Raw genomic sequence first — 113369 nt, forward strand, 5'->3', positions numbered from 1 at the left:
ACGGGGCCGGGCTTCCCGACAACATGACCTTCAGGCTGAAGGTGTACACGAAGGTGTTCCCCAACGGGGTGGCGCAGGCGCACGAGCAGTTCGTCGCCCGCCGGTACGAGGCGTCGCTGATCCCCCGGGGCTACACCAAGGCCGAGCCGGCCATCGGGGACGATTCCTACGTCACCGCCTACACCTTGCCCGGGGGCAACGGCAGGGGGCCCACCAGCGCGACCGTGGGGGTCCGGGTGAGCAACGCGGTGGTCGAGGTCGAGTACAACCGCTCGGTCCCCGAGGATCCCGAGGGCAGGCTGACCGCGGGCGCGCTGGAGACGGCCCGCACGGTCGCCGAGAAGCTCAACGGCGGCACGGGATGAGGACCAGATCGCCTTTTCCTCCTCTCATCTGCCATGAGTAAGCTGATAGCGGCTCGCAGATGAGTGTGATCTCCTTCAGTGGCGGGAACGCGAAGAGCAGACGTCACGAAGGCGAGGAGATGCCGGTGCAGCCCACGTCGACCGATCTTCCTACAGACGGCCAGGTGACTCTGTCGGGCGAGGTGCGCCTGCCCGCCTGGCTGAGTGTCGCGATGCTCCGCTCGATGCCGCAGCGGGAGATGACGGTGAGCTTCGAGTGCCGCACCTCCGGAGCGCGGCGTCACTTCTTCACCGGGCCCCTGCTCATCGACGTGCTCCGCGCCGCGGAGCCGCTGTTCGACCCGGACGAGCGCAAGGACCGGCTGCGCTTCCTGATCTCGGTGCTGGGACGTGACGGCCACCGCGCGGTGCTGTCATGGGGCGAGATCGACCCCGAGTTCGGCAACACAGCGGCGCTTCTGGCCGTCAGCATGGACTGCCGGCCCCTCGACGAGCAGGGCCCGCACCTGGTGATGCCGGGCGACCGCTGCGGAGCGCGGCACATCAGCCAGGTCACCGATGTCCGAGTATGCGCCGACGACCGGTTATGGGCCTAGGTCCCGCTGCCGGAGGGCTCGCCATCCGGTGCCGCCGGTGCGGTCATGGTGTGCTCGGCCAGGGGGTTGGGGAAGCCGTATGCCTGCACCGGCACCCGCATCGGATACAGGCCGATCGCGTCGTTGCTCTGATTGGTCTTGTACGCGAGCCACCCCGCGTAGACGCCGGCGCAGGCGCGCAGGTCGATCTTGCCCCATCGGCCCGCCGGCACCGGGAGGTGGGTCGTCTCGGCGTGCGTCTTGGAGACCTCGGTGCTCTGCGTCGTGGAGGTCGACCAGCGGAAGGACGCCGTGTGGTCGACTCTCCTGCCGGCGACGCCGATGCCGGCGGCCGCGGTGAGGCCGAACTCACGACCCTCGGAGGTGGTGGAGGAGACCGTGATGACAGCGCTATCAGCGTAGTCCTTCGTGACGCCCTCCACCCCTCCGGAAACGGGGGCGGTGCCGCACATGTACGGCGCGACCGCGACGAGCCGGCCCACGAACGCGGCCGGGCGCCTGCCGGTCAGGGGGTTGCAGAGGGTGGACAGGGCGATGGTCGGCCCGCCCCGGCCGTAGACGGAGGCCAGCACGTTCCGGTAGGCGCAGTTGGTCCCGATGGGGTATCGAGACCAGTCGGCGTGGACGACCGAGACGTTCTCCTCACGGAAGTCGTTGCCGTGCCAGTGGCCGGCGGTGTGCTCGGCCAGGTCCAGGAAGGCGGCCTCGAGCGGCATCTCCGTCTGGATCTCGGCCCTGGTGACCTGGTTGTCCCAGGCGGGAAGGGCCAGCCGGGTGGGGACCTTGCCGGGGTTGGGCGCGTTCTGCACGACTGGGAGGTGCTTGAGGAAGATCGCCGGAAGAGGACTATAGCCGACCTCGGCGTCCGTCTTGAGGCAGTTGTAGACGCCGACGGTGATGCTGCCGTAGTGGTCTTCGTGGTACCGGGTGCTCATCGAGCTTGCTCCTGCAGTCATGGACATGGTCGGGGGTGGGTTCGCCCTGCCCTACTTTTCGTAGTTACATAATTACTCTCAGTCACGAAACAGAAGGCTTACCGGACGGCCACACCTGCCTGCGCGGGGGCCGGCCCTTGACCTCGTCGAGCGGGATGCCATCTGCGCGCCAACACACCGCAACCCTCCGCCACGGATCGCTACTCACTGCTATCGTCGCAGGTAGGGGCTATCGGCAGGGATACCGCGCCCCTCCGGTCCCCCACCCACGCACGAGATCGCACGACACCGCGCCCCTGGTCCCAGCCGGATCCACCGGCCACCCGGGGCCCGCAGGTCTGCCCCGCGGCGCGTCACCTCGCGATCGAAAGGCACACACCCATGCTGAAACGGGCACGCGCTGCCCTGGCAGCCGGTGCCGCCACGCTGGCGGTCATCACCGCCGGCGGAGCCACGACAGCCCACGCCGACACCAACTCCAGCAGCCAGAAGTCCACCCAGGTGCTCTGCAACGTCGTGCTCCTGTCACCGGGCGCCAACGTCGGCGACTGCCACAACGTGCAGATCAGCAACCAGAACATGGTCAAGACCGGCACCTCCAACGTCTCCCTGGTCGACTACTTCGGCACCACGCTCTTCATGCCCATCGTGTGACGACACCCCTGACCGAGGCCCTGTCATAACGCGTGACAATCGGCACCGCTGACCGCAGGGACTCTGGAACTTGCGACAACGGCCCTCGCCCTCGACACCATCGGGGCGAGGGCCGCCCGGGATGAGGTCCGCACGAGCCGGCCCGATCGGCAAGGCCCGGATCAGGCTGTGGTGCCCGGCGGAATCACCTCGGGATTGTAGGTCTCCCAGACGTACATGAAGGGCGTGGCGCCGACACTGATGAGGTACGCCTTGGACGCGGCGTCGAGTTCGGCGTCCCAGCGGGTCAGCCCCGTGACGTACAGGCGGCGGCTGTGATCGATGTCGTGGGCGATGAGGCCGAGCCCGACGGGCCGGGTGGGATCGCTGGCCACACTCCGCAGGAGGGCGTCCTCGCTGGAGGCGATCACCTCGTTGCGGGAGACCGGCGTTCCCTGCTGATCGAGCAGGTGCGAGTGCCGGACGATGGCGGTGGCTCCGTCGGCAAGACGCAGCTGTGCCCGCAGGTCAGCAGGCAGGTGGGTGGCAGGCTGATGGGCCAGGCTCCGCAGGCTCGCCGTGATCGGACCGCCGGTCAGCGCCTGGAGCAGGAGCGTGGTCGAACCGTCGCTGGCCAGAAGCGCGCGAGTCAGCGCGTTGGCGAAGTGACCGATCGGCACCGGCCGCACGTCCGTGGAGAGGCGGGACGGGCCGCTGTACGCCGGCAACCGGTCACCCCGCATCTCCTGCGTGGCGGAGGAGCTCTCCTCGTCGGCAGGAACATGACTCGTGCCAACCGGTGCCGATCGGCTCGGCATCATGCCGACCGGCGTACAAGTAGCTGCCCGGGAGTGTTCGCCGCGGCGCTGACGTAGAAGTCCCTGATCGCCGCCTTCCAGTCTTCCGCGGCGACCGCGCCGTCGAAGCTCATCTCGGCATAGATCCGCTCGACCTGCGGTTCGGCGAAGCCGATCGCCGCCATGCAGGCCAGGAAGTCGGCCCTTTCGACCTGGCCGTCTTCGTTCCAGTCGGCGAGGTCGGCGAGGGCGGAGACGTAGGGCTGGCCGTAGTGGTCGAAGTGGTCGTCGTCGGGGATGACCGCCGCGTACTCCTCGAAGGACACGACCTCGCCGTGGCCCTCGCCGCCCGACGCGGCGACCAGCCCCTGCCAGTAGATCCGGCAGCCCTCCAGCAGGGCGGTGGCCTTGACCGAGTTCCGCTTGACCGCGAGCGCGTCGAGAACGCGTCCGGCGAGCAGGTCGAAGTCCTCGGCCTGCAGGCGGCCATCGCCGTTGGCGTCCAGGAGCGAGAAACGAGTCCGCAGCCGGGCCAGGCGCGATGGGTTGTCCTCAGGCATCTCTTGCCTCCTTGTGGTGCTGAAGGACAGGTAGTGGAGGTGCGAGGACGAGGGTTCCCATCGCCCCGCACTCACCACAGGTAAAGGTACTACTACTCTGAGTAATGACAAGGTTGGATTGAACTAAGGCCGCCATCATCACCAGAGAGAGGGGACACGAGTGCCTCGACCAGCGTCGACATCACCCGGCCCCGCCTACCTTCTTGGCTCCTCGGCCGGCGAGCGGCAACGGCTGCTGGCCCAGGGCGACCTCCTCCGCGACGTCGCACGGCAACTGCTGGATCGTCTGCCGCTCGCCGACCAGGCACGCGCCATCGACGTGGGATGCGGGCCCCTGGGCGTCCTGGACCTCCTCAGCGACAAGGTCGGCCCCTCCGGCACCGTCGTCGGCCTCGACAACGACGAGCGAATGATCACCTGGGCCAGGGAGTCCATCGCCGCCCTCGACCTGGTCAACGTCACCACCGCGCTGGGGAGCCTCCCCTGCGACGCCGAGCCGCTGTTCGACCTGACGCACTGCCGGCTCGTGCTCATCAACAGCGCCGGCCCGGAGGCGATCGTGGCCTCGATGGTCGCCGCCACCCGTACCGGCGGGTGGATCGCCGTGCAGGAGTTCGACTGGACCACCTGGCAGTGCGAGCCTCCGCATCCCGCCTGGGACAGGCTCAAGTTCCTGCTCGCCTCCGTGTTCGGCGGCGACGTGCACATCGGGGCCCGGCTGCCGGATCTGCTCAGGGAGGCCGGCTGCCGGGAGATCCAGACCATGGCGTATGCCTTCTCCTGGCGGCCGGGAGACCTCTATCAGACGCTGCTGCTGTACTTCGCCGACCTCTTCGCCGAACGGATCCGCGCCCGCGGGATCAACCCGCGCACCCTGACCGGCCTGACACAGGAACTCGGCCGGCATCTCGCCCACCCCGCCACCGTCGTACGCGAAAGCCTGCTGGTGCAAGCCTGGGGGCGCAAGGCCCGCTGATGAGTCCGGTGCGTCAGCTCTGAGCCGCCAGCAGCGCGACGGCGAGCGGCAGGCGCTCGTACAGCACCTGAAAGCCGTGCCGGCGTGAGGTCAGCAGCCCGGCGTCGCGCAGCACCGACAGGTGGGCCGACACGGAGGACGCCGCCATGCCGTGGCGGTGGGCGAGCGCCGTCGTCGAGGCGGGTCCGTCCAGGTCGGCGAGGATGGCGGCCCGGGCCCGGCCGACGAGCCGGACGAGCGCGGTGGGCGCAGCGCGCAGGCCAGCACGATCGCCGCGCCGAGATGCTCCCGGCCGAGCAGTTCCCGCCACGGGGGCGGGGCGGACGTCTCTTGATCGTAAGAACTCATGACTTCAAGGCTGTCGTTGAACCGCTCCCGGAGGCTTTCCTCCTCGCGCCACCGGCGGTGCTGGGCCGATGGATGGAAAGCCTCAAGCCGCCGTGGAACCCCGCCCCCGCCCCCGCCGTCGGCGCGGCCTCGCCGAGCCGGCGCCGGTGCCGGGAGGCACGGTCACGGGCGGTCGGCGCAGAGCGTGAGCGGGGGGCTGCGGTACACGATCGCGCGCGGCAGCTCGTCAGGGGTCTTGGTCCAGTTGGGCACGTCCTTGCCGCAGACCGAGGCGTCAGCGGACCCGTCGGACACCTTGGTGACCCGGTAGGTCGCCGAGGATCCGCAGGCCACCTTGGACACCTTGCCGGTGGGGAAGCCGACCTCCTGGTAGAAGCAGTCGCCCTTCTTCGCGTTCAGCGTCAGGCACAGCCGGCTGCGCGATCGGCGGGTGCCGACCTGGACGTATCCGTTGGTGGAGTCGTCGCAGCTGCCCGCCTTCTTGATCACCTTGTAGGCGGCCTGCGAGGTGGTGCACGCGACGATGCGGAAGTCGTTCTGGACGGTCTTGCCGCCCTTTCCGAGCGCTTCGAGGCAGGACCCGATCTGGGCGTTGCTCGGGTCGTCCTCGGCGGCGCAGCCCGCGGCCACGACGATCAGGAGCGCGCAGGCAAGTCCCGTGGCGAGGCGGGTCACAGGGCGATGGCGATCACTCGTGGTGCTGGTCATGGCACAGCAACCTAGCCACGTTGCGGGACACTTCCGCTCATTTGCGGATTCGTCGAAGCGTCCGGCGCGGCCCTGTGCCTCGCGGTAATGCGAAGACGTCAACCCCAGCACCGGCCCCGGCGGGGGCCACAGGGGGCGTATCGTCCCGGTAGCTGGTGATAGGGGAGGTTGTGTGCCACAGGTGGTGGTGGGGCCGCTGCTGCGGTATGTCGATGACAGCTCGGCGTCGATCTGGGTGGAGACCGATGAGCCGTGCACGGTGAGCGTTCTGGACGCTTGCGCGCGCACGTTCACGGTGCACGGTCATCACTACGCGCTGGTCGAGGTGAGCGGGCTGGCCACGGGGTCCCGCACGGACTATGCGGTCGAGCTGGACGGCGTGCGGGTGTGGCCGGAGCCGGACAGCGAGTTCCCGCCGTCGGTGATCGCGACCGTGGACGAGAACGCGCCGGTGCGGCTGCTGTTCGGGTCGTGCCGTACCAGCGTGCCGCACGACGCCGCGCACGTGTTGTCGCACGGGGTGGATGTGCTGCGCGCCTACGCGTACGACATGGCCGGGCAGGAGACGGCGCGCCGGCCGACGGCGTTGCTGATGCTGGGCGATCAGGTGTACGCGGACGAGCCGCCCGAGCAGGTCCGCGAGTTCATCAGGGACCGGCGCGACACCTCGGCCGAGCCGGGCGAGGAGATCGCCGACTTCACCGAGTACGCCGAGCTGTACCGGCTGGCCTGGTCCGATCCGGCGGTCCGCTGGCTGCTGTCGACGATCCCGACGATGATGATCTTCGATGATCACGATCTGCGCGACGACTGGAACACCTCCCACGACTGGCGCGAGGAGATGCTGGCCCAGCCCTGGTGGCGCCGCCGGGTGGTGGCCGGGCTGGGCTCGTACTGGATTTATCAGCATCTGGGCAATCTGCCGCCGGCGGAACGGGCGACGGACCCGCTGCTGGAGGCGCTGCGCTCGGCGGATGGGGACGGTGGCGCGCTGCTGGACGAGTTCGCCTGGCAGGCCGACCAGGATCCGTCGCAGAACCGGTGGAGCTATGTGCGCCGGCTTGGCCGCAACCGGCTCATCGTGCTGGACTCACGGTGCGCGCGCACGCTCAAGCCAGGGGGACGGGCGATCGTGGATGAGCAGGAGTGGGACTGGTTCGCCGAGCAGGCCACCGCGGGCGAGGTGGATCATCTGCTGATCGGCTCGTCGGTGCCCGTGCTGCTGCCCGCCGGGCTGCACTACCTGGAGAGCTGGAACGAGGCGGTGTGCGAGGGCCGGTGGGGGCCCTGGGCGGCCCGGGCCGGCGAACGCATACGGCAGACGCTCGATCTGGAGCACTGGGGCGCCTTCGGGCGCAGCTTCTTCGCTCTGTCCCGGCTGATCGTGCGGATCAGCACCGGCGCCGGCGGTGCCGGGCGGCCGCCGGCCAGTGTGGTGCTGCTGTCCGGCGACGTGCACTACTCCTACCTCGCCCAGGCGAAGATCAAGAACGCGGTGAGCAACGTCTATCAGGCGGTGTGCTCGCCGATCCGCAACCCGCTGAGCAGGCTGCTGCGATTGGCGAACGGCATCGCCTCCTTCGGCCTGGCGGGCTTGATCGGCCGTGCTCTGGCGCGCGCGGCCGGCGTGCGAGCGGCCCCGTTCGCCTGGCGGATCCGGCGCGGCCCATGGTTCCACAACGCGGTCGCCACCGTGGAGATGGACGGCCGCGCCTGCGTGATCGGCTGGTACGCCGCACACGCCACCAGCGGCGATCCGCCGGACCTGTTCGCCCTCAGCAGGGAGCACCTGACCCGGGACTGATCAGGAGGAGCGGGTGGGCGGGCGGTCCTGCCGCAGGGCGTCGTCCAGCGTGGGATAGCTGTCGAACACCGCGGCCAGCCCGGTGATGGTGAGCTGGCGTCTCAAGTTGCCCGGCACCGCGGCCAGCATCAGCCGGACTTTCGCGGCCTCGGCCTGCCGGCGGGCGTCGAGCAACTCGGACAGGCCGGAGGAGTCGCACAATTGCACGCCGGACAACTCCAGGATCAGGTCGAGCGGGTTGTTACACAGGGCAGCGTCTATCTGGACGCGGAACAGCGGCGCGTGCAGATAGTCGAGGACGCCCGCCGCGTGGATGACCTGCGCCTGCGGATAGGTGGTGCGGGTGAGGGCCAGCTGCGGATCGAGGTCGTCCATCGCAGCGATCAGTTCCTCCCGGAGTGGGGCACCGGATGAATTCGAGGCGGAGTCGTTGCCATTCTTACCTCCGTTAAGGCGGCTAACCACACCAACCGGGCTAAGCGCCGCCGACTGGCGCTCCGGTACGGCTATGGAAACGTATTGCGTGCCGTGACCCGTTGCCCTTTTCAGGGGTAGGGCCACAACCTTATGTGCTCTAGTACTCTCCGGAGGAGAGCCTAGGGCTGCAATATCCTGCGATGTTTCACCTTGGTGTGCCATCTCCGCTGTGGGGCGATGGCCGTCCATCTGACAGGAGCGACGGGGTGGACATGAGTGATACGAAATCTCGCGGTTCACGGGCCACCATCAGCGGTGACGAGGTGGGCGAGCCCGAGCTGCGTCAGCTGCTCGCTGGTCTGACGGCGGTGCGTGACGGCGACTTCCGCACCCGGCTGCCGGACGACGCCGACGGACTCCTCGGGGAGATCGCCTCGGTCTTCAACGGCATGGTGGACCAGCTGTCCCTGTTCACCTCCGAGGTGACCCGGGTGGCGCGGGAGGTCGGCACCGACGGCCGGCTGGGCGGCCAGGCGGACGTCCCGGCGGTGTCGGGCACGTGGAAGGACCTCACAGAGTCCGTCAACGCCATGGCGGGCAACCTCACCGACCAGGTACGCAGCATCGCCCAGGTCACCACGGCGGTGGCCAAGGGCGACCTGTCGCAGAAGATCACCGTGGATGCCCGCGGCGAGATCCTGGAGCTGAAGAACACCGTCAACACGATGGTCGACCAGCTCTCCTCCTTCGCCGCCGAGGTCACCAGGGTGGCCCGCGAGGTCGGCACGGAGGGTCAGCTCGGTGGTCAGGCCGACGTGAAGGGCGTGGCCGGCACCTGGCGCGACCTGACCGACTCGGTGAACTTCATGGCCGACAACCTGACCGACCAGGTGCGTAACATCTCCCAGGTCGCGACGGCGGTGGCACGCGGCGATCTGTCGCAGAAGATCACCGTTTCGGCGCGCGGCGAGATCCTGGAGCTGAAGAACACCCTCAACACGATGGTCGACCAGCTCTCCTCCTTCGCCGACGAGGTCACCAGGGTGGCCCGCGAGGTCGGCACCGACGGCAGACTCGGTGGCCAGGCCGATGTCAAGGGCGTGTCCGGCACGTGGAAGGCGCTGACGGAGTCGGTGAACGTCATGGCCGACAACCTCACCGCCCAGGTACGCAGCATCGCCCAGGTGACCACTGCGGTGGCCAAGGGCGACCTGACGCAGAAGATCCGGGTCGATGCCCGCGGCGAGATCATGGAGCTGAAGGAGACCATCAACACGATGGTGGACCAGCTCTCCGCGTTCGCCGACGAGGTCACCCGCGTGGCCCGCGAGGTCGGCACCGAAGGCAACCTGGGCGGCCAGGCCACGGTCCGGGGCGTGTCGGGGACGTGGAAGGACCTCACCGACAACGTCAACGTCATGGCCTCCAACCTGACCAGCCAGGTACGCAGCATCGCCCAGGTCGCCACGGCGGTGGCCAGGGGCGACCTGTCGCAGAAGATCACCGTCGAGGCCAAGGGCGAGGTCGCCGCACTGGCCCAGACGATCAACACCATGGTCGACACGCTCAGCGCGTTCGCCGACGAGGTCACCCGTGTGGCCCGCGAGGTCGGCACCGAGGGACAGCTCGGCGGCCAGGCGCGCGTGCCCAACGTGGCCGGCACCTGGAAGAACCTCACCGACAACGTCAACTCCATGGCCGACAACCTGACCAACCAGGTGCGCAGTATCGCCCAGGTCACCACCGCGGTGGCGAAGGGCGACCTGACCCGCAAGATCGACGTGGACGCCCGCGGCGAGATCCTGGAACTCAAGACCACGATCAACACGATGGTCGACCAGCTCTCCGCGTTCGCGGCCGAGGTCACCCGCGTGGCCCGTGAGGTCGGCAGCGAGGGCAGACTGGGCGGCCAGGCCGAGGTCGAGGGCGTGTCGGGCACGTGGAAGCGGCTGACGGAGAACGTCAACGAGCTGGCCGGGAACCTCACCCGGCAGGTGCGCGCCATCGCCGAGGTGACCAGCGCCGTCACCTCCGGTGACCTGACCCGGTCCATCACCGTGGACGCCGAGGGCGAGCTGGCGGATCTGAAGGACAACATCAACTCGATGGTGAAGTCGTTGCGCGAGACGACCAGCGCCAATGAGCAGCAGGACTGGCTCAAGTCCAACCTGGCCCGCATGTCCGGCCTCATGCAGGGCCACCGCGACCTGGCCACCGTGGCCGAGCTGGTCATGAACGAGCTGGCGCCGCTGGTCGCCGCCCAGTACGGCGCCTTCTTCCTGGCCGGCGACGAGGAGCTGCGGCTGATCAGCGCCTACGGCTACCTGGCGGGTCCGGACCGGCGCTCCAGTTTCCAGATGGGCGAGGGGCTGATCGGCCAGGCGGCGCACACCCGTCGCACCATCGCCTTGAACGACATCCCGGGCGGCTACATCACCATCGGCTCCGGCCTGGGCCAGTCCTCCCCCGGGTCGGTCATCGTGCTGCCGATCGTGGTCGAGGAGCAGGTGCTCGGGGTGATCGAGCTGGCCTCGGTGTACACGTTCACGCCGGTGCACATGGCGTTCCTGGACCAGCTCATGGAGACGATCGGGGTCAACCTGAACACGATCGTGGCCAACGCGCGTACCGACGAGCTGCTGGGTGAGTCGCAGCGGCTGGCCACCGAGCTGCAGGCCCGCTCGGAGGAGCTGCAGAACCAGCAGGAGGAGTTGCAGCGCTCGAACGCCGAGCTGGAGGAGAAGGCCAGCCTGCTGGTCCGGCAGAACCAGGACATCGAGACCAAGAACCTGGAGATCGAGCAGGCCAGGCAGGAGCTGGAGGACCGGGCCCAGCAGTTGTCGCTGGCCTCCTCCTACAAGAGTGAGTTCCTGGCCAACATGAGCCACGAGCTGCGCACCCCGCTCAACTCGCTGCTCATCCTGGCCCAGCTCCTGGCCCAGAACCACACGCGCAACCTGACGGCCAAGCAGGTCGAGTACGCCGGGATCATCCACTCGGCCGGCTCCGACCTGCTGCAGCTCATCAACGACATCCTCGACCTGTCCAAGGTCGAAGCGGGCAAGATGGACATCAACCCCGAACCGGTCTCTCTCCGGCAGCTTCTGGAGTACGTCGAGGCCACGTTCCGGCCGATGACCACGCAGAAGAGCCTCGACTTCCGGATCGTGTCCGCTCCGGGCATCCCGCTGGACGTGCTGACCGATGACTCCCGGCTGCGCCAGGTGCTGCGCAACCTGCTGTCGAACGCGGTCAAGTTCACCGAGACGGGCAGCGTCGAGCTCCGGATCGAGATGGCGGCCCAGTCCGAGCTGCCCCCGCCGGTGCGCCCGCATGGCGCGGCCATCGCGCTGAGGGTGATCGACACCGGCATCGGCATCGCCGAGCAGCAGCTTGAGGTGATCTTCGGCGCGTTCCAGCAGGCCGACGGCACCACGAGCCGCAAGTACGGCGGCACCGGCCTCGGGCTGTCGATCAGCAGGGAGATCGCCTACCTGCTCGGCGGCGCCATCGTCGCCCAGAGCGTCCCCGGGCAGGGCAGCGCGTTCACGCTCTACCTGCCGATCGCCCGGCCGGACTTCGCGGAGCATCCCGTCTCACCGACCGCCCCGGTCGCCTCCGAGGCGGCCGCCAGCAGGTCGTCCGTTCAGCAGCAGCGCCGGGTTCTGATCATCGAGGAGCGGCCGCGCGGGTTGCTCTCGCTGGTGGCCGAGAGCGTCCTGACCGAGTTGGCGCCCACCAGGGACAGCGCGGTGGAGATCGTCACGGCCGTCGGGGCGCAGGAGGCGGCCGCCACGCTGGCGGCCGAGCCCTGCCACCTTATCGTGATCGATCTCGACATGCCGGGCCAGGTGGCTTACCAGCTGCTGGAGGCGATGGACGGTGACCCGGCCCTGCAGGCCGTCCCCGTCCTGGCCCACAACAACTGGCGGGCCAACCCTCAGCAGGAGGCGCGGCTGCAGGCGCGCCGCGGCGGCCAGCCGCTGGAGCTGCTGTCGAGCCTCGACGAGATGCGCGAGCGCATCGCGCTGCACCTGACGGCCGACCAGCCTGGAGACGTGCTGCCGCTGGTCAGGCCACAACAGGTGGGTCCGGCCGCCGGGCAGGAGGTCGACGACACGCTCACCGGCCGGACCGTGCTGGTCGTGGACGACGACACGCGCAACCTCTACGCGCTGACCAGCATGCTCGAGATCCACGGCATGCAGGTGCTGCACGCCGAGAACGGCCGCGTGGGCATCGACACGTTGACCGCCCATCCCGAGATCGATCTCGTCCTGATGGACGTGATGATGCCGGAGATGGACGGCTACGCCGCCACCGCGCGGATCCGGCAGATGACGCGGTACGCGGAGCTGCCGATCATCGCCGTCACGGCCAAGGCCATGCCGGGCGACCGGGACAAGAGTCTGGCGGCGGGAGCCAGCGACTACGTGACCAAGCCGGTCGACGCCGACCATCTCATCGAGCGGATCCGGCACTGGGTCATCGCGTAGGCGCAGTCCGTTCCCTGAGGTTGAAGCACCATCGGCAAGGAGCGACACCGTGCACAACCCACCGCCGCCTGATGCTTCCTTCGTTCCCGGCTCCGCTGAGCCGGGAACGGAGACGAACGTCGGCAGGCTCGCGGCCACGATCGAACGGCTGCGCAGGGAGGTCCTTCGGGCCCAGATGGCCGCCGAGGGCCGGGCCCTCATCGAGGTGGCCAAGGGTGTGCTGATCGAGCGCCTGCGCCTCAGCGTGAGCGGCGCGGCCCAGCAACTGGCCACGCTGGCCGAGCAGGCCGGCCTGACCCAGCTCGAACTGGCCGCCGACATCATCAACCAGGCGGCGCAGGACCGGATCAGCGAGGCCGCGCGCGCGTTCCTGGCCTACACACAGTCCGAGGAGTTGTCCCGCGAAGCGGCCGACGTCGCGGTACGGCTGCGCCGCGCGGAGAGCGGCGCGTTGCAGGCCACCGACGCTCAGGCGGTGGTGGAGTCGCTGCTGGAGCACGCGCTCACCCCGCTCGGCGCGACGGCCGTGGCCGCCTGGGAGGCCGGCCCCGACGGCTCGCTCACCCTGGTCGGTTACGCCGGTTTCGGCGCCGAGGAGGCCAGGCGGTGGCGCTACGTCCCGCCGGGGGTCGAGACGCCGGCCCGTCGCGCGCTGGTGAAGCGCGAAAGTGTCTGGATCAAGGACCTGTCCGCTCTCGGCCTGCCCTCCATCGGCGGTCGGGACACACCGGGTGGCCGGGTGGCCGTGCCGGCGGGCACCGGGGGACGGATCTTCGCCGTCCTGGAGGTGGGCTGGCCGCATTCTCTGCCGGTGCAGCCTCCGCAGGTCCGCAAGCAGATCGAGGCGCTGGCCGAGTTGTGCGCGTACACGCTGGAAGCTCCCGACAGGCCGGCATCGGACCACGACCTGCAGACGCTGCCCGAGCTGGTCGACCTGGCCGACGGGCTGCCGGACGCGGCGCTCGTGCTCTGTCCCTACCTGGATGAGGACGGCAGGCTCGGCGACTTCCGCATCCAGCACGCCAATGCCGCGTTCGCCGATCCGGCCGGGCGTCCGCGGACCATGGTCGCCGGCGCCCTGATGCTTGAGGCGTACCCGCTGGCGGCCGAGGAGGGCGGGTTGTGGGAGAAGATCGAGCGCGTCCACGCCACCGGCGAGCCGTACCGCGCCGAGAAGATGACCCTGACCGCGCTGGTGGATCAGGTGCCGCTGTCCAGCGACGCCGCCGTCAGCATCACCCGCCACCGCGACGCCGTCCTGCTCATCTGGCGTCTGCGGGACGAGTCGACCCAGCTCGCCAACCTGTTGCAACACGCGCAGCGGCTGGGCCGCATCGGCGGCTTCGAGCAGAACACGGCCACCGGGCGAATCCTCTGGAACAACCAGCTGTACGCCCTTTACGGCCTGACGGACGGCGAGCAGCCCATTCCTCTGGAACGCCTGGCCGAGCACTGCCACCCGGACGACGCCGCGGCGATCGGCCGCTTCCTGCACACCGTGCTGCATCACCGCAGATCCGCGTCGACGGCCTTCCGCCTGCAGCGCTCCGACGGGATCGCCCGGCACATCAGGGTCGTCGCAGAACCCGTCCTCGACGAGGGCGGGCGACCCCTGGCCATCCGCGGCGCCTACCAGGACATCTCCTCCCAGCACTGGACTGAAGTGGCCCTGGCGGCCACCCGCGACCAGCTCGCCCACTCCGAGCAGCAGTCCGCGGAACGCAACCGCCTGGCCCTGCAGTTACAGCAGGCGATCATGCCTCCCAAGCGGGAGCCGATGGAGACCTTCGACCTGCAGATCGCCGTCCGCTACCGCCCCGCGGAACAGGAGCACCTCGTCGGCGGCGACTGGTACGACGCCGTCGTCCTGCCGAGCAAGCAGATCATGCTGTCCGTCGGCGACGTGGCCGGGCACGGGATCGAAGGCGCCACCGGCATGGTCGTGCTCCGCAACGCGCTGCGCGGCCTGGCCGCCACAGGAGCGGGCCCCGCCCAGCTGCTGGCCTGGCTCAACCTGGTCACCCACCACCTGACCGACCAGGTGACGGCCACCGCGATCCTCGGCCTCTACGATCCGGAGACCCGCATCCTGCGCTGGGCCAGAGCGGGCCACCTCCCGCCCATCCTGATCAGGCAGGGCGAGGCGGTGGAACTGGACCTGATCAACGGGATCATGCTGGGCGCCGTGTCGGAGGCCGACTACGAGGAGAGGCAGATCCAGCTCGCGACGGACGACATCCTCCTGATGTACACCGACGGGTTGATCGAACGGCGAGACCGCACCCTGCAGCACTCACAAGCGCAACTGCTGCGCACAGCCATCTATCCGACGACGAGCCTGGAACACCGCCTGGACAACCTGCTCACCCACAACCATTCCGACACCGATGACGACACCTGCCTGGTCGGGATCCAGCTGAACTGACGAAGCCGGCTACCGGCTCGGCATCCAAGCCCCCGCACGCGTCGCGACTCGCATCGGATCCTGGCGATGAGGCATACGCCGGTCTTTGCCGGGCAGTCGGTGATCAGCTTTATCCCCCCGATAGCAGGGAGCAGCACATGACCATCACCGGCATCATCACCGCCATCGTCATCGGCGCCATCATCGGCGCGCTGGGCCGCCTGGTCGTCCCGGGCAAGCAGAACATCCCGATCTGGCTGACCATCGTGGTCGGCATCGTGGCCGCCTTCATCGGCACCTTCATCGCCGGCGCGTTCGGCGTGGCCGAGACCGGCGGCATCGACTGGATCGAGCTGCTGCTCCAGATCGCCGTCGCCGCTGTCGGCGTCATCCTCACTGTCAGCCTGTACGGCAGGCGCGGCATCCGTCACTGACCTGTGCCCTGTCGTGGCACCGGGGTTGTCGAGGGTCCTGTGGAAGATGACGTACGCGGTCCATCTTCCACAGGACCGTTCTGTTCGTGGCTCGCCGCCGGCCGCTGTTGGGGGAGATCGACCGGCTTCGTGACGCCGGGAAGGTCCTGCCGGATCGGGAGCTCTCGTACCCCGGCATGAGGGACCGGCATGAGGGAATGGATCAGCCCCGTCTCAGCGGCGACGCCGCTGCGGCGGGGCTGGTCTGCCGGGTGGTCAGGCGGCCGCGCGGGTGGGGCGGCGGTCCGTGGAGGTGAGGAGGGCCTGGCGCAGCTGGGTCAGTACGGCGCGCAGGATGCGTGAGACGTGCATCTGGGAGATGCCGAACTCGGTGGCGATCTCGGCCTGGGTCAGGTTGCCGTAGAAGCGCAGGAGCAGGATGTTCCTCTCCCGGTCCGGCAGCGCGTCGATGAGCGGCTTGACCGCCTGCGCGTCGACCAGCGTGTCCAGGGCCTGGTCGTAGGCGGGGATGAAGTCGCCCAGGCAGGCCGAGTCGCCGTCGTCCGTGCCGACCGGGGCGTCCAGGGACAGGGTGCTGTAGGCCGACGAAGCGTCCATGGCCAGCAGTACATCCTCCTCCGACAGGTTCATCTTGGCCGCCAGTTCGGCCACCGTCGGCGAGCGGCCGAGCAGGTGGGTGAGCTCGCCGGTGATCCGGTTGAGCTCGGAGCGGCGCTCCTGGTAGACACGCGGCACCCGGATCGCCCAGGTGCGATCGCGGAAGTGTCGTTTGACCTCGCCCGTCACGGTGACGGCGGCGTATCCGCGGAAATCGTGGCCCAGGCCGGCGTCGAACCCGTTGATGGCCTTGACCAGGCCGACGTAGGCGGCCTGCCGCAGGTCCTCCAGCGGTTCGCCGCGGTGCCCGTAGCGGCGGGTGACCTCGGCGACCAGCCATTGGTGCATCTCAACGAGCCGCTCGCGCAGCCTCATCCGGTGCTCATCGGAGATATCGGGCTCGACCATGGCCACGAGGAGTTCTTCGGCGGTCAGGTCGGTGATCGCGATGTCCTGAACGGTCATGACAGTGTTCCTGCTCTCGGCTGTGCAGGCCGCTCCGTCCAAAACAAAAAGTCCAGACAGAAGCGCGCCTCGTACGTCTTGCGAGACGAAGCCCTCTGCTGGACCTCAACCCGATCTCTGACCGCTGACCGACCGGCTACTCTCACCGGGAGGTAACAATACGATCACGTACGCGGGCGAAGTGGCTTCCCAGCGGGCCGTGCGCAGGAGAAACGCCTGTTGGGAGGCGGTGCCCCGCCCTCATCACGGAGATGGGGGGCGCGTCGCTTCCGACAGGTGCCGTGCGGGCCGGCCGTTGGCCCGGGCGCGTTTCATCCGGAGCCGTACCTGCGAAGTGCCGCTGCCTCGGGTGATGACGACCTCGTCGCACAGGTGGTGCATCACCCACAGGCCGTACCCGTGCGGGCCGGCCGGCGGGCGCTCGTCCGGGCGGGCCTCCGGGCCGAGCCGGCCCGCGCGATCGACGACATCGACGGTGAGGAAGCCGTCATCGACCCGGAACCGCACCCAGCCGCGCCCTCCGGCGTGGTCGAGCACGTTGGTGACCGCCTCGTTGACCGCCAGCGCCAGATCGTCTCCGCGCTGCGAGGCCAGTCCGGCCCGTTGTCCGTGCCGGTGCACCAGGTCGCGCAGTGCCGCCAGATCGTGGCTGATCGGCCAAGTCTCGGCCCCGTTGGGGAACCTGTCGGGGGCAGGCGTGGACATCGGCCCCTCCTACCCGAAATCACGCACCGTGTGCCCATGATGGCAGCTCTCCTGCCACAATCGCAGGCCAAAGGGGGCAAATCTCTAAGGGCGACATGGCCGGTGTGGCGTTTCCGCGGCCTGGACACGAACTCTGATCTTGGAACGGGGCCCGCGCACACGCCGTGTTTAGCGACGCGGAGGAGGGCAGGGTGGGTGAGCTTCACTCTCGGAACTCCGGAGAGCGCGGCAGATCCTGTCCAAGGCCCCCAGGATCTGCCGCGCTCTCCGGCGTCATGACGCGGATCGTCTCTGGTCCGCGGTCTTCCCCGGCCTCGAATCGCTGCCCCCTGCGCCGAGATCGACGTATTGACGCGAACGGGAGGAAAGGATACGTTCCGGTAGATTTCACGGTTGTCCAAGGGAAATCCGGTGAGATGCCGGTGCGGACGCGCCACTGTATCCGGGACGTAGATCCCGGGAGCCAGGTCGCTTGGCGACCGTGACCTCACCAAGCGGGACGCGTCATCCCTGAGGAGGCTCTTATGAGTGACCTGACCACACCATCCGCCATTCCCCTGCCGCGCCTGCGGCCCTGGCTGCTGGCCGTGCCCTTGCTGCTGCTCGTCGCGTACCTGGTCCTGATGGACAACGGCGCCGTCTCCCAGACGGGCGCCTTCCTGCACGAGTTGATGCACGACGGGCGGCATCTGCTCGGCGTGCCCTGCCACTAAGGGCGAGGCATGGTACGCACCCTGCTGGTCAGGGGCCTGCTCATGGGCCTGCTGGCCGGATTTCTGGCGGGCGGATTCGCCTTCTTCTTCGGTGAGCCGCGCGTGGACAGTGCCATCGCCCTGGAGGAGGCGGCCGCTCCGGCCGCCGAGGCCGGGCATGACCATGGCGACGAGGCCGAGGTGAGCAGGCCGGTGCAGAAGGCCGGGCTCTTCCTCGCGACCGGGCTCTACGGGCTGGCCGTGGGCGGTGTGTTCGCCCTGGTCTTCGCGGGTCTGCGCGGACGGGTCGGGCCGCGCTCGGACGGGCGGCTGGGCCTGGTCGCCGCCGGTACGGCGTTCGTCGCGATCATTCTTGTTCCCTTCGTGAAATATCCAGCTAATCCGCCCGCTGTCGGCGATCCGGCGACGATCAACAGCCGCACGCTGCTCTACGTGGTGATGGTCCTCGTGGGGCTGGCGGCGGTGGCGATCGCGGTCGCGACGGCCCGGCGGGTCGTCTCCCCCGATCCGTGGGTTCGATGGGGGTCGGCCGCGGTCGCCTTCCTCGTTCCCGTGGTGGCGGCGTGGGTGTTGCTGCCCACGGTCAACGAGGTGCCCGACGGGTTCCCCGCCACGCTGCTGTGGGAGTTCAGGCTCGCCTCGATCGGTACGCAACTCGTCTTCTGGGCGGCCTTCGGCGTGCTGTTCGGGTGGGTGAGCGACCGGGCGGCGCGGCAGGCCGTTCCTGTCGGTGCCGCCGAGCCGGGCTGAGCTCGGTTGTTGTTCGTCCGGCACGCCACGACGCCGGGGATGCGGGCTGCCCGCTTTCCCGGTGATGAGGAGGCCGACGCGGCGAGCCTGGCCAGGGCCGCCGCCTCGCCGGTCGCGGCGGGAACACCCGTCTGGGTTGCTCCCGTCCGGGCCGCGTGGCAGACCGCCGTCGCCATGGGGCTGGAGGCCCGTGAGGCTCCGGCCCTCGGGGAGGCCGGGTGCGGGCGGTGGCGCGGTCTGTCGTACGAGCGGGTCGCCGGGGAGGAGCCTGAGGCGCTGGCCGCGTGGCTCGCCGATCCGCACGCGGCGCCGCACGGCGGCGAGAGCCTGGCCGCGGCGGCGGCCAGGGTGGCGGGCTGGCTCGAAGCGGTGCGCGAGGGGGTCGCCATCTGCGATGCCGGGGCAATCAGGGCGGCGCTCGGCCACGCCTTGGGGCTGGGCCCGCTGGCCACCGCCCGTTTCGACCTCGCGCCGCTGTCCACCACAGAGCTGACCGTCACCCGGGGCGGCTGGCGGGTGGCCCATGTCAATCGGAAGGTTTCGTCTTGATCAACACCTACCCGTTCAGCGCCGTCGTCGGGCTCGGCGACCTGAAGCTGGCGCTGGTGCTCAACGCGGTCTCGCCCCGGGTGGGCGGGGTGCTCGTACGGGGTGAGAAGGGAACCGCGAAATCCACCATCGTCCGCGCGCTGGCGGCCCAGCTGCCGGCGGTGGCGGTCGTGCCCGGCTGCCGGTTCGCCTGCGACCCCGCGACCCCCGATCCCGAGTGCCCGGACGGACCGCATGAACCCGGCGCCGAAGGGGTGAACCGCCCGGCCACGCTGGTCGAGTTGCCCGTGGGCGCGTCGGAGGACCGCCTGGCGGGATCGCTCGACGTGGAGCGGGCGCTGACGGAGGGTGTGAAGGCGTTCGAACCAGGGCTGCTGGCCGCCGCGCACCGGGGCGTCCTGTACGTCGATGAGGTGAACCTCCTGCACGACCACCTGGTGGACCTGCTGCTCGACGCGGCCGCCCTGGGCACCTGTTACGTCGAGCGCGAGTCCGTGTCGGTCCGGCACGCCGCCCGGTTCCTGCTGGTGGGCACCATGAACCCGGAGGAGGGTGAGCTGCGCCCGCAGCTCCTGGACAGGTTCGGGCTGACGGTCGAGGTACGGGCCTCGCGCGATCCCGTGGAGCGGGCCGAGGTGGTACGGCGACGGCTCGCCTTCGACGCCGACCCCGCGACGTTCGCGGCCAGGTGGGCTCGGGAGGAGTCGGAGCTGGCGGGCCACATCGCCGCCGCCCGGGAGCGGGTGGCCGGTGTGCGGCTGCCGGACGCGCGGCTGCGGCAGATCGCCACGGTGTGCGCGGCGTTCGAGGTGGACGGGCTGCGGGCCGACCTCGTCACGGCGAACGCGGCCATCGCCCACGCCGCCTGGCGGGGGCGGGAGGTGGTGACTGTCGAGGATGTACGCGCGGCGGCCCGGCTGTCGTTGCCGCATCGGCGGCGGCGGGATCCGTTCGACGCGCCGGGGCTGGACGAGGCGATGCTCGATGAGCTGCTGGAGCGTACTTCTGAGGATGACGATCCGGACGATCAGGACGGTTCCGATGGTGGGCCGTCGGGCGACGCCGGTCCTGACGCCGACGGCTTTGGTCCTGGTTCGGACGGCTCCGGCCCTGACGCGGACGGAGACGGCACGGATGCCGGAGGGCCGGACGGGCGGGGAGCCGGTCAGGCGGACGGGCTTCGGGACGAGCACGTGGACGGGCGGGGAGCCGATCAGGCGGACGGGCGACGGGACGAGCACGTGGACGCGTCGCCCGAGGGGCGCACGGGATCGGAGCCGGCCGGGGAAGAGGGTACGGATCGGGTGACCGAGCCGGCTCATGCCGGGCAAGGGGTTCCTGGCGGGGGCCGGGTGGACGGGGTGGCGGCGCCGTACCGGGTGCCGTTGCTGGAGGTTCCCGGGCTCGGGGAGGGGGCGACCGGGCGGCGGTCGCGGTCGCGTACGCCGCATGGGAGGAGCACCGGATCGCGCCGGCCCTCCGGGCAGGTGCGTGATCTGCATGTGATGGCGACCATGCTGGCGGCGGCGCCACATCAGCGGGAGCGGGGTCGCCGCGGGCCCGGGCTGGTGTTGCGCGGGGACGACCTGCGCGAGGTGGTGCGGGAGGGCAGGGAGGGCAACCTCGTGCTGTTCGTGGTGGACGCGAGCGGGTCGATGGCGGCGCGCAAGCGGATGACCGTCGTCAAGACGGCCGTGCTCAGCCTGCTGCTCGACGCCTACCAGCGGCGCGACAAGGTGGGGCTGGTGACGTTCCGCGGTTCCGGGGCCGAGGTGGCGCTGCCGCCTACCTCGTCGGTGGAGGCTGGGGCTGCGCGGTTGCGTACGCTGCCGACCGGTGGGCGCACGCCGCTGGCGGCGGGGCTGGCGCGGGCGGCCGAGGTGCTGCGCGTGGAGCGGTTGCGCGATCCGGCCAGGCGGCCGTTGCTGGTGGTGGTGACCGATGGGCGCGCCACGGCGGGCGGGGACGTGGATCGGGCCGCCGGGCTGCTGGAGGGCACGGCGTCGGTGGTGGTGGACTGCGAGAGCGGGCCGGTCCGGCTCGGCCTGGCGGTGCGGCTGGCGTCGCGGTTGCGTGCCCGGCTCGTCGCGCTCGACTCCCTGTCCGACCTCGACTCCGTCGTTCGCGAACACAGAACCGGCCGTGAGGCCAGGGCCGTTCGCGAATCCGGGACCGGTCGTGAGGCCGAGGCCGTTCGAGGAGCCGGGGTCGTTCGAGAGGCCGGGGCTGTTCGTGAGTCCGAGGTCGGTCGTCAGCGCGGGAAGGTGGTCTGATCATGCCGCAGGGGAAGCCGGATGTCGTGCCGGACGACGGGCTCACCACCCGGCAGCGTCGCACCAGGCCGCTGCTGATGGTGCACACCGGCCCCGGCAAGGGTAAGTCGACGGCCGCCTTCGGGATGGCGTTGCGGGCGTGGAACCAGGGGTGGCCGGTCGGGGTGTTCCAGTTCGTGAAGTCCGCCAAGTGGCGGATCGGCGAGGAGCGGGCGCTCAAGGTGCTGGGCGACTCGGGCGAGGGCGGCTCGGTGACCTGGCACAAGATGGGCGAGGGCTGGTCGTGGATCCAGCGGCCCGGCACCGAGGAGGACCATGCGGCCGACGCCCGCGAGGGATGGGAGCAGATCAAGCGTGATCTGGCGGCCGAGACGTACCGGTTCTACGTGCTGGACGAGTTCACCTATCCGCTGAAGTGGGGCTGGCTGGACCTCGATGACGTGCTGGCGGCGCTCACCGGGCGGCCGGGCAACCAGCATGTGGTGATCACCGGCAGGGACGCGCCCGAGGGGCTGATCGAGGCGGCCGATCTGGTGACGGAGATGGGCAAGGTACGCCATCCCATGGACGCCGGGCAGAAGGGGCAGAAGGGCATCGAGTGGTAGTTCCTCGGCTGGTCGTCGCCGCGCCGTCGTCGGGGAGCGGCAAGACGACGGTGGCGACGGGGCTGATGGCGGCGCTGCGGGCACGGGGGTTGAAGGTCTCGCCGCACAAGGTGGGGCCTGACTACATCGATCCCGGCTACCACGCGCTGGCCACCGGGCGGCCGGGGCGCAATCTTGATCCGTGGCTGGTCGGTGAGGAGCGGGTGGGGCCGCTGTTCCTGCATGGGGCGGCGGGGTGCGACGTGGCGGTGGTCGAAGGGGTGATGGGCCTGTTCGACGGCAGGGGGGCGACGGACTTCGCCTCGACCGCGCACGTCGCGAGGCTGCTGGACGCGCCGGTGGTGCTGGTGGTGGACGCCGCGCGGCAGAGCAGGTCGGTGGCGGCCGTGGTGCACGGGTTCGCGACGTTCGATTCGCTGGTGCGGGTGGGCGGGGTGGTGCTGAACCGGGTGGGGTCGGATCGGCATGAGGAGTTGTGCCGGGCCGCGCTGGAGGGGGTGGGTGTGCCGGTACTGGGTGCGATTCGGCGCGACGATGCCGTGTCCACCCCGTCGCGGCATCTGGGGCTGGTTCCGGTGGCCGAGCGGGAGAGCGAGGCGGTGGCCTCGGTGGATCGGCTGGGGGCGCTGATGGCACGGTCGTGCGATCTCGACGCGCTGCTGCGATTGGCGAGGTCGGCTCCCCCGCTGGACGCCTCCCCCTGGGAGCCCGCGCTGGTGATGCCGGGCTCGACGCTCGGGGGCGCCTGTGACAGGCCGGTGGCGGACGAGGCGGTGGGTGACCGGCCGGTGGTGGCGGTGGCGGGTGGGGCGGCGTTCACGTTCGGGTATGCCGAGCACGTGGAGTTGCTGCGGGCGGCGGGCGCGGACGTCGCGGTGTTCGACCCGTTGCGTGATGAGAAGCTGCCGGACGGGGCCGCCGCGCTCGTGATCGGCGGCGGGTTCCCCGAGGTGTACGCCGCCGAACTCGCCGCCAACGCTCCCCTGCGCGCACAGGTGGCGACCTTCGCCGGGCCGATCGCGGCCGAGTGCGCGGGGCTGCTGTACCTGTGCGACGAACTGGACGGGCAGCGCATGTGCGGGCGGGTGCCCGGGCGGGCTCGGATGACGTCCCGGCTGACCCTCGGCTACCGCGACGCCGTCGCCGTGAGGCGATCGCCGCTCACGAGGGCGGGCGAGCGCCTGCGCGGGCACGAGTTCCACCGCACCACCGTCACGTACGAGAGCGAGCCGCCATCCCGCCGGGCGAACGCCGCCGACGAGGACGGGGGTGCGCCGTTGTTTCGGTGGGAGGGTGGCGCCGACGGGTACGGTGATGCGCGGGTGACCGCCTCCTACCTGCACCTGCACTGGGCGGGGGCGCCTGGGCTGGCTCAGCGGTTGGTGTCGTCCTCCAGGTCGCCCTCGGCCTTGAGGTAGACCTCCTGCAGGCCGCGCAGGATCTCCGGGTCGGGGTGCTGCCACATGCCGCGCTCGGCGGCCTCGAGGAGGCGTTCGGCGATGCCGTGCAGCGCCCACGGGTTCGAGGCGGCCATGAACTCCTGGTTCTCGGGGTCGAGCACGTACGTCTCGGTGAGCTTGTCGTACATCCAGTCGGCCATCACGCCGGTGGTGGCGTCGTAGCCGAACAGGTAGTCCACGGTCGCGGCCAGCTCGAAGGCGCCCTTGTAGCCGTGGCGGCGCATGGCGGCCAGCCAGCGCGGGTTGACGACCCTGGCGCGGAAGATCCGTGAGGTCTCCTCCGACAGGGTGCGGGTACGTACGGCGTCGGGGCGGGTGCTGTCCCCGACGTAGGCGGCCGGCGCCTTCCCGGTGAGCGCGCGGACGGTGGCGACCATGCCGCCGTGGTACTGGAAGTAGTCGTCGGAGTCGGCGATGTCGTGCTCGCGGGTGTCGACGTTCTTGGCTGCCACGGCGATCCTGCGGTAGGCCTCCTCCATCTGCGGGCGGGCGGCCACGCCGTCGAGGTCGCGGCCGTAGGCGAAGCCGCCCCAGACGGCGTACACCTCGGCCAGGTCGGCGTCGTCGCGCCAGTTGCGGCTGTCGATGAGCGGCAGCAGGCCGGCCCCGTACGCGCCGGGCGCGGAGCCGAAGATCCGCATCGTCGCCTGGCGTTCGTCGCCGCCGGTCTCAGTGACGTGGGCACGGACGTGGGCACGGACGTAGTTGTCCTCGTCCGGCTCCTCCAGCCCGGCGGCCAGCCGTACGGCGTCGTCGAGCATGCTCACCACGTGCGGGAAGGCGTCACGGAAGAAACCGCTGATGCGGACGGTCACGTCGATCCTGGGACGGCCGAGCTCGGCGAGGGGGATCGGCTCCAGGCGGGTGACCCTTCGCGAGGCCTCGTCCCATTCGGGGCGGATGCCCAGCAGGGCCAGCACCTCGGCCACGTCGTCGCCGGCCGTGCGCATGGCGCTGGTGCCCCAGACGGACAACCCGACCGAGCGCGGCCACTCGCCGGTGTCGGTGCGGTAGCGCTCCAGCAGCGAATCGGCCATCGCCTGCCCGGTCTCCCACGCCAGCCGGCTGGGCACCGCCCTCGGGTCCACGGAGTAGAAGTTGCGGCCGGTGGGCAGCACGTTGATCAGGCCGCGCAACGGCGAGCCGCTGGGCCCGGCCGGGACGTAGCCACCGTCCAGGGCGTGCAGAACATGGTCGAGCTCGTCGGTGGTCCTGGCCAGGCGGGGCACCACTTCGGTGGCGGCGAAGGCCAGCACCCGCGTGACCAGCTCCTCCCGCTCACGCGACCCCCCGCCACCGTCGGTGGTGAGGACCGCGCGGGTGACCTCGGGTGCCGCGTCCGCCGCCCAGCCGCGTTCCTCCATGCCCTCCACCAGGGCGCGGGCCGTGGCCTCGGCCCGGTCCACGGCCGAGAGCCCCGCGGTGCCGTCCTCGGCCAGGCCGAGCGCCTCGCGCAACCCGGGCAGGGTCTCGCGGCCCGACCACATCTGCCGGGCGCGCAACATCGCCAGCACCAGGTCCACCCTGACCTGCCCGGCCGGCGCCTGGCCGAGCACGTGCAGGCCGTCGCGGATCTGGGCGTCCTTCACCTCGCACAACCAGCCGTCCACGTGCAGGATGAGGTCGTCGAACGCGCTGTCGTGCGGCCGGTCCGCCAGCCCCAGGTCATGGTCGAGCCGGGCGGCCTGGATCAGCGTCCAGATCTGCGCCCTGATCGCGGGCAGCTTGGCCGGGTCCATGGCGGCGATGGTGGCGTGCTCGTCGAGGAGTTGTTCCAGGCGGGCGATGTCCCCGTAGGTCTCGGCGCGGGCCATCGGCGGCACCATGTGGTCCACCAGCACGGCGTGCGCCCGCCGCTTGGCCTGTGTGCCCTCGCCGGGGTCGTTCACGAGGAAGGGGTAGATCAGCGGCAGGTCGCCGATGGCGGCGTCGGTGCCGCACGCGGCGGACATGCCGGCCGACTTGCCAGGGAGCCATTCCAGGTTGCCGTGCTTGCCGACGTGCACCATGGCGTGCGCCCCGAACTCGGCCGACAACCAGCGGTAGGCGGCCAGGTAGTGGTGGCTGGGCGGCAGGTCGGGGTCGTGGTAGATGGCGATCGGGTTCTCGCCGAAGCCGCGCGGGGGCTGCACCATGACGACCAGGTTCCCGGCCCGCAGCGCGGCCAGGACGATGTCGCCCTCGTGCACGAACAGCTCGCCCGGCGGCGGCCCCCAGTGCCGCTCGATCCCGGCACGCAGGTCCGCGGGCAGCGTACGGTACCAGCGCTCGTAGGAGGCGGCGGAGATGCGTACCGGATTGCCCGCCAGGTGCTCTTCCGTCAGCCAGTCCTGGTCCTGTCCCCCGGCGGCGATCAGCGCGTGGATGAGCGCGTCGCCGTCCTGGCCTGCCACGCCGGGGAAGCCGTCGCCCAGGTCGTAGCCCGCCTCGGCGAGCCTGGCCAGCAGGCGGACGGTGCTGGCCGGCGTGTCCAGCCCGACGGCGTTGCCGACGCGGGAGTGCTTGGTCGGGTACGCCGACAACATCACGACCAGCCGGCGCTCCGCGGGCGGCGTGTGCCGCAGCAGCCCGTGCCGTACGGCGATGCCCGCCACCCGGGCGGCCCGTTCCGCGTCGGCGACGTACACGGTCAGCCCGTCCTCGTCGATCTCCTTGAACGAGAACGGCACCGTGATGATCCGCCCGTCGAACTCCGGGATCGCCACCTGCGAGGCCGCGTCCAGCGGCGACAGCCCGTCGCCGTTCTCCTCCCAGGTCTGCCTGGAGCTGGTCAGGCAGAGGCCCTGCAGGATCGGCACGTCCAGGGAGGCCAGGGCGCCGACGTCCCACGCCTCGTCGTCGCCGCCCGCGCCCGCGGTCGCCGGACGCGAGCCGCCCGCCGCCAGCACCGTGACCACCAGCGCGTCGGCCGCGCGCAGGGTGTCGAGCAGCTCGGGCTCGGCGGTGCGCAGGGACGAGCAGAAGATCGGCAACGCCTGCCCGCCGGCGTCCTCGACGGCCTGGCACAACGACTCCACGAACGCCGTGTTGCCCGCCATGTGGTGCGCCCGGTAGTACAGCACGCCGATCACGGGCCCGTCCTTACGACGCGCGAGGCGTTCCAGCCGGCCCCAGGTGGGGGCGGGTGCGGGCGGGGCGAATCCGTGACCGGTCAGCAGGACGGTGTCGGACAGGAACGCGTACAACTCGGTCAGGTTCGCCGGCCCGCCGTGCGCCAGGTAGGCGTGCGCCTCCGCGCAGACACCCCCGCTGACCGTGGACAACTCCATCAGCTCGGCGTCCGGCGCCTGCTCCCCGCCCAGCACCACCACCGGCCGGGGCCCGGCCAGCAGCATGTCGAGGCCCTCCTCCCAGGCGCGACGGCCGCCGAGCAGGCGTACCACGACCAGGTCGGCGCCCTCCAGCAGGGCGGGCAGGTCCTCGGGGGTCAGGCGGGCGGGGTTGCCCAGACGGTAGGCCGCGCCACTGGCCCGGGCGCTCAGCAGGTCGGTGTCGGATGTCGAGAGCAGCAGGACGGTACGGCTGTCGCCAGGCAAGGCACGATCCTCCCTCGGGGTCCTCGCCCCGGTCGCGGGTGTCCGCGGTCGCAGGAGTCTCCTGGCTCCCGGATCAGCGCTCACCCCGGCCTTCCCGCCCGTCGCCGGGCAGTGGCCTTGTGGTGGGGTTCGCTCCCCGGTCACAGTGGCGGGACCGCGCCGGTTTCGCACCGGCTTCCTCACATGCAATCGCTCACCCAGGAGCCTACGGCAGAACCGACCCGTCCCAGAAGTGGCGTTACCATCCTGATCGTGTCCATAGCCGACTTTTCCGGCCGTACGCGTCGTGACGCCTGCCCGGGGGCGCTACAGGTGCACGAGGCCGCCGACGGGCCGCTGGCCCGCGTCCGCCTGCCCGGCGGCGCGGTCTCACCCGCGCAACTGCGCGAGCTCGCGGCCTGCGCGGCCGAGCTGGGCTCGGGGGTGATCGAGCTGACGTCCCGGGCGAACGTACAGGTCCGGGGCCTGCGCTCCCCCGCCGTCTTCGCCTCCCGCATCGCGGCCGCCGGCCTGCTGCCGTCGGCCGCCCACGAGCGGGTACGCAACATCGTCGCCTCACCCCTCGGCGGTCGCGGCCCCAGCGGATGCCTGGACACCGAGCTTCTGGCGCGGGCCCTGGACGAGGCGCTGTGCGGAAGTCCGGACCTGGCGGAGCTGCCAGGGCGGTTCCTGTTCGCCCTGGACGACGGCACGGGGGACGTGATCGGGCTGGGCGCGGACGTGACGTTCGCGACGACCGGCTCTGATGAACGACCGCCGTCGGCGGGCACCCCCGGCGAACGACCACCAGCTCCCAGCGAACGACCACCAGCTGCCGGCGGGCGGCTGCTGCTGGCGGGTGTGGACACCGGGCTGACGGCCGGCCAGGACGCCGCCGTATCGCTCATGATCGCCGCCGCGCGGGCGTTCCTCGGCGAACGGGCCGGCGGCGGCGCGTGGCGCGTCCACGAGCTGACGGACGGACCGGCCAGGATCGCCGCCCGCCTGGGCGGCCTCGCGGCGGCCGGAGCCCGGACGTCCACCGGCGTGGGCAGGCCGCGCCCCGGGCGGATGGCGCAACGGAACGGCCGGGTGGCGGTCGAGGCGGTCGTACCGCTGGGGAGGTTGTCGGCCGCGCAGGCGCGGGCACTCGCCGGCAGCGGCGCCGTCATACGGCTGACGCCCTGGCGGACCGCGATGCTGCTGGACCTCTCCCCCACCGAGGCGGAACACGCCGGGAAAGCACTCGATGCCGCCGGCCTGGCCACCGATCCGGGCTCGCCATGGGCCGGGGTCACCGCCTGCACGGGACAGCCGGGGTGCGCGAAGGCGCTGGCGGACGTGCGGGCCGACGCGCGGCGATGGGTGGAGAGCCTGGACGACGCCCCCGAGACGCCCGTGCACTGGTCCGGCTGCGAACGGCGCTGCGGGCTGCCGCGCGGCCGGGTCGTTCAGATGATCGCGACCACCGAGGGATACGAGGAACACCACCAGTGACCGACTACATCCGCGACGGCGCCGAGATCTACCGGCGCTCGTTCGCGACCATCCGCGCGGAGACGGACCTCACCGGCCTGCCGCCCGACGTGGCCCAGGTGGCGGTGCGGATGATCCACGCCTGCGGCATGACCGACCTCGTGGCTGACCTGGACTGGTCGCCCGGGGTGGTGACGCGGGCGCGGGAGGCCCTGCGAGGGGGCGCGCCGGTGTTGTGCGACGCGCGGATGGTCGCCTCCGGGGTGACGAGAGGCAGGCTGCCGGCCGGCAACGACGTGGTGTGCACGCTCGGCGACCCTCGTGTGCCCGAGCTGGCCGGACGGCTGGGCACGACCCGCAGCGCCGCCGCGCTGGAGCTGTGGCGGGAGCGGCTGGACGGCTCGGTGGTGGCGATCGGCAACGCGCCGACGGCCCTGTTCCGGCTGCTGGAGCTGGTCGCCGAGGGCGCGGGACGGCCGGCGGCGGTGCTCGGCGTGCCGGTCGGGTTCATCGGCGCGGCCGAGTCCAAGCGCGCGCTGGCGGACGCCGGCCTGGAGTATCTGGTGGTGCACGGCCGTCGCGGCGGCAGTGCGATGACGGCGGCGGCGGTCAACGCCATCGCGAACGAGACGGAGTGATGGCGATGACCGGCCGGTTGTACGGAGTGGGGCTCGGCCCCGGTGACCCCGAGCTGGTCACGGTCAAGACGGCCCGGCTCATAGGCGAGGCGGACGTGATCGCCTACCACGCCGCCAGGCACGGCCGCAGCATCGCCCGCTCGATCGCGCTGCCGTACATGCGGGAGGGGCAGGTCGAGGAGTTGCTGCTGTACCCGCTGACCACGGAGACCACCGACCACCCCGGCGGGTACCAGGGCGCGCTCGACGACTTCTACGCCGACTGCGCCGAGCGGCTGGCCGTCCATCTGGACGCGGGCAGGACCGTGGTCGTGCTGGCCGAAGGGGATCCGCTCTTCTACGGCTCCTACATGCACATGCACAAGCGGCTGGCCCACCGCTACCCGACCGAGGTGGTGCCCGGCGTCACCTCGGTCAGCGCCGCCTCCGCCGTGCTGGGGCGTCCGCTGGTGGAGCGGGACGAAGTGCTCACCGTGCTGCCCGGCACGCTGCCGGCCGACGTCCTGGCCGAGCGGCTGCGCGGCACCGACTCCGCCGCCGTGCTCAAGCTGGGCAGGACGTTCGAGAAGGTCCGCGACGCCCTGGCCGAGGCCGGGCGGCTGGACGACGCCTGGTACGTGGAGCGCGCCACCATGGGCGCGGAACGGGTCGCGCCGCTCAAGGACGTGGACGCCGACGGGGTGCCGTACTTCTCGCTGGCCCTGCTCGCCAGCCCGGCCGAGCGGACCTTCGTCCCCGAGCCCCCGGCGGCCGAGGGGCGGGGCGAGGTGGCCGTGGTCGGCCTGGGGCCCGCCGGGCGGCCGTGGCTCACGCCCGAGGCGCAGGAGGCGCTGGCGGCGGCGACGGACCTGGTCGGCTACGGCCCGTACGTGGACCGCGTGCCCCCGAATCCGCGTCAGCGCCGTCACCGTACCGACAACCGGGTCGAGGCCGAGCGGGCCAGGCACGCGCTGGAGCTGGCCCGCGACGGGGCCCGCGTGGCGGTGGTGTCGTCGGGCGATCCGGGCGTGTTCGCCATGGCCAGCGCGGTGCTGGAGGCGGCGGACGGGTTCCCCGGCGTGCCGGTGCGCGTCGTGCCGGGGCTGACCGCCGCGCAGGCGGTGGCCAGCAGGGTGGGGGCGCCGCTCGGTCATGACTACTGCGTGTTGTCGCTGTCCGACCTGCTCAAGCCGTGGGAGGTGGTGGCCGATCGGCTGTCCGCCGCCGCCCGGGCGGACCTGGTGCTGGCGATCTACAACCCGGCCTCGCGCAGCCGTACGTGGCAGGTCTCCGCCGCCCGTGACCTGCTGCTCGAACACCGCGCGCCGGACACCCCCGTGGTGATCGGCAGGGACGTCGGCGGGGAGCGGGAGAGCGTCACCGTCACCACGCTGGGTGAGCTGGATCCGGGCATGGTGGACATGCGCTGCCTGCTGATCGTCGGTTCCTCCACGACCCGCGTCACGGCGAGCGGGGTCGTCTACACCCCGCGCCGATACCCCTGAACCCAGCTCACCGCCGCCGCCACCGTGTCCACCAGCCGCGCGCCGGTGGGCAGCGGCGGCCGGTCCACCATGATCACCGGCAGTCCGGCCTCGCGGGCCGCGACCAGCTTCGCCGTGGTCATCCGGCCGCCGCTGTCCTTGGTGACCAGCACGTCCAGGCGGTGCTCGCGGATGAGGGCCAGCTCGCCCTCGACGGTGTACGGGCCGCGGTCGAGCAGGACGCGCACGTTCGCGGGCACGGGCGGCTCTGGCGGATCCACCGACCTGGCCAGCAGCCACACGCCGGGCAGCGGGGTGAAGACCGGCAGGCTCCGGCGGCCGGTGGTGAGGAACACCCGCACCCCGCCCGGCCCGCGACCGCCCACCTGCTCCGGCGCACGACCACCGCCCCGCTCCAGCCCGCGACCGCTGCCCTGCTCCAGCCCGTGACCGCCGGGCGGCCATGCGCCTGTGGCCAGCAGCTCGGCCGCCGCCCGCAGGGAGCCGACGCGCTGCCAGGCGTCGCCGGGCTCCTCCCGCCATCCCGGACGCCGCAGGACCAGCAGCGGCACCCCGGTCGCCGACGCGGCCGCGATCGCCGAGGCGGTCATCCGCTCGGCGAACGGATGCGTGGCATCGACCAGCAGGTCAATGCGCTCCTTCACCAGCCAGGCGGCCAGCCCTTCCGGCCCGCCGAACCCGCCCTCCCGCACCTCGCCCACCGGGAGCCGCGGGTTGTTCACCCGCCCCGCCAGCGACGACACCACGCGCACCCCCAGGCCGGCCAGTTCGGCGGCCAGGGCCCGGGCCTCGGCCGTGCCGCCCAGGATCAGGACCCGTCGCACGCTCTGTCCCTGTCAGCGCTGTAGAGGTGGCTGTCGGGGAACTGCGACGCCGACAACACCCGCCCGACGACGATCACCGCGGTACGCCGGATCCCGGCCTCGTGGACACGCCCGGCGATGTCGGCCAGCGTGCCGCGCAGGATCACCTCATCGTCCCTGCTCGCCCGCGCCACCACCGCCACCGGGCAGCCCGCGCCGTACGAGGGCAGCAGCTCCGCCACCACCGCGTCGATCCGCTGCACGGCCAGGTGCAGCACCATCGTGGCCCGGCCGGCCCCGAGCGTGGTGAGGTCCTCGCCCTCGGGCATGGGGGTGGCCCGGGCGGAGGTGCGCGTCAGGATGATCGTCTGCCCGACGCCGGGCACGGTCAGCTCCCTGCCGAGCGAGGCCGCCGCCGCCGCGAACGCGGGCACGCCCGGCACCACCTCGTACGGCACCCCGAGCGCGTCCAGCCTGCGCATCTGCTCGGCCACGGCGCTGAAGACGGACGGGTCGCCCGAGTGCAGCCGGGCCACGTCGAGCCCGTCGCGATGCGCGGCCAGCAGCTCGGCCACGATCTCGTCGAGCGTCAGGTTCGCGGTGTCCACCAGCCGGGCCCCGGCCGGGCAGGAGTCCAGCAGCTCCCTGGGCACCAGCGACCCCGCGTACAGGCACACCGGCGACGACTCCAGCCGTCGCAGCCCCCGCAGCGTGATCAGGTCGGCGGCGCCGGGGCCCGCTCCGACGAAGTACACGGTCACGGTACGTCCTTCCTGGTCACCGACCACACGGTCACCGGCATCGCCGCCCGCCACCCGGTGAACCCGCCCACCGGCGAGGCCCGTTGCACCGCCAGGCGTACGAGCTCGCCGCCGATCCTGCCGTACCACTGCCCGACGACGGCCTCGGACTCCAGGGTGACGGCGTTCACGACGAGCCTGCCGCCGGGGCGCAGGGCCGTCCAGCAGCGTTCCAGCAGGCCGGGCGCGGTCGCGCCGCCGCCGACGAACACCGCGTCCGGCGTGGGCAGCCCGTCCAGCGCCCCGGGAGCCCTGCCCTCCACGACGCGTAGCGACGGCGTTCCGAGCCGTTCGGCGTTGCGGCGGATCGCGGCGGCGCGGTCGGCCCTGCTCTCGATCGCCACGGCCGCGCACGACGGGTGGCAGCGCATCCACTCGATGGCGATGCTGCCCGCGCCCGCTCCCACGTCCCACAGCAGCTCTCCCGGCATCGGGGCGAGCCGCGACAGGGTGACCGCGCGGACCTCCCGCTTGGTGAGCTGCCCGTCGTGCTCGTACGCCGCGTCAGGCAGCCCGGGCACCCTGGCCAGCGGCTCGGCGCCGGGCGCGAGGGCGCACTCGACGGCGATCACGTGCAGCGGGGGCACCTCGGCGGTCGTCCAGCCCTCCGCGGTCCCGCGCAGCTCCGACTCCGGCGACGCGCCCAGGTCCGGCAGCACCGTCATCGCGCTCGGCCCGTACCCGTGCTCGACCAGCAGCCCGGCGACCACGGACGGGGAGCCGGGGCCCGCGCCGAGCACGACCAGGCGGCGGCCCGGCTGGAGGGCGGCGGTCAGCGCCGCGGGCGGGCGGCCCACCAGGCTGACCACGTCCACCTGCTCGACGGGCCAGCCGAGGCGCGCGCAGGCCAGCGACAGGGAGGACACGTGGGGCAGCACTCTGACGCGGGCGGGGCCCAGCAGGCGTACCAGGGTCGAGCCGATGCCGTAGAACATCGGGTCGCCGCTGGCCAGCACGCACACCTCGCGGCCGGCGTAGGTGTCCATGAGCGCCGGCAGCCCGGGCAGCAGCGGCGAGGGCCAGGGAACGCGCTCGGCGGGCGAGGCGGGCACGAGACCGAGCTGTCTGGGGGCGCCCATGAGCACCTCGGCCGACTCCACCGCCCGTCGAGAGGCGGTGGTCAGACCGTCCCAGCCGTCCGCCCCGACGCCGACGACCGTGATCACACGTTGCCCAGCACGCGCGTCACGTGGATCTCCACGACCACCCGGGACGGGTTGACCCTGGGCGGCTTGTAGCGGGCGGCGTAGCGGCGTTCGGCGTCGGCGACCTGCTCGGGCTCCGTACGCAGCACGGCCCGGCCCTCCAGCGTGGACCAGCGGCGGCCGTCCACCTGGCAGAGCGCGACCCGCGCACCTGGCTCGCCGATGAGCCTGGCCTTGTGCGACGTTCCCGAGGTGATCACCCGGGCGATGCCGGAGGCCAGGTCGAGCGTCGCGCCCACCGGCACCACGTGCGGCGGGCCTCCGGGGCGGGCGGTGGAGAGCGTGCACACGTGCCGCTCCTGCCAGAAGGCGGCGAACGCGTCGCCCAGGTCGGCCAGGTCCACGATCCTCCTTGGGTGAGATGGGCGGCAAACATCGTATATGCGCCGCTCTGGCAGACTCTTGCGGGTGAAGCGGCTACTCGTGATCGGGATCGGCGCCGGCGACCCCGACCATCTCACCCTGCAGGCGGTCAAGGCCATCGCCGCCACGGACGTGTTCTTCATCGTGGACAAGGGGGAGGTCAAACATGAACTGGTCCAGCTCCGGCTGGATCTGATCGCCGAGCACGGCCGCGGGCCGTACCGGATCGCGGAGGCCCGCGATCCGGACCGCGACCGCGACACCCCCGCCTACACCGCCGCCGTGGACGACTGGCGCTCGCGCCGCTCGCTGGCGTGCGAGACGCTCATCCGCGACGAGCTGGGCGCGGACGAGACCGGCGCGTTCCTGGTGTGGGGCGACCCCGGCGTGTACGACAGCACCCTGGCCATCGTCGAGGAGATCCTCCAGCGCGGCGAGGTCTCCTTCGAGCACGAGGTCATCCCCGGCATCAGCAGCGTGGCCGCACTCACCGCCCGCCACCGCGTCGGCCTCACCCAGGTCGGGCAGCCCGTACACCTCACCACCGGCCGCCGCCTGGCCGCCTGGGGCGCCACCGCCGACGACGTGGTCGTCATGCTCGACGCCCACTGCTCCTTCGACGGCCTGGACGACTTCCACATCTACTGGGGCGCCTACCTGGGGACGCCCGACGAGATCCTGGTGTCGGGGCCGGTGGCCGAGGTCGCCGGCCGGATCCGCTCGCTGCGGGCGGAGGCCAGGGCGCGCAAGGGCTGGATCATGGACACGTACCTGCTGCGCCGCATGCGGTGAGCCGCGTGAGGTGAGCCGCGTGAGGTGAGCCGCGTGAGGTGAGAGCCGCGTGAGGTGAGAGCCGCGCTATCCGATGGGTTCCGGGGTCACGACCACGGTGTGGACGCCGTGCGACTTGAAGGGCTCCAGGGCCTCGGGGGTGGCGGTGGCGTCGGTCACCAGGGTCCAGGCGTCGGGCATGCGGGCCCACGCGTGGAAGGGGCGGCGGCCCAGTTTGGCGGCGTGGACCAGCAGGTAGACGTGGCGGGAGCGCTCGATCATCAGCTCCTTCATGCGTGTCTGCTGCAGGCTCGCCTCACAGATGCCGTCCTCCGCCGTGACCCCGTCGGCACCGAGGAACACGCGGTCGAACGTCATCCGGCTCAGCGCCGCCTCCGCCAGCGGGCCGACGAAGCCCTGGCTGACCTGCCTGAGCGTGCCGCCGAGACACTCCACGTGTACGCCCGTGGCGCCCACCAGCTCCTGCAGGGCGTTGAGTCCGGTGGTGGCGACCGTGAGGTCCACCGCGTGCCTGAGCTCATGGGCCAGGGCGCCGGTGGTCGAGCCCGCGTCGAGCAGGATCGTCTCGCCGGGGCGGATCTGGGCGGCGGCCCAGGCGGCGATGGCGCGCTTGGCCTCGAACGCCTCCCCGATGCGCTGCCGCAGCGACGCCTCCGGGTGGGTGACCACCGCCATCGCCCCGCCGTACGTGCGCGCCAGCAGGCCCGCCGCCTTCAGGTGGGCGAGGTCGCGGCGGATCGTGGAGGCGGTCACGCCGAGCTGGGCCGACAGCTCCTCGACGCTGGCCAGGCCGGTGGTGGTGGCCAGACGCACGATCTCGTCACGGCGAACCTGCGCTGCGCGGCCCATCGACGGCCCCTTCCCCTCAGACGCCCTGCGCGGACGACAGCTCGGCCGCCTGGCGGAGGGCCTCGATCATGCTACCGGGGTCCGCGACGCCCTTCCCCGCGATGTCGAACGCGGTCCCATGGTCGACCGAGGTCCTGATCACGGGCAGGCCGACGGTGATGTTCACGCCCGCCTCCAGCCCGAGGATCTTGACGGGGCCGTGGCCCTGGTCGTGGTACATGGCGACGATGAGGTCGTAGTCGCCGCGGCCGGCGAGGAAGAACGCGGTGTCGGCCGGGAGCGGGCCGTGCACGTCCATGCCCTCGGCGCGGAGCCGTTCGAGCGCCGGGACGATCTTCTCCTCCTCCTCGCCGTACCCGAACAGGCCGTTCTCGCCCGCGTGCGGGTTGATGCCACAGACGCCGATCTTGGGGCGTACGACGCCGGAGCCGCGCATGGCGGCCTCGCCGCGCCGGATCGTACGCTCCACCAGGCCCGGTTCGATGCGGGCGACGGCGTCGATCAGGCCGATGTGGGTGGTGACGTGGATGACCTTGACCTTGGCGGTGGACAACATCATCGACACCTCCCCGGTGCCGGTGAAGTGGGCCAGGAGTTCGGTGTGGCCGGGGAAGATGTGGCCGGCGGCGTGCAGGGCCTCCTTGTTGAGGGGGGCCGTGCAGATCGCCTGTACCTCGCCGGCCGTCGCCAGCTCGCTCGCCAGCCGTACGTACTCGTAGGCAGCGTTGCCCGCCACTGCCGACACCTTCCCCCATGGCAGGTCGTCGGGGAGCAGGCCGAGGTCGATGACGTTGACGCGGCCCGGCTCGAACACGGCCTCGGCGACGCCGTTCACGGTGACCACCTCCGGCCCCACGCCGAGGAAGCCGGCGGCCTTGCGCAGGCGTGCGGCGTCACCGATGACGACCGGGCGGCAGAAGGCGGAGGTCCCGGGGGCGAGCAGCGCGCCGACGGTCACCTCCGGACCGACGCCGGAGCCGTCCCCCATGGTGAGGGCGATGAGAGGTGTGCTCATTTCGGCCTTTCTTCGAGGGTGCAGTGGTCGGGCCTGAGGTGGGCGGCTATGCGGAGAAGGCTGTCGCGCTCGCCGAAGCTGCCCGGCCTGGTGACGACCGAGCGGCCTTGCGGGGTGTGGCTGTGGACGGCGCCGTGGTGAATCTGGCCCACGGGGGTCAGTTCGCGGACCTCCAGGGCGTCCAGGACCCTTCGCGCGGTCTCCCCGCCGGTCAGGACCAGGTCGGGGGCGGGATCGTGGCCGGTGAGCGCGGTCCTGACGATCTCGGCGAGGGCGGCGCTGAGGTCCGGTGGGCCCTGCCCGCCGATCGTCAGCACGGCGACGGCCATGGTCAGAGCTTCGCGCAAGCGGTGCACGGTGTGCGCGCGGCGGGCCGCGTCAAGGTCCGTGGCCGCGTCGAGGGTGACCGGGTGAGCGCCGCGCGAGAGCAGGAGGCGGGCCTGCTCGGCCGCCCCTGGCTCGGCCGTCCCGACAACGACCAGCAACGCCCGGTCGCCGCTGCCGACGCGGCGACCGGCTGAGGATGCCCGGTGCATGAGCGGGGGTGCTCGGTGAATGGCCGAGGGCGCTTGGTAGATGGCCGGGGATGCTTGGTGGATGGCCGGGGACGCGCCGCAGGCGGCCGGGGATGCGCCGCAGGCGGCCGGGGATGCGCCGCAGGCGGCCGGGAGTGTGCGGTGCGTGTCCAGGGTGCGGCCGAGGGCGGCGGCGAGGCCGCCTGCGCCGATGAAGCGCGTGTGCGGGTCGGCTGTTAGGGCGGCGGTGACGATCGCGTCCAGGTCGGCATCCGTCTCGGCGTCGCACACGGCGACGCGTCCCGCGGTCTCCGACAGCACCCGCGCCAGGGTGGCGCGGGCGGCGCGGATCGTGGCGAGCGGCACGAGCACGGACGGCACACCGTCCAGGACCTCGGCGACGGAGGCCGGAGCGGGGCGGCCCTCGGCGTGCCACGCGCGCGTTTCGCGCAGCGGCACTCCACCGATGTACGGCACGCCGCCGACGACCACACGCCCGGCGGACGGCAACGCGGGCGCCAGCACGACGAGCGGAGGATCGGGCAGGTGCGCCGCAGGCACAAAAGCGGGCGTAGGTCCCGTGGGCGCGGAACCGGGCGTAGATCCCGTAGGCGCGGAAGCGGCCGTAGATCCCGTAGGCGCGGAAGTCAGCGCGGCCGCGGTCGTGGTGGCCACGTTGCCCCGGAGGAGCGAGTCGATCTTGATGAAGACCCGGCGGTCCCCCGCGTGCCGCAGCGCCTTCCCCACCAGCTCCCCCGCCCCCGCCCGATACCGGCTGTCGAGGTCGGCCACCACCACCGGCGCCGCGAACAGGTAAGGCGGCCCGGAGAGCGCGATTCGCGCAGGACGGGAGGAGGACATGAGTACAGCGGCGATCTCCGCCGCCCCCGACAGGTCGTCGGCTAGGGCGAACACGGAAGCGGACCGCACACCCACACCTCCGACTCCCGTCGAATTGCGTAAATCACGCGAAGAGTATTGCACGGAACGCGCAGATTATGCCACAGTTGCCCGCAAGTGACGCGGACGTTTCCCCGTACCCCCAGAACGACTTCCCACCTGTGCGCGCTCAACGAAGGGCTGATTCGATGACCCCCGAGCCCGTGCTCGGCACCATGACCTTCGGCGACACCGTGGACGCGGACACCGCCGGGCGGATGCTGGACCTCGCGCTGGAGGCGGGCGTGACCGGCGTGGACACCGCCAACGGCTACGCGGGCGGCGCCGCGGAGGAGATCCTCGGCACGTTGTTGCGCGGGCGCAGGGACCGCGTCGTGCTGGCGACCAAGGCGGGCATCCCGCACCCGGACGCCGGTGACCACGCGCCGCTCTCCCCCACCGGGCTGCGACTGGCGCTGGAGGGCAGCCTGCGGCGGCTCGGCACGGACCACGTGGAGCTGTTCTACCTGCACCAGCCCGACCGGGCCACACCGCTCGCGGCCACGCTGGCCACCATCGCCGAGCTGATGGACGAGGGCAAGATCGGCAGTCTGGGCGTGTCCAACTACGCGGCCTGGCAGATCGCGGAGATACGCCGCATGGGCACCCGCCCAGTGGTCGCCCAGCAGCTCTACAACCTGCTGGCCAGGCGGATCGAGGACGAATACACCGAGTACGCCGTCACCTCCGGGCTGCGCACCATGGTCTACAACCCGCTCGGCGGCGGCCTGCTGACCGGCCGGCACCGCTTCGACCGGGCGCCGGAGACGGGCCGGTTCGGCGACTCGCGGCTGGCGGCGATGTACCGGCAGCGCTACTGGGACGCCGAGTTGTTCAAGGCGGTCGAAGCGCTCGGCACGATCGCGCTGGACGCCGGGATCCCCCTGGCCGAGCTGTCGCTGCGCTGGCTGCTGGGCAGGCCGGTGGTGAACGCGGTGCTGCTCGGAGCCTCCGGCCTGGACCACCTGCGCGCGAACCTCGCCACGCTGGCCGCCGGCCCGCTGCCCGCCGAGGTGTCCGCCGCCTGCGATGCCGTCGGGGACGCCCTGCGCGGCCCGATGCCGGCGTACAACCGTTGACTGCTCTGGTTCTTGATCAGTTGCGGACGGGCAGGTCTTCCACGACGATCACTCCGCTGCGTACACATGTTCGACCCTGCCACACCGCCCCGCGCTTCCTCCCCGTCCTGAAGAACGGGGTTTACACGCTTGAGGAGATTCGATGACCGCAGCCGAGTTCGCCCGTAAGATCCGCGACCGCGAGCAGTGCGTCGGCTACTGGGTGGTGCTCGACGCGCCCGTCGCCACCGAACGCCTGGCCAGACTGGGCTACGACTACGTCGCGCTGGACGGCCAGCACGGCCTGATCGGCAACGCGGGCCTGCTGAGCAACCTCATGGCCATCGACGCGGGCGGCCGCTCGGTCGGTCTGGTCCGGGTCGAGTCGGCCGCTCCCGCGGTCATCGGCAGGGCGCTCGACTTCGGCGCGGGCGGCGTGATCGTACCGCTGGTCGACACCGCCGAGGACGCGGCGCGCGCGGTGTCGGCCGCCCGCTACCCGGCCGGGGGCCGCCGCTCGTACGGCCCGATGCGCTCCATGCTGCGCATCGGTCCCACCCCGGCTGAGGCCGACGAGAGCGTGCTGGTCCTGGCCATGATCGAGACGCCTGACGGGCTGGCCAACATCGACGAGATCTGCGCCGTCCCCGGCCTCGACGGCGTGTACGTGGGCCCGTCCGACCTGTGCCTGGCCGTGGGCGGCAGGTTCCCGAACGACCCCGAGGTCGCGGACGTGTTCGAGGCGGCGCTCGAACGGGTGCGAACGGCCGCCGCGCGTGCGGGCATCGCGGCCGGAATCCACAACCCGGGCGGCGAGCAGGCCGCCCGCCGCCTGGCTGAGGGCTACACCTTCGCCACGGTCGCCTCCGACCTCGTCCACCTGGAGCAGGCCGCGGCCGCCCATCTGAAGGCCGCGAAAGGCGGATGAGTGCCCCTGTCAGGGCGTACGGCGCTGATCGGCCCTGATCCCGGACCGAGGCGGCGGCACGCACTATCCTCGCCGTCATGACCGTCACCGACGCGCTGCCCGCGCCCTGACGGTGACCTGATGTGGAGGGCCACGACGTGCGGATCGAGTTCCGGTGTCCGGACCGGGATCTCATCGAGATCGTCATCGACGGCGTGCCGCTGCTTGAGCTGGTCCGGCGGGCGGAGCTTCCGTACGCCCGCCAGGAGCAGCTCGAACGGGCGGAGGAGTACGCGCCCGAGCAGGCGCCGCTGCTCGCGGGCGACTACAGCTACTTCACCCGGAGCCAGTGCGGCTGGCCGAGCCGGCACTACGTGGGCGAGCCCGGGGAGGTGGCCTACAACCAGGACGACGATGAGACCATGCTGCTCGGGTGCACGTGCGGCGTCGCGGAGTGCTGGGCGCTGCTGGCCAAGATCGAGGTGACCGGCTCCGCCGTGCGGTGGTCGGGGTTTCGCAACAATGTACGGGACTGGGACTTGTCCGGCCTCGGGCCGTTCGTCTTCTCGCGGGAACAGTACGAGCAGGCTCTCCGTACGACGGCACGGGGGACGCGCAGGAGTGCTGCGCCGAGGACGCCCGAGGTCGTTGACGATCTCCGGCTGGTACCGGTCGTCGACGTCTTCTCCGGCCTCGTCCACCACCTGACTCCGGACCATGCCGGGCCTCCCGCCGACAAGACGCTCTGGGACGCTTACTGGATCGAGCGGGTGACCGCGGCCGGATTGCCGGCGCCGATGCCGGACGACTCAAACTGGATCCGGCTGTCGGACTTCCTCACCGGCCCCCACCTCACGACGCTGGTCCAGGCCACGCAGGACCAGGCCACGCAGGACCAGGCCACGCAGGACCAGGCCACGCAGGACCAGGCCACGCTGGGGCAGGACCTCGATGACGTGCTCGACCTTGACGCTGTGCTCGACATTGACGACGACGCCCTGGAGAGCGTCGGTTGCCTGTCTGGCGGATTCCTGCTCCTGACCGGGGGCAGGACGCTGGTGGCTCCCGGCTGCTGCAGCGACCTGGGTGATCTCGAGAACTGGCGTAACGCCGCCCGGCACACCGGCGCCGCACCGTACCTGGTGTGGGTCGGTCATCCCTGGGTTCACGTGGCCGCCGCCGGCGACGACCTGCTGCTGACCGGCCCGACGGAAGGCGATCCTGGGCCGGAGACGGCACGGCTGTCCAGGAGGGCGCTCGCGCGGGCGGTGGAGGTGGCCGCGGCGGAGGTCCGCTACTTCGCCAGACCGCTCCATGAGGCATGTGCTCGCGTGGTCGGCGAAGATCGCGCATCCGCCGTGTGCACGGCGCTCCTTGGCGGTTCGTGGCTACGCACCGGTGCCGCCTGGTCGTCGTGAGGACCCCGCGTGAGCTTCCATTCCGATCGCGGCACTTCTTGACGCCCTTTATCGCCCCGAATGGCGCGTGTCGCGAAAAGTCAGACTTTCAAGTCGAGCAGCGAGAATGCTAAATTAGAAGGGTTCTCATAGGCAGCCCTCAAAGCGTCAATCAGTGGCGCGCAGGAAAGGTGCGTGCCATGGCCCCGATGCCCGGCAGTGTCTCCTCGGTGTGGACTCACCGTCTTCAGCTATTAACCTTCGCGTGTTCTTTCGTCCTCGCCATCTGCACCATCCTCCAGGGATGGATGGTCATTAACCCGGAGACCGTGGAGTTGTCGTTACGCCTGGCCGGCAGGACGGCGGCGGAGACCGCGGCGGAGGCTCCGGGACTTCTGACCGAATGCCGCATGGTCACCGCGTACTACCTGGTGGGAAACGCGCTGGGCATGTTCGCCCTGCGCGGATCGGCCTGGTCGTTCTGGGCGGCGCTGGTGGTCAACCTCACGCAGGCCGGCAGTCCGCTCGGATTGATTCCCGCCGGGGTTTATCGGGCGGCGCTGCAATCGTACGGGCCGGTCGGATTGTTTCCGACGATGGTCATCGGCGGCGGCGCGATTGTTTTAATCATTGCGCTGATATCCGGCATTGTTCCCTTCCGCGAGATATGGGCCGACATCAGGGCCGCCCATACGAATGGTTAGTCCGGCCCAGACGGCCATACGAACGATTAGCCCGGCCTCGGGGGCGCCCATACGAACGGCCCCAAGGCACCCACGGAAAAGCTCACGGCGATAACGGGTGGTCCGCGCCACCACTCGCCGCCGTGGCGAGACTTTCCCTGCGAGGGTCCGGTCGTGACGCGGCAGCCGGGACGAGCCAGGCCGCCAGCGCCGCCACGGCGAGGATCGCGACACCCGCCCAGAGGGACGCGCGCAGGCCGGAGACGAAGAGCGCGGCGGCGCCGTAACCGCCGGCGGCGGCGAACACCCCGGCCAGGACGGCCACGCCCATCACGATCCCGATCTGCCGCATCGCGTTGTTGACGCCGGCCGCCAGCCCTTCCTCGGCGGGCGCGACGAAGTCGAGTGGCTGCCGGGCCGCCACCGCGTAGAACAGGCCCATCCCGGCCCCGGCCACCACCATGCCGGGCCACAGCAGCGAGTAGGGCACGGCCGGCGCCACCACGACGGCGAACCACGCCAGCGCCGCCCCCTGGAGGACCGCGCTGGCCAGCATCAGCCGCCTGACGCCGAACCGTTCGCCGAAGATCCCGGCGAGCGGCGCGACCACGGCGGGCAGGAGGGTCCATGGCAGTGTCCGCACGCCGGCGTCCAGCGGCTCGTAGGCGAGCACGAGTTGCAGGAACTGGGTCAGCAGGAACACCGCGCCCAGCATGCCGCCCTGCACCAGCGTCGAGACGACGTTGGACAGCGTGAATCCGCGGCTGCGGAACAGGTGGGGCGGCAGGACGGGTGCCGCGGCCACCCGCTCCCACCACGCGAACAGCACCAAGATCACCGCGCCGGCCGCGAGCGGCGCCAGCACCTGGACGTGCGACCAGCCGAGCGTGACGCTGCGGATCAACCCGAACACCACGCCGAACAGCCCCGCCATCATCAGCAGGATGCCCCGCACGTCGAGCCGCCGCTCCGCCCGGCCGCCCTCGGCGAGGAGCAGCGCGGCCAGCGGCACGAGGACCGCTCCCACCGGCACGTTGATCCAGAACACGGCCTGCCACGACCAGAACTGGACCACCGCGCCGCCGATCCAGGGCCCGAGCGCGATGCCGAGCCCCACCATGCCGCCGAGCCCCGCGATCGCGACGCCGCGCCGCTCGGGCGGCGCGGCGCTGACCACGAGCGTCAGCGCCAGCGGGATGATCATCGCGGTGCCGAGCCCCTGGACCGCCCTGGCGAGCACGAGCATGCCGATGGAGCCGGCCAGCGCGGCAGCCGCGGACGATCCGGTGAACAGCACGAGACCGAGGACGAAGACACGCTTCCTGCCGAACCTGTCGCCCAGCGCCGCGGCGGTCAGCAGGAAGACGGCGTAGAACAGCGTGAAGATGTTGACGGTCCACTCCATGCTCTCCAGCGACGCGCTGAACTGCTCCCGGAGCGTGGGCAGAGCCGTGGTGACGACGAGGGTGTCGAGGGCCGCCATGAAGCTGGCGACACCGGCGATCAGGAAAGTGCGCAGCTGCATCGCGGCCTCCTGAGAATGGATACCTAAGAGTACCACTATCTATGTGCCGGAGGCAGACCAGGGATAGGCGGCGGAGTCGCCGAGCGCCTTGTACTTGTTGACCGCGTCGATCCGCGACACCGCGCCCAGTTTGTGGAAGATGTTGCGCAGATGACGCTTGACGGTCCCCTCCGTCACCGACAGGTGCGTGGCGATCTGCCGGTTACTCATGGCGGCGGCCACCAGTGCGATGACCTCCCGTTCCCGCCTCGACAACGGCCCCGCGTAGTCGGCGTCCAGATTGGCCAGCGTGCCGTGCGGAACCGTCAATGTCACCTGTCCCCCGGCCCCTGCCACACTGCGCAGTGACGCCACCAGGTCCCGTCTGGTGATCCCCTTGTGTAGATAACAGCGCACCCCCGCTCTTATCATCTCCTGCACGATCCGGGCGTCGTCGTACATGCTGAGCACCGCCACCACAGAGCGCGGCGAGGCCTCACGCAGTCGCCGCACGGCCCCGCCCGGGCTGGCGTGCGGCTTGTCGATGTCGATCAGCACGATGTCCGGCCTGGTCCTGGCGATCAACGCCACCGAGGACTCGAAATCGGTCGACTCCGTCAGCACAGAGAAGTCGTCCTCGGCCAGCAGCACCTCTCCCAGAACCTCACGCAGCAACGTGTGCTCGTCAACGATCACGATCCTGATGCCCGCCGGCCTGGGGAGCCCCCCGTTCCATCCATCGGATAACGATGGAGATTTTGTTGCCATTGCCCGTTCAGCCCACCGTTCGCCAATTGGCAATAATGACTCAATGCGCCAAACTTCTACACATGAACAATAGCCATATCGTCATCGGTGAAGCAATACTTCGAACGTTATTCTAATGTGAAGATTTCCGTTATCTATATATCGCCAATGTTTCCTCTTACGAGAGAACTCGTCCACCTGCATATGAGGTGGACGAGTTCTGAATCGGTTCTAGTTTCGGACGGCCGAATCGGGGACGGTCACGGGAGGCGCCGTCATGGGAACGGCGCTCGGCTCGGGCATGCCGTGCCGCTCCCACCACCGGGCGAGCGGTGGCGGCGACCACCACGCCCAGCGGCCGAGCAGTTTCATGGACGCCGGCACGAGCAGCCCGCGCACGATGGTCGCGTCCACGACGAGCGCCACCACCACGCCGACGCCGATCATCTTCAGGACGGTGACGTTCGTGATGACGAACGCGCCCACCACCACGCCCAGCAGCAGCGCGGCGGCCGTCACGATGCGGGCCGTGTGCTGCACGCCGACCGCCACGGACTCCACCGGATCACGCGAGACCAGGTAGTGCTCCCTGATCCTGGCCAGCATGAAGACCTCGTAGTCCATCGCCAGGCCGAACGCGATCGCCGCGATCATGACCGGCATGTTGGCGTCGATGAATCCCGGCGCGGTGAATCCGAGCAGACCCGACAGGAACCCGTCCTGGAAGATCAGCACCATCGCGCCGAATGCCGCCGACAACGACAGCAGGTTCATCAGCACCGTCTTGATGGGCAGCGTGACGGATCCGAATGCCAGGAACAACACCACGAACGTGACCACCGAGGTGATGAGCAACATCCACGGCAGCCCATTTCCGATCATGGTCAGCATGTCCACGATCGCCGCCGGCCGGTTGGCGAACAACGCGGTGGCGCCCGGCGGCGGCGGCTCGGCCCGCAACTTCACCACCACGTCGCGGATCTCCTGGCCGTAGGGGCTCAGCGAGTAGCCCAGGGTGATGCGGGCCAGATCGTCCTTGGTGCCCGTCACCTCCGCGCGGTCGACGCCCTCGATCTGCCCGAGCCGCTGGGCGAAGCCGTCGAGCTCCGCCTTGGCCTCCGGCGTGTCCGCCGGGCCCGGCATGCGGACGACGGTGCTGATCACCTTGGTCGGGTCGTAGGGGAACTCCTCGGCGAGCTGTTTGGTCACCACGACGCTGTCGGTGTCGGCGGGCAGCGCCCATTCGGCCGGGCGGGTCCAGACCGCGCTCAGCAGCGGGGCGCCGAGCGCGCCCAGGGCGATGGTGATGCCCAGCACGACGGTGACCGGGCGGCGCATGACGGCGTGCGCCGTGCGGTACCACCTGGTCCCCTCCGGGCCCGAGCGGCGCCGCCCGGGCAGCGGGATGCGCAGCGAGTCGATGCGCCGCCCGGCCAGCCGCAGCAGCGCGGGCAGCACGGTCAGCGCGCTGATCACGGCGAACAGCACGACGCTCACCCCGGCGTAGGCCAGCGAGGTCAGGAACCGGGAGGGGAAGACCAGCAGGCCGCCGAGCGTGACCGCGACCGTGATCCCGGAGACCGCGACGGTGCGGCCGGCCGTGGCGGTCGCGCGCACGACGGCGTCCTCGACCTCACTTCCGGCCGCGAGCTCTTCTCGGAACCTGTTGACGATGAGCAGCGCGTAGTCGGTCGCCAGGCCGAGCCCGAGGATCACCACCACGTTGATCGCGGCGGTGGACAGATCGACGAGCCCGCCCACGACGCGCAGCACCGCGAGCGATCCGACCGCCACCAGGATGGCGATGGCCAGCGGCAGCGCCGCGGCGATGAGACTGCGGAAGACCACCAGGAGCAAGATGATCAGCAGCGGGAAGGACAGTAACTCCGCCCTGGCCAGGTCGCGGGTGCTCATCGCGTTGAACTGCTGGCCCACGGCGGTCAGCCCGCCGAAGCGCTCGGTGAGGTCCGGGGCGTCCAGCAGCGGGAGGATCTTCTGGTAGACGACGACCTGCTGCTCCTCGACGGCGCCGGGAAGCTGCATGGCGAGGTAGGTCTTGTGCCGGTCCTTGGAGACGTAGTCGGCCGAGCCGGTGGAGTAGTAGGTCTCCACCCATTCGTAGGTGTCCTTGGGCAGCTTGGCGACGGTCTCCTCGACCCGCTGTTTGAAGAGCGGGTCGTCCACGGACATGGTCGGGCTCTCGTAGATGACCACGACGTCGGCGACGTGCCGGCCGAGCGTCCCTGCCAGCAGGCTGTTGGCCTCGGAGGACTCGCCGTTGGGGTTGTCGAGCCCGGCGCCGCCTCCGAGGACGCCACCTGCCCCTGAACCCCAGACGCCGCCCACGACGACGAACAGGATCGCGGCCACGAACACCCATAGTCGACGCCTGGCAACGAATCTGCCAATGGTCGCAAACATCATCTCTCCCTCGACGAGGTGATCCGGATATCGATAGTAGAGCTTTCCACTATCGATATTCAAGAGGCCGAGCGGCCAGGCCGCCCAGCAGCCCGCCGAGCAGGATGGTCAGCACGACCGTCCCCGCCCACATCTCCGGCGGCCACCGCAGGCCCGCCGCGAGATGCAGCCCGGCGAGCTGGCCCGCGCACACCAGCGCGGCGTAGAGCGCCCCTGCCACGGGCAGCCGCAGTGGCGCCCCCGGCCCGCGTACGGTGTCCAGGCGCACGAGAAGCGCGTCGGCGAGGACGGCGGCGCAGAGGGCCCCCACGACGACGGTGAGATGGGGCTGCGGGAACTCGTTGATCACCATGAGCCGGATCGACACCCCGAGCACCAGCGCCGTGCCGGCGAACATGGTGGCCCGCCGCCGGTGCATCATGAGCAGCGGCACCGTCAGCAGCAGCGTGGTGATGAGGTAGCTGAAGACGCCCTGCACCACCAGGAACTCGTCCGGTGTGTCGATGATCCCGCCGTAGTCGCCCAGTGCGGGCTCGTACGGGTGGGCGGGCGCGACCGTCATGATGGACGCGCCGTAGTTGAGCAGCACCAGCGCGCCCATCACGGCGTAGGTCATGGTGGCGACGCCGGCCACCGCGCGCCAGCCGCCCTCCCCCGTCGACCACCAGGACCGCAGCGGGCTGGTGCCCATGATGATGCCGCCCAGCGTGGCGACGACGTGGGTCGGGCTGAAGGACGGCAGCAGGCCGATCTCGATGCCGATCGTCTGGTGCCAGATCATGTCGCCGAATCCGCCGACGAAGAAGATCAGCGCGCCGATCGCGCCCAGCCGGTAGCCCTCGGGCCAGCCGTCGCGCCACCACTGCGGGAAGCGGTCGCGGCGGCGGTAGGCCAGCCGGAACGTCCAGGCGGCGGTCAGGCCGTAACCGAGGTAGAGAACCGCGTGGTAGGGGGTGAAGAACCCCTCCAGGGTGTCGAGGACGTTCTTGTGCGCCCAGCCGTCGATCGCCAGTCCGGAGATCATGACGGTCGAGCAGAGCATGGTGACCAGGTCCTCGCCTACGCTCGCCCGCTCTCGCGTGGCGACGGCGCCGGCGCCGGCCGTGATCGCGCTCACTGCCTGCGCCGGAGGGCGGGATCGAGCAGCTCGGGCGGCCGCCATCCGGTGTCGGCGGCGTTGAGCGTCAGCCCGGGCGGCACGATCTCGTCGATCTCGTCCAGCACGTCGGACGGCAGGCGTACGTCGAGGGCCTCCAGGTGGCTGTCCAGGTGCTCCATCGTCCGCGGGCCGATGATGGCCGACGTCACCGCGGGGTGCTGTATGACGAACTGCAGGGCGAGCTGGACCAGCGACAGGCCGGCCTTCTCCGCCAGCAGGGCCAGCCGCTCGGTCGCGGCGAGCTTGCGCCGGTTCTCCTCCAGGGTCATGTCGTAGCGGGCGGGCAGCAGCGCGGCGCGCCTGCTCTCGGGCAGCTCGGCGCCCTCACGGTAGCGGCCGGACAACCAGCCGCCCGCCAGCGGGCTCCAGGCCAGGACGCCCATGCCGTAGCGCCGGCAGACCGGCAGGAGGTCGGCCTCGACCCCGCGGGCCAGGATCGAGTAGGGAGGCTGCTCACTGACGAACCTCTCCCGCTGCCGCCGCTCGGCGACCCAGTGCGACTCCACGACCCGATGGGCGGGGAAGGTGGAGCAGCCGATGTAGCGCACCTTGCCGGCGCGTACGAGGTCGGTCAGCGCGCCGAGCGTCTCGTCGAGGTCCACGGCCAGGTCCGGCCGGTGGATCTGGTAGAGGTCGATCCGGTCGGTACGCAGCCGGCGCAGGCTGTCCTCGACGGCCCGCATGATCCAGCCGCGGCTGTTGCCACCCTGGTTGGGCCCCTCGCCCATCTGCCCGTTGACCTTGGTGGCCAGGACGATGTCGTCGCGCAGGCCGCTTTCTGCCAGGAACCGGCCGATCAGCTCCTCGGACTCGCCGTTGGCGTAGACATCGGCCGTGTCGATGAAGTTGACCCCGGCCTCGACGGCCCGCCGGATCATCTTCTCCGACTCGTCGTAGCCGTTGCCGCCCCACCAGCCGAACATCATCCCGCCGAGGCAGATCGGACTCACCTTGATGCCGGTCCGACCAAGTGGTCGGTAGTCCATTACGATCAACTCCCAGGTCGGTCGAAAAATGGATACAAGAACTGTCTACTATCCTTTTGGATGGGTTGGCAAGGCCCACCTCGTGGGTACGAGTGGGCGAAAGGGGAGGAACCATGCGCATCGCGGAGCTCAGCCGCAGGGCCGACGTGCCCGTTCCGACGATCAAGTACTACCTGCGCGAAGGTCTCCTGTCCCCCGGTGAGCGCACCAGCTACAACCAGGCCCAATACACCGACGAGCACGTACGCAGGCTTCGCCTCGTGCGGGCCCTGCTGGAGGTCGGCGGGCTGAGTGTCGCCGCCACCCGGGACGTCCTGGACAAGATGGACGCCCCCGGGATGAGCCTCATCGACCAGGCGGGCAAGGCGCAGTTCGCCATGACCGTCAGCCCGCGCGTGGTCAAGGACGAGGCCTGGGAGACGGCGACGGAGGAGACCCAGGCGCTGATCGAACGGCTCGGCTGGAAGGTGCGCCCGACCAACCCGGCCAGGATGACGCTGGCCTCCGCGCTGGCGACGCTGCACCGGCTCGGCAAGACCGACCAGGTGAAGCTGCTGGAGATCTACGCCAAGGCGGCGCGCGAGGTGGCCGAGGCGGAGCTGGGCCAGCTCATCACCGACTCCGAGCCGGAGGCGATCCTGGAGACCGCCGTGGTCTGGACCGCGCTCGGCGACGTCGTCTTCAGCGCGCTGCGCAGGTTCGCCCACGAGGACGTCGCCTACGGAGACGCCACCTTCGACTGATCCAGCAGCGCGTCGAGCTCCTCGATCGCCACGGCCGTGTCGCCGAACTGGATCGCCTGCCAGCCCGCGTCCCTGGCTCCCTCGCAGTTCTTGGCCAGGTCGTCGATCAGCACGCACTGCGCCGCCGGCACACCCGCGCGCCTGGCCGCCAGCGCGTAGATCTCGGGGTCCGGCTTGCGGCAGCCGACCTGCGCGGAGTTGACCACGTCGTCGAAGACGCCCTCCGGGGGCACCATGCGCCGCCAGTGCTCCTCCCAGGCCGGCGGCATGTTCGACAACATCCCGACGAACAGGCCGCGCTCGCGTACGCGGTGGAGCTGCGCCAGCCACTCGGCGTTGGTGCGCCTGCCGTCGAACCAGGCGTCGGCGAAGCTGATGACCTCGGTCTCGACCCCGAGGCCGGCGAGTTCGGCGGCCATCTGCCGTAGCCACTCGTCCTCGGTGATGAGCGGGGTGTCCAGCGGCAGCATGAAGTCGTCCGTGCCGTAGCGGGCGGTCACGGCCGCGACGGCCGTCAGCAACGGGTCGGGCGGCAGGCCGGTCTTGGCGCAGAAGGCCGCGAACGTCTCACCGACGGGCGGCGTGAGCACCCCGCCGAAATCCGTCCAGACAGCTTTTATGGAAATCGTCACGGTTATACGTTCCCGCATTTACCTCAGGACGCCGTCAGGCCCGAGTCAGGCCCCGATCACGTCCCCGTCAAAGCCATTCTCATCATTTCCCGGGCTGGATATATTGCGGCGCATGATTCCCTTTGCTGAGACACTCGGGGAGTTACTCGCTTTCCGGGCCCGGGAGAACGCCTCCGATACTGTCTACCGCTTTCTTCCGGACGGCGAGCATGAATCCCACGCGCTCACCTTCGCCCGGCTCGATCTGGAGGTTCGCGCGCTGGCCTCCCGGCTCGCCGAACACGCGGGTCCCGGCGAGCGCGCCCTGATCCTCGCGCCCGACTCCGCCGATTTCATCCGCGCCTTCCTCGCCTGTCAGTACGCGGGTGTGATCGCCGTCCCCATATACCCCCCGATGCCTTTCGACGCCCGGCGCGGAACCGCGAACCTGCGGGCCATCGCCCAGGACTGCGCGCCCAAGCTGGTCATCTTCGCCGGCCCCGACGGTTATGCGCGTTTCATCGCCGACAGCTCGCCCGAGATCGCCGCCCTGGAATGGATCCAGGCCGACGACGTGGACGGAACGCGGGCCGCCTTCCAGCCGGTCGCGGCCGGCCCGGCGGACATCTCGTTCCTGCAGTACACCTCGGGATCCACCGCCTCCCCGAAGGGCGTCATGGTCAGCCACCGCGCCCTGCTGGCGCAGGAGCGGCTCCTGCACGAGGTCGGCGACTTCAGCCAGGACTCCGTCATCGTCAGCTGGCTGCCGCTCTTCCACGACATGGGGCTGATCGGCAACGTGCTGCTCGCCCTGTACGCGGGCTGCCAGGCCGTCATCCTCCCGCCGCTGGCGTTCATCCAGCAGCCGATCCGCTGGCTGCGGGCGATCTCCACCTACCGGGCGACCGTGTCCGGCGGGCCGAACTTCGCCTATGAGCTGTGTGTACGGCGTGTGCCCGTACAGGATCGGCAGGACCTGGACCTGAGCAGCCTGCGGATCGCGTTCAACGGCGCGGAGCCGGTGCGCGCGAGCACGCTGGAGGCGTTCACCGCCGCCTACGCGCCGCACGGGTTCGACGCCCGCGCCCACTACCCCTGCTACGGCCTGGCCGAGTGCACGCTGATGGCCACCGGCTCCCCCGTCGGAGCCGGCGCCGTCACCCTCGACGTGCATCTCGACGCGCTGCAGGAGGGCCGTCTGGTCACCGGCGGCGGCCATCGCGTCGTCGGCTCCGGCCGGCCGGGACGGCACCGCCTGCTGGAGATCGTGGACCCGGAGACCTGTCTTCCCGTACGGCCGGGGCACGTGGGCGAGATCTGGATCGCCGGCCCCGACGTGACGGAGGGCTACTGGGGCAGGCCCAAGGAGACCGAGGAGGTCTTCGGGGCCCGCCTGACCGACACCTTCGAGGGCCCGTTCCTGCGTACCGGCGACCTCGGGACCGTGCACGACGGCGAGTTGTTCGTGTCCGGTCGGCTGAAGGACCTGATCATCGTCGGCGGGCGCAACCACTATCCCCAGGACCTGGAGGCGACGGCCGAGTCGGCGCATCCCCTGGTCAGGCGCGGCTGCGTGATCGCTTTCGGGGACTCGCCGCTGGTCGTGGTCGCCGAGGTCAGACCCGAGGTCACCGAGGAGCAACTGGCGCGGATCGGCCCGGCCGTGCGCACCGCCATCGCCGGCGCGCACGGCGTACAGGTCGACGAGGTCGCGCTGATCACCGCCGGAACCATGCCCAAGACCTCCAGCGGCAAGCTGCAGCGGCGGGCCTGCCGTGCCGCCTACGAGAGCGGCGCGCTCACGGCCGCCAGGGCCGCACTCCAGCTCGAAGGAGCGCCATGACCACCCATCAGCAGGCCGTCGAGTGGCTGCTCAACCGCACGGCCGAGCTGTTGTCGGCGCCGGCGGGCACCCTGTCGCCCGACACCCCGTTCTCCCAGCTCGGGCTCTCGTCCATGCAGGCGGTGGAGCTCGCGGGCGACCTGGAGCGCTGGAGCGGGCGCTCCCTGTCTCCGACGATCGCCTACGACTACCCGACGATCGAGGCGGTGGCCGCCCATCTCACCTCGTCGGAGGAGCGGCAGCAGCCCGTACGCCCGTCCGCGCCGAGCGGCGAACCCGTCGCGATCGTCGGCATCGGCTGCCGCCTGCCGGGCGCGGACGGGCCCGAACGCTTCTGGAGCGCGCTGCTCGAAGGCGTGGACGCCATCACCGAGGTGCCGGGCGACCGGTGGGACGGGGCTGCGCTGTACGACCCCGATCCCGACCGGCCGGGCCGGATGAACACCCGATGGGGCGGCTTCCTCGGCGACGTGGAGGGCTTCGACGCCGACTTCTTCGCGATCTCCGCCCGGGAGGCCGCGCGGATGGACCCGCAGCAGCGCCTGCTCCTCGAAGTCGCCTGGGAGGCGCTGGAGGACGCGGGCGTACCCGCGGCGAGCCTGTCGGGCACCCGCGCCGGGGTGTTCGTCGGCGCCTCCACCTACGACCACGGCGCCACGCTGCTCAGTTCGGGCGCCGAGGCGGAGGCGTACGACGGCACCGGCGCCGCGCTCAGCGTGATCGCCAACCGGCTGTCGTACGTCCTCAACCTGCGCGGCCCGAGCATGGTCGTCGACAGCGCCTGCTCCTCCTCGCTCGTCGCCGTGCACCTGGCCTGCCAGGCGCTGCGGGCCGGGGAGGCGGATCTCGCGCTCGCCGGCGGGGTCAACGTCATCACCAGCCCGCGGATCGCGCTCAGCTTCAGCAAGGGCAGGCTGATGGCGCCCGACGGACGGTGCAAGCCGTTCGATCACCGGGCCAACGGCTACGTACGCAGCGAGGGGGCGGGCGTGGTGCTGCTGCGGCCGCTGTCCGCCGCGCTCGCCGCCGGCGACCGGATCTACGCCGTGATCCACGGCAGCGCGGTCAACCAGGACGGGCGCACCAACGGCCTGGCCGCGCCGAACCGCCCGGCGCAGGAGGCGGTGCTGCGCTCGGCGTACGCCGCCGCCGGGGTCGATCCTGCGACGGTCGACTACGTGGAGGCGCACGGCACCGGTACGGCGGTCGGCGACCCGATCGAGGTGGCGGCGCTGGCCACGGTCCTCGGCCCCGGCCGGCCCGCCTCGCGGCCGCTGCGGATCGGGTCCGCCAAGTCGAACGTGGGGCACCTTGAGGCCGCGGCGGGGGTCGCCGGGCTGATCAAGGCGGCGCTGGCGCTGCACCACGGCGAGTTGCCGCCGACCGTTCACTTCACCAAGCCGAACCCGCTGCTCGGCCTCGACCGCCTGCCCGTCGTCGTCCAGGACCACGCCGGGCCCTGGCCGTCGGACCGCGCCACCGCGCAGGACCGTGCCGGGACGGGGTCGCCGGGCGGCGCGACGGCGCAGGATCGTCCCGAGACGGGGTCGCCGCGCGCTGCCACGGCTGGGGTCAGCTCGTTCGGTTTCGGCGGGACCAACGCCCATGTCGTCCTGTCGTCGGCGCCGCCGCCGCGGCAGCCGGAGCAGGACCGTACCGCTTCGGGCGAGTTGTACCTGTTCCCGGTCTCCGCCCGCTCCCGGACGGCCCTGCGGCGAAGGGCGGCGGCGCTGGCCGGCCTGGCGCGCGACAGGCCCGGCGACCTGACCTGGCTGTCCGCGGCGGCCGGGGCGGCGGCGCTGCGCGGTGACCACGACCGCTACCGTGCCGCCGTGGTCGTCTCCTCCCCCGAGGAGCTCGCGGCCGCGATGACCGCGGTCGCCGAGAACCGCGACGAGACCTCCGTGCGCACGCGCCGGGCCCAGCGGCCCACGCTGGTCTTCCCGGGGCAGGGCGCCCAGTGGGAGGGGATGGGACGGCAGCTCGCCGACGCGGTGCCCGCCTTCCGCGCGGCGATCCGCAGATGCGACGCCGCGATCGGCCGCTGGCTGGGCGAGCGGCTGTGGGACGACGAACGCGGCCTGACCCCCCGGGGCACCGCGCATGTGCAGCCCGCGCTGTTCGCGTACCAGGTGGCGCTGGCCGAGACGTGGCGGGCGTGGGGCGTCGAGCCGGGCGCGGTGATCGGGCACAGCATGGGCGAGATCGCCGCCGCGCACGTGGCCGGCGCGCTGTCGCTGGAAGACGCGGCCCGCGTCGTCTGCGAGCGCAGCAGGCTGCTCACCCGGCTCACCGGGCAGGGCGGCCTCGCGCTGGTCGAGCTGGACGCCGAGGAGGTGGAGCCGGCACTCGCGGGCCGCCGTGACCGTCTCTCGGTCGCGGCCGTCAACGGGCCGCGCGCCACCGTGCTGTCCGGCGATCCCGCGGCGCTGGACGAGGTGATCGCCGAACTGGAGGCGCGCGGGGTGTTCGCCCGGCGGGTCGCCGTCGACTTCGCCGCGCACAGCCCGCAGGTCGAGCCCCTGCAGGAGGAGCTGTTCACGGCCCTGAACGGGCTCTCCCCGCAGCCCGCGACCACGCCCTTGTACTCGACGGTCACCGCGGAGCCCGCGGCCGGCCCCGAGCTCGGCCCCGCCTACTGGAAGCGGAACGTCCGCGAGCCCGTGCTCTTCTCGCCCGCGCTGGAGCAGCTCATCGCGGCCGGGCACGAGGTGTTCGTGGAGGTGGCGCCGCACCCGGTGCTCACCCGCTCGATCGCCGAACTCTCCGTCCACCTCGGCCGTCCTGTCACGATCATCTCCTCGGTACGCCGCGACGAGCACGAGGCCCGCGCCCTGCTCAGCGCCCTCGGTTCCCTGTACGCGACCGGCGCCGACATCGCATGGGACGCCCTGTACGCCGGCGCCGTCCATGTCCCCCTGCCGCCCCACGGATGGGACCGGCAGCGCTTCCCCCTGCTCCGCGCCACCCCCGGCGCGGCCGTCCCGCCCGCCTCCGGGGGCGCGCTGCTGGGCTCCCGGATCAAGGTGGGCGCCGAGCCGGCCCTCCGCCTGTGGCCCCTGCTGCCCGGCGGCGCACCGGAACTCGCCGACCACGTCGCCGACGGCGTGCCGCTGGTCCCGGGCGCGTACTGGCTGGCGGCAGCCGCCCAGGCCGCGGGGCCGGCCTCCGGAGCCGCCCAAGGCGCGGGACCGGGTCCCGGAGCCGCCCAGAGCGCGGGTTCGGGGAGTGTGGTGCTGGAGGATGTGACCTTCGAGCACCCCTGCCCGGCCGACGGTGAGGCCGGGCTCCAGCTCGCCATGGTCCCGTCGGGGCCGGGGCGGCGTTCCTTCGTGATCACCTCCGACCGCGGCGGCGGCCCGGTCGTCCACGCCCGCGGCACCGTCGTCGAGGACGCCGTCCACCCCTCCCTGGTGGCCCCCCGTGACCTGCCAGGCGGCGTGCCGGTCGCCGAGTTGTACGAGCGGCTGGCGGCGGCCGGGCTGGCCTACGGGCCGCGCTTTCGCGGGCTGACCGAGCTGCGTACCGGCGACCGGGAGGCGGTGGGGACGTTCCGCCTGCCGGACGGGCTGGACAGCGGTCTTTCTCCGCTGCATCCCGCCCTGCTCGACGCCTGCTTCCACACGGTCGCGGCGGCGGCGGGCGGCGCCCTCTCCTCCGGGGTGCTCCCTCTGCCCGCCGGGGCCGGGCGCGTGTGGTCGCGCGGCGGCGAGGCCGTATCGCGGGGCCGGGCACACGCCGTCATCCGCGAACTCGGCACGCGCGAGCTGGTCGCCGACGTCACCGTGACGTCGGAGGCGGGCGAGCCGGTCTGGGCGGTGTCGGGCCTGCGCATCCGCCTGATCCGACGCCGTCCCGCCGAGGACGGCAGGCTCTACACGCTGCGCTGGCAGCCCCTGACCGCCGGACCCGCCGTCACAGGCCGGGGCGGCTGGCTGGTGCTGACCGAGCCGGAGTCTCCCGCCTCGGTGGGTGCCCGGCTGGCGGAACGACTCGCCGCGGCGGGCGAGCCTTACCTCCTCGCCACCGGGGACCGGCCGCTCGACGACCTGCTGGAGCAGGCGGAGACCCGGTACGGCGGACTACGCGGCGTCCTGGACACCCGCGCCACGTCCGCGAACGACCTGCCCGGCACGCCACCCGACCGCGCGGAACTGCGCGACGTACCGGACAACCGTGCGGAACTGCGCGACGTAGCGGACGACCGTGCGGAGGGCGCCGGAGCGTTGCCCGAGCACGCGGTGGGAGCGTTGAGCGAGCACGCGGCGGCGGCGCTGGGCCGGCACGCGGCGGGGACGCTGCGGCTGGTTCGTGACCTGATCCTCAGGACGTGGCGCGGGCAGCCTCCCCGTCTGTGGCTGCTGACGGCGAACCCGGCCGGATCCGTCGTCTGGGGCCTCGGCCGGGTGATCGCCAATGAGCATCCCGAGCTGGCCGCCGCAGTGGCGGACCTGCCCGGCTCACCCACGCGTGCCGACCTCGACGCCCTGGTGGCGGCGCTGCGCGCACAGGACACCCCGGGACAGCTGCGCGTACGCGACGGCGGTCTGCTCGAGCCCAAGCTCGTACCGGCCCCGGCCGAGAGCGAACTGCCCAGCGTGCCCGATGGCCGCATGGACGGCATGCCGGAAGGCCGCATGAACGGCGTGCCGGAAGGCCGCATGAACGGCGTGCCGGAAGGCCGTATGGACGGCGGGCTGACCGGCACGCCGGAGGGCCGCGCGGACGGCGGGCTGACAGTTGGGTCGGTGCCTGTGAGGGCTGACCGTCCGTACCTGATCACCGGAGGGCTCGGCGCCCTCGGCCTGCACGTCGCGCGCTGGCTGGTGGGGAAGGGCGCGCGCAGGCTCGTACTGGCCGGTCGCACCTCGCCCGGCCCGCGGGCGCGGGCGGCGCTGGACGAGCTGCGGGCGGCGGGAGCGGAGGTCCGTGTCGAACAGGTCGACCTGGCCGACGCGGAACAGCTCGCCGGGGCGCTTCCCGCGGACCTCGCCGGGGTGTTCCACCTGGCGGGGGTCCTGGAGGACGCGCTGATCACCACGATCGACGACGACCTCCTGCACAGGGCGCTGGCGGGCAAGGCAGCCGGCGCCTGGAACCTGCACACGCTGACGACGAGCCTGCCGGTGGAGCACTTCGTGCTGTTCTCCTCGCTCGCCGGCCTGTTCGGCTCGCCGGGCCAGGGTGCGTACGCGGCGGCCAACACCTTCCTGGACGCCCTGGCCGAGCACCGCGCGGACCTCGGCCTGCCCGCGCAGAGCATCGACTGGGGCACCTGGTCGGGCACCGGCCTGGCCGTGGAGGCGGGCGGCGTCGACCGGCTCGCCGCGCGCGGCCTGCCGCCGTTGTCGCCCGAGGTCGCGCTGGACCTGCTGGAGGAGGCGCTCGGCAGCGGCCGGCGGCACCTGGTGGCGGCGGCGTTCGACTGGGCGGCGTTCGGCAGGGCCGGGCTCGGTCCCGATCTCGCGCGCATGCTGGCGGGCCAGGTGAGCGCCGACAGGCCGGCCACGGGAGCGGAACGCGGCGCCGTACGGACGGCCGCCCTGGCCGCCACCGGCGCGGCGGGCCGGTTGGACGTGCTGCGGCGCTTCCTGCTGGAGCAGGTCGGCGGCGTCCTGGGGAGGGGCCCCGAGAGCGTGGACACCTCCGTGCCGCTGCAGGAGCTCGGCTTCGACTCGCTGATGGCGATGGAGCTGCGTACCCGGCTGGAGACGGGGCTGGACCTGCGGCTGTCGGCCACCGTCGTCTACACCTTCCCGACCGTGGAGGCGCTGGCCGACGGCCTGGCCCAGCGGCTCGGCGACCCGCAACCCGCACAGACGCGGGAAGAGCCGGACGTACCCGCTGATCTGAGCGGGCTCGACGACGAGGAGCTGGCCGCGTTGCTGACCGAGGAACTCGATCTGAAGGGGGGGACGGCATGACTGACCAGCGCAAACTTCTAGAGCGCGCCCTGGTGCAACTGCGCGAGACCCGGGCCCGTCTGGCCGCCGCCGAGCGCGCGGCCCGCGAGCCGATAGCGGTGCTCGGCGCCGGGGTACGCCTGCCGGGCGACGTGGCGGACTTAGAGGCGTACTGGGACCTGCTGCGCGACGGCGTGGACGCGGTCACGCCGTCGGTCGACACGCTGGACGGCCACCGCCCCAAGCCCGCCGACCGGCCCGAGAACGGCCGGTGGGCCGGGCTGCTGACCGACGTGGACGGCTTCGACGCCGCCTTCTTCGGCATCTCGGCCGCCGAGGCGGCCAAGATGGACCCGCAGCAGCGGCTCGCACTGGAAGTCGCCTGGGAGGCGATGGAGGACGCCGGGCTGCCGCTGGAGACGCTTCAGCGCACCCGCACCGGGGTGTTCCTGGGCGTCTACAACAGCGACTACCTCACCCTCCAGTACGACGAGCCGGCCACGATCAACACCTACACGGCCCCGGGCGGCGCGCACAGCGTGCTGGCCAACCGCCTGTCCTACCTCCTGGACCTGCGCGGCCCGAGCATGGCCGTGGACACCGCCTGCTCCTCCTCACTGATGGCCGTCCACCTCGCGGTACGCGCGCTGCGCCAGGGCGACTGCGACATCGCGCTGGCCGGCGGCGTCAACGTCATCCTCAATCCCATCTCCACGCTGGTCACCGAGAAGGTGCTGCCGATGGCGCCTGGCGGGCGGTGCCGTACGTTCGACGCCGCGGCCGACGGGATCATCCGCGCCGAGGGGTGCGGCGTCCTCGTCCTGACCCGCGAGTCGCTGGCCGCGGATCGCCGGATGGGCGGGCGCGTGCGCGCCGTGATCCGCGGCACGGCGGCCAACCACGACGGCCGTACCAACGGCCTGACCGCGCCCAACCCCCGGGCCCAGGCGGACCTGCTGCGCAGCGCTCTCGACGACGCGGGCGTGCGGCCGGAGGAGGTCACCTACATCGAGGCGCACGGGACGGGTACGCCGCTGGGCGACCCGATCGAGGTGGAGGCGCTGCGCGAGGTGTACGGCGGCGGCTCGCTGCCGTGCGCCCTCGGCTCGGTGAAGACGAACTTCGGCCACCAGGAGGCCGCGGCGGGCGTCACTGGCCTGATCAAGGCCATGCTGGTGCTGGAGCACGAGCAGGTGCCGCCCAACGTGCACCTGCGCCGCCTCAACCCGGAGATCGACCTGGCGGGCAGCAGGCTGGCGGCGCCGGCCGAGCTCACCGGCCTGGCCCGCGAGGAGCACGCGCCGCTGGCGGCGGTCAGCTCGTTCGGCTTCGGCGGCGCCAACGCCCACGCGATCCTGCAGGCGCCGCCCGCTTCACCCGAGGCCGATGGTGCCTTGGGCAAGCTCGTGCTGCCGCTGTCGGCCCGTGACCCGGCCGCGCTGGTCGCGCTGGCCAGGGCGTACGCCGACCGCCTGGCCGGGTGCGACGCCGAGCAGGCGGCGGCCGTGTGCGCGGCGGCCGGGACGCGGCGCACGCACATGGCCTACGGGCTGTGCCTGACCGCCGAGGACCCGGCCGAGCTCGTGACCCGGCTGGGCGAGGTGGAGGGCGGCCGCGGCGCCATACCGGCCAGGCCGCCCCGGGTGGCGTTCGTCTTCAGCGGCCAGGGTTCGCAGTGGCCCGGCATGGGCGCCGAGCTGCTGCGGCGCGAGCCGGTGGTGGCGGCGGAGGTGGCCGAATGCGACGCCGTCGTCCGCGAGCTGGCCGGCTGGTCCGTACTGGAGCAGCTCACCGACGGCGACCGCCTGGCCGAGACGGAGGTCGCGCAGGTCGCGATCGGCGCGCTCCAGCTCGGGCTGGCCGCCCTGTGGCGGTCCTGGGGGGTCGAGCCGTCGGCGGTCACCGGCCACAGCATGGGCGAGGTCGTCGCCGCGTGCGCGGCCGGCGCGCTGACCCGCGCCCAGACGTTCGACCTGCTGCTGCGCCGGGCACGGCGGACCGAGGAGGGCGCGGCGGGCGGCGCGATGGCGAGCATCGCGCTGCCGCCCGACCGGGTACGCGCGCTGATCGGCTCCGACCGGGTCGGCATCGGCGCGGTGAACGGGCCGCGCTCCACCGTGGTCTCCGGCGAGCGGCAGGCCGTGGTGGCCCTCTGCTCCCAAGCGGAACGGCTCGGCGCGACCGTACGCAGGCTGCCCGCCCGCTACGGCTTCCACAGCCCCATGCTGGACGGCCAGGACGAGCTGCTGGCCGCCGAACTGGCGCACCTGCGGCCCGGCCGGGGCACGGTGCCGATGTACTCGACCGTGACCGGCGCCCTGATCGACACGGAACACCTCAACGCGGCGCACTGGGGACGCAACCTGCGTGACGCGGTGCGCTTCTCCCCCGCCGTCTCCGCGATCGCCGCCACGGGCGTGACGGTCTTCGTGGAGATCGGCCCGCACCCGGTCCTGCTGCGCGACCTCGGCGAGACGCTGGAGGAGGCCGGCGTCCGCTACCGGGCCGTGGGCAGCCTGCGCCGCGGCCGGCCGGCCGCCGACACGCTCGACCGCTCGCTGGCCGACCTCTACCGCGCCGGGCTGGAGGTGGACTGGGCGGCCGTGCTGGGTGAGGCGCCCGCCGGCGTGCCGCTGCCCGCCTATCCCTGGCAGCGGCGCCGCCACTGGCTGGGCGAGGCCCCTCAGCGGGCCGACCTGGCCGCGACCGTCCCGCTGGCTGAACGCGCCGACACGATCGCCCTGTTCGTACGGCGCCGCATCGCCGACGCCCTCGGCCTCGACGACGTGGAGCAGGTGCCCCCGGACCGGCCGCTGGCCGACTTCAACCTGGAATCCCTGGTGATCGTCGAGCTGAAGGGCCAGGCGGAGAGCGAGCTCGGCGTCTCGGTGCCGCTCCAGGCACTGCTGCGCGTCATGCACGGCGGCACGGCACTCGACCTGGCCACCATGATCGCGAAGGAGAGCTGATGACCGCGTTGGCCTGCCTCGGCGAGAACCCGGCCGCCGCGCTGCGCCTGGTGTGCTTCCCGCACTCCGGAGGGCAGCCGGGGATGTTCCGCCGCTGGATCACCGGCCTGGCCCCGGACGTGGAGGTGTGGGGGGCGACGCTGCCCGGCCGCGCCACCCGGGCGGGCGAGCCGTTCGCCCGGCGGTGGAGCCCGCTCGTCGCCGAGATCACCGACGCCGTGCTCGACCACGTGCCGGGGCCGGTGGCGCTGTTCGGGCACAGTCTCGGCGCGCTGCTGGCCTTCGAGGTGACGCGCTCGCTGACCCTGGCGGGGCGGGCGCCCGAGCACCTCGTGGTCTCCGCCCGCGCCACGCCCGCCACGCCGTACCCGCTGACGCTACCCGACGGCGACGAGGAGCTGATCGACGCCGTCGATCGCGTCTACCAGGGCATCCCCGGGGCGCTGCGCGCCTCGCCCGACCTGCTGCGGCTCTTCGCGCCCGTCCTGCGCGCCGACCTGGAGCTGGCCGTCTCCTACGTCTTCCGTCCCGGGCCGCCGCTGTCGTGCCCGATCACGGCGCTCGGCGGCGTGGACGACCCGACCGTCTCAGCAGCCGAGCTGTCCGCCTGGGGCCGCCACACCAGCGGGAACTTCACGTCCGTACGTTTCCCCGGCGGCCACTTCTACCTCGACGCCGCCGAGCGCGAGGTGCTGGACACGCTCTGGCGACGCCTTACGCCCAGCCACGTACTCACGAGGAGTCCGTTTTGACCTCTGACCCGTACGAGAAGCTGACCTTCGACCAGACCGTCCCGCGCGCCCTGGCCCACCGGCAGGCCGTGGGCGAGGTGTTCGTCACCGACTCCGCGCCGGGGGCCGACGGCGACCATCTGGTGGCCGTACAGGTGCCGCGGGCGCACAGCCTCTGGTTCGACCGGCTCGTCCCCTTCCATGACCCGTTCTCCACTGCGGAGGCGGCCCGGCAGGGGTCGTTCGTCGTGTTGCACCGCTACTTCGGGGTGCCGGTCGGGCTGCCGTTCAGCCTGCTGCGCTGGCAGTTCCGCGTGCACGACCTGGCCGCGTACCGGGACGACGAGAGCTCGCCGCTGCAGGGCGTCCTGCGGTACCGGGTGAGCGGCAAGTCCGCGCCTGTCGGCGACTTCGGCGACATGGCGCTTTCCGGGGAGCTGACGATCGGCTCGGCCACCGCCATGAGCTTCAGCGGCGACGTGGTCTTCTTCGGGCGGGAGGACTTCGCGGCGCTGCGCGAGTTCCAGATCGCCAAGAAGCCCGCGCCGGATCCGGCCGCCGTCGCGCCCACGCCGCTGGACCCGGCGCTCGTCGGGCGGCGCGACCGGCGCAACGTGGTCATCGGTGACGGCGAGCGCTTCCCGTACGTGATCGACACCACCCATCCGTCCTACTTCGACCACGCCTACGACCACGTGCCGGGACCGTTCATCGTCGAGGGGTTCCGGCAGTCGGCGGTGGTCGCCGCGTGCCGGGCCGGGGCGCTGGACTCGCCCTCAGCCGCGGTGCTCGGCTGCTCGACGACCTTCGGCTCCTTCGGCGAGTTCGGCGCGCTGCTGGAGTGCTCGGCGGAGATCACCGGGGCCGTGGACGGGCGCGTCAACGTCGCGCTGGAGCTGCACCAGTACGGCAAGCGGCTCGCGACGGCGGGCATCGAGCTCGGGCCGTACCCGTCATGATCAACCTGCGCTCCCCGGTCGTGGCGGCCGGTCTGATCACCTTCGCCCTGACGCTGAACCTCAGCGCGGGGAACGTCGTCCTGCCCGCCGTCGAAGGCGACCTCGGCACGACGACGGCGGTCAGCCGCTGGGTCGTCCTCGGGTACGCGCTCGCCGCCGCCCTGTTCGTCCCCGTCGTGGGGCGGCTGCAGGAGCGGCTGGACCGGCGGCGGGCGCTGCTGCTGGGCGTCGCCGGGTTCGGGGTGGCCTCCGGGCTGTGCGCCCTGGCCCCGGAGATCGTCACATTGCTCGCCGGGCGGGTCCTGCTGGGTGCCTTCGCCGCCCTGCTCATGGTCCTGGCCGCCGTCCTGGCGGTGTCCGGGCCCGGCCCCAGGGCCGGCGGGCTCGCGGTGGCGGCGGTCTGCGCCACGCTCGGCGGGTTCATCGGGGCGGCGGCGGGCGGCGGGCTGGTCAGCCCGCTCGGCTGGCGCGGCCTGCTCCTCCTGCCGGTCCCCCTCTGCCTCCTCGCCCTCACCGCCCGAGTCCCCGACATGCTCGCCCCCGCCCCGACGACTCCCAACGCGCCCGCCCCCACCGCCCACGTCCTCTCCTCCACTCCATCGACTCCCGGCGCGCAGGCTCTCACCCCGTCGACTCCGAGCCCATCGGCTCCCAGCCCATCGGCTCTCACCCCATCGACTCCCAGCCCATCGGCTATCACCTCACCGGCTTCCGGCGCGCTCGCTGTCACCTCGCCGGGCCTCTTCGAGCGGATGGAGCCGCCTTCGCGTGTGCCCGCTCTGCTCGCCGTCATGATGCTGGCCACGCTGGACGCACTGGTGGTCGTGTTGTGCCCGTTCTTCCTGTTCCAGGGCCAGGTGCAGCAGGCGGCGCTGCCGCTGGTGGGCCTGACCGTGCTCGGCCTGCCCCTCGGGCTCATGGTCGCCGGTGCGGCCGGCGCCCGCCTGGCCGGCCGGTTCGGGCCACGCGCCGTCGCCCTGGCCGGCGCCGTCCTGGCCGCCGCGGGGGTGGCGCTCCTGCTGCCCCTGTCCCCCACGTGGTCGGCCGCCGAGGTGGCACTCCGCCTCGCGCTGGTCGGCGCGGGAATGGGCCTGTACGGCGGCACGTCCCACTCCTTGATCATGGCCGGCGGCTCACCCGACCGGTCGGCCCGTCACCTCCAGCTCACCCGCGGCCTCGGCTACATCCTCGGCGCCACCCTGGCCTCCACCCTCTGGGCGGCCACGGACTTCTCGCGAACCGGAATGGGCACCGCGCTCCTTCCCGGACTCGGCGTGGCCGTGGTGGCGCTGCTCACCCTGATCCCCTTCCGCTCCATGACCACCCGACGACCTTCACTTCAACGACCGGGAGCACCATGGACACCCACGCGATCAAGAGTCTGATGACCGATGCCGTCGCCCAGATGACGGCCCCCGCCCGGCCCATCGAGGTGCGGCACATCCCCAAGCGGCACGTCTACCACCGCCAGGTGCGCTTCTCCGACATCGACGCCCACGGCCACGTCAACAACGTGCGCTTCCTGGAGTACCTGGAGGACGCCAGGATCGCCCTCTTCCTCGACTACGCGGGCGCGCCGCCGGAGGACCGCAGCGGGCTGCCCGCGGTGGGTGTCGCCATCGTCCGGCACGAGGTGGACTACCGCAGGCCGCTCAGGTTCCGGCACGGCATGGTGCGGATCGAGTCGTGGGTGACCAAGATCAACCGGGTGAGCTGCGAGCTGGCCGCGGAGATCTGCTCCGACGACGGGGTGTTCGCCGAGGCCCGCTCGATCATCATGGCCTTCGACCCGCACACCGCCAAGCCGCGGCGCTTCACCGTGCACGAGCGCGCCTTCCTGAAGCGCTACCTGCCCTGATGCGGATTCCGCTCCTCCTGCTGCTCTTGCTCCTCGTGCTGTGGCCGGTGCCGGCCGGCGCGCACGTGGTCGCCCCGGGAGCGGATCTGCGGATCGCCCAGACGATCGCCGGCGCCGAGCTGACCATCACGGTGCGGGGCGTCAGCAGGACGCCGGCGCCCGCCGTGGTGGAGATCGAGGCGTTCCGCCCGGTCCCCGACCTGCCGATCGAGCTGACGCTGCGGTCCACCGAGACCGGGCGGACGGTCCACGCGTCGATGCGGCTGGTGGCGGGCCGGGTGGGCCCTTATCGGACGAGCATGCAGGTCTACCGGGCGGGGCCGTACGAGCTGGAGGTGCGCACGCCCGGGGAGCGATCCCTCTTGCCGGTCCGCGTCCTGGTTCCGGCGACGTCGCCGTGGGAGCTGGTCATCCACGGCGGCTTCTACGTGGCCGGGATCCTGGTGGTGGCCGGGCTGCTGACGGGCGGGATGTCGAGACGGGGTCCCGCCATGGCCGTCCGCGCCGGTGCGGTGGCGGGGGTGGTGGCGCTCACCGTGGCGGTGGTCTCGCCGCAGCTCCCTCTGCCCGTGCCGGAGGGCGCCGCTCCTGAGCTGCCGGCCCAGAACGGCGTGGGCGGGAGGCCGTACCTGATGGCGACCTTCGGCACGCAGCCGGCACGGCCGGCGGCAGGGGCGGAGTTCACGCTCCTGATGGACCTGGTGGACGGGTCCACTGGACGCCCGGCCGACGACCTCGTCCTCCATCACGAGGCCATGGCCCACGTGGTGGTGACCAGCGAGGACGGCACGTACTTCCGCCACCTCCACCCCGTCAGGCTCGCCCCTGGCCGGCTCGCGGTACGACTGCGCGCCGACCGGCCCGGCCGCTACCTCGCCCACGCCGAGCTGGAGCGCACCGATTCCGGCGGCCAGCTCGTCGCCGGTGAGTTCACCGTCACCGGCACGTCCGCGGGCGAAGCGACGCGTGCCGTGTCCTCCGTGGTGCCGGTGATCGTGCCGGCGCGGCCGGTGGCAGGCCGGCCCACGACGATCGAGATCCCCGTGACCGGCCGCCTCCAGCCCTGGCTCGGCATGCCCGGCCACCTGATCGTGCGCGACAGGAAGGGCGCCTTCCTGGGCCACCTGCACGCCACACCCACCCGCACGTCGGCGCTGACCTTCACCTTCAGCTTCCCCGCCCCCGGCACGTACTTCGCCTGGGCGCAGTACGCCAGGGACTCCACGATCGAGACCGTGCCCTTCACCATCACGGTCGGGACGGAGAGCGACACGTGATGAGACGCATCCTGGCCGCGGCCTGCCTGGTCGCGGCGGCCATGACCGTCGTCGTCGGCTGCCTCGTGCGGCCGGGGCCGGTGACGGCGCACGGCGCGGGCACGCGCTATGCCGTCACCCTCACCATCGACGGGACCGGCACGGCCGACATCGTCGTGGACCGGGGCGGCGCGGACGAGGTCGTCGTGTCGGCCACGATGCCGCAGATGGGCCACGCCACCCCGGAGGAGGCGGCCCAGCGCGTGGAGCCCGGCCATTTCCGCGCGGTGGGCGACCTGTTCCCGATGAGCGGGGTGTGGGAGGTCGCCGTCCGCGTACGCGGAAACGCGGGCGAGGAGGTCATTCCGCTGACCGTGCTGGTCGCGTCATGACCTCCTCGCCCGCTCGCTCACAACAGCGCGAGCGCCCGCACGGGCGCGCCGAACCCCCCGCGTAGCTTCGCCGCTCCCACGACCAGTTGCGCGCCGCGATCGGGCACGGTGTCGAGGGCGGCCAGGTTCTCTATCCCGTACCTGCCCGTGGTCAGCAACATCCGGTGGACGAGGGGCTCGCGCCGGGTGCCGACGTCCAGGCTGCTGGTGTCGGTGCCGAACCCGACGATGGAGCGCTGGTTGATCAGGAAGTCGGCGGCCTCAGGGCTGATGCCGGGAAAGCGCATCACCTGGGCGAGCGGGTCGAACTGCAGGTAGGCGTCGGGGTCGCCGACCCGCTTGTACCAGCCGCTGTCGGAGGCGACGAAGGCGCGCTCGGGGATGGGCCCGTTCTTGCGCTCCCATTCGCGCAGGTCCTTGACGGTGAGCTCGGTGATGTTGTCGCGGGCGGCGCGCTCGCCGATGCGCACGACGCACAGCGGGACGACGAGGTCCTCGGGCCGCACCTGGTCGACGGTGGCCAGGCCCTTCTTGGAGTGCGCGGGCACGTCCATGTGCGTCCCGGTGTGCTCGTTGATCGTCCACTCTGCGGTGTTGAACCCGATCACCTCCTCGAACATGACCTGGCGGCGCGCGGGCTTGCGGACGTACATCTCGAAGACCGGGAAGTCGGGGCTGAGCGGGTGCGTCAGGTCCAGGACCCTGCCCGCGCGCAGCCCGGTGGCCGCCTCCGCCTGCTGGGGCAGGACGGCCAGGGCCGCGGCGCCGAACAGCCCGGCCAGTCCGCCGCGCAGGAGTTGCCGTCTGGCGCAGGCCGGCTCGGGCTCGGGCGCGCCCTCCAGCGCGGCCATGATCGTCTCAGGCGCGCACACGGGGGGAACTCCCCTCGGCCGTCAGGGGCGCGATGAGCCGGGCGACGTCGCCGTCGGTGACGGCGTCGGCGACGTAGCCGTCGGGGCGGACCAGGATGAGCTTCGCGCCGCGCAACGGGCCCTGCGCCGCGAAGCCGCCCGGCACCCGGTACGGCTCCCCGTACGCGCTGCCCTTGGACACCAGCACGCGCGGCACGACCCGGTCGGACAGCGGCTCCAGATCCGGCAGCAGCGTGAGCGGGTCCATGCCCGGCATGACCAGCAGGGTGTGCCGCGGGTCGGCCAGCAGGCTGCTGAGCAGCACAGGGTCGCCGCCGCGCAGCGGGGTCACGGTGACGTCGGGCAGCCCGCGGGCGCCGATCGCGCGGCGACCGCCACGCGATCCGACCACCGGGCTCTTGCTGTAGTCGAGGTCGTCCTGGGTCAGGGCGGGCACGAAGCGGCGCTCCAGCAGCCCGGCGGAGCCGAGCAGGCCGAGCAGCGTGTCACGCAGGAAGCGGGCGACCGGTGAGCGCACGGTCCACAGCCGCGTCTGCTGGTGCGCGGCGCGCAGCACCTGCGCGGCCACGGGCGAGCGCTCGGCCTCGTAGCTGTCCAGGAGCTGCTCGGCGTCGCCGTGCCCGTTCAGGATCAGGGCGAGCTTCCAGCCCAGGTTGGCGGCGTCCTGGATGCCGGTGTTGAGCCCCTGGCCGCCCGCCGGGCTGTGCACGTGGGCGGCGTCGCCGGCCAGCAGGCAGCGGCCGGAGCGGTAGGCGGCCGCCTGGCGCATGTGCACGGGGAAGCGGGTGCTCCACCGCAGGTCCTTGATCTCCAGCCGGTAGGGGGCCCGCTCGTCGGCGAGCCGCTGCAGGTCCTCGACCCCGGGCGCGGTGTCGAGCGCGCCGGCCGTGGTGGCGTCGGCGAACACGCGCAGCTCGCCGCCCGGCAGCGACACCAGCACGAGCACGCCGTCCGGGTGCAGGTGGTAGTGCGCCTCGCCGCTCGGAACGGGCCCTGACACCGCGCCGTCGCCGAGGATGAAGCTCTGCGTGTACGTACGGCCCGCGAAGGGGATTCCGGACAACTCGCGCACGCTGCTGTGCGCGCCGTCGCAGCCGACCACCCAGGCGACGCTGAGCTCCTCCAGCCCGCCGGGGCCGTCGAGCCGTACGTCGACGCGGTCGCCGTGGTCGGTGAGCCCGACGAGCTCGGTACGCCACTCCACCGCCACGCCGAGCTCGCGCAGCTTCGCGATCATGACGGATTCGACGGCGGGCTGGGTGATCCCCAGCATGGTCGGGCCGCCGTTGCGCCAGTCGCCGAGGCGCACGGTCGCCACGTTCCTGGCGCCCGACCAGTAGCGGGCGGCGGTCATGCGCACACCCGCGTCGATCACGTCGGCGGCGGTGCCGTGCCGTGCCAGGACGTCCAGGGCGCCCGGCCACATGGCCACCGCCCTGGCCTGGTGGGCGGGCCTGTCGAGGGAACGGTCGATGATCCGGCAGGTGATGCCCTGCCTGCGTAGCTCGGTCGCGAGGGCCAGTCCGGTGGGGCCGGCGCCCACGACCAGGACGGGCAAAGGGATCTTCTCGGTGTCCACCGCGCTACCGTAGGTCTGGGGTCGCGCGGCCCGACTCCAGCCAAGGGTGACAGCGCCCGGTTCTTACGGCCCGCCTTATACCACCTATGACACATGCCCCTTCCGCTTTGGGGCAGCGTCCGCCGCCGGGGACCCGGATGGGCGGGGGTCGTCGTCGTACCATCCGACAGAACGGGCTCTCTCTCGAGAGTACGCACCTGACGGAAGAACACGTGATGATCACATTCAATGTTCTCGGTCCGCTGGAAGTGCGCACAGGCGCAGGGTCATCCTTGCCCAAAGGGCGCAAGGCACGCCAGGTCCTGGCCCTGCTGCTGTTGCGTGCCAACGAGGTCGTCGATGTGGAGACGTTCGCCGAGGAGCTGTGGGAGGGTCGCGGCGGAGGAGTGGGCGCGATCCGCACCCACGTCTACAACCTGCGCTCGGCGCTGGCCGCCCACCCGGCCACGCACGCGGTGGCGGGCATGCTGGTCACCGAGCCGACCGGATATCTGCTGCGGGTGGGGCCGGGGCAGCTCGACGCGGAGGTGTTCTCCGGCTTCGTCGCCGAGGGCCGCCAGCTCATGACCTCCGGCGCCGCCGAGCAGGCGTCGCGGCGGCTGCGTGACGGGCTGAACCTGTGGCGGGGGCGCGCCCTGGCCAACGTCACCCCCGGGCCGGTCGTGGCCCGGCATCTCACCTACCTGGAGGAGATCCGCAACCGCGCCGTCGAGTTGCGGCTGGAGGCGGACCTGCGACTCGGCCACCATCGGGAGCTGGTGGCGGAGTTGCGTACGCTGATCGCGCTCAATCCGCTCAACGAGTGGTACCACCTGCGTCTCATCGAATGTCTGTGCCGGTCGGGGCGTCGGGGCGAGGCGCTGGTCGCCTACCACGAGCTGCGCAGGATCCTCGATGAGGAGCTCGGGCTGGAGCCGTCGGCGGAGGCCAGGCGGCTGCAGCACCGGATACTCTCCGACGCCGAGCACTCGCCCGCCGATCAGCAGTCGAACCGCTCGGTGAACAACTGGTCCCTGCGGGCGCCGCTGCCCCGCAGGCCCGCGGTCGTCGTCTCGACGAAGCGGGGGCTGCCGCAGATGAAGTAGCGGGCGCCGGGGGTGACCCGGATGGCGGGCCGGGCCGGGCGCACCACCTCCTGGTAGCCGTCGCCGAGACTGTCGCGCAGCTCCGCGCCGAAGACCGCCTCCTGCGGCGAGGCCACCACGTGGACGAGCGACAGGTCGCCGTTCTGGCGCGCCAGCTCCACGAAGGGGGTCACGCCGATGCCGCCGGCGATCAGCACCGCCGGCCGGTGCGCGCCGTTCTGGGCCTCGCGGGTGAAGGTGCCGTAGGGCCCGTCGAGGTAGACGATCGCGCCGGGGGCGAGGCCGCGCAGCCGTTCGGTGAAGCGGCCGGCGTCCTTGACGGCGAAGGTGAGCCGGGCTCCACCGCGTACGACGCTGAAGGGGTGGGCGCGGCTGGTGAGCCCGGTGCGTAAATAGCAGAACTGCCCGGGAAGGGGCCTGACCCGGCGGCCCAGCGGCTCGACCGTGTAGGCGCGGACCGTCGGCGACAACCGTTCCACCCGGGTCAGCCGGTAGGGCAGCGCCCAGGCGCGCACCGACAACCGCCGGCCCACCACCCCGGCGAACACCGCGAACAACGCCAGCCAGTACGCCATCAGCCACGGCGTCTCCCCGAGGTAGGAGCCCAGGCCCCAGGAGTGCACGAACACCAGCGTCAGCAGCGGATAGGACAGGTAGTGCGTGTAGCGCCAGGCGCGGTGCCTGATCACGTAGCGCGCCAGCGTGCTGGTCAGCCAGAGTGCCAGGAACATGAGGAAGGCCACGCGGCCCAGCGAGGCGTACGCCGACTCCGCCCACGTGAAGTCGGGCACCAGGATGTAGGCCCAGGTCTGCCGGTCGACGACGGTCTCCAGCAGCGGATGCAGCAGCACGAGGAACGTCCCGCAGCCGCCCAGCCACCGGTGCAGCGACACCGACGCCAGCCGGTCGTCCCCCATCCGGTGGGCGATCTGCCGGACGCCGAGCAGCACCTGCCACCACATCACGATCGCGCCGGCCATCCCGGCCAGGCCGGCCACGTCGCCGAGGTCGGAGGCGCGCAGCGCCAGGGGAAGCAGCGGCAGGAATGAGACGACGCCCGCGACCACGACCCGCGTCATGCGAGCGCCACCGACGAGCGCACCCGGCCGTCGCGGTCCACGGTGATCCACTCCGCGGCCGGGTCCTGCCCGGCCAGCCACTCCGGCCCCTCCCGGGTGCCGAGCAGGATCAGGCAGGTGGCGCAGACCTCGGCCGCCGCCAGATCCGCGGTCATGACGGTGGCCTGCACGCAGTCGGAATCGGCCGGGCCGCCGGTGCGCGGGTCGATGATGTGGTGCAGCCCGGCGCCCGTCCGGTCGCGCCAGCTTCGCCGCACGACGCTGCTGGTGGCCACCGCCGTCGTGCCCGCCGCCAGCTCCAGCACGCCGGCCGGCCGCTCGCGCAGCGGGTGCTCGACCCCGACCCGCCAGGGCGGGCCGCCCTCCGGCCGCCAGGCGACCAGGTCACCGCCCGCGTCGATCATCCCGTACGGCACGCGCGCGGCCTCCGCGGCCCGCTGCACGCTCCACCCCTTCACGAACCCGCCGAGGTCGACCGCGAGGCCGGGCGAGAGCGTCACCGCGCGGCGGTCGTGGTCGAGATGGACCGAAGGCACGCCGGCGGGGACGGGCGTCGCTGCCACCTCGGGCGTCCCCACCAGCGCGAAGTCGCTCGCGTAGCCGATCCGGACGAGCTCGGCGCCGAGGAAGGGGTTGAACAGCCCGCCGGTCGCGCCGAAGTGGCCGACCGCCTCGTCCAGCACCGTCAGGAACAGCTCGGAGACCACGACGGGGCCGCCCGCGTTCACCCGGCTGGTGTCGCTGGCCGGGTCGAACCGGCTGAAGGTCCGCTCCACGTCGCGCAGCCAGGTCAGCACCGCGGCCTGCTCCTGCGGCGGCAGCACGAGCAGGAGGTCGGTGCCCATGATCCGCTCGCGTAAGACCCTCATGTCAGGATCCCCTCGTGAACGTCGTGACGGCGCCGGACGGCAGCCGCTCGCCCGGGATGAAGCTCGCGTTGATGTCGGCGACCAGCGCCGGCTCCTGCCCCGTCGCCACCGGGAGGAACTCCACTCGCGGCCGCGAGGCGTGCGGCGCCTCCCCGACCTCGATGGCGCCGGTGAACAGCACCCGCTTCTCCCACAACACGTTGCCCTCCACGCGGTAGGTGTAGGACCCGGCGGGAACCGGTCTGCCGCTGCGGTCGGTGGTGTCCCAGTAGACGCTCTGCCTGCCGCTGTCCTGGGCGGGGCGGCTGGCCGCCTTGACCTCGCTGTCGGCCGCCGCGTCCCAGCCGGACGACTCACGCCACAGGGGCAGCGACATGGGCCTGCGCACGAAGCCGCCGTTGGCCGTGAAGCTGGTGGCGAACAGCGTGCGCACGTAGCGCCCCGCCGCGTCCTCGACCCAGATGGCCAGCTGGTTGCTGGCCAGGCGCGGCAACCGGTTGAGCTGGTAGTCGATCCGCACCAGGCCGAGGCTGGCGACGGCGGGCGCCGACCAGGTCAGCCCGGCGGGCGAGGCGGGCGGCGGTTCTGGCCGGTAGGCGAGGTAGGCGGCGGTCGCGGTCGTGGCGACCCCGGTGATGACGACGATCGGCACGATCAATCGGCTGGTCCGCTCCGACATTGGGTTGCCCCTTCATGGATAGTGAACATCAACACTACCTATTTATTGGGCGAGCCGCACGGCCCGGCCTTTCCTGACGCCGGCCGATGTGTTGTGCGGGTGCCGGCACTCAGCCGCGGGAAGCGGTCAGATGCCGGGTGGCGTAGGAGCGCCAGGGGCGCCAGCGGTCAGAACCGGCGGTGGGCAGGCCGGGCAGGAGCACGTCCGGATCGCCGAGGGCCCTCATCCGGATGTACGCCACCGCCCACCGGCTCATGCCCGGCAGGTCCGACAACTGCTTGCCGGCGAGGTGCGGATCGCAGCCCACGTCCAGCCTGATCGTGCCGTCGGCGAGCGCGCGGGCCAGGTGACGCAGGGTGCCGTCTGACAGCCCGGCGGGGGCGCTCGCGAGCGGGAACGTGACACCGCCGGCCAGGGCACTCGCCTGCGGGAACAGATGGGTGACGGGGCCGGCCGGGGTGGCGAGCCGTTCGCCGTACCGGTGGACGAGGTCGGCGAGGTGCCCGCGAGGGGTGGCGGCCCGGAACGCCATTTCTTCAGGGTCCACGCAGCCGGGCACCCGCAGCCCCGGCCGGGCCGCGACGAGCGGCCCCAGCAGCGGGTCCGCGCCGAGGAAGGCGTCGATGGCCTCCTGGTCGGCGTCGAGGTCGAGGAGCCGCCGACAGCGCCGCACGGCGGCGGCGAGATCCCTCAGGTCGTCCAGCCTGAGCTCGCAGACCACATGCCCGGCTCCTGGCCGCAGCGTGACGACGCCCGTCCCGTGCGGGAGTGCCAGCGACCTGCTGTACGCGCCGCCCGAATAGTGTTCGAGGCCCGGTATGGCCCTCGTGCCCAGGTAGTGCAGGAGGGCGGCGACGTCCATGGGCGCGCGGTAGACGAGCCGCACCGTGAGGGCGCCGGGGTGCCGGACGGGTGGACGGCCAAGGGCGACGGAAGCAGCTCCCTGAAGCACGGCGGGAGACTGGTGCGGGAGCCCGGCGGGAGCGGATCCCTGGAGCCCAGCGGGAGACTGGTGCGGGAGCCCGGCCTGGCGGAGCCGGCTCGGCGTCGTCGCGTACACCTGCCTGATCGTCTCGTTGAACTGCCTGATGCTGGCGAACCCGGCCGCGAACGCCACGTCGCTGATCGGCAGGTGGCCGGCCTCCAGCAACATCCGGGCGGTCTGCGCCCGCTGCGTCCTGGCCAGGGCCTGCGGTCCCGCGCCCACCTCGGCGACGAGCTGGCGATGCACCTGCCGCTCGCTGTAGCCGAGACGGGCGGCCAGCCCGGCCACGCCTTCCCTGTCGATGATCCCGTCGGCGATCAGCCGCATGGCGCGGCCGGTCAGGTCGGTGCGCGTGTTCCACTCCGGCGATCCCGGCGCGGCGTCGGGACGGCACCTCTTGCACGCCCGGAAGCCGTTGACCTGCGCCGCGGCGGCCGTGGGGAACAGCCGGACGTTCTGCGGCTTGGGCATGACGGCGGGGCAGCTCGGCCGGCAGTAGACGCCGGTGGTGGTGACGGCGACGTAGAACCAGCCGTCGAAGCGTGGGTCACGGCTCTCCATCGCCGCGAACGCGACCTCGTCCTCAATCACCCGCTCTATCGTGCCACCTCCTCAGGGAGGCGAACTGGCGGGCATCGGACGCCGACACGAGGGCGAGCCGCCGACGGGGATTGCGAACCGCCGACGGGGGTGGCGAGCCGCCGACCTGGAGGCGAGCCGCCGACGCGAAGGCGAACCACCGACCTGGAAGCGAGCCGCCGATGTGGGTCGTGAACCGCTGACGGGGTGACGAACCACCGACGTGCGTCGCGAACCACCGACGGGGCCGCGAACCGCCGACGTGCGTCGCGAACCGCTGACGTGCGTCACGAAACCGCTGACGTGCGTCACGAAACCGCTGACGTGCGTCACGAGCCGCCGACGTGGGTGGCTGATGGCCGCCAGCGTCCGGGCTCGGCCGACGCCACGCTGGACCCCCATGACACTGAATGATCTTCTCCGCTACCGGCGGGCGCTGGCACGGCGTGACTTCCGGATGTTGTGGCTGGGCTCGTCGATCTCGCTGGTGGGCGACGGGATGACGTTCGTCGCGCTGACGTGGCTGGTGCTGGCCCAGCCGGACGGCGTCCAGCGGCTCGGCCTGCTGACCGTCTGCGCCACCCTGCCCGTGTTCGCAGGCGGCCTGCTGAGCGGTCCCGTCCTCGATCGGTTCGACAAACGGCATGTGCTCGCGGCCGACAGCCTGGTACGCGGCGCGGCGATGGCGTCGATCCCGATCACGTCGGCCGTGGGAGCGGTGCCCGAGGCGCTTCCTTACGTGGTGGCCGCCGTGTACGCGCTGTTCAGGATGGTGCCGCTGGCAGGATTCCCGGCGGCGATCCCGGACCTGGTCCCGGAGGAGGAGCGGGACGCGGCCAACGCCCTGGAGAGCCTGAGTTTCGGCCTGGCCGGGATGATCGGACCGGCGCTCGGAGGGCTGCTGATCGGAGGTTTCGGCGCCGAGGCCGTGCTCGCCTTCGACGCGGTCTCGTACCTGGTGTTCGCCGGGGCCGCCCTCGCCATCCGCCGGCCCCTGACCCCGCGGCCATGGACCGGCCCCGAGCCGGCCGGCAGCGGCTGGACGGTGCTGCGCGACCGGCCGCTGGTGGCGACCACGCTGGCGTTCATGGCCTTCAACATCGCCATGGGGATGGTGCAGGTCATCGGTCCCTGGCTGGCCAAGACCCAGTTTCCCGGCGGCCCGCAGGCGCTGGGCCTGCTGCTCGCCGCCCTGGCCGCGGGCGAACTCGCCGGCGCGGCGCTCGCGGGAGGCGCTGCCGTACGGCGACGCCCGGTCAGGGCCATCGCCGTGGTCCAGCTCATCGCCGCGACCGGGTTCCTGGCGCTCCTGGCGGCTCCGCACACGATCGCGGTCGCCGCGGGGTTCCTCGTCGTCGGCCTGTTCAGCGCCCCGATGACCATCTGGGCGCAGTCGCTGCGCATGGCCCGCATCCCCGCTCCCCTGCGCGGCCGGGGCTTCGCCGTCCTGCGAACCCTCATGCAGGCGACGCCCCCGCTGGGAGCCGCTCTCGTCACACCGCTGCTCGTCGCGGGCATGTTCGCTCCCGCGGTCCTCACGCTGACCGCCATCGCGGCGGCGCCCGCCGTGGCCCTGTTGTTCAGATACGAGCGCTGAGGCTGCTCAGCAACCGCCCGAACCCTCCGGTGGCCAGGCGTGGAGGTGTGGCGCCGCCCATGCGGACGAGGTACTCGCTCTGCATCAACGTCCTCGGGCCTGACACCGCGACGCTGTACGTGGCGACCGTGGAGGCCATGGCCGCCCGCCGTCTCCGCCTGGACGAGTACACGTCCACGACCGCGGCCGGATCGGGCACGGCCCGCAGGCAGCGCACGAGCGTCGCCACGTCCTCCAGCGCCTGGTTCGTCCCCTGGGCCGTGACGGGCGGCATCCCGTGCGCCGCGTCCCCGAGCAGCACGCACCGCCGGTCACCCCACCGGCGGGGGATCTTGTGCCGGGTGTGCGGGAACAGTTCGGCGTCGCCGTCCTCCAGCGACGCCAGCACCTGCTCGACCTGCGGGCCCCACCCGCCGAACCGGCGGCGCAACATCTCCACCGGCTTGTCCTCCGCCGGCGCGCCGGGTGACCACGGCACGTCGAAGAACCACTGCATCAGGCCGTCACCGGCTCCCATGTACCCGAAGTCGCCCTCCCGGCCGAGCATCAGCGTCGTGGTGGATCCGGGGTCGAACGGGGCCGGCGTCAGCCCCTGCCAGATCGCCGCCCCGGTCAGGGCCGCCTTGCCGCCGCCCAGCACGAGGGCTCGCACCCGCGAGTGCACACCGTCGGCTCCCACCAGGAAGTCCCCGTGGTGCTCCTCGCCCGTCTCCGTCCGCACGCGTACACCGTCACCGCCGTCGTGCAGTTCGGCCACCCGCGCGCCGAAGCGTACGGTGCCGCCGGGCAGCCCGCCCGCGAGCAGCGTGATCAGCGACCCGCGCGGGATCACCCGCGCCGCCGACCCGAACCGCTGCGCCAGCGCCTCCAGGTCGACCTCGATCACCCGCCGGCCGCGGGCCGTCCGCAGGCACATCGTCGTCAGCCGCTGCCCGGCCCCTTCCAGGTCGACGCCCACATCGCCGAGGATCGCCGTCCCGTTGCACCACAGCGTGACGGCCCCGCCCCCGAGGCGTAACTCCCGCGCCTGCTCCAGCACCACGACCTCGTGCCCCGCGGCGATCAGTCCCCGTGCCGCCGCGAGCCCGCTGATCCCCGCTCCCACCACCAGCACCCGCATCCGGCGACCCCCGACTCTACAACTCGTAGTACTACCAGTTATAGAGCATCGGGATCGCGCTTCACAAGACAGGTGTCCCCGTGCAGCCCCTGGAGGCCGCCTTCGATGATGCGCCGGTAGTCGGGACACTGGGAGAAGTCTTCCGCGCGGCACTCCATGAGGTGCTCGATCAGCCTCTTGGAGTCCGCGATCTCCTCGAGCCGCCGCTCAAGCCCAGCGTGCTGCCGCTGGAGCAGCGCCCTGCGCGCGCTCTGACCGGCGGCGTCGAGCACCTCGCGGATCTGCTCCAGGCTCAACCCTCCGGCCTTGGCGCGGATGATCGTCATGACCCGGACGACGTGATCGCCGGTGTAGCGGCGACGGCCGTTCACCCGGGCGGCCGGCGTCAGCAGCCCCATCGACTCCCAATGGCGCAGCACGTGCGGCGCGAGATCGAACCGCTCGGCGAGCTCCCCGATGCGCATCGTCTCACTTGACTTCATGTTGACATTAACTTGCAGACTTGCCTCCACGTCAAGCTCAAGGAGGCAGACATGTTCGACGCTGTGATCGTGGAGGTCGACGACTTCGACCTGCCCGGCCCGTTCGCGAAGGCAAGGAGCTGAGCCAGCGTGGGCGGCCCGCTCGCCGGCGGCGCGGTCACCGATGCCTGGGAGTGGCGCTGGATCTTCTACGTCAACCTGCTCTCGGCCTGCTCGGCATGGCGCTCACCGCGTACGCGCTGCGGCTGCCGAGGAGCGGTGGGGACGGCAGGGTCGACCTCCCGGGGGCCGCGCTGATCGCGGGCGCGGCCGTGACCCTGCTGCTGGTGGCCGAATGGGGCGGCCGCACCTACCCCTGGACGTCCGGCGTGATCCTCACGCTGATCGCGGCCTTCGCCGGCCTGCTGGCGCTCAACCCCTATGTCCTCACCTTCATGGCGGTCTCCTCGCTGGCCGGCGCCCGCATCGCCACCGGTGGCCGCTTCAGGCCCTATCTGCTGCAAACTCCTCACCCGCGAGATCCAGGGCCGGAGCACGGCCGCCGCTATCCCGGACGTGCTCGCCTGGGGTGTGCCCGCCGCCGTGGTGCTGGCGGTGCTGATGGTCCTGCTGCCCCGGAGCGTCGACAGGCCCGCGGCATGAGGTCAGGTGGTGGCGTGCCGTTCCAGGAAGGTGTAGACGTCGGCCTCGTCCACGCCCGGGAACGATCCCGGCGGCAGCGCGGCCAGGACGTGGGAGTTGGCGCGGGCCGACGGCCAGGCGTAGCCCTCCCAGCGTTCGGAGAGCTCGGCGGGCGGCCGGCGGCAGCAGTCGCCGGTCGGGCAGTTGGACTTGGTGCGGTGGGTGGTCTCGCGGCCCCTGAACCAGCGCGACTCCTTGTACGGCACTCCCAGCGTGATCGCGAAGTCCCGCTCGCGCGACGGATCGACGTGCGCCACGCAGAAGTAGGTCCCGGTCGGCGAGTCGGAGTACTGGTAGAACACCGAGAACCGGTCGGGCGAGGCGAACACCTGCCGCCCCGACCAGTGCAGGCACATCCGCTGCCCCTCGATGGCCCCCTGCTCGTCGGCGGGGAAGACGATGCCGTCGTTCTCGTACGCCTTGAAGATGGTGCCGCCCGCGTCGTTGCGCACGAAGTGGCAGACCAGGCCGAGGTGGTGGGTGGCGAGGTTGGTGAAGCGGTGGGCGGCCATCTCGTACGACACCGCGAACACGTCCCGCAGGTCCTCCACCGACAGCGCCCGGTCGGACTTGGCCTCCTGCAGGTAGACGGCGGCGGCCTTCTCGGGCACGAGGACGGCGGCGGCGAAGTAGTTGGCCTCGGTGCGCTGGCGCAGGAAGTCGGCGAAGTCGCGGGGTTTGTCGTGGCCGAGCGCGAGGTGGCCGAGCGTCTGGAGCAGGATCGTGCGCGGGGTGTGCATGCCGAGCTGCTCGTGCTTGACGTAGATCCGGCGGTGGCGCAGGTCGGTGATGGAGCGCACGGAGCGGGGGAGGTCCTGGGCGGTGTGCACCGTGTAGCCGAAGTGCGTGACCAGGCTCTGGATCATGCTCTGGGACAGGGCGCCGGCCCGGTAGCCGACCGCTTCGAGGGCCTCGGCGGCGGCCTTCTCGATCTCGGGAAAGTAGTTGCCCACCTCGCGCTGGCGGCGGCGCAGCTCGGCGTTGGCGACCCTGGCCTCCTCCGGCGTGGCGGTGCCGCGGGCCTGGCGGGCGCGTAGTTCGCCGTACAGGCCGAGGAGGTGTTCGAGCACGTCGTTGGGCACGCGCGCGGAGACCTTGAGCCGGGGCAGGCCGAGCCCGGCGTAGACGGGGTCGCGCTGGGCCTCCTCCAGCGCGATCTCGAGCTGGGCGCGGCGGTTGGGCGGCTGGCGGCGCAGCAGCTCCTCGACCGGTACGCCCAGGGCGGTCGCCAGCGACTTGAGCAAGGACAGCTTGGGCTCGCGCTTGCCGTTCTCCAGCAGCGACAGCTGGCTGGGCGCCCTGCTGACGCGCGAGCCCAGGTCGGACAGCGTGAGCCCGCGCTGTTTGCGCAGGTGGCGCAGGCGCTGGCCAAACGCGATGAGATCGAGCTCCTGCGTCAAAGACAGCGGTTCTTCGCGTAGCAAGGACGCCATGTCGGAATCTTAGACAGAAATTCAGCTCATTTTCTAGCCTCCTCGGCCTCGCTGTCGCGGGGAGTCCGCCCCGTCGCGCGATTGGTCTAGGCCAACGGTAAAACTTGCGATTTCTTCACCGCTGAATACCCACCAGCAATACACAGACGCGGAAATATCGCGATTCTTCTCATCACTCCGCACTATTTGACCTCCCCTCCCAGGGCAGAGACTCGGCGTGAGCACCCAGGGGACGACAAAGGAGTGAAGCCATGATCGATCGCCTCAAGGGAGCTGCTGAGCAGCTACAGGACGAGTGGGACAACGACCCGCGCTGGGAGGGCGTCGAGCGCACCTACGGCCCCGAGGACGTGATCAGGTTGCGCGGCAGTGTCCAGGAGGAGCACACGCTGGCCCGGCTCGGCGCCGAGCGGCTGTGGAGCCTGCTGCACACCGAGGACTACGTCAGCTCCCTCGGCGCGCTCACCGGCAACCAGGCGGTGCAGCAGGTGAGGGCGGGCCTGAAGGCCATCTACCTGTCCGGCTGGCAGGTGGCCGCCGATGCGAACCTGGGCGGGCAGACCTACCCGGACCAGAGCCTTTACCCGGCCAACTCCGTGCCCGCCGTCGTGCGCCGCATCAACAACGCGCTGCTGCGCGCCGACCAGATCACCTGGTCGGAGGGTGACGGTGACGCTCCGTACTGGCTGGCGCCGATCGTGGCGGACGCGGAGGCCGGCTTCGGCGGCGTGCTCAACGCGTTCGAGCTGATGAAGGGCATGATCGCGGCGGGCGCCGCGGGTGTGCACTGGGAGGACCAGCTCGCCTCCGAGAAGAAGTGCGGTCATCTGGGCGGCAAGGTGCTGATCCCGACCGGCCAGCACATCAAGACCCTGAACGCCGCCCGCCTCGCCGCGGACGTCGCCGGAGTACCCTCGCTGATCGTCGCGCGGACCGACGCACAGGCCGCGACGCTCCTGACCAGCGACGTGGACCCGCGCGACCAGGCGTTCACCACCGGCGAGCGCACCGGCGAAGGCTTCTACCGGGTCAGGAACGGGCTGGAGGCGTGCGTGGCGCGCGGGCTGGCGTACGCGCCGTACTCCGACCTGCTCTGGATGGAGACCGGCACGCCCGACCTGGACGTCGCCCGCACGTTCGCCGAGGCGATCAAGGCCGAGTACCCGGACCAGATGCTCGCCTACAACTGCTCACCGTCGTTCAACTGGAAGAAGCACCTGGACGACTCGACGATCGCCAAGTTCCAGCGGGAGCTCGGGCACATGGGGTACAAGTTCCAGTTCATCACCCTGGCCGGGTTCCACTCGCTGAACTACGGCATGTTCGACCTGGCGCAGGGGTACGCGGCGGACGGGATGAGCGCGTACGTGGAGCTGCAGGAGGCCGAGTTCGCGGCCGAGGCGCGCGGCTACACCGCGACCAGGCACCAGCGCGAGGTCGGCACCGGCTACTTCGACCTGGTCAGCACGGCCGTCGCGCCCGACTCCTCGACGACCGCGCTCAAGGGCTCCACGGAAGAGGAGCAGTTCGCCCACTGATCACCCAGGCTCGCCGGCCACCTCCAGGGCATGGGATGGTTCCCCCGGCGAACGGGCCGCGTCGGCTCTCCCCCCAGCGGCCGGCGCGGCCCGGCATCATCCGCACGTCGTGATCACGGCGTCGGGGTGCCCATCGGGGTATCGGAGGCCGACGGGCCTGGGGACTCGGCCGGGCCGTCCTGCGGGATCGTGGTGATCGAGCCCGACGGCGGAGGCATTCCGCATGTCTTACATAAGGGGTATAGCAAGTAAGGCGATCACTCCCCCGGGTAAGCCCGGCGGGATACGTACGCTCAGGACGCGATCGCGGCGGCCTCCTCGGCCTCGACCCGGCGGTTCCAGTCACCCTTGACCGCCCGCCACGACTCATCGTCCACACCGACGCGCCAATATCCGGAAATGGACAGCCGGTCCATGGCGATCCCCCGCTCCAGGCGCAGGTGACGGCGAAGCTCCTTCACGAACCCCGCCTCTCCGTGCACGAACGCGTGCACGTCACCCTCGGGGAACTCCAGCGCCCGCACCGCCTCCACGAGTCCCTCGCCCACGGGCCGATCGCCCCGGTAGATCCAGGAGATCCGGACGTCGGCGACCGTGCTGAGCTTCTGCTCGTCCTCGGGTGCTTCCACCTCCACCAGCACGTGGGCCCGCGCGCTGACGGGGAGCGCCTCCAGCGAGGCCGCGATGGCCGGCAACACGCTCTCGTCGCCCACCAGGAGATGCCAGGCGGCCTCGGGGTCGGGCGCGTAGCCGCCGCCGGGGCCCAGCATGAGCAGCTCGTCACCGGGCACGGCGTGCTCGGCCCAAGGCCCGGCCAGGCCCTCGTCGCCGTGGACCACGAAGTCGAGGGTCAACTCCCTGGCGTCGGGATCCCAGGCGCGTACGGTGTAGGTCCGCAGCCGGGGCCACACCTCGCGCGGCATGGTCTCGCGGCAGGTCTTCACACTGAACGGCTCGGGGTACTCGACGCCCTCATACGGAAAGACAAGTTTCACATAATGGTCGGCGCATCCTGTGGTGGCGAAGTCGGCCAGCCCGTCGCCGCCGAGCACCACGCGTACCATGTGGCGTGAGATGCGTTCGGTCCGCTGGACGACACCCCGGTGATGATCTGTGCGCGTGTTCGCCATCGAACAGCCCCCCTGATCATGAAGGTTAGGTATACCTAACCTTACACGGTTCCCCGCCGCCGCGCGTAAATCAAGCACCCCAGAAGTTACGCAGCCACTGAATCTCCCATCGCCGCCGGTCGTTCGGCCACCGCACTCAGGAATTGCGACATATGCCGAAACGCCAGGCGCGCCTCGGGCAATACGTCCGCCAGGATCGGGAAGACGTGCGGCATCCTCGGCCATTCCTCATAACGGACCGGCACCCCCGCCAGCCGCGCCCGCTGGGCCACCCGCCTGGCCTCGTCCCGCAGCACCTCCGTCGACCCCGTCACGATCATGAGCGGCGGCAGCCCCGTGAAGTCCCCGTACACCGGCGACACGAGCGGATCCGACGGGTCCAGCCCGGAGGTCCACCGGCGCGCCAGCCAGCGCACCCGGCTGGCCGGCAACATGGGGTCCTGCCAGCGGTTCGCCCGGCGCGGCACATCGGTCAGGTCGGCCCACGGCGACAGGCAGATCGCCGCCGCGGGCAGCGGCAGCCCCCGGTCGCGCAGCGCCAGCAGGGCCGCGAGCGTCAGATGGCCGCCGGCGGAGTCTCCCGCCAGGATGACGTCCTCGGGCGCGTACCCGCGCCGCAGCAGGCAGTCGTAGGCCTCCAGCGCGTCGGCCAGCGAGTCCGCCAGTTTGTGCACCGGCCCCTGCCGGTAGTCGAGCGCCAGCACCGGCCGTCTGGCCACCAATGACAACCGCCACGTGATGGACCGGTGCGTACGCGGCGAGCACGAGAAGTAGCCGCCACCGTGGAAGTAGAGCACGACCTTGCGCTCGTCGAGCCCCTGACCGCCGCGCACCCACTCGCCGCCGCACGAGGAGAAGGCCGCGGGCACGATCGCGACGTGTTCGGGGTCGCGCACCGGGACCAGCCGCGAGAGTTCGCCGAGACGGGCTGCTCCGGACAGGGCGAGCGGATGACGCATCAGCAAGGTCGAAGCGGGCTTCACGGTCCCGCGCATGAGCCCGGTGAGCGCGCGAGCCTGCCAGCTCAAGGGGTACTCGGGTTTAACGTCCCTGTCGATCCTCATATCGACCCTCCGAGTACCGTTATTCCCTTTCCAGGCCGACCCTACCGGCCAGTAAGTAACTCATCTCTTACGCGGATATTTCGGCCCCATGACATCGACGCGATCCGGCCGAGCCGCGCCTCGTTTAACTCGTTGCGGATCGCCGACCCCGTAACGGATAATTTTCTGCTTCCCAACGGCCGACCCCTGCGCGGGTCCGTGCACGGTCCGTCACCGTGCTCTCACACCCCGGAGGTGCAAAACCATACCGCTCTATGGCCGGCTCGTCCGGTACGGCTTCCGCAAGCACGCCACCTACGTCTGGGCGGCGCTCGCCGGCGCGTTCACCAACAGCGTGTTCGGCATCCTGCGCGCCTACATCCTCATCGCGCTGTGGCAGGCCCGCCCCGGGCTGGCCGGCTACGACGTGACCGACGCCATCACCTTCTGCTTCGTCACCCAGGCGTTCATCGGCCCGATGCAGCTCTTCGGCGGCGGGCTGAGCATCCCCGAGCGCATCCGCACCGGTGACATCGCGCTCGACCTGGTCCGCCCCGCCTCGCTGCAACTGTGGACACTCGCCGAGGACGTGGGCAGGGCCTCCTACCTGTTCCTCGTCCGCGGCATCCCGCCCATGCTGCTCGGCGCCGCCGTGTTCGGCATCTACCTCCCCACCGACCCCGGCCAGTGGCTGGCGTTCGTGATCGGCTTCGCGATCGCCGTGGTGATCAGCTTCGGCTGGCGCTACCTGGTGGCGCTGTCGGTCTGCTGGCTGCTCGACGACCGCGGCATCGCGGTGTTGTCGCTGGTCCTGACCACGTTCTTCAGCGGCATGATGGTGCCGCTGCACCTGTTCCCCGGCTGGTTCGGCGAGCTGGCCAGGGCGCTGCCCTGGGCCGCCATGGTGCAACTGCCGACCGACCTCTACCTCGGCAAGGCCCCTGTGCTGGAGACGCTGGGCCTCCAGGCGTTCTGGGCCGCGGTCCTGATCGGGCTGGGCGCCCTCGGCACCAGGGCGATCCGCCACAAAGTGGTGATCCAGGGTGGTTAGGACCTACTTCCTGCTGCTGTGGACCTGGACGCGCGCCGCCGCCGCGTACCCCGCCTCGTTCGTGCTGATGATCGTGCTCGGCTTCGCCATCGCCTCGATGGACGTGGCCGTGATCCTGATCATCTTCGCCAACACCACCACCCTCGCCGGGTTCACCCGCGAGGAGGTCCTGCTGCTGTACGGCGCCGCGAACCTGTCGTTCACCTTCTGCGACACCTTCGTCAGCAACCTCGACCGGGTCAGCCAGCACATCAAGGCCGGCACCCTCGACACGGTGCTGATCAGGCCGGTCAGCGCGTGGATCCAGCTCACCGCCGACCGCTTCAACCCCACCCGCGTCGGCCGCATCCTGCAGGCCGGGCTCGTGCTCGGGTACGCCATCAGCTCGCTGGGCATCGACTGGCGGCACGCCTGGATGATCCCCGTCATGGTGGTCACCGGGATCGTCATCTTCGCCTCGTTGTGGACGATGGCGGGCGCGCTACAGTTCCTGCTGACCGACGCGCCCGAGGTGACCAGCTCCTTCACCTACGGCACCGCGCAGCTCACCCAGTATCCACTCAGCATCTACGCCCGCGACCTGGTCAAGGGCGTGACCTACGTGCTGCCGCTGGCCTTCGTCAACTGGCAGCCCGGCCTGTACGTCCTGGGCCGGGACGACCCCTTCGGCACGCCCGAGTTCATGCGGTTCGTCGGACCGGCCGCCGCGCTGGTCCTCGCCCTGCTGGCCGCGCTGGCCTGGCGGCAGGGAGTCCGGCACTACAGATCCACGGGGAGTTGAGCACATTGATCGAGCTTGACCGGGCTGGACGCTCGTTCAAGGTGCGGCGCAACGTCGTCCACGCCGTACACGACCTGTCGTTCACCGTGTCGGAGGGCGAGTTCGTCGGTTACCTCGGCCCGAACGGCGCGGGCAAGTCCACCACGATCAAGATGTTGTGCGGCATCCTGACGCCCACCTCGGGGAAGGTCCGGGTGGCCGGGCTGGATCCGTCGCGGCGGCGCACCACGCTGGCGCGGCGGATCGGGGTGGTGTTCGGGCAGCGCACGACCCTGTGGTGGGACCTGCCGCTGCGCGACAGCTTCGAGCTGATCCGGCACCTGTACAGGGTGGAGCGGGCCGCCTTCACCTCCCGGCTCGCCGAGCTGACCGAGACGCTCGACCTGAGTGAGTTCCTGCGCACGCCGGTGCGGCAGCTCAGCCTGGGGCAGCGGATGCGGGGCGACCTGGCGGCGGCCCTGCTGCACGCGCCCGACGTGCTGGTGCTCGACGAGCCGACGATCGGGCTCGACGTGGTCAGCAAGGCCAGCATCCGGGACTTCCTGCAGCGGCTGAACGCCGAGCGGGGCACGACCGTGTTGCTGACCACGCACGACCTGGGGGACATCGAGCGCCTGTGCCGCCGGGTCATGCTGATCGACCATGGGCGGCTGCAGTTCGACGGCACCCTCGACGACCTGATGGCCACGGCCCCCGACCAGTCCTCCATCGAGGACGTCGTCACCCGCCTCTACACCGGCACCGCCACCTGACCCTCGCGTGAGCCGACCGCCCCTCTTCTCCTGATTCTCCGGCGGAGGGGCGGTCAGTAGTAACTGCCCTCGGGCGTGGCCTCGTAGTCCTCGTCGAGGTCGTCGCGCTGGCGGGACCACCGCGACGGCATCAGCACGGGGATGAACAGGACCACGCCGAGCAGGGCGAACACGCCCGTGGTGAGCAGGGTCTTGTCGCCGAATCCGATGTCCCTGACGATCTGGTTGACCGACTGCTCGGCCGGGATGAGGGAGAGCGCCCGGTTCACGTCGAGCGCGTACACGACCGTCCAGGCCAGCAGCACCATGGACGGCACGAACGTCGCCAGCGGCGAGATCCGGCCTGCCGTCACGAGCCCGACGACCAGTCCGACGGCGGCCATCGCGCCCAGGGCGATCCACATCTTCTGACTGTCCGGCGGGGTCGCGGCCGCATTGCCGACGGCCTGCTGCACGGCCCAGCCACCGCCGCCGAGCAGTGCCGCCGTCACTACAAGGCCGATGAGGAAACCACCTAAGTGCCGCAACGTTCTCACCTCTATGTCAACGCGGTCGGCACGACCCTAGCGACAAATGCCATTTTCGGCCCAGGCATTGCGCAGTATTGGACTCGGGGATCGCGCAGCTTGGGTTCTCAGGGTCTCAAGACTCCCTGCCCCGTGAGAGCATGGGGCACACCCATGCGTGCTCATCTCCCCCTCAGGCTCGCGCGGACGGCCGCCTTCGCGGCTGTCTGTGTGACTCTGGCCGGGCTCGCCCACATTCTCGGCGGCGGCTCGGCGCCCGCGCCGTGGACCGCCGCTCTCGGGCTCGCGGGCGTGTCCGGGCTGGGGCTGGCGTTGTGCGGCAGGGAACGTTCGGCGGGCACGATCAACATGGTGCTGGTCGGGGCGCAACTCGGGCTGCACGAGCTGTTCGCGGGCGAGGGCGCCTCCTATGTCCTGGTGCACGGGCACACCCAGGGCGGCCTGGCCGTCAACGCCGGCATGTTGCTCACCCACCTGACCGCCACGGTCATCACGGGCCTGTGGTTGTCGCGCGGCGAGGCCGCGATCTGGTCGCTGCTGCGCCGCCTCGGCCGCCGGCTCCTCCTGCTCGCGCCGGTCGCCGTGCCCGTGCCCGTGCCGCCGGCTGACGCGCCGATCGTCTACACCAGGGTGGTCCCGCTGGGGCCGGACTTCCGGCACAGCGTGGCCAGGCGTGGTCCTCCACTTCCCGCCTGACCGTCTGACACCCCGTTTCATCCCCCCGATCACCAAGTGGAGCTCTCGCATGTCCTTCGTACGCCGCGCGGCGACCGTACTCGCCGCCACCACCGCCCTGACCGCCGGCCTGGCCCTGCCCGCGCTGGCCCACGTCTCCATCCAGCCGGGCACCGCCGAGCAGGGCGGATTCACCAAGATCGCCTTCCGGGTGCCCAACGAGCGCGACGACGCCTCGACCACCAAGATCGAGGTCTCCTTCCCCACCGACCACCCGCTGGCCTTCGTCTCCGTCAAGCCCGTGCCCGGGTGGAAGGTCAAGGTCACCGAGGGCAAACTGCCCGCGCCCGTCAAGACCGAGTACGGCGACCTGGAAGAGGCCGTCACCAAGGTCGTCTGGGAGGGCGGCAAGGTCAATCCCGGGGAGTTCCAGGAGTTCGAGGTGTCCATGGGGCAGTTGCCCAAGGACGTGGACTCGCTGACGTTCCCGACGAAGCAGACCTACTCGGGCGGCGAGGTCGTGAACTGGGCGGACGCCCCGAAGACCGACGGCACCGAGGCCGAGCACCCGGTGCCGGTGCTCAAGCTGACGCCCGCCACCGATGACGGCGACGCGCACGCCACGGCCTCTGCCTCGGCCGGCGCCGCCCCCGCCGCCGCCGCCGTCCCGTCGGTGACGCCGGTGGCCGCCGCGTCCTCCTCGTCCGACGGCACGGCCCGGCTGCTCGGCGGGGCCGGGCTGGTGGTCGGCGTCATCGGCGTGGTGGTCGGCTTCCTGGGCCTGCGCCGCCGCACCTCCGCCTGATCCTCCGCGCTCCGGGATGCTGGTTCAGCAGGTCGCTCAGCTCCGCTCCGGTGAGCGGGCGGGCCCCTGACGACGGCATCCCGGAGCGTCTCCACGGGCACCGCGTCGCAGGCGCCACCCGGCGAGGATCGCCGCGCTCAGCCCGAACCCGGCGCCGCCCGCGACCAACGCCGGCAACGTCGCGCCCGGCCCCGGCGAGAGCCCGAGCTTGCTGTACATCGCCAGGCCGAACCCCCAGGCGGCGATGCCCCCGGCGAACACCAGGATCGCCCACCAGACCCGCCAGCCCCACTCCGACGTGAGCCCCGTCGTCCCTCTCGACGCTCCCGCCAGCAGGAACAGCAGCCCCACCGCGCCCAGCGCGATCGCCACACCGGCGAGCTGGAGGCCGATCACACCGCCCATCAGGGCCCCGTGGACGACCCCGTAGAAGAACACGGGGGCGATGATCACACCTGCGGCCCACGCCAGCCCGATCTGCACCGCGACTCGTCTGCCGTCCATCGCCACCACCGTCCGGCCGGGATCCTGCCATCGGGTGGTGTGACGCCCCGCGCCCTGACAACGTTCGGGCCGTTGTCAGGACGTGATGTCCTTGCCGGAGAACCGTGCCCAGGCGATCGACCCGAACAACACGATGTACGCCCCGAACGCCAGCAACCCCTCCCCCAGCGCTCCCATGTCGACGGGACTGCGCAGCACCGCGTCGAAGTTCGTGAACCAGGTCGGCAGCAGGTACGGGGTGATCGCGCCGAGTTCGGGGATGGCCCGCAGCACCTGGCAGACGATGACCAGCACCATGGTGCCCGCGATGGCCCCGATGGGCACCTCGGTGAACGTGGACAGCGCCAGCGCGATCGCGGCCAGGGCGGCCATGGCGGCGCCCACGTACCCGACCGCGATGGCGATCCGCACGAGCCCGTCGGCCATGGAGATGGTGTTGCCCGACAGCAGCGTCACATCCCCGGCCGGGAACAGGATCAGGCCGGTCACCAGCGCGGACAGCGCCACCACCGCCGTCACCGCGTACCCGTAGACGGCCGCGTTGAGGTATTTGACCGCCAGCAGCCTGGTCCGGCCCGCCGGCGCGGCCAGCAGGTAGCGCAGCGTGCCGCCGCCGGCCTCCCCCGCGATCGCGTCGCCCGCCACCACGCTCACGGCCACGGGCATCAGCAGCAGCACCAGGAACGAGAACGAGACGAACGTCAGCATGAGGCTGTTGCCGGCGACGTCCTGGATGAGCCCGCTCATCTCGTCGTCGCCCGAGCCGACGACACGCAGGGCGACGCCGACGACGATCGGCACGACCGCGAGCACGGCCAGCATCACCAGGTTGCGCGGGCGGCGGAAGGTCAGGCCCAGCTCCGAGCCGAGCAGCCGCCAGAAGGCCCACGCCGCCCTGCCGGCCGGCTGGGGCGCGGAGACCGGCGGCTCGGGAGCCTGCCGTTCTGTGGTGCGCATGGTCTCCGACACCGGTACGAGCCCTGGTGTCCGCCGCGTGGCCGTCGAAGTCGCGCTCTCAGCCGTCGACATCGAAGCCCTCCCCTGTCAGTCCCACGAAAACGTCCTCAAGGCTCGGCCGTACCACGGCCAGCCCCCGTACGGCCACGCCGTCCTCCACCAGGACGGCGTTGATCTTCTCCGGCGCGTGCCCGCCCAGCTCCGCCGTGACCTGCGCGCCGTCCGTGCGCACGTCGGCCAGGCCGAGGCCGCCGAGCACGCGCGCGGCCCCCGCCGCGTCGGTCGTCTCCACCCTGATCCTGGCGACCAGGCCGCCGTTGAGCGAGGCGATGGTGCCCTGGGCGACGAGCTGCCCGGTACGCATGATCGCGGCGTGCGTGCACATCTGCTCGACCTCGGCCAGCAGGTGCGAGGAGACGAACACCGTGGTGCCGTCCGCGGCGATCTCCTTGACCAGCGCGCGCACCTCGCGCGTGCCCTGCGGGTCGAGCCCGTTGGTCGGCTCGTCCAGGACGAGCAGCTCGCGCGGCCCGAGCAGGGCGGCGGCGATGGCCAGGCGCTGGCGCATGCCGAGCGAGTAGTTGCGGTAGCGCTTGCCGGCGGCGGCCGCCAGGCCCACCCGTTCGAGCGCGCCGGAGATGCGCTGCTTGGCGGTGCCGCGCCGCGCGGTCGGGTCGGCGGAGTCGAAGCGCATCAGGTTGGCCGTGCCCGACAGGTACGGGTAGAAGGCCGGCCCTTCGACCAGCGCGCCCACCTTGGGCAGGGCCTGCGGCAACGGCAGCCCGAGCACGGAGTATTCGCCCGCCGTGGGGGCCACCAGGCCGAGCAGCATGCGGATGGTGGTGGTCTTGCCCGAGCCGTTGGGCCCGAGGAAGCCGAACACCGAGCCGCGCGGCACCGCCAGGTCGAGCGCGTCCACGGCGACCTGGCCGCCGCGGAAGCGCTTGGTCAGCCCCTCGGTGACGATCGCGGCGTCCCCGGAGGGCGGGGCCGCCCCGAAGGGCGCCCCCGCTTCCTGTGTGACGACGGTCACTTGAGGCCCGCCGCCTTGGTGATCTCCTCCGGGGTGACCGCGCCGACCAGAAGGCGGCCGTCGTCGGTCAGCAGGGCCGTGACGAGCTTGGTCCTGATCAACCTGCCCGAGCCCCACGTGCCGCTCACCGGGGTGGCGGACTTGAGCACGCTGTTCACCAGCGCCTGGGGATCGCCGCCGCCGCCGAAGCGGTCGCCGCCGCCCTCGGGCGTCTCGGCCGGCTTGGCCGTCAGGTCGGACTGGTTGAACGGGAGGACCGCCACGGTCGCCCATCCGTCGCCGACGACCTTCGCCCTGCCCGCGACGTCCTTGGCGTGCTCGGCCCGCTCCTCCGCCTGCCGGCCGACGCTCTCCTCCCCGCCGATGGTCTGCTCCTCCACCTTGGCGCCCGCGGGCGGGGTGAAGGTGAAGTTCTCGGCCGCCGGGGGCGTGAAGGTGACCTGGGTGAAGCCGACCTGGTAGGCCGGCTCGGCCGAGCCCTTGGCGTAGACCTGGACCTGGAGGGGGACGTACGTCTCGCCGTCGAGCGCGATGCGTACCTCCTGCACCAGGGAGCCCTCCTCCTTGGGCGCGAGCACGAGCTGGTAGACCGGGCGGCCCGCCACCTCCGCCGTGTTGATCACGCGGACGGCGGTGTGCTCGTCGGCGGACCTCAGCAGCCGCTCGGCCATCTGCTGCGGCGTCAGGTCGGTCTGCTGCGGCACCGGGGTGTGCTGTCCCTCGCGGGCCCCCGGCTTGATGGTCAGCTTGGTGGCGGTGTTGGTGGAGCTGTCCCAGTACCAGGCCTGGCCGCCGTTCAGGATCAGGTTGGTCTCGTTGAGCTGGGTCGGCATGGCCACGCGCAGCTTGTCGGACGCGCCGTACCAGACCTTCACCTCGTGCGAGCCGGACAGCAGGCTCAGCGGCGAGGCCGAGCCGGTCTGCGGCAGCGCCGGCAGGCCGAGCGAGGCCGTCTGCTGAACGGTGCCCGACATCGGCGGGATGCCGCCCTCCTTGCTGGTGGCCGCCACGGCGTCGGCGAGCAGTTGCTCGGCTGAGCGCTCCGGCAGCGTGGGCTCGCCGCTCACCGCGGCGATGACCGGACCGGCGCCGATGGCGGCGCCGATCACAGCGGCGGCCGCGATCGGGACCCCCCACCTCACGAACGTGCCTCTACGCATTTCACTCCCTAACGGTATGTCGATGCTCAGAGCCTGCGTCACGGATCCTGTGGTGGACCTGAGACAGTCTGAGATGGCTCTCAGGCTTCTCAGCGTTGTCTCAGGGCGAGAACGGGAGAATTGCCACATGAGAGTACTGGTCGTCGAGGACGAACGCCGGATGGCCGCCGCGCTCCAGCGGGGGCTCCAGGCCGAGGGGTTCGCGGTGGACCTCGCCCACGACGGCGAGGAGGGGCTCCACGCGGCGAGGCAGGGCGACTACGACATCGTGGTGCTCGACATCATGTTGCCCAGGCTGTCGGGCTACAACGTGTGCAAGCAGCTGCGCGCCGAGGAGAACTGGGTGCCGATCCTGATGTTGTCGGCCAAGGACGGCGAGTACGACATGGCCGACGGGCTGGACCTGGGGGCCGACGACTACCTGACCAAGCCGTTCTCGTACGTGGTGCTGGTGGCCCGGCTGCGGGCGCTCTTGCGGCGCGACGCGGGGCGGCGGCCGTCGGTGCTGCTGGCCGGCGACCTGTCGCTGGACCCGGCCCGGCGCCGGGTGGAGCGGGGCGAGAACGCGATCGAGCTGACGCCGCGGGAGTTCGCGCTGCTGGAATACCTGATGCGCCGGCGGGACGAAGTGGTGTCGAAGTCGGAGATCCTGGAGCACGTGTGGGACACCTTCGACACCGACCCGAACGTGGTCGAGGTGTACGTCGGCTACCTGCGCCGCAAGATCGACGCCCCCTACTCCAGGAACGCGCTGCAGACCGTGCGCGGGGCTGGTTACCGGCTGGCGGGCGACGGTGGCTGATTCTCCCCTGGTCTGGTGGCGGCGGCAGGGGCTGCGCTTCCGCCTCACGGTGGCCGCCGCCGCGGTGCTCGCGCTGGCGCTGGCCCTGTCGGCGTCGGTGCTGGTCAGCGTGCTGGACCGGGCCCTGATGGACACGGTGGACGAGTCCACCAGGCAGCAGGCGCAGGCCGTGCGCGTCGCGGCCGACGCGGGCACGCTGACCAGCCCGATCAGCACGCACGACGGCACGATCGTGCAGGTCATCGACGCGCGGGGGCGGATCACGCACGTCACCTACGGCGCCGACCGGCTGGTGCCGCTGCTGGACGCCGCGGCCAGGGCGAAGGTGCTGACACACGGGAAGGCGACGCTGCTGGATGGGCGGCCGTACGCCATCCCCGGGTTCCTGCGGGTCATCGTGCTGAGCGCGGACCGGGGGCAGACGGTGGTGGCGGCCCGGCCGATCGGCGAGATCCAGACGAGCCTCGGCACGGCCGGGCGGGTGCTGCTGGTCGGCACGCCGGCGCTGGTCGTGCTGCTGGCGGTGGCGAGCTGGCTGATGATCGGCCGTACGCTGCGCCCGATCACGGCGCTGCGCAGGGGCGCGGCGGACATCACGCACACGGCCAGGTCGCGCCGGCTGCCGGTGCCGCAGTCGCGTGACGAGGTGCAGTCGCTGGCCACCACGCTCAACGACATGCTGGCCCGGCTGGAGGAGGCCGAGCAGCGCCAGCGGGCGCTGGTCTCCGACGCCGCGCACGAGTTGCGCAGCCCGCTGGCCAGCATCCGCCTGCAACTGGAGGTGGCGCTCGGGCATCCCGACGGCCAGGACTGGCAGGAGACCGCGGAGGGCGTGCTGGAGGACACGATGCGGCTGTCCCGGCTGGCCGAGGACCTGCTCGCGCTGGCCAGGCTGGACGAGCGCGGCGGCGTGCCCGCGCGGCGCGAGCCGGTCGACCTCGACGAGGTGGTGCGCCAGACCGTGGACCGCTACGCCGAGGCCCGCCTGACGGTCTGCGACCCGGTCGTGGTCCGCGGCGACGCCCTCGATCTGAGCCGGGTGCTGACCAACCTCATGGACAACGCCGTACGCCACACCGCCTCCAAGGTCGAGGTGGCGCTGACCGCGGACGGCGTGCTGACGGTCACCGACGACGGCCCCGGCGTTCCCGCGCAGGATCGCGAGCGCGTCTTCAACCGCTTCACCCGGCTCGACTCGGGGCGCAGCCGGGACGAGGGCGGCACGGGGCTGGGGCTGGCCATCGTGCGGGAGACCGTGCGCGCGCACGGCGGCACGGTGTTCCTGGAGGACGCGGCGCCGGGGCTGCGGGCCGTGGTGCGGCTGCCGGTGGAGCGCTGACCCATACCGCTTTGTGTCCCTTGGGGGGCGGGGCCCTGGTCATCGCTCTCGTGGCGTGTTACGCACGGAAGATGCGTGCCAAGCGCCCCGCGGGCCCCGAGGCCCTGAGTGCCGCCTCCGGCGATCCGACAGGCGCCCTGCACCGAATTGAGGCTGTCGGTACCAGGACGCTCATCGCGAGGGACGGCCTGTTCACGCCGACGGGCGTGGCGGCCGGGCCGGACGGTGCCTCTTACGTGCCCGGCAAGGGCACGCCGGCGGGTTCCGGGGAGGTGTTGCGTATCGGGGGGTGAGAGTGGATCGTTCCGAATCTGGTCAGGCCGCTGTCCCCTTTTCTGCCGTGCTCAGGAAGTCCTGGGCGATGAGCGGCAGGCGACGGCGGGCGTGCACGACGGCGATGACGCGACGCACCGCGGGTTCGAGCGAGCGCACCACGAGGCCCGCGCGTCCGGCCTGTTCTGCCATGCCGCGGAACCACAACAACGATGCCTGTCCCGCGCGTACGGCGTTGAGCCAGCCGTTGCGTTCGTCGGTTTCGAGCACGACCACCGGGGTGACCGCGTACTTGCCGAACATCGCGTCGAGCTCTCTGCGCCGCATGCTGCCGCGGGCGGGAAGCGCCAGGCGCATGCCGTGCAGCTTGCCCATCGGCACGGGGTTGGGCAGTTCGAGGCCTGGTGGGGAGATCAGGACGATCTCCTGGCGTTCGAGTGGATGGGTGATGAGATCGGTGGGCACGGGAAGATCCGTGAGACCGAGGTCGGCCCGCTGATCCCTGATGGCGCTGACGACACCGTCTCGGCCGTCGCAGCGCACGATGTGCACGCGTACTCCCGGGTGCTCGGCCGCGTAGGCGGGCAACAGCCGTCCCGCGAGGCCGGGTTCGAGGCTCGGGGTGGCGGCTATGCGCAGTTCCGCCTCCGTTACCGTGCTCTGGTTGGCCAGGCCCTCGATCTCGTGAACCGCGTCGAGTGCCTCCCTCGCCAGCTTGACCACCCGGCGTCCCTGCGCGGTGACGACCACCCCGCGTCCGGAACGGGCGAACAATGTCATGCCGAGCTCGCGCTCAAGATCGCGGATCGCGCGGGAAAGCGCAGGCTGCGCGATGTAGAGCGATCTGGCCGCGTCGGTCATGGTGCGGTGCTCCGCAGTCGCGACCACATAGCGGAGCTGCTGGAGATTCATGCCACTGAAGCTAAGACACCGCCCGCCGCCGGGACCGGGAGATAACCGAGATCACCTCGAATGATTTCGGACTGTAACCGTGCGCTGCTACATCCGTGACGGGTGAGAAATCAGTATGCTTTTGCCCCAAATTTGGCAAGGGTCCGTCAAGTCGCGGCGCAAAGCCGTGCAAACAGACAACCGGGTGAACGGGGAGACACGGTGACAGGGAACGGGCAATATCCACCCCCGCCACAAGGGCCAGGACAGCCACACCGGCCACCCTCGTTGCCGTGGCCGCCGCCGGGTTACCGGCAGCCGCAGCCTCAGGGCGGGGGCCAGGGGAACCCGTACCCGCAACCGCCGCAGCCCCCTCCTCCGCCGCCGCCTCGGGGGAACCAGTACCAGCCGCAGTATCCGCAACAGTATCCGCAGCCGCCGTATGGGCAGCCCCCGTACCGGCAGCAGCCGCCCCCGCCTCCCCCGCCGATGCCGCCGCCCATGCCGCCGCGCCAGTGGGGGCCTCCGCCGCCGCGCAGGAAGTCGGGGATGGGCGTCATCGGGGTGCTCGGCGCCGTGTTCGGGTCGCTGGCCGCGTTGTTCGTGATGATCGTCATCGGCGCGGCGGTGATCGGCAGCTCGTCGAGCTCCGACACCTCCAACCCGGTGGCCATCCCGACGTACGACGCGTCGGACGAGCCCTCCTACGAGCCGTCGGAGGAGCCTTCCGAGAGCTCCGAGCCCACTCCGTCCAGGAGCGAGGAGCCCACCCAGCAGCCGACCCGGGAGGAGGAGCCGGACACGACGGTCACGCTCAACACGAGCCTGAAGAACAACACCATGTACAGGGCCGGCACGCTGCCCAGGCTCACGTGCCAGGGCGGCAACGCGAGCATCTTCAACCACAGTCAGCTCAAGGCGCTGATCCTGAAGACCGGCAACTGCATGAGCAAGGCGTGGAAGCCGATCCTGGAGAAGCAGGGCTTCCAGTTCAGCTCGCCCAACTACGCCATCGCGGCCAAGGGCGGCAGGGGCGCCTGCGGGGACTATCCGTCGGCGGGGAGCATGGTGCCGTACTACTGCCCGCGCAACAACACGATCTACGCCTCGACCTCGGCCATGGCCAGGGGCAACGGCAACGCCCGCGGGTACGGCCAGATCATCACCTGGCACGGCGGCATCATCAGCATGATGGCCCACGAGTACGGCCACCATGTCCAGAACATCACGGGCCTGACGAACGCGTGGTGGAGCTCGACGCTGGACTCCAGCAGCCAGAGCGGCAAGCTGGCGCTCAGCCGGCGACTGGAGTTGCAGGCGACCTGCTTCGCCGGCATGTGGATGCGGTCGGTGGCCTCGTCGTACCCGGTGAGCACGTCCGCCAGGAGCCGCCTCTATTGGTTCTACGGTCAGGTGGGCGATTACCCGGGCTGGCCACGCGATCACGGCAAGCCGGTGAACAACAATCGGTGGTTCCGGCAGGGGTGGGAGAGGGACAAGGCGTACCAGTGCAATACATGGGCCGCGTCGTCCTCGACGGTCTCCTGATAGACGCGTGGTGTTCATCTCAGCTTGAGCACATGTCTCTGATGTCCAGTTATGGGGACTAGACTCCTGGCAATCTTGTGCCCATCGGGGGGCAAACGTCAGTTTTGCCTGGTAGGTGTGTAAGGAGCCGGGTGTGAGCAAACGTGACGGGGTGGACAACGTGCCGGGAGACGGGAAACGACGCCCTACGCGACGATCCCGCCCTGGCGCCAAGCCCGCTTCCGGCGCCGCCAAGCCCGATCCGGGCTCCGTCGGCGACCCCGGCAGGTCCTCTTCTGACTCGCCGCGCTCCGGCAAATCGGGCGCGGGCCCGGCCGGGCCACGCTCAGGGAAGTCCGGCTCCGCGGCTCCGCGCCCCGGGAAGTCCGAGCCTTCGGCGTCGCGCTCCAGCCGGTCCGAGCCCCCGGCGTCGCGTTCCGGTCAGTCCGGATCCTCAGCGCCGCGCTCCGGTCAATCCGGGCCCTCGGCGTCGCGTTCCGGCCGGTCCGGGCCCCCGCCTTCGCGTTCTGGTAAGTCCGGCGGCCCCACGGCGCCACGTTCCGGCAAGCGCGGCCCGGGATCGGCCGCGCCACGCTTCGCCAAGCCGCTGACGACCGGCTCCATCCTGGGCTGGACCGCTCTGTCCGCCATCGTGCCCGGCGCCGCTCACCTGCGGGCCGGGCATCGCCGTACCGGGCTGGTGCTGGTCAGCCTGTACGCGGTGCTGGTGCTGGCGGTCCTCGCCTACGGACTGGTCGTGGCCGACGACCTGTCGAACGCCGCCGCCTTCGCCGACGACGGGATGATGGTCGCGGTGGTCGTCATCGCCTCGCTGGGCGCGCTGGCGTGGTTCGCGCTGCTGGTGACCTCGTACGTGGCACTGGGCCCCAACAGGCTGCCCCAGCAGGGCCAGATGGTGACCGGCATCGTGGTGGGCGTGTTGTGCGTGGCGGTCATGTCGCCGTTCGCCCTGGCCGCCAGCAGCACACTGACCGTGCGGGACACACTCGGGGGCATCTTCCCCTCCGAGCCCGACTCCGACCAGCCCACCGTGGCCCAGAACCCCGAGGACCCGTGGGACGGCAAGGACCGGGTGAACTTCCTGCTGATCGGCGGTGACGCGGCCGGCAACCGTACCGGTGTGCGTACCGACAGCATGAACGTGGCCAGCGTCGACCTCAAGACCGGCTCCACCGTCCTGTTCAGCCTCCCGCGCAACCTCCAGCACGTACGCTTCCCGACCACCTCCCCGCTGCACAAGCAGTTCCCGAACGGCTTCATGGCCGACCTGCCCAACGGCGGCCTGCTCAACGAGGTCTGGCAGTACGCCAACGACAACCCGCAGATCGCGGGCGGCAAGAACAAGGGCCCGCGCGCCCTGATGGACGCCATCGGCTACACCCTGAACCTCAAGATCGACTACTACATGCTCATGAACATGTACGGCTTCGCCGACCTCGTGGACGCCATCGGCGGCCTCAAGATCAAGGTGGAGCAGGACGTCAAGTGGGGCGGCCACTTCGGCACTGCGGGCACTATCAAGGCGGGCTACCGCAAGCTGTCCGGCGAGCAGGCCCTCTGGTACGGCCGCTCCCGGGTCGGCAGCGACGACTTCTCCCGCATGGCCCGCCAGCGCTGCGTCATCGGCGCCTTCGCCCAGCAGGCCACACCCACCGTGATCCTCTCCCGGTTCAACAAGATCGCCGGGGCGGCCAAGAAGCTGGCCCAGACGAACATCCCCAGGCACCTGGTGTCTCCGCTGGTGGAGCTGGCCGTCAAGGTCAAGGACGCCAAGATCACCAGCCTTCAGTTCGTGCCGCCGGACTTCTACTCCGGCCGCCCGGACTGGGCCAAGATCCGTACGGCCACGAAGAAGGCGCTCAACGACTCGCGCCGGCCCGCCCGCCAGGCGCAGACGGCCGGCGTGAGCGCCTCGCCCAGCGTCACGGGCTCGACCCCGGTGAAGACCCGCGCGGCCGCTCCCACCCAGACGCCCACCCAGAACACCCAGAAGAACGCCGGAACCATCGACGACCTCTGCGGCCTCTGACCCGCAAGGCCCCTGCGGGAGGGGGCGGGCCGCCCAGGGGCGGGCTGAGGGCGAAGCGGGGTGGTCAGGCGGTGAAGGTCACGGGGAGGTGGAGCGGGCCGCGTACCGTGAGGCTGGAGCGCCACCGCAGCCGCTCAGGCGGGACGGCGAGGGCGAGGTCCGGCAGGCGGATGAGCTCGGACAGGGCGGCGCGGCCGACGATGCGGGCCAGCAGGGCGCCCAGGCAGTAGTGCGGCCCGTGGCCGAAGCTCACGTGAGCGTTGTCCGATCGGGTGAGGTCGGGACAGTCCGGCGAGGGGAAGCGGCCGGGGTCGCGGTTGGCGGCGGCCAGGGCCACCAGGATCGGCTGCCCGGCCGGCAGGAGGGTGCCGCCCAGCACCACCGGCTCCAGCGCGAAGCGCCACGTGGCCAGCTCGACCGGGCTGTCGTAGCGCAGCAACTCCTCCACGGCGTCGTCGATCAGCGAAGGACGGGAGCGCAGCAGGTCGAGCTGGCCGGGGTGCCGCAACAGGGTGTACGCCCCGAGCGCGATCAGGCTGACGGTCGTCTCGTAGCCGGCCACGAGCAGCAGGAAGATCATTGAAAGCAGCGCGTCCTCGCTCACCCGCTCCTCCAGGGTGATCGCGCTGATGACGTCGTCCCCGGGCTCCCGAAGCTTGCCCGCGACCAGCCCTCGCGCGTACAGAGTCAGCTCCCGCAGCGCCGCCGGCCGGGCGCCCGCGTCGGTGGCCGAGGAGGACACCACGGCGGTGGTCCAGCCCTGGAAGTCGGCACGGTCGGCCTCGGGCACCCCCAGCACGTCGCAGATCACGGCGGACTGCAGCGGCGAGGCGAAATCGGCGACCAGATCGGCCCCGGGCGGCAACCCGGCGGCGAGCGTGCGCGCGTGGGCCTCGATCCCCGGCCGCAGCCCCGCCAGCCGCCGCGGCGTGAAGAACCCGGAGACCAGCCGCCGCAGCCGGGTGTGCTCGGGCGGATCGGTGGTGAGCAGGTGGGTGCCCAGCCCGGAGCGATCCTCCAGCGGCCGCCCGCGCCCCGCCTCCTGCCAGTCGGCGGGCGCGTTGCGCGGGTCCTTGCTCAGCCTCGGGTCGGCGAGCGCGGCGCGGGCGTCGTCGTAACGGGTCACGAGCCACCCGTACAGGCCGCTGCGCAGTCGCACCAGGTGGGGGGCGCCGGACGACCGCAGCCGGGCGTAGGCGGGATAGGGATCGGCGAGCAGCCCTTCGTGGCCGGGCAACATCTCCTCCAGCATGGATCCCATCCTGGTACAAGGGGACGGGCGGCGGGCCGGCCCCGCCGCCCGCGTGCCCCCCGGCGGTCACTTGCCGAGCTGCCCGAGGATCCATTCGGCCAGCGTGCCGGTCACCTGACCGTGCTCGGAGTTCTGGGAGTCGCACTGGAAGTCGTCGAGCTGGCTGTGCTCGGGCGACAGGGACGTGATGTCGGTGTAGAGGTCGACCGTCCACTCCACGGGGTCGTACTGGAGGGCGACGGCGCTCACCGACGGGACGAAGCAGGCCGAGCGGTACCGGGACGCGATGGGCGCGCCCAGCCCGTCGGCGACCATGCCGTAGGAGGGGAGCGTCCCGCCAGGTGCCCCGTCGAACGGCGCGACGTCGCTGGTGTAGCTCTTGCTGGCCCACATCGGCACCGCCCGCATGCCGCCGACGTGCCTGTTGGTGCCGCGATCCGGCTGGGTGCGGACGGTCGCGCCGACGAGGCCGCCCAGCGCGCTCCACTCGAACGCGGGCTCGTCGGGAGGCACGTTCCTGCCGGTGCCGTCGGCGGCCCCGTTGGAGACGCCGAGCTTGCGGGGCCGTACGGGGAACCAGCCGACGCGGCGCAGGTCCTCCAGGAACTCGGTGCGCAGCGGGCTGGCGGTCGCCACGGGACCGGAGTAGCGGCCGCTCTCGACCCACGCCCACAGGAGTTGCTGCGCGGCGGGGCTCCTGATCAGGTCGTCCTGGCCGGGGTCGGCCGGGGAGAGTCTCGCGGAGAAGTACGCGAGCTGCTGGAGTATCAGCGGGATCCAGGCGCCGTTGTGCGGCGCGTCGTAGGACAGGTACGTCATGGTCTGGTGGTCCTCGCGCCGGTTCTCCATCTCGGCCAGCGCGTAGCGGGTGACCAGCCCGCCCATGCTGAGGCCGCCGACGATGAGCGGCGCGTCGCCGCTCCGCTCGCTGATGGCGCGGCGGATGCAGGTGGCCGCCACCCCGGCGTTGGCCTGGATGTGGATGTGCCGGGCGCCGAAGCCGAGCAGGACGACGTCGATGCCCTGGGCGAGGAGCTGGTCCAGCAGACGGTGCTGGTGGGGCGGGTAGGGCGCGTTGAGGTGGCGCCACAGCCCGCGCATGTCGCTGGGGCCGTGGTTGAAGCCGTCGGCGAGGATCAGCGGCCTGACGAGACGGTCGTGGCCGGCGCCGTAGTAGACGGCGGCGGTTCCGGTGGCGGTGCGGCCCTGGTAGGGCCAGGCGGAGGTGAGGGTCCACTCCGCCTGCGGCACCCGCGTTTCCCCGGCGGGCGGTGGGGCCGGGGTCGCGAACAGCACTCCCTTCGGGAGCACCGCGGCGATCTGTTCGGCGCGACCGGTGGGCACCGGGTCGGACTCCTGCCGCAGGGCGAGCTCGACATCTATCCTTGCTGCCCCTTGTGTCGCCATGATTACACCTTTGCTCGTGGGTTTACCGGACGTCACCCCCGATGCTCGTACCTCCGTTTCGAGAAGATAAATTTCCCTTTCCACATTCAACGATCATCGCGATCAAGGCATGGCTGGTATCTCTACCTCACCTCGCGTTCTCCGACAAAGCAACCTTCACCGGAAACAATTCGCCTGACCATCGGTCAAGGCGTAACAGAAGGCATTTCGGAAATGACCGATGGCATTTCCGGCATGGTCACACCAGGGCGGAGTTCTTCCGCGGCAGCAGGAGCAGGGCGCCGAGGTAGAGCACGGCGGCCACGATGAGCAGGCCCTTGTAGCCGATCACCAGCGCCACGTATTCGAGACAGCCGCCGACCATGGCGCCCAGGAGGTTCGCGCCGAAGGAGGTGGTGGCGTCGGACGTCTCGGCGAAGCGTTTGGCGAAGACCACGTTCGCGGCGAAGATCGGCAGGAACGCCACCGTCACGGCCGTCACGGCGCGCAGCGGCAGCGGGAGTGACAGCAGCCATTCGTTCGGTACGAGCCAGGCCAGCAGCAGGCCCGCCATCAGCACGCCGTACATGACGGGCAGTGGCGGCACGCGGAAGCGGCGGGTCACCTCGACGGCGGCGAGCACCGCGACGAGCACGCCGGCGAAGACGATCGCGTTGACCACCCACGTGGTGCCGAACAGCAGCGCGAACCCGGTCACGCTCTTCGTCTCCAGCAGCATGAACGACACGCCCAGCAGGAACAGGTCCGCGTACGGGCGCATCCGCTGGTACGGCCCGGCCACGACGCGCACGGCGAGCAGGCTGACGATCAGGATCAGGCCGAGGGTGATGATGTAGATCGGCGGGATCGTGGCGTCCTTGAGGTAGAGGAAGGGCCGGTCGTCGCCGGCGGGCTGCGGGGTGCCGGCGGCGGCGCCCGGCCACTCGGTGGCGCAGCGCTGGTCGGCGACGGACAGGCCGGAGGTGATCACGGCCTGCTGGCCCGCGGTGCTGACCACGTCGACGCACGGTTTGTGGCCGAAGGCGTTCTGCATGGTCAGGGCCAGGCGGTCGACGAGCCAGCTCTCGCGGTAGTAGTTGTACATCGAGAACGTGCCGCCGGGCCTGAGGTGCTCACGGGCGGCCCGCATGGCCTCCTCGGTGAACAGGTAGCTCTCCAGGCGCAGCGAGCTGGCGCCGGAGACGAGGGTGAGCGAGTCGGGCAGGGCGAAGAGGATCAGGTCGTACTTGTTGTCGGTGCGCTCCAGGAAGGCGCGGCCGTCGGTGACGTGGGTGGTGACGCGCGGGTCGTCGTAGGGGTGGTCGGGGTGCACCGAGCCGCCGAGCTCGCGCAGCTTGGGGTCGATCTCGACGGCGTCCACGCGGTTGGCGCCCTTGGACAGCGCGATCGCCACGTCGGTGCCGCTGCCCGCGCCGACGATGAGCACGTCCTTGGGCGGCCTGGTGGTGCGGTCGTAGGGCAGGCCGTACTGCGCCTCCCACTGCAGGCGGGCGGCGGCGGGCACGGCCTGCTGGTGCGGGATGCCGTTGACCGCGATGTCGGTGACGGGGATGCCGAGCTGGACGAGCTGCTTGGTGGTGACCTTGTAGTACGGCGACCAGATCGCCCCCGCGGTGAGCGTCTCGGTCAGCAGCAGCCCCACCACGCCCAGGGCGGGCACGATGACCAGGCCGACGTACAACGTGCGGGGCTTGGGCATCAGCAGCAGGGCGTAGCAGATGGCCGCGATCAGCCCCCAGAAGACCGGCGGCGCGCTCAGGAACGACAGCGCCGTGAACGCCGCGATGCCGGTGAGGCTGCCGATCAGGTCGTAGCGGTAGGCCTCCAGGCGCGGCAGTTCGGGAAAGCATCGCCCGACGAGCTCGGCGGGCCCCATGAGGACCACCGCGGCGGCGGCGAAGATCACCGGCAGGATCGCCCAGGCGGGCGGGCCGCTGGTGGACAGGCTCGTCCAGTACAGGACGCCCTCGGTGTTCCTGTCCACGGTGACGGGAAAGGTCAGCACGACGATGACCAGCACGGCGAGCACGACGGGCGAGTAGTACGGCTGCCGCCGCGAACGCCCCACACGCAGGAACCCCAGCCCGATGCCGAGGAAAGACCCGAGCAGCACGAAATTGGTGAAATAGCTGAGATGGACGATGTTGGACCCGGTCCATCGGATCAGCGCCAGCTCAAGGAAGAGCATGAAGGCGCTGGCGAGGATGAGCCTCGGCCGCACCGCCATCCAGTGAGCCTTTTCTCCGTCGTCTACCGGCTTTTGCGCCTGGAGCGTCATGATCCCTCACCGTAGTGAACAGACCGAAAACAAGGAAGTCTGACGTCCCAGAACAAATGTCGTCCACTTCGCGACGATTGGGGTGTTCTCGCAGGTCAAAACCCCTGAGATCGCTGGACGCGCGGGAACGAATGAAGGAATGTTGTGAGGTTCGTTCCCTCCAAAATCGAACTTCGGTGGTGACCCATGCGGATCCTGATCCAGCTACGTCCCTCCCCCGATCTGGTGGCGGCGGTCGCGGACCCCGCCCAGACCGCCACCACGGCGGACGTCACCGACGGACTGCCGGGCGTGGAGCTCGACCCGGCGTTCGTGCCCGTGGCCCTGCCCAGGCCCGTGCCCACCGCCGGAGGGGATCCGCTCTCCCTCAACCAGCCGCTCGACTTCTCCCTGGCCGCGGAGGACGCCTCGGTGCTGGTGCGAGGCACGATCTCGGACGACGAGCTGGCCGCGAGGATCACGCTGCTGCCCGCGCTCAGGCCCGACGTGGTGGGGGTGTTCGCCGACCCGGTCATCGAGTCGACGCCGGGGCCGACCTGCGGGGGTGACCCGCCGGTCGGCGACTGGCACGACGTGGAGCGGCTGCTGAACGTGCCGGGGCTGCACGCCGAGGGGCTCGACGGCGACGGCGTGGCCGTGGCCGTGCTGGACACCGGGATCAACGCGGCCCACACGGCCAGGCAGCTCGGCAGGGGCGTCACGATCGACGCGGAGCGGTCCTGGAGCCCGTCGGGCGTGCGGGGCCGGCCGGGCGAGTTCGAGATCGACCACGGGACGATGTGCGCGTTCGACACGCTCATCGCCGCGTCGCAGGCCTCGCTGATCGACATCCCGGTGTTGCTGTCCACCCGGCCGGGCGGATCGGCGCTGGACGGGCTGCTGTCGGACGCGGTGGCGGCGTTCGCGCACCTGCGCACCGTGCTCGACGCCCAGCCGGACGCCTCCAGGGCGCTGGTGGTGAGCAACTCGTGGGGTTCGTTCTCGCCGGAGTGGGACTTTCCCGTGGGGCATCCTGGCAACTACTCCGACAACGCCGCGCATCCGTTCAACCTCATGGTGGCCGCGCTCGACAAGGCCGGTGCCGACGTGCTGTTCGCGGCCGGCAACTGCGGGCGCGACTGCCCGGACGGCCGCTGCGCCTACGCGAGCCGGCCCATCTCCGGCGCCAACTCGCATCCGAAGGCGCTGTCGGTGGGCGGCGTGGACGTCAACGGCGAGCGGGTGGGCTACTCCTCGCAGGGTCCAGGGCGGCTGACGGCCCGCAAGCCGGACCTCTGCGCGTACACGCACTTCTCGGGGTCCCGCGCGTTCGGCGCGCACGAGCCCGACACGGGCACCTCGGCGGCGGCGCCGGTGGCGGCCGGGCTCGTTGCGGCCATCCGCACCCGGTGGCCGGCGAGCACGTTGTCGCCGGCCCAGTTGCGGGCCTTGCTGCGGCGTACCGCGGAGGACCGCAGCGAGGTGGGGTTCGACTACGACTTCGGCTACGGGACCGTGGACCCGGCCGGGGTGATCGCGGCGCTCGGCCGGCGGGCCAAGGGCGCGAGCGTCAGGAGTGCTCCCGATTGAAGACACGAACCCCGATGGTGAGGCCGGCCACGGCGAAGAGCACGGTCACCGCCGTGCCCAGGCCCACGGCGCCGGTCAGGTAGTGGCCCTGGAAGAGGTCGCGCAGGGCCTCCAGGACATACCTGAACGGGCTGAGGTGTGAGATGGCGTCGAGCCAGCCCGGCGCCATCGACATCGGCAGGAACGAGCCCGTCAGCAGGGCCAGCGGCATCACCGCGGTGGACATCACCGGCGCGAAGAGGTGCTCGTTGATGGTCAGCGCCACCGCGTACGACAGCGCCGCCAGGCCGGCCCCGAGCACCATGACCAGCACGAACCCGGCCGCCAGCCCGGGCGCGGAGGCACGCAGGCCGAAGGCGAAGGCCACCGCGAGCAGCAGCACCGTCTGCACGACCAGCGTGACGACGTTGTTGAGCACCCGCCCGAGCAGCAGCGCCAGGCGGCTGGCCGGGGTGACGCGCATCCGCTCCAGCACGCCCGCGCGCTTGTCGAAGACCACGCCGAACCCGGCCATCCCCGTGCTCATCAGCCCGAGCTGGATGATCAGGCCGGGAACCAGCGTCTCCCACGTGCCGAACGTGGTGAAGATCGGCCCGAACAGCACCAGGAACAACAGCGGCTGGATCACGCCGTAGACGATGCCGGCCTTCTGCCGCAACGTGACGCCCACGCCGTGGCGGAACAGCACCCACGTGTCGCGCACCATCAGGCGTTCGCCCCCTCGCGCAACGACCTGCCGGTGATGTCGAGGAAGACGTCGTCGAGCGTGCGCCCGCCGGTCTTGAGCTCGGCCGGGGCGCCCTCGGCCACGATGCGGCCGTGGTCGATGATCAGGACCCGGTCGCAGAGCGCGTCGGCCTCGTCCAGGTAGTGGGTGGTCAGGAACACCGTCATGCCCTTGTCGGCGCGCAGCCCGCGGATGAGGTCCCACAGGCCGGCCCGGCTCCGCGGGTCCAGGCCCGTCGTCGGCTCGTCGAGGGCCGCCGACGTGTCGGTCAACACGGTCTTCAACTACTTCAGCACGAAGGAGGACCTGTTCGCCGGGATCGTCAACGGCAGCCAGGCGCTGCTGGCCAGGATGCGCCAGATCCAGGTCGAGCGGGAGCGCGGCCTGGCGCGGGCGCTGGCCGACGAGCTCGACGCCGACCCCGACGACCTCACGCCGGCGATGGCGGCGGCCTGCCTGCTCACCACCATGCGCATCCTGAGCGACCACGCCTTGGCCATGATGCGGGCGGGTGAGCCGTGGGAGCGGATCGAGCCGTTGTTGCGGGCACAGGCGGACTCGGCGTTCGACCTGCTGGAGGCCGGGCTGGGGAGCCTCGGCGCGCTAGTAGGAGTTGCTGGAGAAGGCGCCGCCGATGATGGCCAGGGCCAGGCCGAGAGCCACGAAGGCGAAGGTGAGGATTAGCACGACCGTGCCGATGATGCCGCAGATGCGCCCCGCCTGGATGTGGCCCCTGTTCTCGTAGACGTAGCCGCTCTCGTCGATCTCTCGCAGCGCCTTGGTGCCCATCGACCAGGCGAAGGGGGCGATGAAGCTGCAGACCACGAGGCCCAGGATGCCCAGCACCAGGACGGTGGTGCCGTTGGGGTGAGTCTGCGGCGGCGGGCCGTAGGGACCAGGTCCGTAATCGGGATAGGACATGGTCGATCCCCTTACGTCGACAGGCCAGGTGGGCTTTTATACCACAGTCTCCCTCTTGATCATGTTGCGTCATCATGGAGGGGCACACGAGCCACCCCTTAGGAGCCTGCCCCCGTGCGTGAACGCACCCGCGCCTTCCTTGCCCACCCGGTGTTCCAGCGGTTCGTCATCGGCGTCATCCTGGTCAACGCGGGCACCCTCGGCCTCGAGACCTTCCCGGCCGTCGTAGAGCGGTACGGCACCGTGCTCACCGTGATCGACCACATCGCGCTCTACATCTTCGCCGCCGAACTGATCGCCAAGCTCTACGTCGACCGCGCCGCCTTCTGGCGCGACCCGTGGAACCTCTTCGACACGGTGATCGTGGCCGTCGCCTTCGCCTCCACCACCGGCGGCCTGTCGGTGCTGCGCGCGCTGCGCATCCTGCGCGTGCTGCGACTGCTGTCCGTGGTGCCGAGCCTGCGGCGCGTGGTCTCGGCGCTGCTGCGCGCGATGCCGGGGATGAGCTCGATCGTGGTGCTGCTGTCGCTCGTCCTGTACGTGGCCGCCGTCATGGCCACCAAGCTCTACGGGCAGAGCGCGCCCAACCGCTTCGGCAGCCTGCCGACCTCGTTGTTCACCCTCTACCAGACGATGACGGGCGACGACTGGGGCAACATCGCCAGGGAGGTGATGGACCGGCATCCCACGGCGTGGATCTTCTTCACCATCTTCATCCTCGTGTGCACCTTCGTGGTGCTCAACCTGTTCCTCGCCGTCGTGGTGAGCGCCATGGACGAGGAGAGCGCCGAGGAGCGGGCCGCGATCGAGGACACCACGGCCCAGCAGTCGCAGCGGATCCTCGACGAACTGGTCGAACTACGCAAGGAGATCGCCGAACTGCGCGGGCAGGTCGGCGCGCAACCCCCCAAACAGGGACGGCGCCCCAGCCGCGCCCGCTGAAACACCCGTTCGGGCGCCCCAGCCAGGCTCGCTGAAGCGCGCCCGTTCGGGTACCTCGGCCGCGTCTGTCAGGCGGTCGCGGCGCTCTGGAGCGGGCCGCCGCGGCGCGGCCGGTAGGCCACCCGCCACAGGGCCACGAGCAGCAGCAGCGCGACCACGAGCCAGCCCGCCACGAGCCCGGACACCCCGGCCACGGCCAGCGGCGCGAGGACGGAGGGCACGGCCCAGCCCCAGATCCAGCGACGTTCGGCGCGCATGGCCAGGCCCAGGACCATGGAGGCGGCGAAGTAGACGGCCAGTCCGCCGCCCAGCACCCAGCCGACCCCGCCGTGCAGGTGCTCGGCCGGTTCGGTGGCGACCACGCCGAGCCCGGCCGCGGTCGCGGTGATGCCCGCCGTCATGGCGAAGTGCGCGGGCAGGGCCACGTACGCCTTCAGGCCGTGCTCGGTGGCCCCGGGGACGGCGCTCAGGCCGTACTGGAGGGTGAGCCACCAGAGGGAGACGATCAGCCCGAACCCGGCCAGCGCGGCGAGCGCGAGCTGCGGACCCCAGTCGTGGCCGGAGGAGGACATCACCACCTGCATGACCGCCTCGCCGAGCACGATGATCACGAACAGGCCGAGCCGCTCACCCAGGTGGGCCGGCTCGACCACGGCGGTGGTGAGCTCCCCGACCGGGCGGCGCGACCCTCCGGCGCGCCGCTGGCGTTCCTCCAGGCGGCGGGCCTGCTCCTGCATTTCCTCGATCATGCGCTCGGGCCTGCGGCTGCGGAGCACCGAGAAGATCAGGTCGAGGGCGACGCCGAGGCCCCACAGGATGTACCGCCACGGGGTGGCATCCACCCAGATGGAGGCGAACCACGGCACCAGCCCCGCGCCGAGCTGGGCCGCGGGCCAGGCCGTCATGATCGTGCCCGCGCGCTGCAGGCTGTGCGAGGCGCTGATCCTGGAGACGGTGTACGCGGCGATGAACCAGCCGTCGTGCGTGCCGCCCGTGGTCAGCTCGTGGGCGACGTCGGGCGCGGCGGCGGCCATCACCGCGATCCCGAACATGCCGATCAGCATGCTGCGGAGACGAGTGCGCTCGCCGCGGACGTTCGAGTAGAGCGTCAGCGTGGTCCACACACTCCAGACCGCGTAGTAGAGCAGCACGAAGAGCGCCACATCGGGCCACGTGGGGTGGGTCAGCCGGTGGGCTAACTGGGCCACCGCCACGACCACGACAAGATCGAAGAACAGTTCAAGCCAGCTCGCGTGGCGCTCTCCCGCTTCATTCACGGCTAACGAGAATAGAACTCCACGACGAGTTGCTCATCCACGGGGATCGCGATCTGCTCGCGTTCCGGGCGCTGCAGGAGGGTGAAGCGCAGGTCAGACAGCTCGACGGAGATGTACGGCGCCGTGCGCTCGTCGGCGTAGACGCCCTCGGAGGCCGCCACGAAGGGCTGCATCCTGCGGGAGCGTTCCCGTACGGAGATCACCTGTCCTGGCTTGACCAGGTAGCTGGGAATGTCCACCTTCTGGCCGTCCACGGCGATGTGCCCGTGATTGACGTACTGCCTGGCCGCGTAGATCGACGGGGCCAGGCCGGAGCGCAGCACGAGGGAGGCCAGGCGGGTCTCCAGCAGCGTGACCAGCTCGGTGCCCGAGGCCCCCGACTTGCGCACGGCGAGGTCCCAGTAGCGGCGGAGCTGGCGCTCGGAGACGTCGTAGTACCAGCGCAGCTTCTGCTTCTCCATCAGCCGCAGCCCGTAGTCGCCGGTGTTGCGGCGGTTGGTCTTGCGGCCGTGCTCGCCCGGCGGATAGGGGCGCTGTTCGAAGTAGCGGACGGCTTTCCTGGTCAGCGGGACGCCCGCGCGACGCGACAGTCGCACCTTCGGGCCGGTGTAGCGCACGTTCACCTCAATGTGATTAGGTAATCCTTACTTAGGCAAGGCTAACCTACACCATTATAAATCCCCAAGGAGGCGTCATGCTGCCGATCCCCGAACGGGTCCGCACCCTCGCCGCGACCGCCAACGTCGCCAAGCTCTCCGTGGACGGCGCCCCCTCACCCGCGCGCGGCGGGGTGGACGAGCGCGGGCGGCCCATCCTCCTGGTGCTGCCCGGCGAGACGCTGCACGGCCTGCGCGCCGACGCCGTCGTGGCGGTGAACCTCACATCGATGCGGCAACTGGGCACGGTCACGCATCCGCGCGGGCTCATCGAGGTGCAGGGGTGGGCCGAGGCCGTACCGGAGGCCGAGGCCCGCTCCGCCGCCGTCTCGGTGGCCTCGCACAGTGCGGACGAGAGCCTCTTCGAGGCGCTGGAACGGTTCGGGCGGCCGGACGCGCCCCGGTTGTTGCGGCTGGACGTGGGGCAGGTCGTGTACCTGACCGGGCAGGAGTCGGGGCTGCTCGACGCCGACGACTACCTGGGGGCGACGCCCGATCCCCTCGCCGATACGGCCGAACGGGTGCTCGCCCACGTCAACTCCTCACACCGGGCGCAGCTCGCGTCCGGGGTGGCCAAGCAGCTCGGCGAGTCCACCGGGGAGGTGTGGTTGTGGGAGCTGGATCGGTTCGGTGCGACCGTGCGGGTGGACGAGGCACTCGTACGGTTCCAGTGGCCGAACCCGGCGAACTCGGGGGTGTGCCTGGAGACGGCGCTGCGCGGCCTCCTCTGCTCCTGCTGACCGGGAGTGGAGCGAACCGATATCAGCCGGGGCCGCCATCGGCCTGGCGCTCGTCGGCTGCCTGAACAAGGCCTGGAAGCCGGCCATCAAGAGCTTCGCCCCGGTCGTGACCGGGCAGAGCGGCATCGGCGAAGCCTGGTGGGGCTTGGAGAACGACCACTGGGGGTGCGAGGCGTCAGCCCGCTTCGGTCACGCGTTCCCTGCGCAGGACCGTGAGCGTCATGGTCTCGTCCACGGCCTCCGGTGAGAGCACGTGGTCCAGCACCATCACGGCGCACCCGCTGATGCCCGCCCCCGCCCCCAGCCGGCTCGGCTCGATGCGCAGCCGGCGGGTGGCCAGGGCCGTGGAGCGGCGGTAGACGACCTCACGGATGCTGGACACCAGCGGGCCGAACGCCTCCGCGACGTCCCCGCCGAGCACCACCATCGACGGGTTGAGGATGTTGACCGCCCCGGCCAGCACCTCGCCGATGCGGCGGCCGGCCTCGCGGACGGTGGCCATCGTCTCGGCGTCTCCCGCGCGTACCAGCGTCGTCACGTCCGCGATCGTCTTGACGTCCTTGCCGCGCTCCCGCAGGTCCCGTAGCAGCGCGGTGCCGCTGGCCACGGAGTCGACGCAGTCGTAGTTGCCGCAGCGGCACAACACGCCGCCGCCGTCGAGCACGGGGATGTGCCCGATCTCACCGGCCGCTCCGAGCGCGCCACGCAGGATGCCGCCGCCGGCGATCACGCCCGCGCCGATGCGCGTCGAGATCTTCACGAACATCAGGTCGTCGAGCTCGGGGTAGGTGCCCCGGTGCTCGCCGATGGCCAGCACGTTCACGTCGTTGTCCACGAGCACGGGCACGGGGAAGCGCGCACGGATGATCGGCGGGATCACCACGCCGGTCCATGAGGCCATGACGCGGGCGCTCTCCGTACGGCCCTGCGCGAACTCGACCGTGGCCGGCACGCCCATCCCGACGCCCCTGATCATCGCCCGCGGCCGGTCGCCGAGCAGGTCGTCCCAGGTGTCCATGAGCAGCGGCAGCACGGTGTCGGGCCCCTGCTCCACGTCCATGGCGAACTCGCGCCCGGCCAGCTCGCGCCCGCCCAGGTCGCACACGGCCACCCTGGTACGGCTGGCGCCGAGCGCCGCGACCAGCACCACGCCGCCGGAGGCGTTGAACTCCAGCCGGACCGGCGGCCGCCCGCCCGTGGACGGGGCGTCGCTCCGCTCGACGACGAGGCCGCGTTCCAGCAGCTCACCGACGCGCAGCTGCACCGCGGGTCGCGACAGGCCGGTCACCCGGCCGAGGTCGGCCCGCGTCACGGCCTCACCGGTGCGGATGAGGCGGAGCACCTCGCCACTTGTGGCAAGCGCGGTAGCGGAACGTCGTGGCATCGGCTAAGTGAACCACATGGGGTTGTGTCATGAAAAGTCTCTACTTTTGTATCTCAGATGCCAAAACTACGCTTGCGTACGACCCAAACTCTCGTTAGTGTCCGTTCTGTCCCTGCTTGGTAGATCATCGGAGTCCCTAACCGTGTCCACCACCCCAACCCCCAGCCCTGCTCATCTCGCCGACCTCGTCGTCTTCGGCGGCACCGGCGACCTGTCCATGCGCAAGCTGCTCCCCGCGCTCTACCACAGCGACAGGGACGGCCGGCTCGCCCCGGAGACCCGCGTCATCGCCCTGTCCAGGGGCGGCCTGACCGACGCCGACTTCCGCGGCAAGGTGGACGCCGAGGTACGCGACAGCGTCCCGATCGACGACCTCGCCGTGTGGGAGCGCTTCCTCGGCCGCCTGCACCACGTGTCGGTGGACGTCGGCGGCGAGAACAGGTCCGGGTGGGGCACGCTGGCCGGGATGCTGGCCGAGTACGAGCAGCGCGACCGGGTCTTCTACCTGGCCAGCCCGCCCAGGACGTTCGGCCCCTTCTGCCGCGAGGTGCACGAGGCCGGCCTGGTGACGCCGCGCTCGCGCGTGGTGCTGGAGAAGCCGCTGGGCCAGGACCTGTCGAGCGCGCGGCGCATCAACGACGAGGTCGGCGCGATCTTCGACGAGCGCCAGATCTTCCGCATCGACCACTACCTGGGCAAGGAGACGGTGCAGAACCTGCTGGTCCTGCGCTTCGCCAACGCCTTCCTCGAACCGATCTGGAACTCCCTGTGGATCGACCACGTCCAGATCACCGCGGCCGAGACCGTCGGCACGCCCGGCCGCCGTGGCTACTACGACCACGCGGGCGCGCTGCGCGACATGGTGCAGAACCACCTGCTGCAGCTCCTGACGCTGACCGCGATGGAGCCGCCGGCCCGCAACGACCGCGAGGCCATCAGGGACGAGAAGGTCAAGGTGCTGCAGGCGCTGCGGCCGATCACCGGTGGCGAGGTGGACCGGTTCACCGTGCGCGGGCAGTACACCGGGGCCGGGGACATGCCGGGCTACCTCGACGAGCCCGGCTCCACGCCGCCGACCGAGGCGTCGGGCAGGGTGGAGACGTTCACCGCGATCCGGGCCGAGGTCAAGAACTGGCGGTGGGCGGGGGTGCCGTTCTACCTGCGCACCGGTAAGCGGATGCCGTACCGGCGCTCGGAGATCGTGGTGCAGTTCAAGGACGTGCCGCACTCCATCTTCCCCGGCGGCGCGCCGAACCGCCTCGTGCTGCGACTGCAGCCGGAGGAGGGCATCGAGCTGCACATCATGGCCAAGGAGCCGGGCGCGGGCGAGGTGACGCTGAAGCCGGTGCCGATGTCGCTGAGCTTCGGCAAGACGTTCACGGCGCGGGTGCCGGAGGCGTACGAGCGGCTGCTGACCGACGTGCTGGCCGGGAACCCGACATTGTTCATGCGGCGTGACGAGGTCGAGGCGGCCTGGCGCTGGATCGACCCGATCCTGGACGCCTGGAAGGCCGGCGACGCCCTGCCCGAGCCCTACCCCGCCGGAACCACCGGCCCCGCCGGAGCCCACGAACTGCTCGGCCGCAGCGGGCGCGCCTGGCACGAGGAGGAACTGTGAATCGCGTAATCCAGGACATAACCGATCGGATCGCCGAGCGGAGCTCGGCCAGCCGCGCCGCGTACCTGGACCGGATCCGCCGCGACGGCGAGGCCGCGCGGGCGAAGGGGCCGGCGCGGGCGCACCTCGGCTGCGCGAACCTCGCGCACGGTTTCGCGGGCGCCTCGGCCGAGGACAAGCCCGCCCTGCGCGGTACGGCCAAGCCCGGCGTCGCCATCGTGACCAGCTACAACGACATGTTGTCCGCCCACCAGCCGTACGAGACCTACCCGCAGGAGCTGAAGGCGGCCGTGCGCAAGGCCGGCGGCGTGGCGCAGGTGGCGGGCGGCGTGCCCGCGATGTGCGACGGCATCACGCAGGGCCGGGCGGGGATGGAGCTGTCGTTGTACAGCCGCGACGTGATCGCCATGGCGGCCGCGATCGCGCTGTCGCACGACATGTTCGACTCCACCCTGCTGCTGGGCGTGTGCGACAAGATCGTGCCGGGGCTGTTCATCGGGGCGCTGCACTTCGGTCACCTGCCCGCGATCTTCGTGCCCGCCGGCCCCATGACCTCGGGCCTGCCGAACAAGGTCAAGGCGCGCACCCGCCAGCTCTTCGCCGAGGGCA

At 71.4% G+C, this 113369-nt stretch carries 100 protein-coding genes, 1 pseudogene and 1 riboswitch (2 of these 102 cut by a window edge); of the genes and pseudogenes, 53 read left to right on the forward strand and 48 right to left on the reverse strand.

Annotated elements, in window-relative coordinates; all coding sequences use genetic code 11:
- Together ACFPZ3_RS37500 and ACFPZ3_RS37505 are read left to right on the forward strand one after the other, a co-directional pair.
- On the forward strand, positions 1–365 hold the end of the coding sequence (locus tag ACFPZ3_RS37500; RefSeq protein ID WP_379519080.1) for a hypothetical protein. Its footprint begins 385 nt before the window's first position; 365 of the gene's 750 nt are visible here — the last part of the coding sequence; the start codon falls outside the window, past its left edge; its stop codon occupies positions 363–365.
- Positions 366–490: 125 nt separating this feature from the next.
- On the forward strand, positions 491–961 hold the full coding sequence (locus ACFPZ3_RS37505; protein WP_379519081.1) for a molybdopterin-binding protein: 471 nt from the start codon (positions 491–493) through the stop codon (positions 959–961).
- On the opposite strand, the gene ACFPZ3_RS37510 is transcribed toward ACFPZ3_RS37505, so the two are convergent.
- Positions 958–1770 (reverse strand): hypothetical protein, encoded by an 813-nt coding sequence (locus ACFPZ3_RS37510; RefSeq protein ID WP_379519082.1) that lies wholly within the window; start codon positions 1768–1770, stop codon positions 958–960. The two genes, ACFPZ3_RS37505 and ACFPZ3_RS37510, sit on opposite strands and share 4 nt — an antisense overlap.
- A gap of 507 nt (positions 1771–2277) precedes the next feature.
- Here ACFPZ3_RS37510 and ACFPZ3_RS37515 point away from each other — a divergent pair.
- Positions 2278–2550 (forward strand): hypothetical protein, encoded by a 273-nt coding sequence (locus ACFPZ3_RS37515; protein ID WP_379519083.1) that lies wholly within the window; start codon positions 2278–2280, stop codon positions 2548–2550.
- Between the two features lie 161 nt (positions 2551–2711).
- Here ACFPZ3_RS37515 and ACFPZ3_RS37520 read toward each other — a convergent pair whose 3' ends face one another.
- Both ACFPZ3_RS37520 and ACFPZ3_RS37525 read right to left on the reverse strand, forming a co-directional pair.
- Positions 2712–3272 (reverse strand): hypothetical protein, encoded by a 561-nt coding sequence (locus tag ACFPZ3_RS37520; RefSeq protein WP_379519084.1) that lies wholly within the window; start codon positions 3270–3272, stop codon positions 2712–2714.
- A gap of 74 nt (positions 3273–3346) precedes the next feature.
- Complete coding sequence (locus tag ACFPZ3_RS37525) at positions 3347–3886, reverse strand: EF-hand domain-containing protein (protein WP_379519085.1); 540 nt, start codon at positions 3884–3886, stop codon at positions 3347–3349.
- A gap of 160 nt (positions 3887–4046) precedes the next feature.
- Here ACFPZ3_RS37525 and ACFPZ3_RS37530 point away from each other — a divergent pair, with 160 nt between their 5' ends.
- Positions 4047–4862: a methyltransferase domain-containing protein gene (locus ACFPZ3_RS37530; protein ID WP_379519086.1), complete on the forward strand. Its 816-nt coding sequence runs from the start codon at positions 4047–4049 to the stop codon at positions 4860–4862.
- Positions 4863–4875: 13 nt separating this feature from the next.
- Here the strand turns inward: ACFPZ3_RS37530 and ACFPZ3_RS37535 are convergent, their stop codons facing one another.
- Both ACFPZ3_RS37535 and ACFPZ3_RS37540 read right to left on the reverse strand, forming a co-directional pair.
- Entirely contained in the window at positions 4876–5172 is a 297-nt protein-coding gene (locus tag ACFPZ3_RS37535; RefSeq protein WP_379519087.1) for an ArsR/SmtB family transcription factor, read from the reverse strand.
- A 200-nt stretch (positions 5173–5372) separates the two neighbouring features.
- Positions 5373–5918: an LppU/SCO3897 family protein gene (locus tag ACFPZ3_RS37540; RefSeq protein ID WP_379519088.1), complete on the reverse strand. Its 546-nt coding sequence runs from the start codon at positions 5916–5918 to the stop codon at positions 5373–5375.
- A 172-nt stretch (positions 5919–6090) separates the two neighbouring features.
- On the opposite strand from ACFPZ3_RS37540, the gene ACFPZ3_RS37545 reads away from it, so the two are divergent.
- Entirely contained in the window at positions 6091–7722 is a 1632-nt protein-coding gene (locus ACFPZ3_RS37545; protein WP_379519089.1) for an alkaline phosphatase D family protein, read from the forward strand.
- Here the strand turns inward: ACFPZ3_RS37545 and ACFPZ3_RS37550 are convergent, their stop codons facing one another.
- Entirely contained in the window at positions 7723–8097 is a 375-nt protein-coding gene (locus tag ACFPZ3_RS37550) for an STAS domain-containing protein (protein WP_379519090.1), read from the reverse strand. It abuts the gene before it with no gap.
- Positions 8098–8411: 314 nt separating this feature from the next.
- Between ACFPZ3_RS37550 and ACFPZ3_RS37555 the strand changes: the two genes are divergently transcribed.
- The 3 genes from ACFPZ3_RS37555 to ACFPZ3_RS37565 all read left to right on the forward strand — a co-directional run bounded on the left by ACFPZ3_RS37555 (position 8412) and on the right by ACFPZ3_RS37565 (position 15473).
- Complete coding sequence (locus ACFPZ3_RS37555) at positions 8412–12635, forward strand: HAMP domain-containing protein (RefSeq protein WP_379519091.1); 4224 nt, start codon at positions 8412–8414, stop codon at positions 12633–12635.
- A 49-nt stretch (positions 12636–12684) separates the two neighbouring features.
- The gene (locus ACFPZ3_RS37560) at positions 12685–15060 is read left to right on the forward strand and encodes a SpoIIE family protein phosphatase (protein ID WP_379519092.1); all 2376 of its coding nucleotides are present in this window, start codon (positions 12685–12687) and stop codon (positions 15058–15060) included.
- A 137-nt stretch (positions 15061–15197) separates the two neighbouring features.
- Positions 15198–15473, forward strand: coding sequence for a GlsB/YeaQ/YmgE family stress response membrane protein (locus tag ACFPZ3_RS37565; RefSeq protein WP_379519093.1), 276 nt, complete (start codon positions 15198–15200; stop codon positions 15471–15473).
- Between the two features lie 255 nt (positions 15474–15728).
- Here the strand turns inward: ACFPZ3_RS37565 and ACFPZ3_RS37570 are convergent, their stop codons facing one another.
- Together ACFPZ3_RS37570 and ACFPZ3_RS37575 are read right to left on the reverse strand one after the other, a co-directional pair.
- Positions 15729–16535, reverse strand: coding sequence for a SigB/SigF/SigG family RNA polymerase sigma factor (locus tag ACFPZ3_RS37570; RefSeq protein WP_379519094.1), 807 nt, complete (start codon positions 16533–16535; stop codon positions 15729–15731).
- A gap of 243 nt (positions 16536–16778) precedes the next feature.
- Entirely contained in the window at positions 16779–17240 is a 462-nt protein-coding gene (locus ACFPZ3_RS37575) for an ATP-binding protein (protein WP_379519095.1), read from the reverse strand.
- Positions 17241–17764: 524 nt separating this feature from the next.
- Between ACFPZ3_RS37575 and ACFPZ3_RS37580 the strand changes: the two genes are divergently transcribed.
- The 6 genes from ACFPZ3_RS37580 to ACFPZ3_RS37605 are packed head-to-tail and all read left to right on the forward strand — an operon-like array spanning position 17765 to position 23548.
- Positions 17765–17953, forward strand: coding sequence for a CbtB domain-containing protein (locus ACFPZ3_RS37580; RefSeq protein ID WP_379519096.1), 189 nt, complete (start codon positions 17765–17767; stop codon positions 17951–17953).
- Between the two features lie 9 nt (positions 17954–17962).
- A complete protein-coding gene (locus tag ACFPZ3_RS37585; RefSeq protein WP_379519097.1) occupies positions 17963–18703 on the forward strand; it encodes a CbtA family protein in 741 nt (246 codons plus the stop codon).
- Between the two features lie 9 nt (positions 18704–18712).
- Entirely contained in the window at positions 18713–19252 is a 540-nt protein-coding gene (locus ACFPZ3_RS37590; protein WP_379519098.1) for a histidine phosphatase family protein, read from the forward strand.
- On the forward strand, positions 19249–21525 hold the full coding sequence (locus ACFPZ3_RS37595; protein WP_379519099.1) for a magnesium chelatase subunit D family protein: 2277 nt from the start codon (positions 19249–19251) through the stop codon (positions 21523–21525). The genes ACFPZ3_RS37590 and ACFPZ3_RS37595 overlap by 4 nt, the downstream gene beginning before the upstream one ends.
- Before the next feature lie 2 nt (positions 21526–21527).
- Positions 21528–22130, forward strand: coding sequence for a cob(I)yrinic acid a,c-diamide adenosyltransferase (gene cobO / locus ACFPZ3_RS37600; RefSeq protein WP_379519100.1), 603 nt, complete (start codon positions 21528–21530; stop codon positions 22128–22130).
- A gap of 8 nt (positions 22131–22138) precedes the next feature.
- On the forward strand, positions 22139–23548 hold the full coding sequence (locus ACFPZ3_RS37605; protein ID WP_379519229.1) for a cobyrinate a,c-diamide synthase: 1410 nt from the start codon (positions 22139–22141) through the stop codon (positions 23546–23548).
- Here ACFPZ3_RS37605 and cobN read toward each other — a convergent pair.
- Positions 23503–27126, reverse strand: coding sequence for a cobaltochelatase subunit CobN (gene cobN / locus ACFPZ3_RS37610; RefSeq protein ID WP_379519101.1), 3624 nt, complete (start codon positions 27124–27126; stop codon positions 23503–23505). The two genes, ACFPZ3_RS37605 and cobN, sit on opposite strands and share 46 nt — an antisense overlap.
- A 55-nt stretch (positions 27127–27181) precedes the next feature.
- Positions 27182–27306: riboswitch (cobalamin riboswitch) on the reverse strand.
- A gap of 72 nt (positions 27307–27378) precedes the next feature.
- Between cobN and cobG the strand changes: the two genes are divergently transcribed.
- The 3 genes from cobG to cobJ are packed head-to-tail and all read left to right on the forward strand — an operon-like array spanning position 27379 to position 30703.
- A complete protein-coding gene (gene cobG, locus ACFPZ3_RS37615) occupies positions 27379–28602 on the forward strand; it encodes a precorrin-3B synthase (protein ID WP_379519102.1) in 1224 nt (407 codons plus the stop codon).
- Positions 28599–29219 (forward strand): precorrin-8X methylmutase, encoded by a 621-nt coding sequence (locus ACFPZ3_RS37620; protein ID WP_379519103.1) that lies wholly within the window; start codon positions 28599–28601, stop codon positions 29217–29219. The genes cobG and ACFPZ3_RS37620 overlap by 4 nt, the downstream gene beginning before the upstream one ends.
- A gap of 5 nt (positions 29220–29224) precedes the next feature.
- Entirely contained in the window at positions 29225–30703 is a 1479-nt protein-coding gene (cobJ, locus tag ACFPZ3_RS37625; RefSeq protein ID WP_379519104.1) for a precorrin-3B C(17)-methyltransferase, read from the forward strand.
- On the opposite strand, the gene ACFPZ3_RS37630 is transcribed toward cobJ, so the two are convergent.
- The 4 genes from ACFPZ3_RS37630 to ACFPZ3_RS37645 are packed head-to-tail and all read right to left on the reverse strand — an operon-like array spanning position 30679 to position 33855.
- On the reverse strand, positions 30679–31527 hold the full coding sequence (locus ACFPZ3_RS37630) for a cobalt-precorrin-6A reductase (protein ID WP_379519105.1): 849 nt from the start codon (positions 31525–31527) through the stop codon (positions 30679–30681). The two genes, cobJ and ACFPZ3_RS37630, sit on opposite strands and share 25 nt — an antisense overlap.
- The gene (gene cobM, locus ACFPZ3_RS37635) at positions 31512–32267 is read right to left on the reverse strand and encodes a precorrin-4 C(11)-methyltransferase (RefSeq protein WP_379519106.1); all 756 of its coding nucleotides are present in this window, start codon (positions 32265–32267) and stop codon (positions 31512–31514) included. Before cobM ends, ACFPZ3_RS37630 begins: the two co-directional genes overlap by 16 nt.
- Positions 32264–33472, reverse strand: coding sequence for a precorrin-6y C5,15-methyltransferase (decarboxylating) subunit CbiE (gene cbiE, locus ACFPZ3_RS37640; protein ID WP_379519107.1), 1209 nt, complete (start codon positions 33470–33472; stop codon positions 32264–32266). Before cbiE ends, cobM begins: the two co-directional genes overlap by 4 nt.
- The gene (locus tag ACFPZ3_RS37645; protein WP_379519108.1) at positions 33469–33855 is read right to left on the reverse strand and encodes a pyridoxamine 5'-phosphate oxidase family protein; all 387 of its coding nucleotides are present in this window, start codon (positions 33853–33855) and stop codon (positions 33469–33471) included. Before ACFPZ3_RS37645 ends, cbiE begins: the two co-directional genes overlap by 4 nt.
- 64 nt (positions 33856–33919) lie before the next feature.
- On the opposite strand from ACFPZ3_RS37645, the gene cobF reads away from it, so the two are divergent.
- Positions 33920–34666, forward strand: coding sequence for a precorrin-6A synthase (deacetylating) (gene cobF, locus ACFPZ3_RS37650; RefSeq protein WP_379519109.1), 747 nt, complete (start codon positions 33920–33922; stop codon positions 34664–34666).
- 66 nt (positions 34667–34732) lie between these two features.
- Here cobF and ACFPZ3_RS37655 read toward each other — a convergent pair whose 3' ends face one another.
- From ACFPZ3_RS37655 to ACFPZ3_RS37665, 3 genes are read right to left on the reverse strand one after another with little or no spacing between them, the layout of a single operon-like run.
- Positions 34733–35515: a DeoR/GlpR family DNA-binding transcription regulator gene (locus ACFPZ3_RS37655; RefSeq protein WP_379519110.1), complete on the reverse strand. Its 783-nt coding sequence runs from the start codon at positions 35513–35515 to the stop codon at positions 34733–34735.
- Positions 35516–35531: 16 nt separating this feature from the next.
- Entirely contained in the window at positions 35532–36530 is a 999-nt protein-coding gene (pdxA, locus tag ACFPZ3_RS37660) for a 4-hydroxythreonine-4-phosphate dehydrogenase PdxA (protein ID WP_379519111.1), read from the reverse strand.
- Positions 36527–37975 (reverse strand): four-carbon acid sugar kinase family protein, encoded by a 1449-nt coding sequence (locus tag ACFPZ3_RS37665; protein ID WP_379519112.1) that lies wholly within the window; start codon positions 37973–37975, stop codon positions 36527–36529. Before ACFPZ3_RS37665 ends, pdxA begins: the two co-directional genes overlap by 4 nt.
- 158 nt (positions 37976–38133) lie before the next feature.
- Between ACFPZ3_RS37665 and ACFPZ3_RS37670 the strand changes: the two genes are divergently transcribed.
- The 4 genes from ACFPZ3_RS37670 (at position 38134) to ACFPZ3_RS37685 (ending at position 42050) form a co-directional block, all read left to right on the forward strand.
- Complete coding sequence (locus tag ACFPZ3_RS37670) at positions 38134–39063, forward strand: aldo/keto reductase (protein ID WP_379519113.1); 930 nt, start codon at positions 38134–38136, stop codon at positions 39061–39063.
- A 142-nt stretch (positions 39064–39205) separates the two neighbouring features.
- Positions 39206–39970, forward strand: a complete 765-nt coding sequence (locus tag ACFPZ3_RS37675) for an HpcH/HpaI aldolase family protein (RefSeq protein ID WP_379519114.1) — start codon at positions 39206–39208, stop codon at positions 39968–39970.
- Positions 39971–40107: 137 nt separating this feature from the next.
- The gene (locus ACFPZ3_RS37680) at positions 40108–41367 is read left to right on the forward strand and encodes a hypothetical protein (protein ID WP_379519115.1); all 1260 of its coding nucleotides are present in this window, start codon (positions 40108–40110) and stop codon (positions 41365–41367) included.
- Positions 41368–41546: 179 nt separating this feature from the next.
- Entirely contained in the window at positions 41547–42050 is a 504-nt protein-coding gene (locus ACFPZ3_RS37685; protein WP_379519116.1) for a hypothetical protein, read from the forward strand.
- Between the two features lie 82 nt (positions 42051–42132).
- On the opposite strand, the gene ACFPZ3_RS37690 is transcribed toward ACFPZ3_RS37685, so the two are convergent.
- The 5 genes from ACFPZ3_RS37690 to ACFPZ3_RS37710 all read right to left on the reverse strand — a co-directional run bounded on the left by ACFPZ3_RS37690 (position 42133) and on the right by ACFPZ3_RS37710 (position 48810).
- Complete coding sequence (locus tag ACFPZ3_RS37690; protein ID WP_379519117.1) at positions 42133–43554, reverse strand: DHA2 family efflux MFS transporter permease subunit; 1422 nt, start codon at positions 43552–43554, stop codon at positions 42133–42135.
- Between the two features lie 39 nt (positions 43555–43593).
- Complete coding sequence (locus ACFPZ3_RS37695; protein WP_379519118.1) at positions 43594–44229, reverse strand: LuxR C-terminal-related transcriptional regulator; 636 nt, start codon at positions 44227–44229, stop codon at positions 43594–43596.
- A 282-nt stretch (positions 44230–44511) separates the two neighbouring features.
- On the reverse strand, positions 44512–46650 hold the full coding sequence (locus ACFPZ3_RS37700) for an MMPL family transporter (protein ID WP_379519119.1): 2139 nt from the start codon (positions 46648–46650) through the stop codon (positions 44512–44514).
- 100 nt (positions 46651–46750) lie between these two features.
- The gene (locus ACFPZ3_RS37705) at positions 46751–47818 is read right to left on the reverse strand and encodes a hypothetical protein (RefSeq protein ID WP_379519120.1); all 1068 of its coding nucleotides are present in this window, start codon (positions 47816–47818) and stop codon (positions 46751–46753) included.
- Positions 47815–48810, reverse strand: a complete 996-nt coding sequence (locus ACFPZ3_RS37710; protein ID WP_379519121.1) for an aldo/keto reductase — start codon at positions 48808–48810, stop codon at positions 47815–47817. The genes ACFPZ3_RS37705 and ACFPZ3_RS37710 overlap by 4 nt, the downstream gene beginning before the upstream one ends.
- Positions 48811–48959: 149 nt before the next feature.
- Between ACFPZ3_RS37710 and ACFPZ3_RS37715 the strand changes: the two genes are divergently transcribed.
- On the forward strand, positions 48960–49589 hold the full coding sequence (locus tag ACFPZ3_RS37715; protein ID WP_379519122.1) for a MerR family transcriptional regulator: 630 nt from the start codon (positions 48960–48962) through the stop codon (positions 49587–49589).
- Here ACFPZ3_RS37715 and ACFPZ3_RS37720 read toward each other — a convergent pair.
- Entirely contained in the window at positions 49565–50221 is a 657-nt protein-coding gene (locus tag ACFPZ3_RS37720; protein ID WP_379519123.1) for an HAD family hydrolase, read from the reverse strand. The two genes, ACFPZ3_RS37715 and ACFPZ3_RS37720, sit on opposite strands and share 25 nt — an antisense overlap.
- A gap of 112 nt (positions 50222–50333) precedes the next feature.
- On the opposite strand from ACFPZ3_RS37720, the gene ACFPZ3_RS37725 reads away from it, so the two are divergent.
- From ACFPZ3_RS37725 to ACFPZ3_RS37765, 9 genes are read left to right on the forward strand one after another with little or no spacing between them, the layout of a single operon-like run.
- Positions 50334–52043, forward strand: coding sequence for a fatty acyl-AMP ligase (locus tag ACFPZ3_RS37725; protein ID WP_379519124.1), 1710 nt, complete (start codon positions 50334–50336; stop codon positions 52041–52043).
- A complete protein-coding gene (locus tag ACFPZ3_RS37730) occupies positions 52040–57967 on the forward strand; it encodes a beta-ketoacyl synthase N-terminal-like domain-containing protein (RefSeq protein WP_379519125.1) in 5928 nt (1975 codons plus the stop codon). Before ACFPZ3_RS37725 ends, ACFPZ3_RS37730 begins: the two co-directional genes overlap by 4 nt.
- The gene (locus ACFPZ3_RS37735; protein WP_379519126.1) at positions 57964–60915 is read left to right on the forward strand and encodes a type I polyketide synthase; all 2952 of its coding nucleotides are present in this window, start codon (positions 57964–57966) and stop codon (positions 60913–60915) included. The genes ACFPZ3_RS37730 and ACFPZ3_RS37735 overlap by 4 nt, the downstream gene beginning before the upstream one ends.
- Entirely contained in the window at positions 60915–61667 is a 753-nt protein-coding gene (locus ACFPZ3_RS37740; protein WP_379519127.1) for a thioesterase II family protein, read from the forward strand. Before ACFPZ3_RS37735 ends, ACFPZ3_RS37740 begins: the two co-directional genes overlap by 1 nt.
- On the forward strand, positions 61664–62605 hold the full coding sequence (locus ACFPZ3_RS37745) for an AfsA-related hotdog domain-containing protein (RefSeq protein WP_379519128.1): 942 nt from the start codon (positions 61664–61666) through the stop codon (positions 62603–62605). Before ACFPZ3_RS37740 ends, ACFPZ3_RS37745 begins: the two co-directional genes overlap by 4 nt.
- The gene (locus tag ACFPZ3_RS37750) at positions 62602–63990 is read left to right on the forward strand and encodes an MFS transporter (RefSeq protein ID WP_379519129.1); all 1389 of its coding nucleotides are present in this window, start codon (positions 62602–62604) and stop codon (positions 63988–63990) included. Before ACFPZ3_RS37745 ends, ACFPZ3_RS37750 begins: the two co-directional genes overlap by 4 nt.
- Positions 63990–64463, forward strand: a complete 474-nt coding sequence (locus ACFPZ3_RS37755) for an acyl-CoA thioesterase (RefSeq protein WP_379519130.1) — start codon at positions 63990–63992, stop codon at positions 64461–64463. The genes ACFPZ3_RS37750 and ACFPZ3_RS37755 overlap by 1 nt, the downstream gene beginning before the upstream one ends.
- The gene (locus tag ACFPZ3_RS37760; protein ID WP_379519131.1) at positions 64463–65740 is read left to right on the forward strand and encodes a hypothetical protein; all 1278 of its coding nucleotides are present in this window, start codon (positions 64463–64465) and stop codon (positions 65738–65740) included. The genes ACFPZ3_RS37755 and ACFPZ3_RS37760 overlap by 1 nt, the downstream gene beginning before the upstream one ends.
- Positions 65737–66111, forward strand: a complete 375-nt coding sequence (locus ACFPZ3_RS37765; RefSeq protein ID WP_379519132.1) for a hypothetical protein — start codon at positions 65737–65739, stop codon at positions 66109–66111. The genes ACFPZ3_RS37760 and ACFPZ3_RS37765 overlap by 4 nt, the downstream gene beginning before the upstream one ends.
- 17 nt (positions 66112–66128) lie before the next feature.
- On the opposite strand, the gene ACFPZ3_RS37770 is transcribed toward ACFPZ3_RS37765, so the two are convergent.
- Both ACFPZ3_RS37770 and ACFPZ3_RS37775 read right to left on the reverse strand, forming a co-directional pair.
- Positions 66129–66983 carry a cyclase family protein gene (locus ACFPZ3_RS37770; protein ID WP_379519133.1) on the reverse strand — a complete coding sequence of 285 codons (855 nt, stop codon included), beginning with the start codon at positions 66981–66983 and terminating at the stop codon, positions 66129–66131.
- A complete protein-coding gene (locus tag ACFPZ3_RS37775; RefSeq protein WP_379519134.1) occupies positions 66970–68562 on the reverse strand; it encodes an FAD-dependent monooxygenase in 1593 nt (530 codons plus the stop codon). Before ACFPZ3_RS37775 ends, ACFPZ3_RS37770 begins: the two co-directional genes overlap by 14 nt.
- A 272-nt stretch (positions 68563–68834) precedes the next feature.
- On the opposite strand from ACFPZ3_RS37775, the gene ACFPZ3_RS37780 reads away from it, so the two are divergent.
- On the forward strand, positions 68835–69647 hold the full coding sequence (locus ACFPZ3_RS37780) for an AfsR/SARP family transcriptional regulator (protein ID WP_379519135.1): 813 nt from the start codon (positions 68835–68837) through the stop codon (positions 69645–69647).
- On the opposite strand, the gene ACFPZ3_RS37785 is transcribed toward ACFPZ3_RS37780, so the two are convergent.
- The 4 genes from ACFPZ3_RS37785 to ACFPZ3_RS37800 all read right to left on the reverse strand — a co-directional run bounded on the left by ACFPZ3_RS37785 (position 69542) and on the right by ACFPZ3_RS37800 (position 73850).
- On the reverse strand, positions 69542–70726 hold the full coding sequence (locus ACFPZ3_RS37785) for a ferric reductase-like transmembrane domain-containing protein (protein WP_379519136.1): 1185 nt from the start codon (positions 70724–70726) through the stop codon (positions 69542–69544). The two genes, ACFPZ3_RS37780 and ACFPZ3_RS37785, sit on opposite strands and share 106 nt — an antisense overlap.
- Positions 70723–71595 (reverse strand): FAD:protein FMN transferase, encoded by an 873-nt coding sequence (locus ACFPZ3_RS37790; protein WP_379519137.1) that lies wholly within the window; start codon positions 71593–71595, stop codon positions 70723–70725. Before ACFPZ3_RS37790 ends, ACFPZ3_RS37785 begins: the two co-directional genes overlap by 4 nt.
- Before the next feature lies 1 nt (position 71596).
- Positions 71597–72274, reverse strand: a complete 678-nt coding sequence (locus tag ACFPZ3_RS37795; RefSeq protein WP_379519138.1) for a DUF2271 domain-containing protein — start codon at positions 72272–72274, stop codon at positions 71597–71599.
- Positions 72275–72383: 109 nt separating this feature from the next.
- On the reverse strand, positions 72384–73850 hold the full coding sequence (locus ACFPZ3_RS37800) for a bifunctional transcriptional activator/DNA repair enzyme AdaA (RefSeq protein ID WP_379519139.1): 1467 nt from the start codon (positions 73848–73850) through the stop codon (positions 72384–72386).
- 388 nt (positions 73851–74238) lie between these two features.
- On the opposite strand from ACFPZ3_RS37800, the gene ACFPZ3_RS37805 reads away from it, so the two are divergent.
- A complete protein-coding gene (locus tag ACFPZ3_RS37805) occupies positions 74239–75435 on the forward strand; it encodes an MFS transporter (protein WP_379519140.1) in 1197 nt (398 codons plus the stop codon).
- On the opposite strand, the gene ACFPZ3_RS37810 is transcribed toward ACFPZ3_RS37805, so the two are convergent.
- Positions 75419–76555, reverse strand: a complete 1137-nt coding sequence (locus ACFPZ3_RS37810; RefSeq protein ID WP_379519141.1) for an FAD-dependent oxidoreductase — start codon at positions 76553–76555, stop codon at positions 75419–75421. The genes ACFPZ3_RS37805 and ACFPZ3_RS37810 overlap by 17 nt on opposite strands.
- 38 nt (positions 76556–76593) lie before the next feature.
- Entirely contained in the window at positions 76594–77037 is a 444-nt protein-coding gene (locus ACFPZ3_RS37815; RefSeq protein ID WP_379519142.1) for a helix-turn-helix domain-containing protein, read from the reverse strand.
- 129 nt (positions 77038–77166) lie between these two features.
- On the opposite strand from ACFPZ3_RS37815, the gene ACFPZ3_RS37820 reads away from it, so the two are divergent.
- Together ACFPZ3_RS37820 and ACFPZ3_RS37825 are read left to right on the forward strand one after the other, a co-directional pair.
- Positions 77167–77334: a hypothetical protein gene (locus tag ACFPZ3_RS37820; RefSeq protein WP_379519143.1), complete on the forward strand. Its 168-nt coding sequence runs from the start codon at positions 77167–77169 to the stop codon at positions 77332–77334.
- Positions 77335–77511: 177 nt separating this feature from the next.
- Positions 77512–77679 (forward strand): hypothetical protein, encoded by a 168-nt coding sequence (locus tag ACFPZ3_RS37825; protein ID WP_379519144.1) that lies wholly within the window; start codon positions 77512–77514, stop codon positions 77677–77679.
- Between the two features lie 2 nt (positions 77680–77681).
- Here ACFPZ3_RS37825 and ACFPZ3_RS37830 read toward each other — a convergent pair whose 3' ends face one another.
- A complete protein-coding gene (locus ACFPZ3_RS37830; RefSeq protein ID WP_379519145.1) occupies positions 77682–79151 on the reverse strand; it encodes a helix-turn-helix domain-containing protein in 1470 nt (489 codons plus the stop codon).
- A 251-nt stretch (positions 79152–79402) separates the two neighbouring features.
- Between ACFPZ3_RS37830 and aceA the strand changes: the two genes are divergently transcribed.
- Entirely contained in the window at positions 79403–80689 is a 1287-nt protein-coding gene (aceA, locus tag ACFPZ3_RS37835) for an isocitrate lyase (RefSeq protein ID WP_379519146.1), read from the forward strand.
- 293 nt (positions 80690–80982) lie between these two features.
- On the opposite strand, the gene ACFPZ3_RS37840 is transcribed toward aceA, so the two are convergent.
- Together ACFPZ3_RS37840 and ACFPZ3_RS37845 are read right to left on the reverse strand one after the other, a co-directional pair.
- Entirely contained in the window at positions 80983–81819 is an 837-nt protein-coding gene (locus ACFPZ3_RS37840; protein ID WP_379519147.1) for a siderophore-interacting protein, read from the reverse strand.
- A gap of 86 nt (positions 81820–81905) precedes the next feature.
- Positions 81906–82883, reverse strand: a complete 978-nt coding sequence (locus ACFPZ3_RS37845; protein ID WP_379519148.1) for an alpha/beta hydrolase — start codon at positions 82881–82883, stop codon at positions 81906–81908.
- A gap of 334 nt (positions 82884–83217) precedes the next feature.
- Between ACFPZ3_RS37845 and ACFPZ3_RS37850 the strand changes: the two genes are divergently transcribed.
- Genes ACFPZ3_RS37850 through ACFPZ3_RS37860 form a run of 3 tightly spaced genes read left to right on the forward strand, consistent with a single transcriptional unit; the run spans position 83218 to position 85446 of the window.
- Positions 83218–83913, forward strand: coding sequence for an ABC transporter permease (locus ACFPZ3_RS37850; protein WP_379519149.1), 696 nt, complete (start codon positions 83218–83220; stop codon positions 83911–83913).
- Positions 83906–84694 (forward strand): ABC transporter permease, encoded by a 789-nt coding sequence (locus tag ACFPZ3_RS37855; protein ID WP_379519150.1) that lies wholly within the window; start codon positions 83906–83908, stop codon positions 84692–84694. The genes ACFPZ3_RS37850 and ACFPZ3_RS37855 overlap by 8 nt, the downstream gene beginning before the upstream one ends.
- A gap of 5 nt (positions 84695–84699) precedes the next feature.
- Positions 84700–85446 carry an ABC transporter ATP-binding protein gene (locus ACFPZ3_RS37860; protein ID WP_379519230.1) on the forward strand — a complete coding sequence of 249 codons (747 nt, stop codon included), beginning with the start codon at positions 84700–84702 and terminating at the stop codon, positions 85444–85446.
- 53 nt (positions 85447–85499) lie between these two features.
- Here ACFPZ3_RS37860 and ACFPZ3_RS37865 read toward each other — a convergent pair whose 3' ends face one another.
- A complete protein-coding gene (locus ACFPZ3_RS37865) occupies positions 85500–85973 on the reverse strand; it encodes a hypothetical protein (protein ID WP_379519151.1) in 474 nt (157 codons plus the stop codon).
- Positions 85974–86126: 153 nt separating this feature from the next.
- Between ACFPZ3_RS37865 and ACFPZ3_RS37870 the strand changes: the two genes are divergently transcribed.
- Both ACFPZ3_RS37870 and ACFPZ3_RS37875 read left to right on the forward strand, forming a co-directional pair.
- A complete protein-coding gene (locus ACFPZ3_RS37870) occupies positions 86127–86669 on the forward strand; it encodes an MFS transporter (protein WP_379519152.1) in 543 nt (180 codons plus the stop codon).
- 49 nt (positions 86670–86718) lie between these two features.
- A complete protein-coding gene (locus ACFPZ3_RS37875; RefSeq protein ID WP_379519153.1) occupies positions 86719–87453 on the forward strand; it encodes a YcnI family copper-binding membrane protein in 735 nt (244 codons plus the stop codon).
- A gap of 36 nt (positions 87454–87489) precedes the next feature.
- On the opposite strand, the gene ACFPZ3_RS37880 is transcribed toward ACFPZ3_RS37875, so the two are convergent.
- From ACFPZ3_RS37880 to ACFPZ3_RS37895, 4 genes are all read right to left on the reverse strand, one after another.
- On the reverse strand, positions 87490–87957 hold the full coding sequence (locus ACFPZ3_RS37880; protein ID WP_379519154.1) for a hypothetical protein: 468 nt from the start codon (positions 87955–87957) through the stop codon (positions 87490–87492).
- 75 nt (positions 87958–88032) lie between these two features.
- A complete protein-coding gene (locus tag ACFPZ3_RS37885; protein ID WP_379519155.1) occupies positions 88033–88986 on the reverse strand; it encodes an ABC transporter permease in 954 nt (317 codons plus the stop codon).
- Positions 88973–89947 (reverse strand): ABC transporter ATP-binding protein, encoded by a 975-nt coding sequence (locus ACFPZ3_RS37890; RefSeq protein WP_379519156.1) that lies wholly within the window; start codon positions 89945–89947, stop codon positions 88973–88975. Before ACFPZ3_RS37890 ends, ACFPZ3_RS37885 begins: the two co-directional genes overlap by 14 nt.
- Positions 89944–91107: a LolA family protein gene (locus ACFPZ3_RS37895; RefSeq protein WP_379519157.1), complete on the reverse strand. Its 1164-nt coding sequence runs from the start codon at positions 91105–91107 to the stop codon at positions 89944–89946. Before ACFPZ3_RS37895 ends, ACFPZ3_RS37890 begins: the two co-directional genes overlap by 4 nt.
- 127 nt (positions 91108–91234) lie before the next feature.
- On the opposite strand from ACFPZ3_RS37895, the gene ACFPZ3_RS37900 reads away from it, so the two are divergent.
- The 3 genes from ACFPZ3_RS37900 to ACFPZ3_RS37910 all read left to right on the forward strand — a co-directional run bounded on the left by ACFPZ3_RS37900 (position 91235) and on the right by ACFPZ3_RS37910 (position 93541).
- Positions 91235–91909: a response regulator transcription factor gene (locus ACFPZ3_RS37900; protein ID WP_379519158.1), complete on the forward strand. Its 675-nt coding sequence runs from the start codon at positions 91235–91237 to the stop codon at positions 91907–91909.
- Positions 91902–93248: a sensor histidine kinase gene (locus ACFPZ3_RS37905; RefSeq protein WP_379519159.1), complete on the forward strand. Its 1347-nt coding sequence runs from the start codon at positions 91902–91904 to the stop codon at positions 93246–93248. The genes ACFPZ3_RS37900 and ACFPZ3_RS37905 overlap by 8 nt, the downstream gene beginning before the upstream one ends.
- A 71-nt stretch (positions 93249–93319) precedes the next feature.
- On the forward strand, positions 93320–93541 hold the full coding sequence (locus ACFPZ3_RS37910; protein WP_379519160.1) for a hypothetical protein: 222 nt from the start codon (positions 93320–93322) through the stop codon (positions 93539–93541).
- 22 nt (positions 93542–93563) lie between these two features.
- Here ACFPZ3_RS37910 and ACFPZ3_RS37915 read toward each other — a convergent pair whose 3' ends face one another.
- Positions 93564–94433, reverse strand: a complete 870-nt coding sequence (locus tag ACFPZ3_RS37915; protein ID WP_379519161.1) for a LysR family transcriptional regulator — start codon at positions 94431–94433, stop codon at positions 93564–93566.
- 528 nt (positions 94434–94961) lie between these two features.
- Here ACFPZ3_RS37915 and ACFPZ3_RS37920 point away from each other — a divergent pair.
- Entirely contained in the window at positions 94962–95960 is a 999-nt protein-coding gene (locus ACFPZ3_RS37920) for a neutral zinc metallopeptidase (protein WP_379519162.1), read from the forward strand.
- Positions 95961–96093: 133 nt separating this feature from the next.
- Positions 96094–97989, forward strand: a complete 1896-nt coding sequence (locus ACFPZ3_RS37925; RefSeq protein ID WP_379519163.1) for an LCP family protein — start codon at positions 96094–96096, stop codon at positions 97987–97989.
- Positions 97990–98053: 64 nt separating this feature from the next.
- On the opposite strand, the gene ACFPZ3_RS37930 is transcribed toward ACFPZ3_RS37925, so the two are convergent.
- The 3 genes from ACFPZ3_RS37930 to ACFPZ3_RS37940 all read right to left on the reverse strand — a co-directional run bounded on the left by ACFPZ3_RS37930 (position 98054) and on the right by ACFPZ3_RS37940 (position 102875).
- Positions 98054–99250, reverse strand: coding sequence for a cytochrome P450 family protein (locus ACFPZ3_RS37930; protein ID WP_379519164.1), 1197 nt, complete (start codon positions 99248–99250; stop codon positions 98054–98056).
- Positions 99251–99307: 57 nt separating this feature from the next.
- Positions 99308–100648: an esterase/lipase family protein gene (locus ACFPZ3_RS37935; RefSeq protein ID WP_379519165.1), complete on the reverse strand. Its 1341-nt coding sequence runs from the start codon at positions 100646–100648 to the stop codon at positions 99308–99310.
- 238 nt (positions 100649–100886) lie between these two features.
- On the reverse strand, positions 100887–102875 hold the full coding sequence (locus ACFPZ3_RS37940) for a spermidine synthase (RefSeq protein ID WP_379519166.1): 1989 nt from the start codon (positions 102873–102875) through the stop codon (positions 100887–100889).
- Between the two features lie 237 nt (positions 102876–103112).
- On the opposite strand from ACFPZ3_RS37940, the gene ACFPZ3_RS37945 reads away from it, so the two are divergent.
- Positions 103113–104495: a S8 family serine peptidase gene (locus ACFPZ3_RS37945; protein WP_379519167.1), complete on the forward strand. Its 1383-nt coding sequence runs from the start codon at positions 103113–103115 to the stop codon at positions 104493–104495.
- Here ACFPZ3_RS37945 and ACFPZ3_RS37950 read toward each other — a convergent pair.
- Together ACFPZ3_RS37950 and ACFPZ3_RS37955 are read right to left on the reverse strand one after the other, a co-directional pair.
- Entirely contained in the window at positions 104476–105201 is a 726-nt protein-coding gene (locus tag ACFPZ3_RS37950; protein ID WP_379519168.1) for an ABC transporter permease, read from the reverse strand. The genes ACFPZ3_RS37945 and ACFPZ3_RS37950 overlap by 20 nt on opposite strands.
- Positions 105201–105473, reverse strand: a pseudogene (locus ACFPZ3_RS37955) (ABC transporter ATP-binding protein); the annotation flags it as partial. The pseudogene ACFPZ3_RS37955 and the gene ACFPZ3_RS37950, both read right to left, overlap by 1 nt.
- A 10-nt stretch (positions 105474–105483) precedes the next feature.
- Here ACFPZ3_RS37955 and ACFPZ3_RS37960 point away from each other — a divergent pair.
- The gene (locus tag ACFPZ3_RS37960) at positions 105484–105906 is read left to right on the forward strand and encodes a hypothetical protein (protein WP_379519169.1); all 423 of its coding nucleotides are present in this window, start codon (positions 105484–105486) and stop codon (positions 105904–105906) included.
- Here ACFPZ3_RS37960 and ACFPZ3_RS37965 read toward each other — a convergent pair.
- Complete coding sequence (locus ACFPZ3_RS37965; protein WP_379519170.1) at positions 105826–106143, reverse strand: DUF4190 domain-containing protein; 318 nt, start codon at positions 106141–106143, stop codon at positions 105826–105828. The genes ACFPZ3_RS37960 and ACFPZ3_RS37965 overlap by 81 nt on opposite strands.
- A gap of 114 nt (positions 106144–106257) precedes the next feature.
- On the opposite strand from ACFPZ3_RS37965, the gene ACFPZ3_RS37970 reads away from it, so the two are divergent.
- Positions 106258–107085, forward strand: a complete 828-nt coding sequence (locus ACFPZ3_RS37970) for an ion transporter (protein WP_379519171.1) — start codon at positions 106258–106260, stop codon at positions 107083–107085.
- Between the two features lie 68 nt (positions 107086–107153).
- On the opposite strand, the gene ACFPZ3_RS37975 is transcribed toward ACFPZ3_RS37970, so the two are convergent.
- Both ACFPZ3_RS37975 and rpsD read right to left on the reverse strand, forming a co-directional pair.
- Positions 107154–108362 (reverse strand): low temperature requirement protein A, encoded by a 1209-nt coding sequence (locus ACFPZ3_RS37975; protein WP_379519172.1) that lies wholly within the window; start codon positions 108360–108362, stop codon positions 107154–107156.
- A 2-nt stretch (positions 108363–108364) separates the two neighbouring features.
- Entirely contained in the window at positions 108365–108979 is a 615-nt protein-coding gene (gene rpsD, locus ACFPZ3_RS37980) for a 30S ribosomal protein S4 (RefSeq protein ID WP_379519231.1), read from the reverse strand.
- A gap of 77 nt (positions 108980–109056) precedes the next feature.
- Here rpsD and ACFPZ3_RS37985 point away from each other — a divergent pair, with 77 nt between their 5' ends.
- Complete coding sequence (locus tag ACFPZ3_RS37985) at positions 109057–109758, forward strand: DUF2470 domain-containing protein (RefSeq protein ID WP_379519173.1); 702 nt, start codon at positions 109057–109059, stop codon at positions 109756–109758.
- A gap of 175 nt (positions 109759–109933) precedes the next feature.
- Here ACFPZ3_RS37985 and ACFPZ3_RS37990 read toward each other — a convergent pair whose 3' ends face one another.
- Positions 109934–111142: an ROK family transcriptional regulator gene (locus ACFPZ3_RS37990; protein ID WP_379519174.1), complete on the reverse strand. Its 1209-nt coding sequence runs from the start codon at positions 111140–111142 to the stop codon at positions 109934–109936.
- Positions 111143–111284: 142 nt separating this feature from the next.
- Here ACFPZ3_RS37990 and zwf point away from each other — a divergent pair, with 142 nt between their 5' ends.
- Positions 111285–112760 (forward strand): glucose-6-phosphate dehydrogenase, encoded by a 1476-nt coding sequence (gene zwf / locus ACFPZ3_RS37995; RefSeq protein WP_379519175.1) that lies wholly within the window; start codon positions 111285–111287, stop codon positions 112758–112760.
- Positions 112757–113369 carry the 5' portion of a phosphogluconate dehydratase gene (gene edd / locus ACFPZ3_RS38000; RefSeq protein WP_379519176.1) on the forward strand. 1328 nt of this gene lie beyond the right edge of the window, so only the first 613 of its 1941 coding nucleotides appear in the window; it begins with the start codon at positions 112757–112759; its stop codon lies off the right edge, out of view. Before zwf ends, edd begins: the two co-directional genes overlap by 4 nt.

Source organism: Nonomuraea insulae (assembly GCF_042656245.1).

Excerpts from the sequence above, each read along its gene's own strand:
- ACFPZ3_RS37580 (WP_379519096.1), top strand. The coding sequence starts at position 17,765 with ATGAGTGACCTGACCACACCATCCGCCATTCCCCTGCCGCGCCTGCGG.
- ACFPZ3_RS37930 (WP_379519164.1), bottom strand. The coding sequence starts at position 99,250 with ATGGGATCCATGCTGGAGGAGATGTTGCCCGGCCACGAAGGGCTGCTC.
- ACFPZ3_RS37920 (WP_379519162.1), top strand. The coding sequence starts at position 94,962 with ATGGGCGTCATCGGGGTGCTCGGCGCCGTGTTCGGGTCGCTGGCCGCG.
- ACFPZ3_RS37690 (WP_379519117.1), bottom strand. The coding sequence starts at position 43,554 with ATGCAGCTGCGCACTTTCCTGATCGCCGGTGTCGCCAGCTTCATGGCG.
- ACFPZ3_RS37750 (WP_379519129.1), top strand. The coding sequence starts at position 62,602 with ATGATCAACCTGCGCTCCCCGGTCGTGGCGGCCGGTCTGATCACCTTC.
- ACFPZ3_RS37935 (WP_379519165.1), bottom strand. The coding sequence starts at position 100,648 with ATGGCGACACAAGGGGCAGCAAGGATAGATGTCGAGCTCGCCCTGCGG.
- ACFPZ3_RS37945 (WP_379519167.1), top strand. The coding sequence starts at position 103,113 with ATGCGGATCCTGATCCAGCTACGTCCCTCCCCCGATCTGGTGGCGGCG.
- ACFPZ3_RS37570 (WP_379519094.1), bottom strand. The coding sequence starts at position 16,535 with ATGACCGTTCAGGACATCGCGATCACCGACCTGACCGCCGAAGAACTC.
- ACFPZ3_RS37575 (WP_379519095.1), bottom strand. The coding sequence starts at position 17,240 with ATGTCCACGCCTGCCCCCGACAGGTTCCCCAACGGGGCCGAGACTTGG.
- ACFPZ3_RS37805 (WP_379519140.1), top strand. The coding sequence starts at position 74,239 with ATGACACTGAATGATCTTCTCCGCTACCGGCGGGCGCTGGCACGGCGT.
- ACFPZ3_RS37565 (WP_379519093.1), top strand. The coding sequence starts at position 15,198 with ATGACCATCACCGGCATCATCACCGCCATCGTCATCGGCGCCATCATC.
- ACFPZ3_RS37810 (WP_379519141.1), bottom strand. The coding sequence starts at position 76,555 with ATGCGGGTGCTGGTGGTGGGAGCGGGGATCAGCGGGCTCGCGGCGGCA.
- ACFPZ3_RS37520 (WP_379519084.1), bottom strand. The coding sequence starts at position 3,272 with ATGCGGGGTGACCGGTTGCCGGCGTACAGCGGCCCGTCCCGCCTCTCC.
- ACFPZ3_RS37990 (WP_379519174.1), bottom strand. The coding sequence starts at position 111,142 with ATGCCACGACGTTCCGCTACCGCGCTTGCCACAAGTGGCGAGGTGCTC.
- ACFPZ3_RS37795 (WP_379519138.1), bottom strand. The coding sequence starts at position 72,274 with ATGTCGGAGCGGACCAGCCGATTGATCGTGCCGATCGTCGTCATCACC.
- ACFPZ3_RS37830 (WP_379519145.1), bottom strand. The coding sequence starts at position 79,151 with ATGGCGTCCTTGCTACGCGAAGAACCGCTGTCTTTGACGCAGGAGCTC.
- ACFPZ3_RS37675 (WP_379519114.1), top strand. The coding sequence starts at position 39,206 with ATGACCGCAGCCGAGTTCGCCCGTAAGATCCGCGACCGCGAGCAGTGC.
- cobJ (WP_379519104.1), top strand. The coding sequence starts at position 29,225 with ATGACCGGCCGGTTGTACGGAGTGGGGCTCGGCCCCGGTGACCCCGAG.
- ACFPZ3_RS37515 (WP_379519083.1), top strand. The coding sequence starts at position 2,278 with ATGCTGAAACGGGCACGCGCTGCCCTGGCAGCCGGTGCCGCCACGCTG.
- ACFPZ3_RS37895 (WP_379519157.1), bottom strand. The coding sequence starts at position 91,107 with ATGCGTAGAGGCACGTTCGTGAGGTGGGGGGTCCCGATCGCGGCCGCC.
- ACFPZ3_RS37885 (WP_379519155.1), bottom strand. The coding sequence starts at position 88,986 with ATGTCGACGGCTGAGAGCGCGACTTCGACGGCCACGCGGCGGACACCA.
- ACFPZ3_RS37540 (WP_379519088.1), bottom strand. The coding sequence starts at position 5,918 with ATGACCAGCACCACGAGTGATCGCCATCGCCCTGTGACCCGCCTCGCC.
- ACFPZ3_RS37940 (WP_379519166.1), bottom strand. The coding sequence starts at position 102,875 with ATGGCGGTGCGGCCGAGGCTCATCCTCGCCAGCGCCTTCATGCTCTTC.
- ACFPZ3_RS37685 (WP_379519116.1), top strand. The coding sequence starts at position 41,547 with ATGGCCCCGATGCCCGGCAGTGTCTCCTCGGTGTGGACTCACCGTCTT.
- ACFPZ3_RS37785 (WP_379519136.1), bottom strand. The coding sequence starts at position 70,726 with ATGACGCGGGTCGTGGTCGCGGGCGTCGTCTCATTCCTGCCGCTGCTT.
- ACFPZ3_RS37730 (WP_379519125.1), top strand. The coding sequence starts at position 52,040 with ATGACCACCCATCAGCAGGCCGTCGAGTGGCTGCTCAACCGCACGGCC.
- ACFPZ3_RS37965 (WP_379519170.1), bottom strand. The coding sequence starts at position 106,143 with ATGTCCTATCCCGATTACGGACCTGGTCCCTACGGCCCGCCGCCGCAG.
- ACFPZ3_RS37670 (WP_379519113.1), top strand. The coding sequence starts at position 38,134 with ATGACCCCCGAGCCCGTGCTCGGCACCATGACCTTCGGCGACACCGTG.
- aceA (WP_379519146.1), top strand. The coding sequence starts at position 79,403 with ATGATCGATCGCCTCAAGGGAGCTGCTGAGCAGCTACAGGACGAGTGG.
- ACFPZ3_RS37915 (WP_379519161.1), bottom strand. The coding sequence starts at position 94,433 with ATGAATCTCCAGCAGCTCCGCTATGTGGTCGCGACTGCGGAGCACCGC.
- cobO (WP_379519100.1), top strand. The coding sequence starts at position 21,528 with ATGCCGCAGGGGAAGCCGGATGTCGTGCCGGACGACGGGCTCACCACC.
- ACFPZ3_RS37870 (WP_379519152.1), top strand. The coding sequence starts at position 86,127 with ATGCGTGCTCATCTCCCCCTCAGGCTCGCGCGGACGGCCGCCTTCGCG.
- ACFPZ3_RS37950 (WP_379519168.1), bottom strand. The coding sequence starts at position 105,201 with ATGGTGCGCGACACGTGGGTGCTGTTCCGCCACGGCGTGGGCGTCACG.
- ACFPZ3_RS37875 (WP_379519153.1), top strand. The coding sequence starts at position 86,719 with ATGTCCTTCGTACGCCGCGCGGCGACCGTACTCGCCGCCACCACCGCC.
- ACFPZ3_RS37840 (WP_379519147.1), bottom strand. The coding sequence starts at position 81,819 with ATGGCGAACACGCGCACAGATCATCACCGGGGTGTCGTCCAGCGGACC.
- ACFPZ3_RS37880 (WP_379519154.1), bottom strand. The coding sequence starts at position 87,957 with ATGGACGGCAGACGAGTCGCGGTGCAGATCGGGCTGGCGTGGGCCGCA.
- ACFPZ3_RS37760 (WP_379519131.1), top strand. The coding sequence starts at position 64,463 with ATGCGGATTCCGCTCCTCCTGCTGCTCTTGCTCCTCGTGCTGTGGCCG.
- ACFPZ3_RS37725 (WP_379519124.1), top strand. The coding sequence starts at position 50,334 with ATGATTCCCTTTGCTGAGACACTCGGGGAGTTACTCGCTTTCCGGGCC.
- ACFPZ3_RS37525 (WP_379519085.1), bottom strand. The coding sequence starts at position 3,886 with ATGCCTGAGGACAACCCATCGCGCCTGGCCCGGCTGCGGACTCGTTTC.
- ACFPZ3_RS37985 (WP_379519173.1), top strand. The coding sequence starts at position 109,057 with ATGCTGCCGATCCCCGAACGGGTCCGCACCCTCGCCGCGACCGCCAAC.
- ACFPZ3_RS37585 (WP_379519097.1), top strand. The coding sequence starts at position 17,963 with ATGGTACGCACCCTGCTGGTCAGGGGCCTGCTCATGGGCCTGCTGGCC.
- ACFPZ3_RS37655 (WP_379519110.1), bottom strand. The coding sequence starts at position 35,515 with ATGGGCCGCGCAGCGCAGGTTCGCCGTGACGAGATCGTGCGTCTGGCC.
- ACFPZ3_RS37550 (WP_379519090.1), bottom strand. The coding sequence starts at position 8,097 with ATGGACGACCTCGATCCGCAGCTGGCCCTCACCCGCACCACCTATCCG.
- ACFPZ3_RS37790 (WP_379519137.1), bottom strand. The coding sequence starts at position 71,595 with ATGAGGGTCTTACGCGAGCGGATCATGGGCACCGACCTCCTGCTCGTG.
- ACFPZ3_RS37815 (WP_379519142.1), bottom strand. The coding sequence starts at position 77,037 with ATGAAGTCAAGTGAGACGATGCGCATCGGGGAGCTCGCCGAGCGGTTC.
- ACFPZ3_RS37910 (WP_379519160.1), top strand. The coding sequence starts at position 93,320 with ATGCGTGCCAAGCGCCCCGCGGGCCCCGAGGCCCTGAGTGCCGCCTCC.
- ACFPZ3_RS37845 (WP_379519148.1), bottom strand. The coding sequence starts at position 82,883 with ATGAGGATCGACAGGGACGTTAAACCCGAGTACCCCTTGAGCTGGCAG.
- ACFPZ3_RS37555 (WP_379519091.1), top strand. The coding sequence starts at position 8,412 with ATGAGTGATACGAAATCTCGCGGTTCACGGGCCACCATCAGCGGTGAC.
- ACFPZ3_RS37755 (WP_379519130.1), top strand. The coding sequence starts at position 63,990 with ATGACCGATGCCGTCGCCCAGATGACGGCCCCCGCCCGGCCCATCGAG.
- ACFPZ3_RS37740 (WP_379519127.1), top strand. The coding sequence starts at position 60,915 with ATGACCGCGTTGGCCTGCCTCGGCGAGAACCCGGCCGCCGCGCTGCGC.
- ACFPZ3_RS37715 (WP_379519122.1), top strand. The coding sequence starts at position 48,960 with ATGCGCATCGCGGAGCTCAGCCGCAGGGCCGACGTGCCCGTTCCGACG.
- pdxA (WP_379519111.1), bottom strand. The coding sequence starts at position 36,530 with ATGAGCACACCTCTCATCGCCCTCACCATGGGGGACGGCTCCGGCGTC.
- ACFPZ3_RS37735 (WP_379519126.1), top strand. The coding sequence starts at position 57,964 with ATGACTGACCAGCGCAAACTTCTAGAGCGCGCCCTGGTGCAACTGCGC.
- ACFPZ3_RS37900 (WP_379519158.1), top strand. The coding sequence starts at position 91,235 with ATGAGAGTACTGGTCGTCGAGGACGAACGCCGGATGGCCGCCGCGCTC.